Raw genomic sequence first — 115343 nt, 5'->3', positions numbered from 1 at the left:
CAGGTCGGGGTCGTACATGGGGATCAGCAAGTCTGCCTCCGCGGCGATGCGCTTGTAGCTGCGCAGGCATTCGCGCAGATCCTGGCAATAGCCGATCGGCTTCATCGCCTCGATGTTGGCGAACTTGAAGAACGCGTCCGAGAAGATGGCGGTGCCGCGCGCCGTCTCGATGGCAATGGCGATCGAACCGGGATGGTGCACACCGACATGGAAGGTGCGGATGCCGGGCAGCGGCGTCGCTTCGTCATCGAGCAGGGTCAGCCGCTCAAAGCCTTCGGTGACCAGATTGGCGAGTTCGGCATCGGGAATGGCGATGTTGCGCGGCGCGCGCGGCAAGCTGTCGTCGAGACCCATCTGATGGGCCCAGCCGCGCCTGGAGATGAAGATGCGGGCGTTGCGGAACATCGAGATGTTGCCGGTATTGTAGGGGCCGATCGGCGTCAGGAACACGGCCTCGACGCTGTCCGGGGCGATGCCGCGCGCCGCCAGGATCACGGGAAGGCGCATGTCTTCCGTACGGATGAAATCGAGCCGCGGATCCTCGTCGCGCCAGGCCTTGGCGATGGCGCTGACGTCCTCGGGAAAGCCGGTATTGATCAAAATCGTGCGCTCGCCCTGGCGCAGGATGCAGAGCGTGTAGCAGAACGGCTCGTAGCGGCCATTGCCTTCGAGCCGAAAGATCGAAGGGGTGGGCACCTCGTCCATGCGGCCGACCGTGACGACCTCGATCTGGTAGTGCGGCGTGGTCATGATTGGCTGCCCCGGGGCTCGGCCGACAGGCTGCCGGCGAGATCGCCGCCATCGACGAGAATGGCGCTGCCGGTGATGTAGCTGGCGGCATCGCTGCACAGGAACAGCGTGGCGCCGACGAGATCCTCGCCGCGGCCCAGCCGGTTGATCGGCAGATGCGGATTGTCGCGCGCCGCCTCGACGAGGCGCTGGATGCCCGGCTGGTCGGCGACGATCCGGGTGTCGATCGTGCCGGGTTCCACGCTGTTGACGCGGATGCCATGGCGCGAAAATTCCAGCGCCAGCCCCTTGGTCAGGCTGCCGACGGCGGCCTTGCTTGCGCAATAATGTACCTTGTTTTCGCCCGAGACATGCACGCTGATCGAGGCGACATTGACGATGGCACCCGCGGCCTGGCGCTGCACCTGATGGCGGCCGAAGGCTTGGGCGAACAGGAAATAGCCGCGCACATTGGTGTCGAAGGTGCGGTCCCAGTCTTCCTCGGTGAGATCGAGGATCGGGGCGAACGGCGCCACGCCGGCATTGTTGACGAGGATGTCGACGCCGCCGAAGCGCTCGCAGACAGCGGCGACAAAGTCGCGGACTTCAGCGGAATTGCAGGAATCCACCCGGCCGAAATGGCCATCGGGGAACTCCGACTCCAGTTCGCGCAGACCGTCCGCGTCGATATCGGTGCCGGCGACCGTCGCGCCCGCGGCCGCGAAGCCGCGCAGGATGGCGCGGCCGATCCCGGTCGACGAGGCAACGCCGGTCACCAGCACGACGCGGCCCGTAAAGTCGAAGCGGACCCTGCCCAGGCTCTGTGCGTCGGGGGTCATGCTTCGGCGAACGCCAGGCGGCGATCGAGATTGGCCTCGACCATGTCCCAGTTGACCTCGATGCCGAAGCCCGGCGCCGTTCCGGGCGACAGGCGACCGTCCTTGAGCACCATGTCGGAGGTGAACAGCGGCTCGTCGCCGACGAGGTCCCCGGTCAGGTCGTACCACTCGATGGCCGGGCTGGCCTGGCAGGCGAGGATGAAGTGCGCCGCCCAGGGCGTATAGCCGTAATGCGGGATGATCTTGACCCCGGCGGCGATGGCGAGGCCCGCGATCTTCTGCATCTCGGTGATGCCGCCCGCCCAGGTCACGTCGGCCTGCCACACATCGATCAGCCGGTCGCGCATGAACGGCTCGGCACCACGCACCAGCGTCTCGTGCTCGCCACAGGCGATCAGCGTGTCCGAGGTCCATTTCGAACGGAGCTGCCGGTAGCCCTCGATGTCGCCGGCGAGCAGCGGCTCCTCGATCCAGCGCAGCCGATAGGGCTCCAGCGCCCGCGCCAGCTCGAGTGTGTAGGGCACGTCGAGGCCCATCCAGCAATCGAGCATGATGTCCCGGTCCGGCCCGAGCTTTTCACGTAGCGCCGCGACGTCGGCGACATTGCTCCTCAACCCGTCGCGGCCGCTGGCCGGGCCGTATTTCAGCGGAATCTTCAGGCCGGTGAAACCGCCGCGGATCACCTTGTCGGCGTCATAACCGGTCATGTAACAGGGCAGGCTTTCCTGCACCGGGCCACCCAGAAGGTTGCAGACGGAGCTCTGGGCGAGCTTGCCCTTGATGTCCCACAGCGCCACGTCGAGGGCGCTGATGGCGTGCATCAGGAAGCCGTCTCGACCCTGATGATAGGTGGAGCGCACCAGAATGTCGTTGAGACGCTCGACTCGCGTCGGATCCTGGCCGATCAGCAGCCGGGCCAGGTGCAGCTTGATGGTGACGGCGCAGACCAGGCTGCCCATCGAGGTGTAGCCGATGCCTTCGACACCGGCATCGGTCTCGATCCGGACCAGCATGGCGCCGAAATTGTCGCGCCAGAGCGGGCGGCTCGGCCGATACTCCGGATAGATCGACATCGGGCAAGCCACGGGAAAATCGTTGCTGGCGTCGCCGGCGATGGCAAGCGGGTAGACGTGGACGGCGGTGATCTTGACGGGCGTGCTCATGCTTTTCCCCTGGCAGGTTCGGGCGCGGCCCCCGCCGCGCCCGGTGCTACGGATCGAAAGGCGATCGACTATTGCGGATAGTGCGTGTCGATATTGGCCTTGCTGATCACCTCATGGGCGACGCTCACGATGCTCGGTACCGGCTTGCCGGCCAGGATATCGAGCGCCAGCGGGATGACGTCGTCGCCATACTTGTTGCCGAAGAAGGAGACAGTGCCGACCAGCGGCGTGTCGCCGGCGCGGACCGCGTCGAGCGCCGCCTTCTCGGCGTTCTTGCCGATGACGATGCCGTCAACGGCGGAATCGCCGCGGCCGGCCTGCTTCATCGCCTGGGCGATGCCATAGGCGCGGTCATCATTGATCGAGGTGGCGATGATGTACTTGGCATCCGGATGGGCGGTCAGCCAATCGGTGGTCGCGGCGATGGCGCCGGCGACCGGGCCCAGCTCACCCGTGCGCATGTCGACGTCATGGTAGTTCGACGCAGGCAGCTGCGGCACAGCCGCCTTGATGGCGTCGACGAAGCCGGTGTTGCGGCAGTTCGGCGCGCCACCGACGGCGGGGTCGACACCAGCCACAACCTGCAGCTGGTCAAGCGGCCAGTTCTTGTCCTTGGCCCATTGCAGCGCGAACTGGGCGGCCAGCGCGCCGGTCTTGCAGTTGTCGGCGCCGTAGAAGACCGAGCCCGGATGCGCCACGTCCATAGCGATGACCGGAATCTTGGCCTCATTGTACTTGGTCATGATCGCCGGGGCGATTTCCGAGAACACGTTGAACGAGACGACGAGATCGGCGCTGCGCTGCACGCAGATATCGGCGTTCTCGATCGGTTTGGTGGTGCTCGGATACTGGTTGTTGAGCAGCAGCAGCTCGACACCGGCGGCCTCGGCGGCCCGACGCATGCTCGGGTTCACCAGCACCACGTCCCAGTCGAACTCTTCGCTTTCCGCCGTGAAGCAGATCAGCTTGCGGTCGGCCGCCTTGGCGGCATTGGCAGCGCTCCAGCTGGCCGGGTCAGCGGTGACGCTGGAATCGACCCGGTATGCGCCGGCGGCGGCATCATAGGTGACCCAGTGGCGCGCCTGGCTCGGATTGCCGGGATCCTGCGTCAGCGTTGGGTTCGCCGCTGCGTCCTGGGCGATCGCCGCGCCGATGGGCGCGACGCCGAGAAGGGAAACGGCCAGCACGGCCGTCAGTCCTGCTGCTTTGTACATGTCATCCTCTCTGGTTGATGTGTCGATTGTTGTTTTTTGGCGCCGGCACCATCGACGGGGTGCCGGCGTTTCTTGTCCGGGATTTCCGGTTTCTTCAGAGCCTTCGCTTGAGGCGGTCGAGCGTCACCGCGCCGACCAGCACCAGGCCCTCGGCCACCATCTGGAAGACCGAGCTGATCCCCATCAGCGTCATGCCGTTCTTGAGCACGCCGACCAGCAGCACGGCGACGAGCGTCCCCTCGATCAACCCCACGCCACCGGCGAGGCTGACGCCGCCGAGAATGACGGCGGAAATGACGCTGAGCTCGCTGCCGGCGCCATAGGGAATGCCGGCGCCCTGGATCGCCGCCAGCACGACGCCGGCCAGCGCCGCGCCGATGCCACTCAGCATGTAGAGCTGGATGGTGATGACATTGACGTTGATGCCGGCCCGGCGGCATGCCGAGGCCTTGCCGCCGACGGCGTAGACATATTTGCCGAACAGCGTGAAACGCAGCACGAACCACAACACCAGCATCGCCAGCAGCATCCACAGCAGCGGCGCCGGAATGGCCAGCGGCCCGAGGTGGAAATAGCTCTGCCCAATCGCCAGGAACGTCGGATCGACGATGACCTTGGAGGCCGAGGCCGAAAAGCCGAGCGTCAGGCCCCGCACGACGAACTGCATGGCGATCGTCATGATCAGCGGATTGATGCCGAGCTTGGCAATGAACATGCCGTTGACCCAGCCGACCAGCGCCCCGACAGCGACTGCAGCGAGGATGGCGCCGCCGACGCCGAGACCGGTCTGGGTGAGCACCATGGCGGCGACCACGCCGGCGGCGTTCATCACCGCGCCGATCGACAGGTCGAGCCCGCCGGCGATCATCAGCAAGGTCGTGAAGGCCGAGGCAATGCCGATGATCGAGATGGCACGGCCGATATTCATGCCGTTGCGTACGTCGAAGAAATAGGGCGAGGCGGCGCTGAACACCGCGACGACGATCATCAGCGCGACCAGCAGGAAGACGACGACGCCTTCCTGACTGCGCGCGAAGCTGAACAGGTTGAAGCCGCCGGCATTGCGGTCAGGCTGGGTGACGGATTGGGTCATTGCAGATCCTGACTTACTGGCGGCCGCGGATGATGAGCGAGACGATCTCGTCGGGAGTCGTCTCCTTGGTGCGCTTGATGGCGATCAGCTCGCCGCGCTTGAAGATCGCGATGCGGTCAGTGATCTCGAAGACGTCGCGCATCTCGTGGCTGATGACCAAGATCGACTTGCCCTGGCTGCGGAAGCGCAGGATCAGGTCGAGCAGGGCCCGGGTTTCGCGCACGCCGAGCGCGGCGCTCGGCTCGTCGAGGATGATCAGCTTCGCCCCGGCCTTGGCGACGCGCGCCAGCGCCGTTGCCTGGCGCTGGCCGCCCGACAGATTGACCACCAGCTCATGCGTCGACGGAATGCCGATGCCGAGATCGTCAAGCAGGACGCGTGACTCGATATGCATCTTGCTGCGCCGCAACAGACGCAGCACCGGATTTCGGGTCAGCTCATGCCCCAGGAAGATATTGTCCATCACCGACAGGTTCTCGCACAGGGCAAGATCCTGGTAGATGGTCTCGATCTGGGCCTGCTTGGCGTCGCGTGGATGGGCAAACCGCACCGGCTTGCCTTCGATCAGCAATTCACCCGAGGTCGGCTGATGGTCGCCGGCCAGCATCTTGATGAAGGTCGACTTGCCGGCGCCATTGTCCCCGACGATGCCGATCACCTCCCCCGGATAGATCGACAAATTGACATCGCGCACGGCGTGCAGGCCGCCATAGCGCTTGCCGATGTGGCGGGCCTCCAGAAACGGCGTGCCCTGCGTGGTTTCAGCGTGTTGCAATTGCTCCCCTCCCCCCCAGCTTCCGTCTCTAGCGCAGCGTCTTGAGGACGGATTCGGCGACATCGAGCGTGCGCTCGACATCGGCCATGGTATGGGCCGCGCTGATGTGATTGCGCTTGAGCGCCATGGGCAGCATGAAGATGCCCTGGTCGACCATGGCCGAGCGGAACGCCACGTCCTTGGCGTTGTCGTTGCGCAGCAGGTCCTCGTAGCGGTCGATCGGACCGTCCATGAAATAGGGTGTGAACACCGAGCCGTAGCCGCCGACGGTCATCTGGATGCCGAGCCGATCGGCGATGGCCTGCATGCCGTTGCGGGCATGGTCGCCGAGTGCGAACAGGTGCTTGTGCACCGACCCGTCTTCCATGGCGGCGATGGTTGCCAGCGCCGCGGCCGAGCCGACCGGGTGACCGTTATAGGTGCCGCCGACGAAGACCTTGCCGCCCGGCGCGGTGGAGAACTGCATCATCAGGTCGCGACGACCGGCGATCACGGCGCACGGGTAGCCATTGGCGATCGCCTTGGCCATGGTGGTGATGTCGGGCGTGACGCCGAGCTTGGCCTGGTAGCCGCCCAGGCCATGGCGGAAGCCGGTGATGACTTCGTCGAAAACCAGGATGATGCCATGCGCGTCGCAGAGCTGGCGCAGTCCCTCGACGAAGGCCTGGGTCGGCAGCACGCAGCCGATATTGTGCGGGATGGCCTCGAGGAAGATCGCGGCAATCTCGCCGGGATTGGCCGCAATCGCCTGCTCGACGGAATCGAGGTCGTTGAAGCGGCAGATCAGCGTGTTCTCGACAGCATCGGCCAGTTGGCCGGCGCAGCCCGGGTCCTTCTGGCCGATCTTGTCGGCGGGGGTGATGATGTTCATCAGCAGGTAGTCGTGCCAGCCGTGGAACGTGCCCTGGAACTTGATCAGTTTGGTGCGGCCCGTGACGCCGCGCGCCAGGCGGACCGCCATATAGGTGGCTTCCGAACCGGTCGAGAAGGTCAGCGCCATCTCGGCCGAGGGCACATGCTCGACCACTTTCTCGGCCAGCCGGATCTCGCGCTCGGTGACACCGACGCCGACCATGTCGAGGCCCTCGATCGCCTCGGCGACGGCAGCGGTGACGCCCGGATGCTTGTGGCCAAGGACGATCGGCCCGAAGGCTGCGTGGTAGTCGAGGAACGTATTGCCGTCGACGTCGCGCATATAGGCGCCTTCGGCCCATTCCCACGCCATCGGGCGGGCCAGGCGCCGGGTGGCGGAATTGACCCCGCCCGGGATCACCCGGGTAGCGCGCTCATAGGTCTCGGCAGATTTCTGGAAGTTCATGGAAGTATACTGTTCCCGTAGTTTCAGTTCAGGCCGAGCAGCGTCAGGCTGTCCCGGTGGATGATCTGCTCGATCCGGTCGAGCGGAACCCGCGGCAGGCTGGTTCCCTCGAGGATGGCGTTGATGTTGCGCAGGCCGGCAATGGTCTCGGCGGGCGTGGCGATGGGGAAATCCGACCCGAACAGGACCTTGTCGAGGATGTTCCACTCGGTCGCCTTGATCATCGCCTCGTAGAAAGTATAGGGGCGGTAGAACAGGCCGGAGATGTCGGTGAAGACATTGGGGTGCTTGCGCGCCACCACGACGCTGTCGACCGTCCAGGGATGGCCCATATGCGCCATGATGATCTTGAGATCCGGGTAGCGCATGGCGATCTCGTCGACGACGAGCGGATGGGCCGAGACCATCGGCGCCATGCGCACCGCCGAGGTGCCGATATGGAACAGCACCGGCAGGCCGTGCTTCTCGGCATACTGGTAAATCGCCAGCGCCCGGCTCTCGAGCGGATCGAAGATCTGGTAATTGGCGCCAAGCTTGACGCCGCGCAGGCCGAGGTCGACGCGGCTGCGCTCCATCTCGTCCATGGCCTTGCGGTCATGCGGATGCACGGCCATGAAGCCGATCAGCCGGTCGGGAAAGGCCCGCACGAAGGCGGCCGTTGAATTATTGACGCCGTCAGCCACATCGCCGACATCGCCAACGCCATTGGTGCCGCCGACGCGCTCGCCGGGTTCCCAGGCGATGCCGAAGACGATGGATTTATCCACCGGCTCCAGGGCCGCCATGTAGTCATTCCAGCTGTAGTTTGCCGGCACGGCCCTATCGGGCCGCCAGGTCGTATTCATCACCAGCTTGTCGGCGGGAACCCGCTCGCGGAACTGTGGCGTATGGGTATGGACGTCGATGATCATGGGGCTGGCTTCCTAGCGAGATATCCAAGCGCGGTCGAAATGCGGTTGGCGTGGGCGAGAACGATTGCGATGAGATCGCGGATGGCCGCGTCGTCGAGGCGGTAGGTCGGCCCCGAATTGCTGATGGCGGCGATGACCTTGCCGGTGTGGTCCCGGATTGGCGCGGCGACGCAGGAAAGGCCTTCCTCGATCTCCTCGCGATCCACCGCATAGCCCTGCGCCACGATCTCGCGCAGATGGGCGCGCAGCGCCTCGGGCTCGGTGATGGTGCGTTCGGTGTGCTTTTCGAAGCCGATCCGGGCGATCAGCGCCTCGCGCACAGCCTCGTCCTGGAAGGCGAGCAGCGTCTTGCCAACGCCACTGCAATGCAGCGGATCGCGGAAGCCGACAAACGACGACATGCGCACCGAGCGCTTGCTGTCGATCTTGTCGATGCAGAGCGCCGACTGCTCGTTCAGAACCGAGAGGTGGACCGTCTCGCCGGTCGCATCCGTCAATTGCTCGATGAAGGGCCGGGCGACCCGCTGGACATCGAGATTGCCCAGTGCGCGCATCCCGACCAGCAGCGCCAGCGTGCCGAAGCTGAAGGTCTGGCGATCATTGTCACGTTCCAGGAAGCCGCGCCCGACCAAGGTCGCCAGAACCCGAAACACGGTGCTCTTGGGCAAGCCGGTGGCTGCCGTGATGTCGTCGGCGGTCAACGCTGCCTCGCGCTCCGCCAGGCACTGGATCACATCGATCGCCCGATCGACGGCCCGGATCGAATACCGATCGCTGTCTGCTGTTGAATTCATCTGATAAACTCACGTTTCATTTAATAATCTTAGCGTTGCTGGGAGGACTGTCAAGCTGACGTCGAGGCGTTGCGTCGACGACAAGTTGCTAGCGAGCCGGATACGTTGGGAGTTCAACTGAACGCGGGCGGCGCAACTCCCCGAGCGCGTCAACCGGGCGGCGACCTTGGTCGGCCGACCTCCCGACGAGCCCGTCCGCGCCGGGACGATGCCGGCGTTCGTCTCGGTCCGGCCCTAGGGGAAATGGCTGAGGATCAGGGGGAGCCTCAAAGGTTGCGCGCACTCGGCAGGGTGCGAAGTCCGGAACCTCGCCGATACACATGCAAAACGAGAACCATGAACTCCGACAAACCGATCCTGACCCAGGTCCAGATCATCCAGTCGCTCGCTGAAGCCCTGTCGTAGTTCGAGACCGAAGGAACAGCGACCCGTCGCGGATCTGGAGACGACGGCTCCGACATCCGTCGCCGACCTCGAAATCGTCCAATACGAGGGCGGCGCAATCCGGATCCATCGCATGGCGATGCCGCGGCTGAGGCTGTGAAAGCGCTGCTGAGACCGATCGCGACCGAGATCTGCGTCGATCTGTTCAACTCGGAGGGGCTCAAGAACACACAGCGGCTCGTTGCGGACGTCATTCGCGCCTCAATGCGCCACACGGCCTTTGGCAACTCGCTTTCTCAGCCAGAGTGCGGTCAATCGGCTTTGCGCGCTCTTCGTAAAGTCGGTTACGGCGCGGGGCGCTACGTGGACGGTAACCGGCCCTCCCTGAGCAGCGCCAGGCGGATCCAGGCAATGGACGATCGTATTCCCGCGCGACGGAAAGTGGCGCGAAATGGGACCGGGTGGGCTCGTCAACTGGCTGATCAGCATCGCCCTAGAAGGGCGCCGTGCGCCTATGGACGCTTGGGCGCGGTTCTGCGGGCAGCAAAGGTAGCTCATTGAAGACACGGACCGGCAAGGCTTCAACCACCTACTCACACGAAAAGTCTCGTCACTTGCACAGCCGCGAAGAAGACAAGACGACAGCGCCAGTCTCGCATCCTAACCAGAAGTATTGGAAGACTTCCGTCGGATAGCGATGTCAGCGAGGCGCTAGCTAGGCATGCATGGCCGCATCCAGCAGCGCTCCAATTCCGCATCGTGCCGGCGAACTCCGGCACCTATCACGAGGAAATCCGCTCTCCGGTGCCAGCCCGCGCCAAGGGCCGGCACCAGAGAACGATGCACGTTAGCAACGGCATCGATCGACGCGGTCAAAAGCGCGCTGTTGGCGAGGCCCGACAGGGCACCCGCTCGCTCTCGGCGACGGCCGAAAAGTCAGCAACTCACACAGACTGCACGCGCGGAACATACTTCGCACGCTTGAGAAACCGTCCCTCGCCCGGCGTACCGACATAATCGCGATCCTCGACGATGACCTTGCCGCGCAGCACCACCGTCTTCGGCATGCCCTTGACGCTCTTTCCTTCATAGGTCGAGTAGTCCATGGCGTTGTGCATGGCCGACTGGGTGATCGTCATCGACGCTTCCGGATCCCAGATGACGATATCGGCGTCAGAGCCGACCGCGATCGTTCCCTTCTGCGGGAACATGCCGAACACCTGCGCCGGCCGGGTCGCGACGAGATCGACGAACTGGGTCAACGAAATCCGGCCCTGATTGACGCCCTGATAGACCATCATCAGCCGCTCCTCGACGCCGGGCGCGCCGTTCGGGATCAGGCGGAAGTCGTGCAATCCTTCATCCTTGTGGCCCTTGTAGAGCCACGAGCAATGATCGGACGACACCGTCTCGAACACGCGATTGGCGAGAGCGTTCCAGAGGATTTCCTGATCCTTGACCTCGCGCGGCGGCGGCGTGAACACGAATTTCGCGCCTTCGAAGCCCGGCCGGTCGAGATCGTCCTTGGTCAGATAGAGATATTGCGTGCAGGTCTCCGCCAGCGCGTCGACGCCGCGCGCCTTGGCGCGCATCAGTTCTTCGAGCGATTCCTCGCACGTCATGTGCACGATGTAGATCGAGGTGCCGACGATCTCGGCCATGGCAATCGCGCGCGCGGTCGCCTCGGCCTCGACGCGTGGCGGACGGCTCAGGGCATGATATTTGGGCGACGTCTTGCCTTCGGCGATGAACTTGTCGCGCAGATAGTCGGCCGCGTCGCCATTCTCGGCATGCACCATCACCAACGCACCGGAATGCTTGGCCTGCTCCAGCGTCTTCAGCAGCGTCACGTCGTCGATCATGTTCATGCCGCGATAGGCCATGAACACCTTGAAGGAGGGGATGCCGCGCTCGGGCAGCGTCAGCAGCTCCTTGAACACTCCGTCATTCATGTCGAGAACGATGACATGATAGCCATAGTCGACCGCCGCCTTACCCTCGGCGCGGGCATCCCATTTGGCAATCGCCTCGGCCAGCGTGCCCCCGCGATCCTGGGCGCAAAAATCCACGATGGTCGTTGTGCCGCCGCAGGCGGCCGCGATGGTGCCAGATCCGAAATCATCGGCCGACTTCGTTTCCATATTGTTGGAATCGATGTGGGTATGAACGTCGACGCCACCCGGCATGACATAGCAGCCGGCGGCATCGATGATGCGCGCGGCTTCGCCGAATTCCCCGCCGATCTGGACGATCTTGCCGTCCTTGACGCCGAGATCGGCTCGCGAGATGCCACCAGCGGTGACGATCGTTCCATTTTTGACGATGAGGTCCATCGACAGTCTCCAGATTGGTTCCATGGGGCGGCGGCCGCCGGCGCGCGGAGGCAAATGCAGGGATCGTTCCACGCCAAAGCGCCGACAGCCGGCGGATCGACACGGGGTTCGAGCGGATCGCAGAATTCGGGGAGATGTTGCGAGACCGCATCCCCTCCTCCACCATTCCGACCTTGGGCGGACAAAGGTAATTCCGGTCCTTGGCGTTCCAATGCCACGGCCCGGCCACTTGACAGGCTTGGATCACTTTTCTACTAAAAGAACAACGTTCTCCCAGAGAGACTGATCGATCTTGCATCGACGGTCAAGATTATTTGCCGTTCGATCGAGAGCGCTGGCATGAGCCAGCTGCCGGGGACGAGCGTGTGCCGGTGAAGGAAACCGCTGTGCCGAAGACACCCAAGCCCGCCGCGCCCGACAGGGCCAAGCCGGACGAGATCAAGCCGGACAACGCCCAGACGGCGAATGCCAGGGCAGTTGCCTCTCCCTCGCCCTACACGACCTCGCTGCAGCAGGACGGCTCGCGCTGGCTGCTGACCGCCCAGGACGACGCGCCGCCGCGACGGCCGGCGCCCGGCCTAGTGCCGGCAGTGGAAAACGCCATCGCTATCATCAACTACATCAACCACACGCCGCCGCACCTCGCCTCGCTGACCGAACTGGCGACGACCCTCGGCATCACCAAGAGCCACTGCCATTCGATCCTGAAGACCCTGGTGCATTTCGGCTGGCTGCGCCTCGACAGCCGCGCCAAGCTCTACGAGCTGAACTCCGGCCTGTTCGCCAGCGCGTCGTCGCTGCTGGGCGCTCCCGTCCTGGATCGGATTCGACATGAACTGGGCAGCCTCGTGCAGCGCATCGGCTTTCCGGCCGTGCTGGCTCAGCCCCAGGCCGACGATTCGTTCGTCGTCGTCGACAAATTCAACAGCTTTCAGGCGATGGAGGTGTCCTATCCGATTGGCCACCACCTGCCGCGCGACGCGCCGGCCAACATGCGCGCTTACCTTGCCTGGAAGTCGCCGGCCGAGATCGACCAGTGGCTGGAGAGCTGGCAGCCGCGCCGCTATACCAGCACCACTCTGATGACCGCCGACCTGCTGAAGGCCGAGATCGCGGCGACGCGCAAGCGCGGCTACGCCCGCAGTGTCGGCGAACTGACCGAGGGCCTGATGGCTCTCGGCATGCCGATCTTCGACCGCTATGGCGAAGTCGCCTACGTGTTCACCTGCTCGGGCCTGCTGTCGACCGTGGCGCCGATCGAAGAGGCGCTCGCCCGCGAAATGATCAACACGTCGATCGCGATTAACCGCGCCGTGCTGGGCCGCATGCCGGCCGACTTCCCCAGCCTGTAGCTGCGGATATTGCCAGGGCACGCAATCCCGGCGAAGCCCCTTCGCCGGGATCGCGCCGCCTTGGCCCCGCCATTTCCTGAGCATGGCTGCATCAATTTTTCGCAAAACGCCGCCGGCCGTTTTCGCCTGATTGACAAGCGAGAAAGGCTCGATTTAACTGCATGTACTGTATGCGATACAAAATTCTACATAAAGAACATCGCATAGGGAAATCCACTGACCAGTAGGGCGTCGGCCGCATCGGCCGGCATACGGAGGTTCAACACATGATGGAAGCTACCCGTCGTAGGCTGCTGAAGGGCGCTGGCGCCCTCGCCGTGGCCGGAGTGATGGCAGCCGCGGTCGGCCTTGGCGCCACGGGCGCGGCATTCGCCGAAGGCAAGACCCTGAAGATCGGACAACTCGGCGTGATGAGCGGCGCCGAGGCTTCCTGGGGCTTGGTCAACAAATACGCCGCGCAGGCGACCGCCGACATGTGGAACGCCAAGGGCGGCGTCGACATCGGCGGCGAGAAGTACAAGATCGAGATCGTCTCGGTCGACGACCGCAACGATCCCAAGTTGACCGTTTCCGGCGCCGAGCGCCTGATGGGCCAGGAAGGCATCCGCTATGTCATCGGCTCCAACACCGATGTCACCGCGACCAGCATCCGGCCGATCGCCGAGAAGTACAATGCGATGTACTTCCCCTATGCCTCCAGCCGCAGCCTCTATACCAAGCCGGCCGAGAACGCCGTGATGGGCATGGTCGCGAGCTACCAGGTCGCCCCGGCGATCCTCAAGCTGCTCAAGGCCGAGCGTGGCGTGCAGAAGGTCGCCTTCGTCGCCCGCAACGACAGCGACGGCCTCTCCAACCGCGACGACGCGGTCAAGGCTGCCAAGGATCTCGGCCTCGACGTCGTCAGCGCCGACGCCACCTACGAGGCGAACGCCACCGACTTCTTCCCGGTGATGTCGAACGTCGTCGCCACCGCGCCGGACCTGATCTTCCTGCCGGCCTCCGCCCCGTCCAACACGCCGCTGCTGATGCGCGCCGCCCGCGAGCTCGGCTATGCCGGCCTGTTCGCCAGCGATTCCGGCCAGGACATCAAGGTGATCAACGAGATGGCCGGCGACGCCGGCAACGGCCTCGTCTCGATCGGCGGCGCCTCGGCCGACGCGATCCGCAGCGAGTACATGGATGAGTTCATAAAGGCCTACACAAAGGTCGCCGGCGAGTGGAACGACGAAGCCGGCACCAAGGTCTATGCGCTGGAGGTGATCCTCGCGACGCTGCAGGCAACCGGCCCCGCCGCCATCGATGACACCAATGTCTTCAAGGCGGCGATCCCCGGCTTCTCGATGAAGAACCCCTTCCTCAAGGAAGACAGCAAGCTGACCTTCACCGGCGAGGCGGATTACGGCCAGAAGCGCCAGATCGGCGTGCCGCTGGTTCTGACCGAGACCAAGGACGGCCAGTTCACGACGCTTGCCATCGGCCAGGTCGACTGATCCGTCCCTGAGACATCTTCCCAACGCGCTCGATCGAGGAAACGCCATGGAACAAATCCTGGTCAACGGGGCCATTCTTTCGGCGAACTATGCGCTGATCGCGCTGGGTATCACGCTGATCTTCGGCATCATGAACGTCCTGAACTTTGCCCATGGGCAGATGTTCATGATCGGCGGCCTGATCGTCTACACCGTCTGCGTCGTCTTCAAGCTGCCCTATGCGGTCGGCCTACTGGCGGCGGCGGTGGTGGTCGGGCTGATCGGCATGCTGCTGGAGCGCACCCTGTTCCAGCGCGTGATGCGGATCTCCAGCCGCGAAGAAAACACCATGCTCCTCGCGGTCGGCACCGCTTTGCTGCTGGAAAACATCGCGCTCTTCATCTTCGGCGAGAAGCAGCGCGGCATTCCACCGATGGTCTCCGGCGTCTACCGTCTTGGCAGCGCCTTCCTGCCCGCCAACCGGCTGCTCGTCTTCGCCATCTCGCTGGCGCTGATCGCCGCTGTGCTGCTCTTCGTCAACTTTACCCGCCAAGGCCGGGCGATGCGGGCTCTGGCGCAGGACCGCACGGCGACAATGCTGATGGGCGCCGACGTCAACCGCATCAGCATGCTGGGCTTCGGCCTCGGCGCGGCGCTGGCCGGCATCGCCGGCGGCCTTCTGATCTCGGTCTCGGGCGTCAATGCTGGCATCGGCACGGCCATCTCGACCAAGGCATTCATCATGATCATGATCGGCGGCGCCGGCGTGATCGGCGGCGCCCTGCTCGGCGCCGTGGCGCTGGGGTTCGCCGAGGCGATCGGCTACGCGCTGTTCCCCGGCTCCGTCACCTATCTGCTGATCTTCACGGCGCTGATCCTGTTCCTGCTGATCCGGCCGCAGGGAATCATGGGCAAGCCATGGGGCTGACAAGGCTGCCGAACGGGGCGGCGAAACCCCGCCCCTTCTTCTTCCGCCTCCTCCCTCTTTCGATCGAGCTCTAAGGACGCACCATGGCGACCTCCACTGAAGCGGCGGGCACGATCGGGGCCACGTCCCCGGGCAGCCGGAAGGCACTGATCGCGATCCTGCCGCTCGCGATCCTGCTCTATGCCGTCGTCCCCCTCATCCTGCGCGGCCAGCCCTATTGGCTGAACGTGATGACGAACGCCGCTATCCTTTCCTTCGGCAGCCTCGGCGTCTGGGTCACCTTCGCCATCGGCCGGGTCAACATCGCCCAGGGCGCCTTCGCGCTGCTCGGCGGCTACACGACGGCGATCCTGTCGACGGTGTTTGGCCTGTCCTTCTGGCTCTGCCTGCCGCTGTCCGGTGTCGTCGCGGCGCTCGTCGGCACGCTGATTGGCTGGCCGCTGCTCCGGCTCCGCGGCATCTACTTCGCCATGGTGACGCTGAGCCTGACCGAAGCGATGCGGCTGCTCTTCCTCAATACGGTGACGCTGCATGACGGCGGCGGCGTGCTCAACATCCCGCGCCCCGCCGGCATCGACACGCCGCTCGATTTCTACCTGTTCGCCGCGACCCTGCTTCTCGTCGGCTACCTCGCGGTCTGGCGCCTCGCCGGCAGCCGGATCGGCTGGGTGTTCCGGTCGATGCGGCAGAACGAGGAACTTGCCATGTCGATCGGCATCAACGTTGCGCGCTACCGGGTCTTCGCCTTCGCCTTCTGCTCGGCGATGGGCGGCATGGCCGGCGCCTGTTTCGCCAGCCTGCAGCAGAACATCTATCCGGCGACCTATACGGTGACGGATTCGATCAACTTCATGCTCTACTGTTTCCTCGGTGGCCTCGACTTCGTGCTCGGGCCGATCGTGGGCACCTTCGGCCTTATCATCGCCTTCGAGCTGCTACGCTCGATCCAGGAATACCAGGCGCTGCTCTATGGCGCGCTGATGATCCTTGTGATGCTGTTCCTGCCGAACGGGCTGCTCAGCCTGCCGTCGATCCTCGGGCGCTTCTGGAGGTCGAGCCGATGAGCTTCCTCAAGGTGGAAGGCCTGACCAAGCGCTTCGGCGGACTGGTGGCGGTCAATGGCGTCTCCTTCGACGTCGAACAGGGCGAGATCCTCTCGGTGATCGGCCCGAATGGCGCCGGCAAGTCGACGCTGTTCAAGCTGATCGGCTCGTTCATGACGCCGAGCGCCGGACGGGTGCTGCTCGACGGCACACCGATCAGCGGCCTCAGTCCGCACCAGGTCGCCCGCATGGGCGTGGTGCGGACCTTCCAGGAAACCACGGTGTTCAAGGAGATGACGGCACTGCAGAACGTCATCGTCGCCCATCAGCTCGGCCATGCCGCCGGACCGGTCGGCGCCTTCTTCGCCAGCCCCGCCGCCCGCGCCGACGACCGTCGCTCGCGCGAGAATGCCGAGGAGATCCTCGCCTATCTCGGCCTCGGTCATGTCCGGCACGAACTGGCGCGCAACCTGCCGCATGGCTATCTGCGCACGCTCGGCATTGCCATTGCGATGGCGGCCAGCCCACGCATCCTGCTGCTCGACGAGCCCTTCGCCGGCATGAACCCGGAAGAAACCGACCGCGCCGTCGACATGGTCGAGGGCATCCGCCGCCGCGGCATCACCGTCCTCCTCGTCGAGCACGACATGCGCGCCGTGATGCAGATCAGCGACCGGATCGTCGTCATCAGCTTCGGCTCGAAGATTGCAGAGGGAACCCCGGCGGAGATCCGGGACAACCCAACCGTCATCGAGGCCTATCTCGGCCAGGACGACGAGACGATCGGACACTGACATGGCGGGAAGCAGCATGCGATATTTCGAGGCCCGCGGCCTGACCGTCAACTATGACCGCGTCCGCGCCATCGCCGATGTCGGCCTCGCCTTCGACGAGGGTAAGGTTGCCTCTCTGATCGGCGCCAATGGCGCGGGAAAGAGCACGACGCTGCGGGCGATCACCGGCCTCGTCCCGCTCGCCGCCGGCGAGATCTGGTTCGACGGCGCCCGCATCGACCGTCTCCCGGCGCCGCGCCGGGTCGAGATCGGCGTCGCCATGGTGCCGGAGGGCCGGCGCGTCTTCCCGCAGATGAGCGTGCGCGACAATCTGCTGATGGGCGCCTATGCGCGCAAGGATCGGGGCGCCATCGCCAGCGACCTCGAACGGATCCTGACCCGCTTCCCCCGCCTGAAGGAACGCCTGCGCCAAGGCGCCGGCACGCTGTCGGGCGGCGAGCAGGAGATGCTCGTCATCGGCCGCGCCCTGATGTCGAAGCCGAAACTGCTGCTGCTCGACGAACCCTCGCTCGGCCTAGCGCCGCTGGTCGTACGGGACATCGCGAGACTGATCATCGAGGTCAATCGCGACGAGGGCATGAGCATCGTGCTCGTCGAACAGAACTCGCGGATGGCGCTGCGCGTCAGCCAATACGGCTACGTGCTGGAAACCGGCCGCATCGCGCTCGAAGGGCCTTCGGACGCTCTGCTGAACGACCCCAAGGTCAAGGAACTCTATCTCGGCGGCTAAGCCGCCCTCCATCGAACCATCGAGGATTTTGGAATGAGCAGGAAGATGATTCTCGCCGTTGGCCAGCAGGGGCCGATCCAGCGCGCCGACACGCGCGAGCAGGTCGTCGCACGGCTGATCGAGATGCTGAAGGAAGCGAAAGCGCGCAACGCCGACTTCATCGTCTTCCCCGAGCTCGCCCTGACCACCTTCTTCCCGCGCTGGTACTTCACCGACGAGGCGGAACTCGACTTCTTCTACGAGACGGAGATGCCGGGGCCGGCGACGCGTCCGCTGTTCGAGAAGGCGGCCGAGCTCGGCATCGGCTTTACCATCTCCTTCGCCGAGCTGGTGATGGAAGGGACGACCAAGCGGCGTTTCAACACCTCGCTGGCGATCGACAAGTCCGGCAAGGTCGCGGGCAAGTACCGCAAGATCCATCTTCCCGGCCACAAGGAATACGAGGCCTACCGGCCGTTTCAGCACCTGGAGAAACGCTACTTCGAGAGCGGCGACCTCGGCTTCCAGGTCCATGATGTCGACGGCGCCAAGCTCGGCATGTTCATCTGCAACGACCGCCGCTGGCCGGAGACCTGGCGCGTCATGGGCCTGAAGGGCGCCGAGATCATCTGCGGCGGCTACAACACCCCTCTGCACAACCCGCCCGTGCCGCAGCACGACCAGCTGAGCTCGTTCCACCATCTGCTGTCGATGCAGGCCGGCGCCTACCAGAACGGCGCCTGGGCGGCAGCTGCCGGCAAGGTCGGCATCGAGGAGGGCTGCATGCTGCTCGGCCATTCCTGCATCGTGGCGCCGACCGGCGAACTGGTCGCCATGACCAACACGCTGGAAGACGAGGTGATCACCGCTGCCGTCGACCTCGATCGCTGCCGCGAGATCCGCGAGAACATCTTCAACTTCGCGCTGCACCGCGAGCCGAAGAACTACGCGATCATCACGGAAGAACAGGCCCGATAATGCGCATTGTCGTGCTCGGCGCCGGGGTGATCGGCGTGACCACGGCCTGGTATCTGGCCGAGGCCGGCCACCAGGTCACGGTCATCGAGAAGAACACCTCGGCCGGGCACGGCACCAGCTACGCCAATGCGGCGCAGATCTCTCCGGCGCTGTCTTCGCCCTGGGCCTTTCCCGGCCTGATCGGCAAGGCAGCATCATGGATCTTCGCCAACCACGCGCCCCTGGTCGTGAGCCGCATGCCGGACTTCGCAATGAGTCAGTTTCTCTGGCGGATGTGGCGAGCCTCCAGCCTCGATCAATACATCGCCGCGAAGCGCAACATGGTGCGGCTCGCCGAATATTCGCGCGATTACACCGATGCGTTGAGAGAGGAAATCGCCATTGAGTATTGGGGCCGACAGAAGGGTCTGGTCGTTACGTTCCGTGACACGGCGCAAGCCGAGGGCTACAAGCGCGACCTCGCCGTGCTCGACGAACTGGGCGTGCCGCATCGAAGCCTCAAGCGCGACGAGCTTTTGACGCTGGAACCCAATATCGACCCCGCGAGCAGCGGCATCATCGGTGGCGTGCTGCTCGAAACCGACCAGAGCGGCGACTGCTTCCAGTTCACGCAGGCTCTGGCAAAAGCCTGCGCGGCGCGCGGCGTCTCCTTCCTCTATGGCCGCGCGGCCGAAAGGCTCGTGATCGAGCGCGACAAGGTGGTCGGCGTCGTCGCCGAGGCTGAGACGATCGAGGCGGATGCCGTCATCGTCGCGCTCGGCATCTGGTCGAAACGCCTGCTCGAACCGCACGGCATCAACGTGCCGATCTATCCGGTGAAGGGCTATTCGCTGACCGTCAGGGCGGATTCCGACGCTATCGGGCCGATCAGCACCATCACCGATGAATCGATGAAGGTCGGCCTCACCAACCTGAAAAGCCGCATCCGCGTCGGCGGCACGGCGGAGCTCGCCGGTTATGATTTCTCTAGGCCGGAAAAGCGCTATGCCGGCCTGATCGCCTCGCTCAAGGGGCTGTTTCCGAGAGTCCCCGATGCCGCCATCGCGTCGGCAGAACGCTGGTCCGGTCTTCGCCCGGTCACGCCGGACGGGCCGCCGCGCATCGGTCGATGCCGTTATCCCAATCTCTACCTGAACAGCGGCCACGGCACGCTGGGCTGGACCATGGCCTGCGGCTCCGGGAAGGCGCTCGCAGACCAGATCTCCGGCAAGCGCTCCGATGTCGATCTCACCCCCTTTGCGCCCCATTGACCCAACTCCGAGGCACCGCGATGAAGATCAAGGTCATCAACCCCAACACCACCTGGTCCATGACCGACAAGATCGGCGAGGCGGCGCAGGCTGTGGCGGCGCCCGGCACCGAGATCATCGCGGTGTCGCCCGCCATGGGCCCCGTCTCGATCGAGGGTTTCTATGACGAAGCCTTCGCCGCTGTCGGCGTCATCGACGAAGTACTGAAGGGCGAGGCCGAGGGTATCGACGGCTATGTCATCGCCTGCTTCGGCGATCCGGGCCTCGCCGCCGCGCGCGAAATCGCCCGTGGCCCGGTAATCGGTATCGCGGAAGCCGCGATGCACGCCGCCAGCCTGATCGGCAACGGCTTCACCATCGTCTCCATGCTGGAGCGGACGCGGGCAACGATGGAACATCTCGTCCACGCCTACGGCATGACCCACAAGTGTCGCAACATCCGCATGACCGACCTGCCGGTGCTGGAACTGGAAGAGGAAGGCTCCAACGCCCGCGCCATCATCGTCGAGGAATGCCGGCGGGCGCTGGCCGAGGACCACTCCGACAGCGTGCTGCTCGGCTGCGGCGGCATGTCGGACCTGATGGCGCATATCACCCGCGAGATCGGCGCCCCGGCGATTGATGGCGTGTCCTGCGGCGTGAAGCTGGTGGAATCGCTGGTTTCGCTTGGACTGGGCACGTCGAAGCGGCAGAGCTACGCCTATCCGGTCGAGAAGGTCTACACCGGCAGCTTCAGCCAGTATTCCCGCCCGGCCATGAAGGTCTGAATCGATGCGAGCGATCATTCTCGACCGTCCCAGCGAGGATATTAACGCGCTCCGGATCGGCGAGGTGCCGAAGCCGGAGGCGGGACCGGGCGAGGTTCTGGTCGCCGTTGCCTATTGCGGCTGCAACTTCGCCGACACGATGATGCGGAAGGGAATCTATCCCCATCCCAAGGGGTATCCGCTGGTCGCGGGTTCGGAGCTGTCAGGCGTCGTCTCGGCGGTTGGTCCCGGCGTCGACGCCTTCGCTGTAGGAGACCGAGTGGCCGGCTTTGTCGAGAATGCCGCCAGCTTCGCCGATTATTGCGTGGCGCCGGTCGAGCGACTGGTTATCGTGCCCGCCACCATCGACCTGAAAGTCGCCGCCGCCTTCTTCGTGCAGTCCCTTACCGCCTGGCACCTGCTGCACAACGTCTCGAAGATCCAGCCCGGCGAAACAGTGCTGGTCCACGCGATCGGCGGGGGCGTCGGCCTCTACCTCACCCAGCTGGCCACCATGGCCGGCGCGACGGCACTTGGGACCGTCGGCACGGCCGGCAAGGAACAGCGCGCGCTCGACTATGGCGCCTCCTTCATCGTCAATCGCGGCGAGAAGGATTTCGTCGAGGCGATCCTCGCCTTCACCGGCGGCAGGCCGGTCGACAAGCTGTACGATTCGACCGGCGGCAGCATCCTCGATCGCAGCTTCGCGCTGATGCGCCGACTTGGTCATGTCGTCAGCTATGGCGAGGCGGAGGCGAAACCGTACGACAATCTCTGGGCGCAGCTGGTGCTGCGGTCACTGACCTTCACCCGTTTCCATCTCGGCCATGCCGACTTCGCCTCCGAGATCTGGCGACGCGGCGTTGAAACCGTGTTCGGTGGCGTCGCCAACGGCACGATCCAGGTTCCGATCGAGCAGGTGTTCGCCTTCGAGGACGCCGCCGCGATGTACCAACGGCTCGAATCCCGACAGGTCGCCGGAAAGCTGGTGCTCGAGGTGGACACGGCACTTTGACCGCCTCCGATCGCAGGCAGCAAATCAGGACTCCCAGAGGAAGCACCATGCAAATCGACCGCAAGACGAAGGGCATTCCAGGCCTGAGCGAAGCCTTCGACAGTGCCCGGATCGCCGATAGGCGCTGGAACGTCCTGCGCCAGGACATGCCGCTGCCACTGGCTCTACTGCGCGAAACGACGCTTGATGGCAACGCCGCCTGGATGCGCGCCTTCTGCCAGGATTCCGGCGTCGCGCTGGCCCCGCACGGCAAGACGACCATGTGCCCGCAATTGTTTCGGCGCCAGATCGCCGACGGCGCCTGGGCGATCACGCTCTCGACCGCCCATCAGGTTCAGGTGGCACGGGAACACGGCGTCGGCCGCATCCTCGTCGCCAACCAGCTCGTCGACCCGGCTTTCATCGACTATGTTGCCGATCAGCTCGCGACGGATGCCGGATTCGACTTCCTTTGCCTGGTCGATTCCGTCGAAGGCGTCGAGATCCTCAACGCTCGGGCAAAGCAGCGTCTCGGCTCACGTCGGCTCGGCGTGCTGGTCGAAATCGGCGCGGCCGGCGGCCGCACCGGCGTCCGCTCGACCAAGGAAGCTCTCGCTGTCGCCCGCGCCGTGAAAGCGTCCAGCGTGCTCGAACTTCGCGGCATCGAGGGGTTTGAAGGATCGGTGCCGGGTGCCACCTCGACGCGGGTCGGGCCGGTCGAACGATTCCTCGACGCGATCCGCGAAAGCGTGCTCGCCGCCGACGCCGAAGGCATGTTCACCAGTGACGAAATCGTGCTGTCGGCCGGCGGTTCGTCCTACTTCGACATCGTCATCGACCGTCTCGCGGGCCTCAGACTGTCCAAGCCGGTTCGCCTGGTGCTACGCAGCGGCTGCTACATCGCGCATGACGACATCCTCTACACCGATCATTTCGCGCATATTCGCGAGCGATCGAAGAACGCGAGCCATACGCATGGCAGGCTGGCGCCGGCGATCGAGGTTTTCGCCTACGTGCAGTCGATCCCCGAGCCGGGCCTCGCCTTGTTGACCGCAGGCAAGCGCGACCTCTCCTATGACGCGCACCTGCCGGTGCCGCGCCGGCATTTCCGCCCCGGCCGCGACAGAGCACCGACGAGACTCGATTCTGGCTACACCATTGAGGCGCTGAACGACCAGCACGCCTATATTCGCTTCCCGGCGAATGCGGATCTTTGCGTCGGCGACATGATCGGCCTCGGCATCTCCCACCCCTGCACCACCTTCGACAAATGGGACGTGCTCTACGGGATTGATGACGACTACAACGTGGTCACCGCCTACAAGACCTACTTCTGATCGCCCGCATGGGAACACGTCGCGCGGCCGTTGCCGCACGGCCCAAGCTCCGGCCCGCCCGGTCCGACCGATCGGTGCTTCCTATCCCTGCGGAGTAGGCACGCCACCCTTTCCGCGCAGCATGATCTTCCAGCCGGAGGCAGCCAAGGCCAGTACGGCTTAGCAAATAGGGCAAGGGGAGCAGCAATTCGCTCGGCAGGCCAAAGCCATGGCCCATGGCCGCCTTCGATATCAAACTGGAAACGACCGGCAACCACGAAATATCATCACGCCAATATGCATCTCGATGCCTGGCTACGGCACGGCCCGATTTTTCTATTTGAAATACTTAGAACATCACAGCATATCTACATAGATTCCCTGAAGACTTCCATTCCAGCCAGCTATCCAACGAGGGAGACCCGCAGTCTTCGACTGCTCAAGACTGGATGCCCGACACCCGGCATTGACAAGTCCCTAGGCTAAATCAATAGCCTAAGTTGGATCGTCAACGAAACGACGCGATACAACACGCTCGGATCGAGGACCATCGGAAATTGATCCCACGAGCGGGAGAGAAAGACAGAATGTCGAGCCGCTCTCGTCGCTGGCGATCAGCGTGAGCTCGCCGCCATGCTGTCGCGCGATCTCCCTTGAGATGTAAAGCCCCAATCCGGAGCCATTGGCCCGCTGTCCCCCTGCGCGATAATATTTTAGGAAGATGAAGGCATGGAACTCGGGCAAAACGCCGGAGCCCTGGTCGGTCACCTTCACGAACACCACGCCTTCGTCGACTGAAAGCCGGACCGTGATCGGGCTCGGCGGATCCGAGTATTTCAGGGCATTCTGGACCAGGTTCTGAAGCGCGATTTCCAGGAGATAACGGTCGCCGCTCACGCGCGCCTCATTTCCTGGAATAAACGTAACCCGACCGACGGCATCGTCATCCAGTGCCGCTTGCGCGATCCGGAGGATCTCGTTGAGATCGAACGTTTCGACGATCGCGCGCGGCGCCTCGGTAGCGTCGAGCCGATCGCCAGCCAGGACATTCTCGATCAGCAGGGTCATGCGCTTGACCGTTTGGCGAATCCTGGAGGCGCGCGTCCGGACGTCCTCGGCGCCTTCGGGTGCCGAAATCGACAGGTTGTCGGCGGCGGCGGCGATCACGGCCAGCGGGCCGCGAAACTCGTGCGAGACGACCGCCAGGAAGTCCCGTTGCTGGGAAAGGGCATCATTGACCGAGTCAAGCGATTGCCGGAGCTTGGTCTCCAGGATGTGGCGGCGATCCACCTCGTCCTTGAGCGTCGCGTTGGCATCCGACAGTTCCGTCGTCCTCTCGCGCACCTTGATCGTCAGGTCGCGCTCGGCCGCCTTGGAGATTGCGAGCACGCGATCCTGTTCCGCTCGCAAGCGACGCTCGCTAAGCTGGGCGGCGATACGGCCGCACAAGAGGATGAGGGCGAGGCCGAAACCTGCCACCAGCCCCGTCGTTACGAGATGCTGCGTGCGCATCGGCGCCAGTTCTTCCAGCGCCGCCAGCGTCAGCAGCTGGTACGGCGTATTGGTCAGAGACTGGCTCCGCAGGAGATAGGGCCTGCCCTCGATGAGCCACTGGTCGGCCGACGCTGTGTTGGCCATCGCACGTATCTCCAGGGGATTACCCGGCACTTCCTCGCCGTCCGGCGGCAGGACTGTGCCCGGAGGCAGGAGAGCCGCCACGTTGCGGAGCATGAAGGGTTCGGACGAGGTGGTGATCACGCGTCCCTGACGGTTCACGACCAGGGCTACGTGTCGTCCCGTCAGGTAGTGAGCCACGTCCGGCGCGTCGAACTTCACCGTGACCGATCCCTGCGGAACGCCGTTGGCATCATCGATTCGGCTGGCCACGAAATAGGACGGGGTTTTGTTGATGCGGGCGATTCCGAACGAGGAGCCGGTGCCGTGGCGAAGGGCATCGTCAAGGTAGGGCCGGCCCGAATAAATCATGCCGACGATGCTTTCCGGCTCGGCCCAGTTGCTGGCCGTCACGGTATCACCCGACATGTTGTTCATGTAGATGCGTGCATAGCGAAGATCGGCCGCCAACGCATTCATAAAGTCGCCAACCTGCCGTACCAGCGGATCGCGCGTGAATTGCGCCGCGCGCTGCTGACGCGTCAGTTCGGCGGCGCCCGGCGGATCGGTGAGGTAGCGGGTTGCGAGTTCGATAACCTGGGCCCGGTTCGCCACCATGTTGGCCATGCTGACCATCTCATTGAACAACCGGTCCATGACGCGCGTGGTTGTGATGGCCTCATATTCAGCGCTGGCTGCCAGGCTATTAAGCTGCGCCGTCATCGTGCGCTGCGACATCCACCAGCCCGTGCCGGCCACCAGCGCCAGCCAGGTCACGGCAGCGATCAGCGTTACCCGGCGCACGACGAGCAGCTGCCGCTTGCGCTGCAACAGCGCGCCGCTTCCTCCGTCGCCCCCCGGAAGACCAATATCCAAAACAGCTTGATCCGGCCCCATACCCGCCACCGACGTGCTCACGTTTTTGCTGTCTCCAGAATTAGCCGAATGCAACCTCGGCGTCTTCAGCGCCATACATTCAAGAGCAAGCTAAACAAATCGTCGGCCGAATCCGAAGGGGCCAAAAACATTCGGTAGCCCATGCGCCGATTAGCATGATCTTCCTCAACGAGGAAAATCCAGTTCTTCACTCATGCAAATTAGGGTGATTCCGGAACTGAATTGCCTCAAGGCCGCCAAGTGAAATCAAGTGTCAGGAAGCGCCAGTTACCGAAATTGTGGTGAATCGCGTTAACAATTACGCAGGGCATTCGTAACGCTTTCGATTATTTCGATCCCAAGTCAAAACTGGCCGGTGCGTATCGCGGGACAGACAAGAAGAAGAATCGCGAGCCGACGGGGTCGGTGCAGTCCGGCTACACCACGCGAACTCTGAGTTCCATTCAGCCCCGGGGGCCACAACCGAATGAGACAACATCAGAGCAGACTGTATATAGGCTGCTCGGTTCTCCCCCTTACCGCCGTTTTCGGTAGTTCGTACGCCGGGGCCGCCGACGTGGCGGAATCGTATGGCGGTGGCCATGTCGAGCAATCCGGTCCGCGGCGCAGTGGGGTGGGCGCCACGGCGATGGGGCAGACGCCCAGCAATGATCAACTCTACAGGATGATACTTGACCTTCAGAAGGGCCAACGTCGCCTGGAAGCCGAACTGCAGGTGGCCCATGCCGAACTGGCTGCGGTCAGGTCCGCATCCAACGCCATTCAGGGACAAATCTCCGCGCAGGCGGCCGGAGGGCGAATGATGGTGGACTATGGCGGCGAGTCGCCGCCAAGCCGGTCGGCGGTCGCTGCGCCGAATTTCCGCATCGGTGGTGGCGGCGGCAATGGTCGCCATGCGGGCTACGGCTACACGGAGGGATCGCTGGCTATTCCGCTCGGCGAGCGCGGCGGCGTCCAGATCGACGCGCTGGGCGGCATTTCGCAAGAGAACGGCTTCGCCGGCTCCGCCGTGCACCTGTTCACGCGCGACCCCGAGAAGGGCGCGATCGGCGCCTATGCCAGCTACCTCTACGGCAACGGCTCCTATAAGGACGGCGGCGACTACGAGCAGGGCGTCTCGCAAGCCAAGGTCGGCGTCGAGGGCCAGCTCTATCTGGACCGCGTTACCCTCGAAGGCCTCGCCGGTGTCAACTGGGATTCTCTGGACGACAGTGCCGGTCTGTTCGCCGAGGGCCGCGCCAACTGGTACGCCACCGACAACTTCAAGGTGAATGCGGGCCTGCGCTACGCCGATGCGTTTGGCGGCGACAGGACCGAAGTCGTTGGCGGGGCGGAATACCTGACCCAGTTCACGACCGGTACCGCCGCTTCGATCTTCGGCGATGTCGCGTTCGATGTCGGCGGCAGCGACCGCGGTGGCAGCGACGTGACCGCCATGGGCAGTCTTCTCTTCCACTTCGGCACCGGCAATAAGTCGCTAATCCGGCGCGATCGCGAAGATTACATGCCGACCTATCTCGGTCGCGATGCCGGCGATCTGCCGCGTTCCGTCAATGTCGTCGCGCGGCCGGGGGCCCCAGGAGCCCCGGAGCTCCTGGGCCCCCCCGAGCGGAGGGACCGACCGGCCCGCCCGGAACGAGCGGAACGGACGGCCTGCCAGGATCGGACGGCGCGCCGGGAGCGCCGGGGCCGACAGGGCCGGAGGGTCCGGACGGACCGCCCGGACCGCCAGGCGCCTGAGCGACAGCATTGTACTCGGGAAATCCATCGCGGCAGCTTGCCCTGATGGTCGTTTCCAAGACGTATGATGGACGGGAAATTTCGGTGCCCCAACTGGTGGATTACGGCGTGTCGCACAAGGCTTGCTCGTCTCGTGCGCCATGCGCCAATCTTCGTCGAAGCTGAGATGGCCGGGCCAAGCATGGCAATGGACACTTCATGCGCCAACTGTCGAGAGCAGAAAATGGCCCCGCCCCGCCTAGAATGCATGATCCAGTCGCCCAATCCGCCGACCCTCGTCCCGGCTCCGAGCCAGCGCGACTGGATGGATGCCACAAACGAGCATTTCGCCTATCGCTGCACCCCGCTATCGACGTACCGGTAGGAGACCCTGCGGAATCTTGACGATCGATGCATGGCATCGAGACCGTTGACGGGGAACCACGTCCGCGAACGTCCTGAATGGTCCGTCGATCACCTGGCGCGGTGTCGCGGTACGCGCCTCGAATTATTGGAATTGTTGCGTTGGAGATCCGTTAATGCCCGGAGAAGCACTCAAGCAGGGCCGCGTCGCCCTCTCTCCCCTTGTCTACCTCGTCGACGATGATGAGGATTTCCGGGAGGAAATGCTGCTCGGCCTGACCAGACTGGGCTTGAACGTGCACGGATTTCGCGACGCGGCTGCCCTCTACCGGGCCTTTGCGGCCAAGCCGTCTGATATCGTCATTCTCGACATTGGCCTGGAGGGCGAGGATGGCCTGTCTATCGCTAGCCATCTGCGGGCCTCGCAGTCCGTGGGGATCGTGATGGCGACGGCAAGGGGCTCCGTCGAGGACCGGGTCAATGCGCTTGAAAAGGGCGCGGATGCCTATCTCGTGAAGCCGATCGACATTCGCGAGCTTGCCGCCACGCTGGTTTCGCTCAACGAGCGCGTGAAGCGCCAGATCGTGCCCTCGCCGCCACCCACGCCGCAATGGGCGCTGGTGGAAAGCGGATGGGTACTGACAGATGGGCTTGGCCATCGTCTCCGTCTCACCGCGTCGGAGAAGCGATTCCTCGCGCGCCTGTTCGATGAGCGCGGCAAGACCGTCGAGCGCCGCGCCCTCGTCGAGGCGCTCGGCGCGGACATCTACGACTTCAACTATGCCCAGTTGGACACCCTTGCAAGTCGCCTGCGCCGGCGGGCCGAGAAGTGCGACATGCAGCTGCCTTTGCATGCAATCCGCGGTCAGGGATTCGCCTTTCCCGAGTAAGATCGCCCGCCCTATCCAGATTTCGCAAATTATATTTGCCAGACGATGATTTAGGCCGGCAAAACACAAGTTTTTGGCAGGTGTCAGGGAGTGAGAGTATCTGACATCTACTGAAATTGTGAAGTTTCATCCTGACAACTAATTATGGAGCGGGGAAGAATTCGCATTGGCGGATTCGAATGAGACATGCAGCGAGGCGTGTTGCGGAATCCGCGATGGCAACCTTGCATGCAGGCGGGGTCGCAATGAGCCTAGATCTGTTCGAAGGACTTGCCGGGCCGAGACACTTTCGTTCTCCGCAACTCGGCCAACCCATTTTCACAGTGGGGACTTCAGCCAGTGCCCCCTTCGTTCTTCACGATACCCATGAGGTATCCGAGATCGAAGGTGTCTTCGTCCTTTCCCTGGCTTCTATCCGGAGACTGCCCTCCCCGACCTTGCGCGATCAGCACGCTCGATCGAGCCGTGCAGGCCGATGCGTTGCGCGCCGGAAGCCTTCTGCCGGGATGCCGATCCGCTCCCCGCACGCCGGATATCAACGTCCGTTTTCAGGCCGGTCGAACGGATAGCCGCAAGTTCCCGCGCCTCTCCCGCCCCTGACCTTTCTTCATCACCAAAACGTTCAGGACAGCAGCATGCCCAACACTCCCGCAATCCCTGCCAGCGAACAGTCGCAGGGGCGCTCAAGTCAGGATGCCGGCTGGCGTTCGCTACTCATTCGGGGTGGTCGCATGCTCAAGTTCAAGGGCATCGTCGGCAGCGTTGCGCCGCAACTTGCCTCGGCCGGACTGGTCGCGCTGGGCGTCGTCGCATTCTCCGGCTCCGCGGCCCTCGCCGGCTCGTGCAGCACGACCGACAACATCAATTTTACCTGTGAGGATCCGGCGGGCGCGCCCGGCACCGACACGCCGATTTCGATCGATAATCCCGGCACGACCACGGTGACGACCGATCAGGGCTTCGGCATCGATGCCAACGGCACCGCCATTACCATCACGGGCAGCGGCACCGGCGACATCTCCTTCACGGATACCAACGCATCCGCGATCACCGGCACAGGACACGGCATCTACATGTACGGCGCCAACGCCGGTGCGATTGGCGTCGCCACCAACGGTGTCATCACCGCCGGCAGCACGGGTATCCTGGCTACGATGGGCGGGAACTCCGCCGGTCTGACCATTGATGTCAACGACATCAACGCGGATGGCTACGGCATCAGTTTCAGCGGCAACGCCGGCACGGGTGATGTGTCGATTACTGCCCATGACATCGCGTCGGGCAGCAACGGCATCCATTTCGACAACGGTCCGCAGACGCACGACTTCACCGTCGACGTCAATAAGATCACGTCCACGAACGCCAACGGCATCTACGGCTTCTCGAGCGGCACCGGCGACACCAACATCACGGTGCACGACTCCATCACGGCCGGCACGAACGGCATCTGGATCGATATCGATCCGAGCCTTGCCGCAGGCGCGACGACCATCGATGTCGGCAACATCTACGCCGGCAACGAAGGCATCAATCTCGAGGCGAATGCGAACACGACCGATCTCACGATCAAGGTGAACGACGTTACGTCAGGTGCCAGCGGCATCCGCTTCAACACCTGGGGTTCCGGCGACGTCTCTGTTACTGCCAACGATATCGACTCAGGCTTTATCGGCATCTGGCTCGACACGGACTGGACCACGAAGGATCTCACCATCGACGTGAACAGCATCACCGCCGGTGACGACGGCATCAATGCGTTCCACAGCGGTGACGGCACGGTCAATATCACGGTGCGCGACTCCATCGTCTCCGGTGACGATGGCATTGAGTTTTATGCCGATAACGCCGCTGTCGGGAAGGTCAATATCACTGTCAATGACGTGAAGGGCCGCGACAACGGCGTATATGTTGGCACGTCCTCTGCTGCCCTGGCGGACCAGACTCTGAATGACCTCAATGTCACGACCACCGGCCATATTGAGGCTGGCGATGGTTGGGGCATCTGGACCCAGACCAATGACAACGTGCTGACCAACATCACCGTCAAGAATGGCTCTGTCATCGAGTCGGCGAGCGGTCACGCTATTGGCAACTACATCGGCGACAGCCATGTCATCATCGAGAATGCCATCGAGATCGTTGATGACCCCAATACGGTCGAGGTCGAGAAGAACAGCGTCAACGGCCGCGTGCTCCTGGGATTGGGCGGGGATCGCCTGGATCTCCATGGCGGCTTCTCCGGCATCACCGAGGTGAATGGCGGCTATGGCGGCACCAACAGCGACGACATTCTGAACCTGTACGATGCGAACAGCACCTATAACGCCAACAACATTGTCGGATGGGATGTCTTCAACGTCAGCAACAGCTACCTGACGCTGGACGGCCCGCTGGGCAACCTGTACGTCGGCACGGCAGGCGTGGCGGGTACCGGCATTTTCCTTACCAATGGATCGACGCTGGAAAGCAACCAGCACGGCCTGAACATCTGGGGCAACCTCACGCTGGATGCCGGCACCACCTTCCTCAGCGACGTCAATGACGACGCAGGCAATCCCGGCCGCGGCGATACGTACATCACGGGCTTCCTCACCAATGGCGGCACGATCTCGATCGCCGATGGCGCTGCCGACGACGATCTCAAGGTCAACGGCCTCTACACGGGTAACAATGGCACCCTGGTTGTCGACACGGTGTTGGGCGGCGACACTTCCGCCACCGACACGATGACCTTCCTGGGCGGCACGGCCGTCGGCAACACGTCCGTCGTCGTGAACAATATCGGCGGCACCGGCGCCCAGACGGTCGAAGGCATCAAGATCATCAACGTCAGTGGTGCTTCCGACGGCGCGTTCTCGCTGGTCGGCGACTATGAGATCGCCGGTCAACAGGCGGTGCTTGGCGGCGCCTATGGCTACACGCTGTGGAAGAACGGCATCTCGACCCCGGATGACGGCGACTGGTACTTGCGTTCGCAGCTTGCTCCGACCGGCTCGAACCCTGGCGGCCTGCTCTACCAGCCCGGCGCGCCGGTCTTCGAGGCCTATGCCGGCGTCCTGCTCGGCCTCAACAGCCTGTCGACCCTGCAGCAGCGCGTCGGCAACCGCTCGTGGAGCGGCGGCGCGGTGGACACGGACTCCAAGCTGGCCGGCGAGCCCCTGTCGAGCATCGAAGGTCGCGGCATCTGGGGCCGCATCGAGGCAGCCCATACCTCGATCGACCCTGCCGTCTCGACCACGGGCTCCAACTACGACTTCGACACGCTGAAGTTCCAGGCCGGCGTCGACTTCTCGGTTCTCGAAAACGAATCCGGCAAGCTGATCGGCGCCGTGACCGGTCACTATGGTCATGCCTCGGCGGACATCTCGTCCTCGTTCGGCAATGGCTCGATCAGCACGGATGGCGCGGGCTTCGGCGGCACGCTGACCTGGTACGGCAATAGCGGCTTCTATGTCGACGGCCAGGCACAGGTAAGCTGGTATGACAGCGATCTCGGCTCGGACGTTCTGGGCAACCTCGCCTCCGGCAATGACGGCACCGGTTATGCCCTGTCGCTGGAGACCGGCAAGCGGATTGGCCTCGACAACGGCCTGTCGCTTACGCCGCAGGCCCAGTTGGTCTACTCCTCCGTCGACTTCGACTCCTTCACGCAGACCTATGAGGGTCGGGACATCGCCGCGGTCTCCCTGCTCAACAATGACAGCCTGCGTGGGCGTCTCGGCATGTCGCTCGATCAGAACGAGTCCTGGCGTGGCGAAAACGGCCTAGTTTCGCGCAGCCACATCTACGGTATCGCCAACCTCTACTACGAGTTCCTCGACGGGACCTCGGTCGATGTCTCCGGTGCGACGCTTGCCAGCCGCGACGACCGCTTCTGGGGCGGCGTCGGCCTCGGCGGCTCCTATGACTGGAATGACGACAAGTACTCGATCTATGGCGAGGGCTCGATCAACACCAGTCTCCAGAACGTCGCCGACAGCTACGACCTGAAGGGCACAGCCGGCTTCCGCGTCAAGTGGTAGCCGCGCGGCAAGGCCAGGACTGAATGCAACGAGACGCCGGCCGGCAAGGCCGGCGTCTTTTTTTGGCGGGATACGAGCAGAGAAGGACATGGCGATGCATGTGGTTTTGGTGATTGGCGGTGGGATCGTGCTGCTCTGCTTGTTCCTGCTATTCGGCAAGCTCTGGGGCGGGGCGGCGCCCGATTTCGCGCTCGCTGTGAAGCTATTCATCCCAATCTGGGCGCTGATCGCGATAATCAATCTCTGGGTCGGCGTCACCCGCGCTGGCTATTCGATGAGGGAAGAACTGCCGATTCTGGTCCTGGTGTTTGCGACCCCGGCAATTCTCGCCGGGGTAGCTTTCTGGCGGCTGGCACGGTGAGAGGACGAACTTGAGCGGACAGACCAACCAGCACTCCTTGTTGCGCCGGCGCGACGGCCACCATGCCCGCGTCACCTACGAAGAACTCTTCTTCGATCTCGTCTACGTCTTCGCCGTCACGCAGCTCAGCCACGAACTGCTGCATGACCTGACGCCGACAGGCATCCTGCAGACGCTGATCCTGTGGTTCGCGGTCTGGCTCGGCTGGCAATATACCTGCTGGGTCACCAACTGGTTCAACCCCGAGACGCCGCCCATCCGCGGCCTGCTCTTCGCCAGCATGGCGCTGGCCCTGGTGATGGCCTCGGCACTCAGCGACGCCTTCGGGGATCGGGCCCTCGTCTTCGCCGGCGCTTACGTCGCCATGCAGGTCGGGCGAACGGCGTTCATCCTGCTTTCGCTCGGGAGCGATCATCCGCTCGCCGCCAACTACCGGCGGATGCTGGGCTGGCTCGTCATTTCGGCCTGCTTCTGGATCGCCGGCGGCCTGTCTGAATCCTGGATGCGCGTCGGCTTCTGGATCGTCGCGGTGCTTTGCGAATATGTCTCGCCGATGTTCGGCTTCGCCCTTCCGGGCCTCGGCCGCTCCTCGACCCGCGACTGGACCATCGAAGGCGGCCATCTGGCCGAGCGTTGCCAGCTGTTCGTCATCGTCGCACTGGGCGAAACCCTGCTCGCCACCGGCGCCATGCTGGCCGGCACGGAAACGTGGGACGTTTCGGTTATTTCGGCCATGCTCGCGACCTTCGTGGGCACGCTCGCCATGTGGTGGCTGTATTTCGGGACGTCGAGCAAGGACGCCACCGATGCGATCACCCATTCCGACGATCCCGGCCGGATCGGCGCTTCCTTCCACTATGTGCACGCCATCCTGATCGCCGGCATCATCGCGACCGCCGTCGGCAACGACCTCGTCATGGCGCACCCGCATGAGGGCGTGAAGCTTGCCTACGGCCTCATCCTGTCGCTCGGTCCGATCCTCTATCTGGCCGGCAGCGCGATCTACAAGAAGGTGGTCTACGGCACGGTTCCGGTCTCGCACATCGTCGGCGCCCTGGTGCTCGCGGCCCTGATCCCGGTCCTGCTCAACACCAACCTGCTGATCGCGGGGTGGCTGACCAGCGCCGTCATGCTCGGCACCGGCCTGTGGGAAAGCCGAATCCGACGCGTCTGCGCTGACATCCACACCGTCTCAGATTGACAATGGCGAGGACGCCAATGAGCAGTTATCGGTCAACACCGTCACGACATTGCCCCATGTCCGCGTCGATCGCTTCTCGGTGTCGCGGGTCAACGCGGATGAGGAGCAGGACGTCTGGGTCGAGGAGTGCTCGACACTCCCGCTCCGAAACAACGCCGTCACCCTCAGGCAGCAGCAAGTTGGTCTATCCGATTGGCGGGAGCAGCGACCCGTCACGGATCTGGAGACGACGGAGCTCGAAATCGTCCAATACGAAGGCGGCCCGATCCGGATCCATCGCATGGCGATGCCGCGTCTGAGGCTGTGAAAGCGCCGCCGAGACCGATCGCGACAGAGATCTGCGTCGATCTGCTCAACTCGAAGGGCTCAAGAACACGCAGCGGCTCGTAGCCGACGTCATTCGCGCCTCAATGCGCGACGCGGCCTTGGCCGCTCGTTTTCTCAGCCAGAGCGACTCGGTCGTGGCGCTCGCGCGAGGGTTCAACCGCGGGCAAGCAAAAGAAGCCACGCGGCCAGCCAGGCCCGCGGCTAAAAAACAATCTCAACAAATCAAGTGGCGGAGAGGGGGTCCGCCATATCTCTATCTTAGCTAGTCTCAATCCATCTCGTCTTCGACCGGCTTCCATAGCCAGCGTTGACGATTTTGACAGGTTTTGCATCTTCGAAACTTGATCCGTATCATCCAATGCCGCAGCATGTGATGGGCTCGATGATGGTCTGATGGGGCGGCGAATGCTGACAGACGTGAAAGCACGGAAGCTGGAGCCAAAGAGTAAGCCGATTTCCGATGGCGCGGTGGCTGGGCTCTACCTATTCCCGTCCACCAAGGTCGGAACAGGTAAGTGGATCCTGCGGTACGTTTCTCCGCAAACAGGAAAGCGCCGCGATATGGGGATGGGCCGCTATCCAGACGTCCCGATCCGAGAAGCCAGGACGGCGGCCCTGGAGGTGCGGCGCATGCTCGACGGAGGTTTGGATCCTTTGGAAGTGCGTCGGGAGAATGCGATCAAAGCGACGGCGGCTCCCCTGGTTCCAACTTTTGAGGCTGCAGCGCGACAGGTTCACGAAGCCATCGCGCCCGGCTTCAAGAACGAAAAGCACGCCGCCCAGTGGATCACCACGCTTGAACGCTATGTGATTCCACGCCTCGGCAGCGTCGTCGTCACGGATCTCCGGGCGGCCGATTTCGCTGAGGTCTTGCGGGACATCTGGTTGAGCAAGCCGGAGACGGCATCACGCGTTCGGCAGCGTTGCGACAAGGTCATGAGCTGGTGTACGGCGCGTGGCTTCATTGTGGCCAGCCCGGTCCCGGTGGTCGATATGCTGCTCCCAAAGCAGCCCGGCAAACGCGAACGCACCAACCACCATCCTGCGCTTCCCTGGCGCGAGATCCCAACATTCGTCTCAACGGTTCTGCATGCTGGCAGGCCGACACAGAGCAAGTTGATGCTCGAATTCCTGATCCTGACAGCCGCCAGATCGGGTGAGCTCCGAGGCATGCGATGGGAAGAAATCGATTGGGAAAAGCGGATCTGGACGATCCCTGCGTCGCGGATGAAGGCAAAGGTTTCTCATCGCGTGCCGCTTGGCCAACGGGCGCTCGAGATCCTTACATCCATGAAGGGCTCACACGAACCAGCGCCTGATCAGTTGGTATTCGACTCCCGGACCGGTGGGCCGCTGAGCGACATGGCTCTGACCAAACTGCTTCGAACCCACCAGATAGCAAGCGATACGCCCGGCCGCATAGCGACAGCCCATGGCTTCCGCTCATCGTTCCGTGATTGGGCCTCCGAAAACGGCTATACCCGCGACGTGGCCGAACGGGCGCTCGCCCATACCGTCAGAGACTCTACTGAGGCGGCCTATCACCGCACTGATCTGCTGGAGCAGAGGCGGCAGATGATGGAGGCCTGGGGGTTGCTACTTCGCTCAACAGGCGTAATCGCCAAGGGTGAATATTGCGGTACCTGAGCTAGGCTTGCATTCTACCGGCGGATCCGGGTCGGTCGGGTGAGGGCGTCGACGTCCAGGACCTTTTCGATGAGATCGTTCATTAGGTCGGGACGCCGGAGAAGGAGGCGCTCTGGAAGACCGCGGGGCCGGTGCGGGACTTCTTCCGGGAGGCCTGCCCGAAGACCAGCATCTCCATCATCAAACCGCACGCGATTCGCAGCACGCTCATGCAACTGGGGCTCGAGATGTGCGCCACTTGGGAGCAAAAGCGGACGAACATCTTTGCGATGGCCTCACGATCAGAAGATAGTTCGTATCCTTCCGGGCGCGCCATCCGTTTTTCACCGTCAGCAAATCCGCCGAACACCTTGAAGAGTAAGGCCAGATTTGGCGTTCTAAGTCCTTCAGCCCGCGTGTAGCGAAGACGCTCCGAATAGGCCAGTTTCAGGACCAGTTTCTTCGCCTCGAAGCCTCCATTAACCCATATATTCCAATGGTTTGCGAGGAACGAGATGGAAGTTCTAAGTGTGTCATCAAGGGCTGCATTGTTCGGCGCTCCGGCAGCCACTTTTTTCCTTCAGTACCGACCTGTCGAGTTCGAGCTGGCGCACCTTTTCTTCGAGGGCAGCGACGACGCTGGGCGTACTGACTTCGAGGATGCGATCAACAGTCTGGCCGATCTTCTACTCGACCTACTTCACCTCATCGCCCATCGCTTTTGGGACGAGTACTTTCAACGTTTCATCGTCGGGCATTTCATCGCGGATCGGTCCTATTGGGACGGTAGCCGAGACTAGTTCCCGAGCCTTGGCCATAAGGGGGCTGTTCCTGCATTGTTCTGCAGGAACGAATCTGACAGAATGTCAGAAATCGACCCAGGGGGCGCACATGTCAGAATTCTCCGAACTACGGCAGCAAGCCGGGCTTTCGGTCGCGGAAGCGGCCCAGCATCTCGGCTATACGGAGCGCCAATGCTACCGCTTTGAAGCCGGTGAAGGCGAGCCGCGAAAGGCCGCCATGGCCGTTCTTCGCCTGCTCGTTCCGGCAAAGCCCGTAGAGAAGAAGCCGTCATTCACCTTCATCGACCTGTTCGCCGGCATCGGCGGATTCCGACGTGCTTTTGAGCCGCTCGGCGGCAAGTGCGTCTTTACGTCCGAGTGGGATCGCTGGTCGCAGGCTACATACAAAGCTAACTACGACTGCACCGATCATGATGTTGCAGGTGACATCACTAAGATTGAAGCTAAAGACATTCCTGAGCACGACGTCCTGCTTGCAGGTTTCCCCTGCCAGCCCTTCTCGCTCGCTGGCGTGTCCAAGAAGAACTCACTGGGCCGCGCGCATGGTTTTCAGTGCGAGATGCAGGGCACCCTGTTCTTCGATATCGCCCGCATCATTCAGCATCACCGCCCGAAGGCGTTCCTCCTTGAGAATGTGAAAAACCTCAGAAGCCACGATAAGGGCAACACCTTCGACGTCATCATGAAGACGTTGATGGAGGACCTTGGCTACAACGTTCAAACGCGCATCGTGGACGCCCGGCACTGGGTGCCGCAGCACCGCGAACGCATTTTCATCGTCGGCTTTCGAGAGGACAGCGGCTTCAATTTCGACGACCTCGAAATCCCCGATGCAGGCCCGACGCTGGACTCCATCCTGCATACTGAGGACGGCTCCGAAGCTCACGACGAGCGGTCACTTCTTCCAAATGGGAAGGTTGATCCGCGGTATACGCTCTCATCGCACCTCTGGACCTATTTGCAAAACTACGCCGAAAAACACCGTGCTGCAGGCAACGGCTTCGGTTTTGGGCTTGTCGGCAGCGAGGACATCGCCCGTACTCTTTCAGCGCGCTATCACAAGGATGGATCGGAAATCCTGATCCGCCAGAAGCGCAAGAATCCTCGGCGCCTGACGCCTCGCGAATGCGCTCGGTTGATGGGTTTCGAGAAACGCGGCGGCGAACCGTTCAAGATCGTCGTTTCAGACACTCAAGCCTATCGCCAATTTGGCAATGCCGTTGTGGCTCCTGTTGTCGAGGCAGTTGCAAAGCTGATGCTGCCGCACATCCTCGCCAAGTCCAAAGCCTCGAAGAAAACCAGAAAACAGGAAGACAAAGAGGAACTGCTCTCCGTTGCCTGACGTCGTCGGCCCGATCACGCGCAGCCGGATGATGGCCGGCATCAGGTCAAAGAACACTGATCCTGAGATGCAGCTCCGTAGAGCCCTTCACGCGAGGGGCCTCCGCTTTCGGCTGCACTCTTCAAATGTCCCCGGCAAGCCAGACATGGTGTTTCCGAAGTTTCGCGCTGCTGTTTTTGTTCATGGCTGTTTCTGGCATGGGCATGACTGTCCTCTCTTCAAAATGCCGGGTACCCGTCAGGAGTTTTGGTCGGCAAAGATCGAGCGTAACCGTGCGCGCGACCGGGTTGTGCAGCAGCAGCTAAAGGATGCGGGCTGGCGCTCGATGACTGTCTGGGAATGCGCCATACGCGGCCCGGCCCGCCTTGGGATCGACGCCACTGTGGACCGTGTTGCGTGCTGGCTTCCTCAGCACGACTCAACCACTGCCGAGGTCCGCGCTCCAAGGAAAGAGGCTGCATGAGCAAGCGCGGATCCCTGTCGGAATACTTCGTCGGCGCTGGTGCGAAGGTGCTCAAGGACACCGAAGTGAACCCGCAGGTTTCAAACGGGCACGAACTACAGGGTGTAGATACGTTCCGCGCATTCCTTGGAGCGCCCGCTCAGAAGCAGACGATCCCCATTACATATGTCTGGCTTTCTGACGACGCCGACCCGGTGACCCTGCAGCTTAACGGTACCTGGTATAATAGCCGGCTGCGAACGCCGCAGCGTGTTCCAGAGTATCGCCTCTACTATCCCAAAAAATCCGAGGACGTAGTTCTCCGCGCGAAGGCAGGAGACACGCTTTTCCTCTGCCAGCCTAAGAATGGCCCACTGCTGGCACTCTTTTGTCAACACAACAGCACGATCGAAAGGCAGCTTCTATGGCTATTCGGTCTGGCCCTGACTGCTGACAATGAGATCTCACAGGTTGATCTGCGAGAGCAGAACGATCGCACCATCGACTATGTAACGTCATACGTCCTTGAGCTAATCGGTGTTGAAGTTGTCGAAACCGAAGACGACTTTCTCGACCGACTGATCAAGAAATTTGGGGAAGCCTTCCCCCCAACACAGCCCTTCTCCGCCTTCGCGCGTGAGTTGCTCAAGGACGTTGATGGCCGCGATGATCCAGACGGCACTTTGATCGCCTGGATGGATTTTGAGCAGCGCCTATTCATGACGTTGGAGAAGCATATCGTCGGCAAGCGTCTTGCTCAGGGGTTCATGACCAGCGGTGTCCCGGATGTGGATGGGTTTGTTCAGTATTCCCTGCAGGTGCAGAACCGACGCAAGTCCCGTGCGGGACACGCGTTTGCAGGACATGTAGACGCACTGCTCAAGCTGCATGACATTCGCTATGTCCGTGAAGCGACCACTGAAAAGCGCAACGGTCCGGATTTTCTTTTCCCGGATGAAGCCAGCTATCACGATCAGCAGTTCGATGTGGCGCGTCTGACCATGCTGGGCGCAAAGACGTCATGCAAGGATCGCTGGCGCCAAGTTCTGGCCGAAGCCAACCGCATTGAGAGCAAGCATCTGATCACACTCGAGCCCGGAATCTCTCTCGCTCAGACCACCGAGATGAAGAGCAATAATCTGCAGCTGGTCCTGCCCGCGGCGCTGCATTCGACTTTCCTTCCGCAGCAGCAGGCGGACCTCATGAGCGTTTCCAGATTCCTTGAGCTCGTTCGTTCGCGTCAGGCAGCCTGAAGAACACGGCCTCGCACAAAGGCCTGCCATCGCTCGCGGACGGCCGCCGCTGAAGGCCTACCGGTAATGCGAAGAAACTGGCCCTGAAGCGCCTCATATTCACTGCCCCGAAGCTCATCTGCGATGTGAGCCTGCATCTGCTCGTCGATGCCGATCAGGTCCAGATCATAGAGCGTATGGAGGTCAGCACGCAGCAGCAGACCATTCTCGAAGTGATTGTTCTCTTCACCAAGGTAAGGCCAGATATGCGCAGCCTCGACGATCGCCATCACCATGCATCCCGTTATTGCACACGCACTGCCATAGCGCCTGCGTAGATCACGACGAAACTTCGCCTGACCACGCCGCGCACGGATCGCAGCGGTGATCTTCTCACGGCGCTCAGACATCTGGGGCACATAAACATGGCCAGCGTCCGGAGCGTCGCCTGATCCTGCTTCGCCTTCCTCTACAAAACGTCGCTGGAAAAACTGCTCCAGCAGCAACCGTGCCTCAGGCGCTGCCTGGATGATCCTGTCAGCGATCCTCGCCGCATCTATCTCTTCGATCGACATCTGCGGGTTTGGCCTCAGGGCCGAACTTCTCAGATCGATACCCGAGATGCCTGCCGGCACGCTTATGTAGGTTGTGCCGTAGTGCGCTTCAAATACTGTCACCATCACACGCTCAGCTACTGGCACGTCGAACTCGTGACCTTCATGGCACCTATAGGCAGGTGACATCGAGCGGCGCTCCCTGATCTTCGAAATTCCGCAGGTCGGGCACTTGTTGAGAATTTTCTCCCCTTCCCGCTGATCGACCCGTTCGATCAGGGCGACCCCCCGTAAACCTTCGCCGTCCCTAATAAATGCCGAGTCCCCGGCACGGACGTTTCGATGGTTGGCAACCCCGCTATCAAAGCGGTACGTTGAGTTGGGGCATCGTCATAGCCAGCATTTCCGCCGTGTTGCCGGGGTCCTTCGACCGAAAGAAGGGTCCATGACCGGCTGGTAATATCTGGCATGCAATCCCCCCTAGAATGTCATTTCGTTGCCAACAACCAAATTCTCCAATAACAAGTATTATATCAACATTTTCAATATTGTTATTGGATTTCTGCAGCCGCGTTGCTTGGCTGCCATGGGGGACTGGAAGTGCAGTCGACGTTTGCAGGGGACATTGAGGTCACGGTTCTGAGATCTGGCCGCGAGGTCGCTCGCGTCACACGCCCCCTCCGCCAGACCGCGGAGGGACCTGTCGTCAAATTCAAGCGTCAGCTCTGGCTCGTCACTGGATCAACGATCGACCTCGACACAGCACCCATCAATGATGACGCCAAAGAGCAGCCAGAGGAAATAGTGGTACCGCTGGAAGAGACTTACGCTTCGCAAGACGATGTGATCAGCGCTGATGTCGATCGTCGCGTCATCGTCGATGCGGGGCCTGGAACAGGTAAGACCTACGTCGCCTGCAACCGCGTCGCTCATCTGATCCGCGAGGGCGTCTCACCCGGCCGCATCTGGATCATCAGCTTTACCCGTACCGCAGTCCATGAAATCCGCAACCGCCTTGCGGGATCACTAGATGATCCGTCGGAGGCGGCTGGTGTCAGGATTGCCACTCTGGACTCCCACGCTTGGGCGATTCAGTCAGGCTTCTCAAAAGACGCAGCCCTCACCGGCAGCCATGACGACAACATCGCAGCCACACTCGCCCAGATAAAGGGTGATGAAGATGTTCAGGAATACTTGGGGCGTGTCAGCCATCTGATCGTGGACGAAGCGCAGGATATCGTCGGTATCCGGGCCCAACTCGTCCTCGCTCTTATCAACGGCGTTCGGGAGGAATGCGGTATCACGATCTTCGCCGACCGTGCTCAGGCCATCTATGGCTTCACCGAAAATGAGACGAAGAAATCTGGCGACATCTCCCTGCTCGAACAGCTCGAAGGGATGGGATTTAAGGGAGAAGACCTGATCGACGTGCATCGCACCAGTGAGCCGGGCCTGCTGCGCATTTTTACGGAAGTTCGTCGCGCTGTCCTTGACGAGTCTACGCCCACCACTGCACGCGGTGCGGCCGTCCGCGAGCAGATAAGACAGTTCGCGGGCATCGACGCTGGTCCGGCGAAAGACTTCAAGCTCGCAGAGGTAAAGCCGGGTGCACTGGTTCTTATGCGCCAGCGCGCAGACGTTCTGGTCACATCGAGCTACGGTCAGGATACGCAGCACCGGCTGCGTATGTCAGGCCTCCCCTCCCGCATCATGCCCTGGATCGGCGAGCTTCTCTGGGATCACACAGACCGCCGTCTTACGCGGGATGAATTCGATGAACGATGGTCGAGCAATGTTCGAACGATGTCAGCTAACGCAGCCGACGGTGCGTGGGCGCTGCTCGTCGAAGCGGCGGGTGATTCAGACAAAGTCATAGATATCCAGCGACTGCGCAACATTCTTGGACGCTCAAACCCTCCCTCGCTATTCACCTCACCGGACTACGGTGACGGGGGGCCAATCATTGGTACCATCCATGCAAGCAAGGGCCGGGAAGCTGACGACGTCCATCTGTTTCTGCCGCCGGAAGACTACGACGGCAGTGAAGACGAGAACGAAGAAATCCGTGTGATGTTTGTCGGAGCGACCCGCGCCCGCAATCGCCTTGCGGTTGGCAGCACGGGTCCCAGACGTTCCAGTGATCATAATGGGCGTGTATGGAAGCGCCTGCCGAAAGGTCGAATTCAGGTCGAAGTCGGCCGCATGTACGATCTGGACGCCGCTGGTCTGGTTGGAAACATGGCCTTTGCAACCGCCGCGTCGGCGCAGAATGCCCAGCACCGCATAAGGAGCTCGCCAGTCGCCACAGGGCTTTTCGCGTCGGCGCAGAAGGACCTGCACTGGCGAATGGAACTCGTTGACGCTGCTAAGCAGCGCCTCTGCGTCTTAAGTGAACGGCTGAAATCCGATCTGCGCGATATCGCCGGCCGTTGCGACGAGAAGCGGCCGCCGATGTTTCTTCAATATGTGCGGTCCATGGGCCTGAGAACCATCGGACTGCGCGTTGACGACCCCTCACTTCCGTACCTGCATGAGCCCTGGTCCAGCAGCGGTTTTGTCATCGCACCGATGCTGACAGGCTTCTGTATGTCGAAGTTTTAGAGGACGAGATGACCGAAACATCGCTGCCACCACGTGAACTTGTTCTCTCCCGTCTCGCGACCGACCTCATCGGCCCGCGTGCGCCGAACGAAACTGTCGTCGCACGACCCTCGGACATCTACCTGACCGGTATACTGTGGCCGCGTAACACTGCCATTGCACCAGAGGAAGACGAGCATCTGTCAGTTGCTCAGGGTGGTGAGGAAAACGGGGAAGAAGCAGCCGACCAAGCGCAGGCCCAGACTGCAACCATGCGCAGGCCTTCGACCGCTGGTCTGTCCTTTGCGGCGTCCTCAGAAGGTAGCGCCGGCATCAGCGTCATCGTCAGATTCGCGACCTATGAGCCTGTTCATGAGGAGAAGAAGAAGAGCTGGGTTCGCGGACAGCACTCGCCCGAGCCTTTTGTACTTAAGCTGAAAAACGGCTCGTATGACACGCACTTCGGCGAAGGCACGCTGAACGGCCTGCGCATCAACACGCGTTGCGTTCCCTTCGCACGGGGCACGCTCGCAACCGTCACTCTGGTGAACGATACGATTCCGGCCGAGCGCAGCCGCGAAGCAATCGAAGTCTGCACCCTGTTTCAGGTGGAGCTGGAAGTACTGCCGGCGGATGGCACGCGCCTGATCTCCAGACCCAGCCGACGCTCGCCTGTAGACAAGGAAGACTGGTCGTCGGCGCTGCTCTATCGTGATGCCCGCGAGTTTGCCGCTGGTCACACATGTTCAGCTGACTGGACGATTGACCCTGACGATGCGGAGGCCGCGACGTCCGTACGCGCTGCGTGGATTCCAGAAACGATTGTCCCGGCCGTTAGCCCGGATGGCCATTCCCTCTTCGCGGAGCTGAAATCTGCCGATGGAGGTCCTCTGTCAGCAGCGTGGCTGGCAGCTGCTTCTACGCCTGACCTCGCGAATGGGCTGGGACGGCTCTGCAAAGCCTACGCATCCTGGATCGAGCTACAGGAAAAAAGCGCCGGTCCTCTGGACGCGCTTTACGATGGTGCGCCAGGCAGACACATCAAGGATGCGAAGGACGTTCTTGCGCGCATGGCTGGCGGCGTCGAATTTCTTGAATCGTCACCGGCAGCAGCGGATTCTTTTCGCCTCGCCAACCGAGTGATGACGCTCCAGCGTGAATGGGCAGGCAATGGCGCCCTTAACTGGCGCCCCTTCCAGCTCGGCTTCCTCCTCCTCACCCTCGAGAGCACCGCCAAGGGCGATCACGATCATCGTGGGATCATGGACCTGCTGTGGTTCCCGACGGGTGGTGGCAAGACAGAAGCCTATCTGGGCCTCATCGCCTTCGTCGCATTCTACCGCCGTCTGTCGTCGGCAAAGCCCGACGATGGCGCCGGTGTCGCGACCATCATGCGTTACACGCTGCGCCTTCTCACGACGCAACAGTTCGCGCGTGCCTCGGCGATGATTGCAGCCTGCGAGGCTGTACGACGTGGCGTCATTTCAGGTGCCGACGGAAGCAAACTGGGCGAGACGCCCTTCTCGATCGGACTCTGGGTCGGTAAGGACGCAACGCCAAACACAAGGCAGGCAGCATTCGACAGCCGCGCCGACAGCTCCAAGGCATCGCCCATGCAGTTGGCGAGCTGCCCGTGCTGTCAGCAGAAGCTGAAAACATGGCGCCAGAAACGCCCGGCCGACCGTGTGGAAATCTACTGCGAGACCGAAGGCTGCCTTTTGGCAGGTGACCTGCCACTCCCGGTGTGGACGGTTGATGATGATGTCTACACAGAGCGTCCGACACTTCTAATCGGCACGGTCGACAAGTTCGCGCAGATTGTCCGCAAACCTGAGACAGCCCTTATCATGGGCGTGGGTGCGAAGATGCAGCCCCAGCTCATTGTGCAGGACGAGCTGCACCTGATCTCAGGGCCGCTTGGTACACTGTCGGGCCTCTACGAGGCTGCGCTCGACACCATTCTGTCTGCCAACGGCACCCGTCCGAAGATCATCGGCTCGACCGCGACGATCCGCCGGGCACCCGAACAGGTCCTCGCCCTTTTCGACCGCAATACCTGCCAGTTTCCGCCGCCGGGCCTCTCCGCTGATGACTCAGGGTTCACGGTCGTCGACAGGAAGCTGCAAGGCCGACGCTATGCGGGTGTAACGACAGCTGGACGATCTGCGAAGTTCACGCTTCAGGCGGTATCCGCTTCGCTCCTGCAGACTGCGTTCGCTGGCCTGCCTGAGGCACAGCGCGATTACTACTGGACGCTCGTTACGTACTTCAACTCACTCCGTGAGCTCGGCGGCGCTCTCGTCCTTATGCAGGATGACGTTCACGACACCATCCGCCTGATCTCGGCTGCGCGTGGCGAAGACCGTCGCCCACTGGGCGAGGTCACAGAGCTCACGTCCCGCCGCTCGCAGCGAGAGCTCAGAAACATGCTGAGCGATCTCGAACGGAAAGCCGGCGATCCAGCAGCGATCGACGTGGTGCTGGCCACGAACATGGTCAGCGTCGGCGTCGACATCTCCCGGCTCGGGCTCATGGTCGTGAATGGTCAGCCCAAGACGATGGCCGAATACATTCAGTCAACCAGCCGCGTCGGCCGTGGCAACGTGCCGGGTCTGGTCGTGCCTATCCTTAACAACGGAAAGCCGCGTGACCGCTCCCACTTCGAGACTTTCAGAACGTGGCATTCGACGCTTTACCGTGAAGTTGAGGCAACCAGCGTCACTCCCTTCGCATCACGTGCACGCGACCGCGCCCTTCACGCTGTCCTGGTCGCTGTCATACGCCACCTCGCGCCGGGTATGCTTCCTGCCCCAATATTCGATGATGCATCGCTCGACCGCGCACGCGACCTGATCGACAAAATTGCCGCCCGCGCCCGCCGGGTGGACGAGTTCGAGACCGATGTCGAAGACGAACTGAAAGAGCGGCTCGCACGCTGGATAAGGCGCGCCCCTCAAGAATACTGGAACCGCTTCTCAAAGGCATCCCTGCTGCAGGGTGCTGAAGAAGCAGCTACCAAGCGGGCTGCAGGCCGCGCTGTCGGCTCCGCTTGGCCCACGCCAAACTCAATGCGCGGCGTTGAACCTGCCACCAACTACCGGCTTGCCGAACGACTCTGGAGAAGACCCGATGGCGAAAAATGAACTCGGAGAAATCCGCCGTAGCGCTGCTGCCGCAACTTTCGGGCCTGGCGCCGTCGTCGACTTTCGCGCAGGCGAAGCCACCATCTCTGCTGTCGCCGCAGGACTTGAAGAATGGGACTCAAATTTCCGGCCCGCAGGCATGCTCAACGATCAGAGCATCCGGGAAGAGCGTCTGCAGAAGAAGCTCAAGAAAAAGGGCTTCCGCATTCCACCTGTCCGCGATCCAGCAAAAGACGCAGATGCGAACAAGGCTCTTGTTGCCGTGCGCTTCCCCGCGTGGCTGCAGTGTCCTCAGTGCAACCGTGTGGGAAGACAGGACATGTGGCATGACGAACCCGGCAAAGCCGGGCGTTCATGTCCGCAGTGCACGCAGAAGCAGCCAGGCAAACGCCCCGTCTATGTCATTCCGGTGCGTTTCGTCATGGCCTGCGAGGCTGGCCATCTCGATGAGTTTCCATGGCACTTCTGGGTTGGCCATCGCGAAGGCTGCACCAACAAAGAGTTTTTGAAGCTGGAATCCGTGGAAGCCGGCCTCGCCGGCCTCTTTCTCAGCTGCCCGAAATGCAGCGCCAGCCGCTCGATGGACCGGATTTTCTCAAAAGAGACATGGGACCGCTTTTCAAACTGCCGCGGTCACCGGCCATGGCTCACGGATGCAGACGAAACCTGTACCTGTAAGCCGCGCGCATTGCAGCGCGGTGCCTCCAACCTGTATTTCCCGGTCGTTGAGTCCGCACTCAGCATTCCGCCATGGTCGGACCGCCTGCAGGAAGCGCTCGGCATGTACTGGGATGCCATCATTAACGTGCCGGATCCCACGCAGCGTGTTCAGTTCATCGACGTCATGGCGGGCGGCCCTCTTGCAGGCGTCATGAAAGAGCTCGACATGACACCGAAACAGGTGGCCGATGAAGTGCAGAAACGCGTCTCCGCCGAGACAGTGATCAACACCGACAATCTGCGTATCGAGGAGTATCGCCAGTTCACCGGCGGCACCTACGTGCAGGGCCTCGACCGCGAATTTGAAATACGTCCACAGAAGATACCGGATGCGCTGAAGCCGTGGTTCTCACGTCTCGTAAAGGTCACGCGCCTGCGCGAAGTGCGCGCCATGACCGGATTTACACGCATTCAACCGCCTGGCGATGGCCAGACGAACGTGGCGCAGCTGTCTGCCACGCCTCTCGAGTGGCTGCCCGCCATCGAGGTTCGTGGTGAGGGCGTCTTCCTAGAGTTTGATCAGGCTGCGCTCGCTAAATGGGAAAAGCTGAGCGGACCATCAGGCCGTGCAGCAAGGATCAATGACCGGTGGGAGGCAGAGTGGAAAGAGCGTCACGGCGCCAAGTCGGCACCACCGCGTGAGATCACGCCGCGTTTTCTGCTGGTGCACACCTTCGCGCATGCGCTCATGCGGCAGCTCACCCTCGACTGCGGCTACTCTTCCACGGCGCTGAGGGAAAGAGTTTATGTCGAGAGCGATCCATCAGTCCCGATGGCGGGCGTGCTGATCTACACGGCAACGACGGATGACGACGGAACGCTTGGTGGTCTGCAGCGCCAGGGTGACCCGAAACTCATCAGCCGGACAGTTCAGGCCGCCATCCATGCGCAGGCATGGTGCTCATCCGATCCGCTCTGCATCGAAGACATGATGGCGCCCGATGACGGGCTCTCCCTCGCAGCCTGCCACTCATGTGTTCTCTCACCCGAGACGTCCTGCGAAGAATTCAATCGCTTCCTTGACCGCGCGATGCTGGTGGGCACACCGGATGATCACGAGACAGGCTTCTTCCACTCTCTTACGGAAGGAGCATCATGAGCGGTGCACAGATGTGGCCTGCCATTCTTCCACGGCAGGTGCGGGATAATCCGCTGCGTGAAGCGGAAGTAAAGGTCTACGACCTGCTCGCAGAGCAGCTCGGGCCCGAATGGACTGTGTTTTATAGCCGTCCGTGGCTGGGGCTTACCCCTGCCGGTGTTGAAAAAGATGGCGAGGCTGACTTTGTCGTAGTGCATGCCGTCCGCGGGTATCTCACAATCGAGGTCAAGGGGGGCGCGATCGCATTCGACCCAGCAGCCGACCAGTGGACCAGTACGGACCGCTACGGCATCAAGCACAATATCAAGAACCCGGTAAGACAGGCGGTCTCTGCACAGCACGAACTGCTTAAGGCCGTGAAAAATTCACCCTCGTGGCCAAACCGCTTCATCCGCGCGCGACATGGTGTCGTGTTCACGGACTCCCTTCCGCCTGCGGAAGCCCTTGGACCGGATATGCCGCGCGAGATGTTCTGCTGCCGGCCGGAGCTAAAGACTATTTCTGACTGGGTTAGGCACCGACTGTCGACGGGTGACGAGCAGCCCATGGGAGAAGCCGGTGTTCAGGCGTTCAGAGATGTTCTCGCGAGGCCTTTCGAGCTCAGTGTTCCGATGGGGCACTACTTGGACGATGATGACCAAGCAATCGCAGAGCTCACGCCGCAGCAATATCATATCCTCACAGCCGTTCAGGACGCACCGCGCATGGCAGCGGGCGGTGGCGCAGGAACCGGCAAAACCATTCTTGCGATCGAAGATGCTGCTCGAAAAGCTGCTGCGGGTCATCGTACGGCACTTGTGTGCCTTAGTCCGCCGCTTGCACAACATCTGACACAGCGCCTGCTGAATACTGGCGTCTATGTCTGGGATCTTGATCGCCTGTGCCGCTCACTTGCGAGCGAAGCCGGCATATTGATCCCCACCGGTCCCCTTGACCCCGACCAGATCGCGACGCTGATCTGCAGATCGGCCGAGAAACGGCCGGACCTGCGCTACGATGCAATCGTGGTCGACGAAGGTCAGGACATCAGGTCCACCTGCTGGGTCGCCTTTGAGGACCTGTTAAACAGCCGGGAGAAGTCCTGCCTGCATGTGTTTTTCGACACAAACCAGAGTGTCTATGGTGATGTTTCAGGCGAGCTGGCTTCCTTCCAGATCGCACCGATACGCCTCACCCGCAATCTGCGGAATACACGCACCATCCACGACGCGGCCTCGAAATTCTACGAGGGCACGGAGCTGCTTGCGGACGGCCCTGCCGGCACGACAGTCGAGTGGATCGAAACAACGGCGCGCAACGTCGATCTGAAGGTGCTGGAGGTCGTGCGCAGGCTAACGGGTGACGATGAGGTGAATCCAGAGAACATTGTCGTTCTCTGTGCGTCCGATGTGATGATCGACACCCTAGCGAAAAAGCTCGCTGCGTTCGACGACATCAGCATCGAAAAAGTGCGCGACTTCAAGGGGCTGGAGAAGCCTGTGGTTATCTTGGCTGCAACGCGCGACCTATCAGACATCAACGAACTGGCTTACGTCGCCCTGTCGAGACCGCGTGTTCACCTCGTCGTCGCCGGTGAACCGGAGATGCTCAGCTGGCTCCGTCAGGCAGAGGCATGAGCGGGAATCCCGTATCGGCAGGTAAACGCAGTCTTCTCAAGTTCTGCTCGCCCAGTGCCTACGCCCTGCAGAACTTAAGCTAGAGTGTCATCTACTGCCAACACTACACAGGCTTTAACGATCCCTTCGAATTTCGCGCAACGCTGGTTGAGGGCGTTCCAGACTGGCTTGCCCCACTTAAGTGGTCCCGGCTTCAATCTATTGCATGGTCGGCGTTGCGGCCATGTGTGACGACGGCACGATAGCGGCCGGCGCCGGCGGCTTGTAGCCGAGCGAGGAGTGCGGGCGCCTAGTGTTGTAGTACCGGCGCCAGCTCTCGATGACGGCCTTCGCTTCCGCGAGACTGTAGAAGATCTCGCCGTTCAGGAGCTAGTCCCGGAGTTTGGAGTTGAAGCTCTCGCAATAGCCATTCTCCCACCGCGAATCTGGCTCGATGAAGGCTGTCCTCGCTGCGACGGCTGCGATCCAGTCCCGCACCGCCCTGGCGACGAACTCCGGGCCGTTGTCTAAACGCACGTGCCCCGGCACCCCACGCAGGATGAAGAGGTCCGACAAGCTCCGGTCGAAGTCGCACGCAGGATCCATCGTTCAGCCAGAGGCGCCCCTTCTTCGGCCGCTTCTGAGACACCTTGAGCCTTCTCGCCGCCAGATGCGCTCGACGCGTTTGACGTTCACCACCCATCCCGCAGACCACAGCATCGCCGCGATCCGCCGATAGCCGTAGCGCCCATATTGGGTGGCGAGCTCGACGATATCGGCCGTCAAAGCCACCTCGTCAGCTCGGCCCACCGGCCGCTTCCGCTGTGTCGAACGGTGCTGCCCCAATACCCGGCACGCCAGCCGCTCCGACACGCGCAGTTGCGTCATGACGTGCTCGATACAGCGAAGACGCCGGGCGGGGCTCAGAAGTTTCCCCGGGCAGCCTCCGCGAGGATCAGCTTCTCAAGCGTCAGGTCCGAGACGGCCTTGCGTAGCCGCTCGTTCTCCTTCTCGAGGTCCTTCAGTCGCTTCACCTGGTCACTCTTCAGGCCGCCGAACTCCTTCCGCCAGCGATAATACGTGAACGCCGTCACTCTAATCGTTCGGATCGCCTCGGCCACAGGGCGACCCTGCGACAACAACACGTCGACCTGCCCAAGCTTCGCGACGATCTCTTCGTGCTTGTGCTTCTTCTGCGCCATAGCGGCTTCCTCCAAAGGCTCAAAAGCCTACCTCGCGGAGAACCACTTTTCAGGGGACAGGTCATTCTCCCCGGAAGTGCGCCAACGAGCCATGCGGCTGGTGCCGGATCACGAGCATGAACATCACTCGCGCTGGTCGATATTCATGTCGATCTCGTCCAAGCTCGGCTGCACGGGCAGACCTGAACGAGTGGGTGAGGAGGGCCTAGGTCGATGCGGCAAGCGGGCCGGCGTGCCGACGGACATGGCAGCGAAGCTGAAGGCGCTGGAGCGGGAGAACCGGGAGCTTCGTCAGGCCAACCAGATCCTGCGCAAGGCTTCCGCTTATTTTGCCCATGCGGAGCTCGACCGACCATTCAAACGATGATCGCGTTTCGCGACGATCACCGCGAGGCGCATGTGTCGAGCCGATCTGCAATGTGCTGCTGATCGCCCCGTCGACCTACCGCGACCATGTCGTCAAGCGCGTCGATCCAGAGAAGCTTTCGGCGCGGGCGAAGCGGGACTTGACGCTGAAGCCCGAGATCGAGCGTGTCTTCGCCGGAGATGTATGGGCACGCGAGGTCTGACCGTCTCGCGCTGCACGGACGAGCGGCTGATGACCGACCTCGTCCTTCACGGCGTCGTCCGCGGCAAGCCGGTCTGCACCACACCGCAGGACAAGGCTGCACCATGTCGGCGCGACCATGGGAACCGGGGCATCCATGCCCCGACGCCGAACCGGCCGCGACGGTGAATTCCTTCCGAAGCGACACGGATAATGACAGGCTAAAGCCCCAATGCAGTCGCAGCGCGCTCCACGGCCTCTCGATCAAGGCCCTTGAGCACCGACCGAGCAACCCGCGCCGCGGACCGCTTCCACATGCCGAGCGACCGTGCCATGAGCGCCAGGACAATAGCTGTCGCTTCGCGCCCGGGCCCGCTCAGCGCCAACACTTCAGGAACCTTTGCCGCCTCCCGCACGCGATCGGCAATGCCGGCCGGCAATCGGCTCAACTCGCCCCGGCGCAAGGTGTCAGGATCGAGAGCCCAATCGATTCGGGCCGCCATGGCAGCGGGGGACCTCGCCGCCGGAGCGACACGACGAAGCAAGGAGACGGATTCCGAGTCTGCCGGGCGATTGGACGCAAGCCTCGCGAATAGCGTCGGGTGCCGCATTTGAGCTTGGACAGGAGCCAAATGGCTGGGCGCTTCAAAGGCCAGATAGCTGGGCGCCTCGCGGAGTGCGTCTACGACCATCAGCGGGATCTTGCGCTGAGCGGGCAATCCCTCCTGAACCGCACCAGCTTCGTCGACCAGGACCAGGCTGGTCAGATGGCAGACAATGCCGTGACCGGTCGCGACCGTCGCCGCTTGCTCTTCAGAAAGTCTGGGCAATGCGATCGCTGCGGCCATGGCGCCGACGGCCTGATCGAATCCGGACGGTTCAACCGCAACCTTCTCGCCAGACCATTCAGCGCTTACCAGCGCGCCGCCAACAAAGGTTGAGACCGTCTCGAACGGCCAGGTGCCCGTTGCGAACGTCGTTGCCGGCCGCCTGACCGAGGCGATGGCCGCTTGCACCGCCGCAGCAGGATCGTTTGCTCCGGTCACGAGGAATATCTCCCCGCCAGTGAGCGCAGCGAGCCGCCCGACATTGGCCTCAAGCGCATCGTCACCGACCAGGACCACCGTGAACCGCCGTCCGCTGTTGGCGAGAGCCTGAACGTCGAGGGCATGGCTCAGCCCGTCGGTGACGAGAATGATTTCCCCGGCCTCGGAACCGCCGACAACACGGGCGAGCGCCCCGCCGATATCGGTTCCCCCCTGTGGTTCTCCGAGCTTCCCGACAGCCATGCCCAACGGAATGTCGGGCCCGGATACACGCTCACAGGCGTTGTCGAACTGCCAAAGCTCAACCTGATCGCGAGGCTTCAGCGCCTGCGCCGCGCCGGCGAGGCCAGCTTTGACCGCCTCATGTTTCGTCGCCGCGCCGCCTCGGCCTCGCAGGGAGGCACCGCTCGCCATCGAGCCGGATCGGTCGACCAGAACAGCGGCGGTGATTTCAACGGCATCGACGGCATGGGGCACCACTGACATCGCGACGGCTCGCCCATCAGCCGCGCGGCCATTGCTGAAGCCCCAGATGTCGCCGGAGAGATGGATATCGACCGGCGCGTCGAGCCGCAGCCTGGTCGTGCCTTTGGCCAAGCCTCGCACCTCTGCATGCGCGCCGCCAGCATCGACTTCGATCTCCGCTTCATGGACGACATGGGGCGACGTCACGAGGTCGTCAGCGTCGCTGAACGGCGAGCGGCCATAGACGTCGCCCAGAGTGACCGGGATACGCAGGAGCGCCTTGCCCGCTCCTTGCGACGCGAGGGGCAGAATCCAACTATGGCTGACCGTGATCTCTTCACCCGGAGGGATATGGGTGATCGATAGCATATGGACGCCTCGTACCAACTCCTCGTGCAGGATCGCGGCTTTCCCCTCATCGACCGCGTGCTCATAGGTCTCTCGCGCCTGCTGGCGCAGCTGGGCCTGGGCGATCAGCACGCGCTCGCCGACCTGAGCCGACAGCCGACAAAGCGTTGCATGGACCGGCACGGGGAAGGTGATGCTCGCCTCGATGGAGGTCTCCTCACCATTTTGGAAGCGCTGCTCGCGGGTGACAAGCGCCAGTCCGCCACGGATGAGAATCCGCATCCGCTCACCGACAAGAGGGATCCTGGAGCCTTCCGGAGCATCCCCCCCAAAATATCGCGTGGCAAGCTGGCCGGACTCGAGAGAGCTAGGCATCGGTGTCATCCTCCGGGGCGATCAGGTTAAGAGTTCGTTTGAGCGCTTCAGCGATCTGTTCCGGCTTCAGCGGCCGCTCGAGCTTCTTCGGGTCGAGGATCAGGGTGATCCCGGGCGCGATCAGCACGGGTATGCCGATATCGGCGGCGCCCGCGACAATCTCCTTCACCCTTGCGGCGGACAGGCCGAGACCACGCAACGACAGGTAACGTCGGATTCCGTTGAGGTGATCCGCGCCATAGTCAGCATTGGCGCGACCGCCGCGCGGCGGCGGGATGACACCCTCGGCAACAAGGAAACGGACGAAACGCGCGGTCACGCGCTCGTCGTCCGCCTCGGTCAGGAGTTCCGTCATGTTCACTGAAGGCGCCTTTTGACAGCCATGATGTCAAAAGCTAGGTGCGAGCTAGCGGCCCGTCGAGTCTTTTGACAAATTCTTCGTCAAAAGCCTTGCCCCCGCAGCCGACGCTGTTTCACGGAACAACACCTCGGTACGAACCTAAGTGGCGAGGTGTTTAATCCTGGCTTCTGGTGGATCGCGTCGCTTGGCGCGGATCAAGCCGTCCCTGGAAATGCGGTGCTTTCGGCAACCACGAGGATCGCTTCGGTTGATCCGACAATCTGACGCCAACACGCGGCGATCCACCGAGACCGACCGCGGAGAGAACCATGAACCCGGCGTGTGCGCAAAGCCCGATCAACCAGCTTGACCAATGCGATGAGAGAACTTTCAGGGGGCAGACCAAAAGCGACACCGATGCTCTCGTAAGTTGTTGTCGCCCTCCATCTCTCGCGGCTAGTCTCGCAAACGTGGTGAGGGCGGGTGGGAACAGCCTACGCAGATGTTTCCCTTAGGGATTTTGAGGCGTGCATGGATATTCGCAGCCAAGACTCCGATCTAAAGCAGCTAGCAGAGTTCGTTCACGACGAATGCCAGAAGCGCCTTAAGGCCTACGAGGCACAACCCCGGGACGCGGCCGAGCATTTCGAGACCGAGAACGAGGTCCTGTCGGGTGGATACGCCTATCGTCAGTTGTTCGAACTGGTGCAGAACGCTGCCGACGCGATCCTTGAGGCCGCGGAGCCCGAAGGCCGGATCCATGTCCGCCTTTCCCCCAATCGGTTGGAGGCAGCTAACACCGGCGCCGCCTTGGATGAACCGGGAATCGTAGCGCTCCTTAATGCGCGCAGCTCCCCCAAGCGCGGCAATCAAATTGGGCGATTTGGGATCGGGTTCAAGTCGCTGCTTAAACTGGGCGGTCGCGTTGACCTGACATCCAGATCAGTAGGACTGCGCTTCGACCCCGAAGCGTGCCGTGATCGCATTCGTGGACATCTTGGTCTTGCCAAGAACGCACCCGCCCCTGGCATGCGACTTGCTGAGGTACTGGACCCTGCTGCCGAAAGCAGTCCACTCTTCAGTACAAGCAGGTGGAGCTGGGCGACCACGGTCGTCTCGGCGGAGATATCGGATGACGCCGCATTCGATCGACTGAGCCAGGAAATTGCCGATTTTCCGGCAGAGTTCCTGTTGTTCTTGCCCTCGGCTATCTCCCTCGAGCTTGAAGTTGAAGGGGCTGCACCCCGTCTCTTGACCAAGCGGTTTGAAGACGGATTTGCCGTTGTGGGTGACGGAACCAACGAGGCCCGATGGAAGGTCTTCGAGGCTTCGGCAAAGGTCGAAAGCCAGGCCGCGCGCTCCGACGCAACTCACATCCAGGCGAGGGAGCAGGTGCCACTGTCTTGGGCCGTGCCGGTCGGTGGTCGTGAACAGGCTGGTCGCTTCTGGGCGTTCTTCCCGACCGAAACGCAGAGCCGCACTTCGGGCATTCTCAATGCTCCTTGGAAGCTCAACAGTGACAGGACCAACCTGATCAGGGGACCATGGAACGAAGCGATAATGCTGGCAGCGGCTGATCTGATTAGCGGCTCTCTCACTGCGCTGTCGACAGCCGAGGACTGCGGGGCCGCAGTAAGTGCGTTCCCGCGTCAACCGGAACGACAGGACGAAATCGCCGTACCCCTTGTTCGGTCTCTTTGGGACAAAATCGTTTCGTCTGAGGTGTTGCCTGACGTGAACGGTATCCCGCGCAAACCAAGCAAGCTTGTTCGGCATTTTGTTGAGAACACGGAAATCTGCAGATCGTGGGCCGACCTAGCAGGCGCGGATGCGAGAGAACGCTATCTGCATCCGGACTGCTACTCCTCCGAGGCAAGGGGCTCGCGTTTGAAGGCGCTCATCGAGGAAGCGCGGCGCCGGGACATGCAGGTCCTCGCGAAGCCGCCCGCCGATGAATGGCTAAACTGCATCGCGAATACCGATCTCGCTCTGGCGAGAAATGCCTTGGCGTTCGTTGGTCGCCTCCTGCAGGAAAACTACAAACACGGGTTGTTCAGCGTTCCTGAGGCACGCCTGATCCCAACTGCGGACGGGCACTTGGCCACCCCTTCCGAGGCAGTGATCGTATCCGGGTCGGCTCCGCCCGCAGGCTTCCTAGCAGTCGCTGAAGAAATTGCTTCGGACAAGCAGAGCCGAGACATCCTGATAAATCAGTTGCACGTCACCGAACTGGCGGCAGCGGCGTGGTCCGACATCCTGGAAACATCCCTAACGACAGCGGAGGAATCCGATCGGGCGGAAGACTGGGAGAACTTCTGGCACAACATCGCCTCTGCACAGCAGGAGGCGAGGCAAGACTACATCGATGACCTTGATGTGGAGCGGCTCAAATTTCGCGCGGTTTCGGGAAAGTGGACAAGCAGGAACCTACTGGTTGTATGGGTGAACCCCGCGGGTTTTCCCGATGACCATGTCATGGATCCGCAGTTCCGGCAGGAGATCGAAGCCTCGGCTCCAAATGAATGGCTGACGGAATTCCCTAGTGCCGAGGAGTCCGTGGATCGAGGCGATCCGAATCTCACGGACTACTTCCGGTTGTTGAGCCCTGCCTTCGACGAAGTCTGCAGGAAGCACTCTGGCAGCACGCCGCGATACTTGCCCAAGACTTCCAGCTATTCGATCCGAATGCCACCCGGCTGGCGGCTTCTCCCCGTGCTGCCTTCGGCAAGTTCTGCACATTTGAGCCAGATGCTCTTGAGTGCAATCCCGCAAGCTGCCGAAGGTGCGTTCAAGGTAACAATCGTCCACCCGACACGTCCGGACTCATACCCAAAGGTGACAGCACCGCATCCGGCTTATTTCTGGCTGACGGAGCATGGACGGATACGTGTCGGCAACCTCGTAGTGCCGTTGAAGTGCATCCCCCCCGAACTTGCTGAAATCTTGGATGGAGTTGAAGCCCCCGGTTTCAAAGCTGTAGACGGTTTTCTCCGAGCGAGAGACGCTGAGACGGACTTAGGATCACGCTTTGCGTGGAGCAGGGCCAAACTCACGCGAGAAGCCGCCGCGCGTTTCTGGGAAGAGGTATTCAAATCACTCGCGGAGCGAAAAAGCGGCTTCAAGGCACTTCGGCCAGTTTGGGAGATGGCGCATGCTGAAGGAGCCATTCCCGCAAACTTGCCCAGCGCCGACGGCGCGCTCCCATTGTCGGACATCTATGTGACGTCCGATCCGAGCGTAGGGCACGATCTCGATGATGGCAGGATTGTTTTGTTGTCCGAGGATGTTGCTTCGGCGTGGGTAGCAGCCGGCGCAATCGAGCTTGGCACTGGGCCCTCGATGTCATTCGCGAAGCGTCTGTCAGCGCCGTCCTACCTTCTCGACCTTTTCCCGGAGTTGGCGGCAGTACCGGAAGGCGCTGATGTCCTCAGAACAGTACTGGCCGTCTGGGTCAGCGGCCTTGAAGAAAGCGTCGGACCCTTCAGTCGAGCAGTGACGGTCGGGATGGACGCAGACGGCGCATTTCTCATTGATAGTGAGCAGTTCGGCATTCGTGGCCGAAAGGAGAGCATCGAACTGCTACTTCGTTGTCTTGCGCGCCACGGGATCATTCAGGACGGGGCAGATCTGGAAGAAATCCTTTCCCGGATCATGGATCGGCGGTCAGACGAGGCACGCAAGGCAGTTCGAGAAGAGAAATCGCTTGAGCTCAGGTTGCTGAAGGCGATCGGTGGTGATCTCGAGAACCTCCTCGGGACCCTCACTCCTGCTACCCGTCAAGCAGTTGGGAACGATGTCGATCCGGAGAGCCTTGCCAGACTGGCACTGGCGGTTCACGGACCGACGCTCCTCAGCAGGCTCAGGAACGCACTCGAGCTTCAAGGACTTGCGCCTCCCAATCGATGGGGTGGAGAGCAATCGCGCCTGTTTGTGCAACAGCTTGGCTTCCCGATCGAGTTTGCTTCTTCGGTCGGCGGCCGCAGAGATGCAGAAATCTCTGTAAGCGGGCCGATCCACCTGCCACCGCTTCACGATTACCAGGAAGATATCCTGACGAGCATAGGCTCGCTTCTCGACACAGGCACTGGCCGCCGCCGGGCTGTGGTCAGCCTGCCTACAGGCGGCGGCAAAACGCGTGTCGCTGCTGAGGCTGTCGTGCGGCTCGTCTTGAAGGGAGATGGACGCCGTACCGCACTCTGGATAGCCCAGACCGATGAACTGTGCGAGCAGGCGGTCCAGTGCTTTCGCCAGCTCTGGGTCAATGTGGGAGAGCCCGGCGAAGATCTTCGTATCGTGCGGCTGTGGGGGGGGCAGCGAAACCCGTCACCGCCGGAGGGTGACGAGCCAACCGTAGTGATCGCAAGCATCCAAACCTTGAGCAGCAGAAGCGGTCGTCCGGAACTCGCGTGGGTCGCTCAAACGGGGATCATCGTCATCGATGAGTGCCATCACGCGATAACCTCGAGCTACACCGACCTGTTGCGATGGCTCGATGTTCAGGTCGGCAGCGAGCGTGCGCGGGAGCGTGAAGCGCCCGTTCTCGGCCTCAGCGCAACGCCATGGCGCGGGTACAATGAGGACGAGTCCGAGCGGCTTGCGGCGCGCTTTGACCGTCGCTGGTTCCCCGCCGACCAAGCCGGCCTTCACGACAAGCTCTCCGAGATGGGCGTGCTCGCGGACCGAAGCTATCGCCCCCTTCGCTACGACAGGCCGATCACCCTGACAGAACGCGAACAACAGCACGTCGACACGTTTGGGGAGCTGCCTGACAGCGTCGTGGATCGAATGGGCGAAGACACCGACCGGAACGATCTGATCATTGGAGCCATCGCAAACAGCAGGGCAGAGTCCATCCTCCTCTTCGCCAACTCCGTCGCCCACGCGCAGTACCTTGCAGCGAGGCTGCATCTTGCGGGTTGTCCTGCCGCCGCGGTCAGCGGACAGACGGACCGACTTGCGAGGCAGCATTTCACAAGACGGTTCCGTGCCGGCGATCTACGGGTAATCTGCAATCACAGTGTGCTGACGACTGGCTTTGATGCTCCCAAGGCCGACATGGTCCTAATCTCAAGACCTGTCTTCAGCCCCGTACTCTACATGCAGATGGTTGGCCGGGGCCTCAGAGGACCGACGAACGGCGGCACCGCTCACTGTGAGATCATGACCGTTGAAGACAACATTATAAACTTTAAAGATCGTCTCGCCTATTACTTCTGCAGGCGGTTTTTTGATACTTGAGGCAGCGCGCGACTGCCCTGCAGGAAGGAATGCCAATGTTCGCCGGAGCAAGACGCTTGCCCACCATGCACGTTTCTGTCCGTGTTCCATGGCACGACAGTCGTTGGGCAGGGAAACCTTGCGCCAATCCGCGGGGGAACACGTTCTGCCTGATCCTGCCGAGAGTGGCGGAAAGCAAGGACGGCGAGCCGCCGTTTCCAGCATCCGGCGTTGGACGTCATTGGCATTGCCCGTGATTTCAAGGCGTTCGGAGAGGCGTCCTGCTCGCTCCCCGGAGCGCCGAAGCAAAAGCAGGAACACAGCCAGAGCGACGGCTCCGTAGCGCAGCGCCGCTCGAATCCATGGGCTGGTGGCGATCCCGGTGAACAGCCCGCCGATCATCGCCGCCCTCGCCGCAAGTCGTCGAGCGGAGCGTAGATCGTCCGCGATCCCTCCGAGAGCAACGACGATGAACTCCCAGCGCAGGGTATCGAGGTACGGGACCAATGGCAGGACCGCGCCTTGCGTCGCCGCCAGCACGTACTGGGCCACCTCCACCGCGGCCGCGCCGAAACTCGGCATCGGCGTCAGCACGGTCGCCCGAATCGTCAGGGAAGCCCCTTGGCATGAGGAGGCGTAGCTCGCTCTTCGTTGCCCCCGAACTGCGGGTGTGTCGAGCCACAGTTACGCGCCACCTCGGAGCAGCCCGCTCATGACAGGAGAACGCGGCCATCATCCTAGATGAGCTACAGAGGCCCTGATTGGGTCGCCGGCAGGCGAGGTAATTTGGTCCCCGCCATGGCATGCAAGTTCCACGGACCCGGTGCCTCAAAGCAACCACCAGCGCCTGCGAGTGCGGGCGCTGGTGGTTAGTCGTCTTCTTGGGCCCGAAGCCTATAGAAGAATTCGCGACGAGGCCGCTTAGGAAGCAGTACCGAGGAACGGCATCTGCGTGCGCAGGATGACATCGATCGCGTCTTTCACGGCGTCGGAAGCGGCCAGAATGGCCTCCACCAGCGCCTCGTCCTTCTGACGCTTGCCACTCCGCGAGCGCAGTGCCACCAGCAATTCATGCTGGCGATCGGTGTCGACGTGGCCATAGCTTTCGTCGGTCGTCCGCATGTGCTTGTGGCCGAGGTTCTGGCTCCAGGCCTTCTTCTCCTCATCCGTCCGACACACGGTGCGCGCCATGCGGGTCAGTGTGTTCCGGATGGAGTGCGGATTGAAGTAGGGAAGCCCGGCTTCGCGACAGGCCTTCTTGAAGATCTCGTTGATCGGCCGTGACGAGACCCAGGGCAGCTCCGTATCCTGTTCCTCGGAATGGCTCCCGAACGCCGAGTGCTTCCTAGGAAAGAGCGGATCCTCGTCCGTCGCGCCGGCCGCTTTGCGAACCTCCAGCCACTCGAGAAGGATGGTCTCGTACGGCTCGCCGACCGAGAACCACGTCGTCACCTGGTTCTTGCCGAACTTGGTCTGGACCTCGTCGGAATCCTGATCGATCTGGCGTGCGTCGGGACGAACATGCTTGATCTTGAGAGAGATGAGCGCACCAACCCGAATCCCGGTCAGGAAGACAATCGAGATCACGGCGGCATCGCGGAGTCCTTCCAGAGTGTCGCGCGGCGTTGCCTCAATCATCCTGGCGACATCCTGAGGGGTGGCGATAGGACGGCGCGGCCGAGTGCGAGCGTTAAGCTCGGTGCGCTTCGGTGGCGTGAAGTAGTCGATCGCGCTCCGGTCAAACTTCGGGAACCCCGTTTCGGCCAACCAGTGAAAGAAGTCCTTCAGCGCACCCAGGGTGTGGACGATGGTGGACGCGGAAAGCACCCTTCCCGTCACCTCGGACGACTTTTCAAGAAGGTGTTTCCGAAAGGAGATGATCTGATCCGTGGTGATCGTTCCGAAGTCGCGACCACGCTGGAACTGATCGAAACTGACGATGGCCCGCAGATGGCTGTCGATCGTTTTCGGGGAATAGCCTTTGGCGTGCTCCATGTAGCGACGGTAGTGAAAGCGCAGGATGTCGTTTTCAACAGTCATGCCAGTGAACCAATTTAGGGGTTGTTCATCACAAGTTGAGCAGGGACGAGAGATGAGCCCTAATCGTCGATGTCGCTGCTGAGATTGACGCCCGCCTTGGTCAGGCGGTCATAGCCGGCGTGCGTCATGTGGGTCACATTGCGCCTACGACAGTCAGGGCATTCCCAATCGAGAAGACCAGCGACCGGGCTCGTCCAGTGAAACGAAACGCGACGCCCTACGAGCGAATGACGCTGTTTGCAGCGGACGCAGAAGAGCTCGCCCGGCCGGCAGGAGAACTTCCGGCGCTCGCGTCCCCTGCTGTGGAACGTATTGAGGTCCTCGCCACGAAACAGACGCTTCTTGCCGTTTCGGATATGAGGCAGCCCCTGCTTGATCCAGTTGCGGACCGTATTCGGGTGGACCTGATAGAGATCAACGACCTCGGCGAACTCGTACACCCAATTCTGCCGGGCCTTCTTGGGCGAGTGATTGATACGCGAAGGCTTGCGTTCCGGTCGGCTCAGCATCGCGAAGACTCGCGACGGGCGGCCTCGAAGGCGAGGATCTCATGCAGATCCCAACGTGTCGTCCCGGGCGATAGGCTAATCGGCTTTGGAAAATCGGGCATAGTGGCCGCCCAGCGCCAAATCGTCGGCACGCTCACGGAAAGCCGCGATGCGAGTTGCCGAACGGAGACGTAAGTCACAGCCTTTGGATGGGGTTGCGTTGCGGCCGACGCCGAAACAGCTAGTACATCCTGAGAGGCTGATGGCTTTGATTTCGGACTAATTGCTTTCGGTGTGGGCGGACCAACAGACGTTGGCGAGCGCCCTCTCACAGAAACGGGATTAATCGTCGTTTCCGGGGAATGATCTTGGCCATCCCCAAAGGGGAGACTAAATTGTGGTGACGTGGACATACGCAGGGATCCATCCAACCAATGGTGGGAAGAAATCACCCGCCGCACGTCCTGCGCAGCTAAGATGCACTCTGATCAAGCAAGATCAGGCAAACCCTATGTGCCTCACGCAATTACATTTGGCAATAGGGCACACGATCAACGATCCACGCCGGCTGACTGATGGGCTTGATGATGGGCCGGTACGCCAGTTGATGCGAAAAGATTAAATAAATCAGATAGATGAAAGAGTTAAATGGCGGAGAGGGGGAGATTCGAACTCCCGATACCCTTGCGAGTATGCCGCATTTCGAGTGCGGTGCAATCGACCACTCTGCCACCTCTCCGCGGTGGCGCTGTCAGCGCGATTGGCCTGATACATGGGTCGGCAGGCGATGACAAGTCCCTTCGCTGCCTTTCCCACGGCTTGTGGACATCCAGCCGTGCAAGGCGGGCATCCGCCCACGCGCACAGCCCGTCATGACGCAGCAATGCCGAACCGGCCGGCCGACGGCCGACATCGGAGGTTCCCGAAGAAGCGGCCCGCAGAAGAAAGTGCTCAGCTCGCCCGCTCGCCGGGCGACAGAATCCATGGCCGACGACCTCGCCTCACGCCCGCGCTGCGCTTGATTTTCGGCGTTTCGGACGCCCTGTTTCGCTTGACAGGTGGGGCTCCATCCCTATAAGTGCGCCCGGAATGGCGGCGTGGCTTCTGGCTGCGCCATTTCCATTTCATGAACCCTGACTGAAGAAGCGGGCCCTTCGAGGTCACGCTGAACAACTGGATAGAACAATGTTCGCAGTCATCAAGACGGGTGGCAAGCAGTACTCGGTTGCCGCCAATGACGAACTGGAAGTCGAGCTGCTCGAAGGAGCGCCCGGCGATATGGTTACCTTCGGCGAGATCCTCCTCGTCGGCGGCGAAGCCGGCGTCACCATCGGTGCCCCCTTCGTCGAAGGCGCTTCGGTTTCGGCCGAGATCATCGATCAGATGCGCACGCGCAAGATCCTGGTCTTCAAGAAGCGTCGCCGTCAGAATTCCAAGCGCAGCCGCGGCCATCGCCAGCACCTGACCATCGTCCGGATCACCGAGATCCTGACCAATGGCGCCAAGGCATCCGGCAAGAAGCCGGCCAAGGCCAAGGCCAAGGTTGCGGCACCCGCGACCGACGCAGCACCGGCTGCCCTCGTCAGCGGCGGGCTCGACAGCTCCAACCTCTCGCTGATCTCGGGCATCGGCCCGACCATCGAGAAGAAGCTGCGCGCCGCCGGCATCACCTCCTGGGAGCAGATTGCCGCCTGGACCGATGCCGACATCGCCAAGTATGATGAAGAACTCGCCCTGCGTGGCCGGGTTGTTCGTGAAGAGTGGGTCCAGCAGGCCTCCGAGCTTCTCGCCGGCAAGCCGCCGCGCGCCAAGGTCGACCAGGCAGAGCTGAAGTCCGGCGAAGATCGCTGAGCCGCGCTTCCTAGCGCGCCCCTAACAACGGATCGGGAGTTCGATCATGGCACACAAAAAGGCAGGCGGTTCTTCGCGCAACGGTCGCGATTCCGCGGGTCGCCGTCTCGGCGTCAAGAAGTTCGGCGGCGAAGCCGTCATTTCCGGCAACATCATCCTGCGCCAGCGCGGGACGCAGTGGCATCCGGGCACCGGCGTTGGCCTCGGCAAGGATCACACGATCTTCGCCACCACGGACGGACACGTATCCTTCCGTAAGAAAGCCAATGGCCGTACCTACGTCTCCGTCGCCCCGGCGGCGCTGGAGGCTGCAGAATAACCGGCTTTTCCAAGGAACGCCGGTGTCGCATCAGACCCGGCCGACCGAACGGCAAAGTGATCCGCAAGTGATCAGGGGGAGATGGGACACCATCTCCCCCTTTTCTTTGGCCCGATGGGAGGCACCAATGCGGGACCACGATGCGGACGAGGCAAGCGAAGACGAAGAACGGAGCGTCCTGACGGCGCGGCTGATCCTCAGGCGGCCCAGGACGGAGGACGCGGCAATCCTCGCCGCCACGATCGACAATCCGCGCGTCGCGAGCCATCTCGTGACCGTGCCCCATCCCTATCGGCGCGCCGACGCCGAGGCCTGGATCGCCGAGGATCGTGCCGGCGACGGCATGGCCGCGCATGTCGCCGTTCTGGCGCGATCCGGCGGCGTCGTCGGCGCCGGCCTGCATCGGCCGAGCGCCACCCGGCCCGGCGGCCACGCGCTCTCCTTCTTCGTGGCGGAACGGTTCTGGGGCGAAGGCTTCGGCACCGAGATCGCCCATGCGACGATCGACCATGCCTTCGACGCCGGCCGGGTCGAGCGGCTCTGGTGCTCGGTTCGCGTCACCAACACGGCGGCGCGCCGGGTGGTCGCCAAATGCGGCTTCCAGTTCCGCGATACCGGCATGGTGCGATCGCTGGCGGCGCGCGGCGCGGTGCCGGTCGAGCATTTCGTGCTCGAGCGACGGGTCTGGCAGAGCCTGAAATCCTGGGGCGCCACGGCGGCGACGGATTTCAGCGCGACAAGGGGCGCGGATTCAGCGCCTGCCGCCTCGAAGACAAGGACGAGCGACGATGACGATACGAGCCATGCTGCCTGAGAAGACGATCCCCACGGCGAGCGTGCTGCTGCGCCCGCTCCGGCCCGACGACGGCCCCGCCATCGCCGCGAGCCTCGGCGATTACGAGGTCACGCGCTGGCTGGCGCGCGTTCCCTACCCCTACAGCCTCGACGAGGCCGAGCGCTTCCTCGCCTGGGAACGGGCCCAGCGTCCGGTCAGCGCCGAGCAGGTCTACGCCATCGATCGCGACGGCATGATCGGGCTGATTTCGCTGCGCGCCGCCGGCACGCGGCCGATCCTCGGCTACTGGCTGGCGCAGGCCCATTGGGGCAAGCGCTACATGAGCGAGGCGGTGGCCGCCCTCGTCGACGACACCTTCGCCAATCCGGTCATCACCGAGATCCAGTCCGGCGTGTTCGAGGGCAACGAGCGTTCGCTCGCCATCCAGAAGCGGCTCGGATTCGAGATCATTGGCCGCTCGATCCAGCATAACCTTGCGCTTGGCCGCGATCTTGCGCATATCGACACAGCCCTGACGCGCGCGCGTCACTACGAGTTTAAAAAATGAAATTTCTCGACGAAGCCAAGGTCTATATCCGCTCCGGCGACGGCGGCGCCGGCTGCGTCTCGTTCCGTCGGGAAAAATTCATCGAGTTCGGCGGGCCGGACGGCGGCGATGGCGGCCGGGGCGGCGACGTCTGGGCCGAATGCGTCGACGGGTTGAACACGCTGATCGACTATCGCTACCAGCAGCATTTCAAGGCCAAGGTCGGCGTGCACGGCATGGGCCGCAACCTCGCCGGCGGCAAGGGCGACGACGTCACCCTGAAGCTGCCGGTCGGCACCCAGATCTATGACGAGGACGGCGAGACGCTGATCGCCGACATGACGCATGTCGGCCAGCGCGTCCAGCTGGCCCGCGGCGGCAATGGCGGCTTCGGCAACGCGCATTTCAAGACCTCGACCAACCAGGCGCCGCGCCGGGCCAATCCCGGCCTCGAGGGCCTGGAGCGCTGGATCTGGCTCCGCCTGAAGCTGATCGCCGATGCCGGCCTCGTCGGCCTGCCCAATGCCGGCAAGTCGACCTTCCTCGCCGCCGTCACCGCCGCCAAGCCGAAGATCGCCGACTATCCCTTCACCACGCTGCATCCGAACCTCGGCGTCGTGCGCAGCGACGGCCGCGAATTCGTGCTGGCCGACATTCCCGGCCTGATCGAGGGCGCGCATGAGGGCGTCGGCCTCGGCGTCCGCTTCCTCGGCCATGTCGAGCGCTGCCGGGTGCTGCTGCACTTGGTCGACGGCACCCAGGAAGATCCGGTCGAGGCGTACCGCGTCGTGCGCGGCGAGCTCGAGGCCTATGGCGACGTGCTGGCCGAGAAGCGCGAAGTGGTGGCGCTGTCCAAGGCGGACGCCATCCCCGAGGACGAGCTCGAGCGGATCAAGCGCGAACTGGCGAAGGCCTCCGGGCAGACGCCTCTCGTGCTTTCGGCCGCGACCCGGATCGGCATGGAAGGCGCGCTCCGCACGATCGGGCGCATCATCGACGAGGGCAAGCTGGAAGACCCGAACCTGCATCCGAGCGCCAAGGACGAGCCCTGGCGACCGTGACGCTCAATCGCCTTACCGCATTGAGCCTTGCAACGGGGGACCGCCCCCATCGGATCGAAGAGCACAGACAAAATGAGCATGATCGCGGAACAGACCGCCGACATCGCGGCTAAGCTCAAGCCGGAGAATTTCCGCCGTATCGTCGTCAAGGTCGGCTCGGCCCTCTTGGTCGACCGCGCGACGGGCCGGCTGCGCGAGGACTGGCTCGCCGCCTTCGTCGACGACGTCGCGGCGCTGGCCTCCGGTGGGCGCGAGGTGCTGCTCGTCTCGTCCGGCGCCATCGCGCTCGGGCGCGGCGTGCTCGGTCTGCCCAAGGGCGCGCTGAAGCTGGAGGAGAGCCAGGCGGCGGCCGCCGTCGGCCAGATCGCGCTCGCCCGCGCCTATTCCGAGATGCTCGGCCGGCACGATCTGAAGGCGGGACAGATCCTGCTGACGCTGGGCGACACCGAGGAGCGGCGGCGCTACCTGAACGCCCGCTCGACCATCGGCACGCTGCTGAAACTCGGCGCTATCCCCGTCATCAACGAGAACGACACGGTCGCCACCAGCGAGATCCGCTATGGCGACAATGATCGCCTCGCCGCCCGCGTCGCCTCGATGATGGGCGCCGACCTCCTGGTGCTGCTCTCCGACATCGACGGGCTCTACACCGCGCCGCCGCATGCCGATCCCAACGCCACCTTCATCCCCATCGTCGAGCGCATTACCGCCGAGATCGAGGCGATGGCCGGCGGCGCCGGCTCGGAGTTTTCGCGCGGTGGCATGAAGACGAAGGTCGAGGCGGCGAAGATCGCGACGGTGGCCGGCGCCGCCATGCTGATCGCACTCGGCAAGCCGCAGAACCCGCTGAAGCGGATCGCCGAGGGCGCCAAGGCGACCTGGTTCCTGCCCGAGGTAAACCCCGTCACCGCGCGCAAGAAATGGATCTCCGGCCATCTGGAGACGCGCGGCGTGCTGGTCATCGACGAGGGCGCGGTCAAGGCGCTCCGGACCGGCAAGAGCCTGCTGCCGGCTGGCGTGCGCCGGGTCGAAGGCCGGTTCCAGCGCGGCGACGCGATCATCGTGCAGGGGCCGAACGGCGAGGAGATCGCGCGCGGTCTCGTCGCCTATGACGCCGCCGATGCCGAGCGGATCGCCGGCCGCAACACCAAGGAAATCGAAACCATTCTCGGCTTTGCCGGCCGGGCGGCCATGGTCCATCGCGACGACATGGCGCTGCGTGGCGAATAGGAACCCATCATGACGACGTCCCTCCTCAGCGAGAACACCGAGACGGTCGAGACCGTGATGCTGGAAATCGGCCGCCGCGCCCGTGCCGCGGCCCGACGCCTGGCGCTGGCTCCGGCCGAAACCAAGAACGCGGCGCTGGCCGCGATGGCCGCCGCCATCCGCGCCCGCACCGACGCCATCCTCGCGGCCAACGCCAAGGATGTCGCGGCGATGCAGCAGGAAGGCGCGCTCGCCTCCTTCCTCGACCGCCTGACGCTGACGCCGGCCCGCATCGAGGGCATCGCCACCGCGATCGAGGAGATCGCCGCCCTGCCCGATCCCGTCGGCACCGTGATCGCCGCCTGGGATCGCCCGAACGGCCTGCATCTCGAGCGTGTGCGCACGCCGCTCGGCGTCATCGGCGTCATCTATGAGAGCCGTCCCAACGTGACGGCGGATGCCGGCGCGCTCTGCCTCAAGGCTGGCAATGTCGTGATCCTGCGCGGCGGCTCGGACTCGTTCCATTCGTCCTCCGCCATCCATGCGGCGCTTGCCGAGGGGCTGGTCGCCGCCGGCCTGCCTGCCGACGCCATCCAGATGGTGCCGACCCGCGATCGCGCCGCCGTCGGCTTCATGCTGTCCGGCCTCGACGGCGCCATCGACGTGATTGTGCCGCGCGGCGGCAAGAGCCTGGTCGCCCGCGTCCAGGAAGAAGCGCGCGTGCCGGTCTTCGCCCATCTCGAGGCGATCGTGCATCTCTATGTCCACGCCGGAGCCGACCTCGCCATGGCGAAGACGTTGCTGGTCAACGGCAAGATGCGCCGGACCGGCGTCTGTGGCGCCACCGAGACGATGCTGATCGACCGTGCGATTCTCGACACCCATCTGGTGCCGGTCCTGGACGCGCTCGTCTCGGCGGGCTGCGCCATCCGCGGCGACCGCGAGGTCTGCGAGCGCTTCCCGGCCGCCACGCTTGCGACCGAGCAGGACTGGTCGACCGAATATCTCGACGCGATCCTCTCGGTGAAGGTCGTCGCCGGCCTCGATGAGGCGATCGACCATATCGAGACCTACAGCTCGCACCATACCGACGGCATCATCACCGATGACGCAGCCGCCGCAGCGCGCTTCCTGGCCGAAGTCGATTCCGCCATCGTCGTCCACAACGCTTCCACGCAATTCGCCGATGGCGGCGAGTTCGGCTTCGGCGGCGAGATCGGCATCGCCACCGGCCGCATGCATGCGCGCGGCCCGGTCGGTGTCGAGCAGCTGACCTCGTTCAAGTACCGCGTCAACGGCGCCGGGCAGACGCGGCCGTGAACTTGCCGGGGGCCGACCAGAACGAGGTGGTGGTCGATCCGGCGCTCCGTTCGGCCCTGAAGCTTCCTTTCGCGGCCCCTGGCCAGCGCATCGGCCTGTTCGGCGGATCCTTCGATCCGCCGCACCGGGGTCACCTGACCGTCAGCCTGATGGCGCTGCACCGGCTGAAGCTCGACGCCATCTGGTGGCTGGTGACACCGGGCAATCCGCTCAAGCGCCACGCGCCCGACGACCTCGGTCGCCGGGTCGCCGCCGCGCGCGCCATGGCCCGCCATCCGCGGATCCACGTCACGGCGATCGAGGCGACGCTCAATACGCGTTTCACCGCGGATACGCTGGCGATCCTCTCCGAACGCCTGCCGAATGTCGATCTGGTCTGGATCATGGGTGCCGACAATTTGCGCCAGTTCCACCGCTGGCGGCATTGGCGCCAGATCGCGGCCTTGATGCCGATCGCCGTCTATGACCGGCCGGGCAGCACCTTTACCGGCCCGGCCTCGCCGGCGGCGGTCGCTCTCCGTCGCGACCGGCTGCGGGAACGCGACGCGGCTCAGCTTCCGACAGCGCCGACACCAGCCTGGACCTTCCTGCATGGGCCCCGGATCGCGCTTTCTTCGACGGAACTGCGCGCCAAGCGCACGAAGAGCGCCGTAGCGTCTTGAAAGCGCCACAGGGTCGTGCCTATGTACTTTTTTGCGACGATTTGCGTCGCGCGGAGCGCTGATGCTCCTGGCCAACCAAAAGGCCAAGCACGCCCCATGGCGAAAGGACTGACCACTGACGACGGCAATGCAGCCTGAGGGCGCCATTCAACGCGCGCCTCACCGAGTGGCCGTGCGCCGGCAGATTGCGGCGGACGAAGCTCTCAAAGCGATCCTCACCACCCTCGAAGATTCGAAGGCTGAGGATATTGTCTCCATCGATATCGCCGGCAAATCCGCCTTGGCCGACTATATGGTCGTCGCCACGGGCCGGTCGCAGCGACATGTCAGCTCGATTGCTGAACATATCAGCCGCGACCTCACCGAAGCCGGCGGACGCGTCGCGCGCGTCGAAGGCGTGCCCCATTGCGATTGGGTGCTGCTGGATGCGGGCGACGTGATCGTGCACATCTTCCGTCCCGAGGTTCGTTCCTTCTATAACCTCGAGAAGATGTGGTCGGCAGAAGAGCCGCAATCGGCGGCATCTCCGACCTCGGCTCCGGCACGCGAATAGTCCGGATCCGGCAGGTCGCAGGATGCGCATCATGATCGCCGCCGTGGGTCGGCTCAAAGCCGGCCCCGATCGCGCGCTCGTCGATCGCTATGTCGACAGGGCCTCGCAGGCCGGGCGTAGTCTCGGCCTGACACTCTCCGTCCGCGAATTCGTGGAAAGCCGCGCCGCGCGCGCCGACGAACGGATGGCGCAGGAAGCCACGACCCTGCTCGCCGCCCTGCCCGATGGCGCCATTCTGGTCGCCCTCGACGAACGCGGCGAGACGCCCGGCAGCACCGCTTTCGCGCGCCGCCTCGGGGACTGGCGCGATCAGGGCGCCCGCGACCTGGTCTTCGCCATCGGCGGTCCGGACGGCCATGGCGACGCGATCCGAAAGCGCGCCGATCTGAAGCTCGCTTTCGGCGCCATGACCTGGCCGCACCAGATCGTGCGGATGCTGCTGGCGGAGCAGGTCTATCGGGCCATGACGATTCTCTCCGGCCACCCCTATCATCGCGAATGAGCTGTCGCGCTTCGGCCGCAATCCGAGGCTACGATGGGTCAATCACGGTTGACGGTCCGTTAGGATTTCGCAGCCATAGCTCTCCGCTGTTCAGTCAGCCATAGCCGTCGAGCGCCTGCTCTTGCTTCGAAACTGGGTCCCTGCGTTGCCTCGACAGGTGGTTCCCGCGATGGCGCGAGCCGCCGTCGTGACGGTCATCGCGGCATCGGCGGGCTTCCCCGTCTGGGCGCAGGAAGCGCCCGCGCCGCAGGCCGCGGCCGGTGCGGACCTCAGCGAGACCGAACAGCAGCGTGCGGCCCGTCGCGCTGAACTCGATGCCATTACCCGCGATATCGCGGTGACGTCGGAGCGCCAGGCGGCGCTGCGGGCCGAACTGGACCGGCTCGACCAGGATCGCACCGCGCTCAACAAGTCGCTGATCGAAACCGGCGAACGGGCACGCGGCCTCGAGCGCCAGATCGATCAGGCCGAGCAGCGGATGGGCGGTCTGCTCGACGAGGAGAAGACCGTTCACGCCTCTTTGATCGCGCGGCGGGGGGTGCTGGCCAATGTGCTCGGCGCCCTGCAGCGCATGGGCCGCAAGCCGCCGCCGGCCATCGTCGTCCGGCCGGAAGACGCGCTCGCCTCGGTGCGCAGCGCCATGCTGCTCGGCTCGGTTGTTCCGGAGCTGCGCGAGGAGGCGGAGGCGCTGGCGGCCGACCTGCAGCACTTGGTCGCCCTGAAGACCGAACAGGCGCGCGAGCGCGACCGCATGCGGGCCGATGCCAGCGCGCTCGCCGAGGAGCGGACCCGGATCGAATTCCTGGTCGACGACAAGCGCAAGGCCCGCGCCCGCTCCGAGCAGCAACTGGCGGAAGAGCAGGCGAAATCGGAAGAACTGGCCAAGCACGCGACCAGCCTGCAGGGCCTGATCGCCGACCTCGAAGGCCAGCTGACCGCGGCGGCGGAGGCGGCCGAGGCCGCCCGGAAAGCCGAAGCGGCCAACCAGGCGGCGATCGCGGATGGCAGCGCCTCCCGCCAGGCCGAAAGCCTCGGCGAGGCCGATCGCATTGCACCGGCCGTGGCCTTCGCCTCGACCAAGGGATTGCTGCCCCGACCGGCCAACGGCGCGCAGCTGAAGGCCTTCGGGGACCCCGACGGGCTCGGCGGCACGACGCAGGGCCTGTCGATCGCGACCCGGGCCACGGCCCGGGTTTCCTCGCCGTCGGACGGCTGGGTGGTCTATGCCGGACCGTTCAGATCCTACGGACAACTCTTGATCATCAATGCCGGCGGCGGGTATCATATCCTGCTGGCAGGAATGGAACGGATCGACGTCGAACTGGGCCAATTCGTCCTCGCAGGGGAACCTGTGGCGCAGATGGGGTCGCGGCTTCTGGCAAGCAGCAGCACCGTCAGCGTTGGTGCGACACAGCCCGTGCTCTACGTCGAATTTCGCAAAGACGGTAACTCGATCGACCCGGCCCCATGGTGGGCCCGATCCAACGACGAAAAGGTTGGCGGATGATACGCAACGCTTCGCTGCTCCTGGCCGGCACCATCATCGGCGCGACGGCAGCCGTGACGTTTACCCAGGTACCGAGCCTCATTCCGGGCGTCGCGCATGCCGCGGTCTCGGATACCTATCGGCAGCTCAATCTGTTCGGCGACGTGTTCGAACGGATCCGGTCCGACTATGTCGAGAAGCCGGATGACAGCGCCCTCATCGAGGCCGCGGTCAATGGCATGCTGACCTCGCTCGATCCCCATTCGAGCTACATGAACCCCAAAGACTTCAAGGACATGCAGGTCCAGACCCGCGGCGAGTTCGGCGGGCTCGGCATCGAAGTGACCATGGAGGACGGGCTCGTCAAGGTCGTGTCGCCGATCGACGACACCCCGGCGGCCAAGGCTGGCATTCTGGCGGGCGACCTGATCGTCGCGCTCGACGGCGAGCAGATCCAGAACATGAATCTGAACCAGGCCGTCGACAAGATGCGCGGCGCCGTCAACACGCCGATCACGGTGACGATCCAGCGCAAGGGCACCGAGAAGCCCTTTGACGTGAAGATCGTCCGCGACGTCATCCGCGTGCAGTCGGTCCGTTCGCGCGCCGAGGGCGATATCGGCTACCTGCGCATCTCCAGCTTCAACGAGCAGACCTATGACGGGCTGAAGTCGGCGATCGACAAGCTGAAGCAGGATATCGGCAAGGACAAGATCAAGGGCTACATCCTCGATCTGCGCAACAATCCGGGCGGCCTGCTCGACCAGGCGGAGCTCGTCGGCGACGCCTTCCTCGACAAGGGCGAGGTCGTCTCGACGCGCGGCCGCCATGCCGACCAGAACATGCGCTACGACGCCCGCCCGGGCGACCTGACCGACGGCAAGCCGGTCATCGTGCTGATCAATGGCGGCTCGGCCTCGGCTTCTGAGATCGTCGCCGGCGCGCTGCAGGATCACAAGCGCGCCACCATCCTCGGCACGCGGTCGTTCGGCAAGGGCTCGGTGCAGACGATCGTGCCGCTCGGCTCGAACGGCGCCATCCGACTGACGACGGCGCGCTACTACACACCGTCCGGCAAGTCGATCCAGGCCAAGGGCATCGATCCCGATATCCAGGTCGTGCAGGATCTGCCGCCGGAACTGAAGGACAAGATCACCGACACCAAGGGCGAGGCCTCGCTCAAGGGCCACCTCACCAATGAGGGTGGCGGTGACGAGGGCACCGGCTCGCAGGCCTATGTGCCGCCGGAGGCGAAGGACGACAAGCAGCTGCAGGAGGCGATCGGCCTTCTCGACGGCCGCCAGGCCAACAGCGCCTTCCCGCCGAACCCGCAGGCGGCGGTCCCCAACTGAAGCCAGAAACGGCGCCCCTCGGGGCGCCGTTTTTCGTTCCGCCCGCGCGGGTCCGCGCAGTCGACCCGGCACGGCTTCCTGACGGCTCCGGCCGGCCCTGAGGCGGCCGCTGGCGGCTCTGCTGTTCCCGGGCGGCGATTGTCCCCCCGCTGCGGAGCGGATGCCGGTCGTGCTATCGTCGCGCCCGATCCACACCGCCCTCCGGCGTCGCCCCCGGCGCCCGGCTTTCCAAAATTCCCAGGTGCCTGAGACCATGACTGCCAAGAAGCCCGTCGACCCAACCCTGCTCCCCTACCGGCCCTGCGTCGGCACGGTCGTTTTCAACCGGGACGGCCTCGTCTTCGTCGGCGAGCGCTCGCCCAACGCCGAACTGACGCCGGGCGATCCCGTCTGGCAATTGCCGCAGGGCGGCATCGACAAGGGCGAGGAGCCGCTGCCCGCGGCGCGGCGCGAGCTCTACGAGGAGACCAACATCCGGTCCGCCTCGCTGCTGCACGAGGCCGAGGGCTGGTTCGACTATGATCTGCCGCCGGAGCTGGTCGGTATCGCCCTCAAAGGCAAATATCGCGGCCAGCGGCAGAAGTGGTTCGCCTTCCGCTTCGACGGCGACGAGAGCGAGATCGATGTGCTGCAGCCCGGTGGCGGCCAGTTCGAGGCGGAGTTCATTTCCTGGCGCTGGGAGCGGCTGGCGACGCTGCCGTCGCTGATCGTGCCGTTCAAACGAAAGGTCTACGAGCAGGTCGTCGACGCCTTCCGCCATCTCGCGGCGCCCTGAGGTCGCGCCCGAGTCTGAATGATAAGTAAGGCTTGCATTCAGTTTCGGTTCAGAGGCGGCGCGCTAGAACGGGGTCACCAACCAGAGAGGTCCCCCATGAAGCGCATCCTCCTCGCAACGGTCGCCCTGTCGATGCTGGCGACGCCGGCCGCCTACGCCCAGTCCTATCGCGATCGCGACCCAGGCCGCGATCATCGTGGCCATGGCTACGAGCAGTCGCATCGCAAGGATCATCGTGACTACCGCGCGAAGCAGAAGAAGCGTCATCACTGGTCGAAGGGCCAGCGGGTGCCGAAGGAATATCGCCGCAACGTGGACTATCACCGTCACAACCTGAAGGCGCCGCCGCGTGGCTACCAGTGGGTCGAGAATGACGGACAGTATCTGATGATCGGCATCGCCACCGGCCTGATCGCCGCGATCGCCACTGCGGGCCGCTGAGCCCCGGTGGCGGGGTAACGCGCCGCTAACAGCCGGATAACAAAAAACCCGCCATCAGCCGATGGCGGGTTTTTTTTGTTTTGGGGCTCGTCCGGCGTCGACCGGGCGGCGATATTAGCTCGCGAGAGCGGCGCGGACGTCCTGGAGCTGTGCCAGCTTGGTCTGCGCGACGATGCGGGTCGCATCGTCCCGCGCGTCGGCGACATCTTCCTCGGCGTTGCGGATCTCGGTGGCAATCACCTCGGCGCTGAGGCTTTCGACCGGGACCGCCTGCTCGGCGAGGATGGTCAGGCCGCCCCCGTTCACGTCGGCGAAGCCGCCGCGAACGAAGAACTTCTGCACGCCACCACCGACCAGGGTCACGACAACGCAACCGGGCTTGACGGTTGCCATGAAGGGAGCGTGGTCCTTGAGGACCGTGAACTCGCCCTCAGCACCCGGCACCACGACCGACAGGACCGACTCCGACAGCAGGAGCCGCTCGGGCGATACGAGTTCGAACGGGAACGGATCTGCCATTTTGGCCTCTTTCTCTCGTCAGACGATCAAGCCGAGGCCGCGAGCTTCTTGGCCTTCTCGACGGCGTCTTCGATCGTGCCGACCATGTAGAAGGCGGCTTCCGGAAGGTGATCATAGGCGCCTTCGCAGAGGCCCTTGAAGCCCTTGATCGTGTCTTCGATCTTGACCTGGACGCCCGGCGAACCCGTGAAGGCCTCGGCGACGTCGAACGGCTGCGACAGGAAGCGCTCGATCTTGCGGGCGCGGGCGACGGTGAGCTTGTCCTCTTCCGAGAGCTCGTCCATGCCCAGGATCGCAATGATGTCCTGGAGAGCCTTGTAGCGCTGCAGGATCTGCTGCACCTGGCGGGCCACCGCGTAGTGCTCCTCGCCGACGATTGCCGGCGTCAGCATGCGCGAGGTCGAATCGAGCGGATCCACGGCCGGGTAGATGCCCTTTTCCGAGATCGCGCGCGACAGAACGGTCGTGGCGTCAAGGTGGGCGAACGAGGCGGCCGGTGCCGGGTCGGTCAGATCGTCGGCGGGCACGTAGATGGCCTGCACGGACGTGATCGAGCCCTTATGCGTCGTGGTGATGCGCTCCTGCAGCTGGCCCATGTCGGTCGCCAGCGTGGGCTGGTAGCCCACGGCCGAAGGAATACGGCCGAGAAGCGCCGACACTTCCGAACCCGCCTGCGTGAAGCGGAAGATGTTGTCGACGAAGAACAGCACGTCCTGGCCCTGGTCGCGGAAATGCTCGGCGACGGTCAGGCCGGTCAGGGCGACGCGGGCGCGGGCACCCGGCGGCTCGTTCATCTGGCCGAACACGAGGGCGCACTTCGACTTCACGGCCGGATCCGGATTGTGCGGATCGGCGTTCACCTTGGAGTCGATGAACTCGTGATAGAGGTCGTTACCCTCGCGGGTGCGCTCGCCGACACCGGCGAACACGGAGTAACCGCCATGCACCTTCGCGACGTTGTTGATCAGTTCCTGGATCAGAACGGTCTTGCCGACGCCGGCGCCGCCGAACAGGCCGACCTTGCCGCCCTTGGAATAGGGAGCGAGCAGGTCGACGACCTTGATGCCCGTGACCAGGATGTCGGCCGAGGTCGACTGCTCGGAATAGCTCGGAGCCGGAGCGTGGATCGGACGCAGGCCTTCGGCCTCGACCGGACCGGCCTCGTCGATCGGCTCGCCGATGACGTTCATGATGCGGCCGAGCGTGCCCACGCCGACCGGAACCTGGATCGGACCGCCGAGGTCCTTGACCTTCTGGCCGCGGACGAGGCCTTCCGACACGTCCATGGCGATGCAACGCACGGTGGACTCGCCGAGATGCTGGGCGACCTCCAGAACGAGGCGGTTGCCATTGTTGTCGGTCTCGAGCGCGTTCAGGATCGCCGGCAGATGGCCTTCGAACTGCACGTCGACGACGGCGCCGATGACCTGGGTGACCCGGCCGGAGCCGGCCTGCTGATTGGTGTTCGCCATGGTGTTCAACCTTCCAAAAATCCGGTCAGAGCGCCTCGGCGCCCGAAATGATCTCGATCAGTTCCTTGGTGATCATCGCCTGGCGCGTCCGGTTGTAGCGGAGCGTGTACTTCTTGATCATCTCGCCTGCATTGCGCGTGGCGCTGTCCATCGCCGACATCTTGGCACCCATTTCGGAGGCCACGTTCTCGAGGAGAGCACCCAGAATCTGCACCGAAACATTGCGCGGCAGCAGATCCTCGAGGATCGCTGCTTCGTCCGGCTCATATTCGTAGTTCGCGGAGACCGCGTCGGCTTCGGTCACGGGGACCTGGGCCGGGATCACCTGCTGCGCCGTCGGGATCTGTGAGATCACCGAGCGGAACTTGGCAAAGAACAGCGTCGCGACGTCGAACTGGCCGTCGGCATAGAGCTGCAGCAGCTTGCGGCCGATCGCGTCGGCATCGGCGAAGCCGATCTGCTTGACGCCGCGCAGCTCGATCAGCTCGATGATCTCCGCCTGGAACTGGCGGCGAAGAACGTCATAGCCCTTCTTGCCAACGCAGAGGATCTTGACCGTCTTGCCTTCGCGCTGCAGCCGCAGGGCATGCTCGCGGGCGAGGCGGGAGATCGACGAGTTGAACGCGCCGCACAGGCCGCGTTCGGCCGTGCAGACGACCAGGAGGTGCGTCTGATCCGAACCCGTGCCGGCCAGCAGCTTCGGGCCGTCGTCGGTGTTGACGCCGGCCGCCACATTGGCGAGCACGGCATTCATGCGCTCCGCATACGGGCGCGCGGCTTCCGCAGCAGCCTGGGCACGACGCAGCTTCGCCGCGGCGACCATCTGCATCGCCTTGGTGATCTTCTGCGTCGCCTTCACCGAGGCGATGCGATTTCTAAGTTCCTTGAGGCTCGGCATGAGCGTCCCTGTCGAGCGGCATGAAAACCGGGCCGCCGACGGCGACCCGGTCCAAACCTAGGTTCAGGCGAAATTCTTGGCGAAACCGTCCAGTGCGGACTTCAGCTTCGTGCGGAATTCGTCGTTCAGCTCGCGCTTGTCACGGATGCCGTCGAGAAGCGCCTTGTGCTCGGTACGGAGCAGGGCCAGCAGACCGGCTTCGAAAGCGCCGACCTTGTTGACCGGAATGGCGTCGAGATAGCCATTCACGCCCGCGAAGATGACCGCGACCTGCTCTTCGACCTTCAGCGGCGAGAACTGCTGCTGCTTCAGGAGCTCGGTCAGACGGGCGCCGCGGTTGAGCAGCTTCTGCGTCGTGGCGTCGAGATCCGAACCGAACTGGGCGAAGGCCGCCATTTCGCGGTACTGCGACAGCTCGCCCTTGATCGGGCCGGCAACCTGCTTCATCGCCTTGATCTGGGCGGCCGAGCCGACGCGCGACACCGACAGGCCGACGTTCACGGCCGGACGGATGCCCTGGTAGAACAGGTCGGTCTCGAGGAAGATCTGGCCGTCGGTGATCGAGATCACGTTGGTCGGGATGTAGGCCGAAACGTCGTTGGCCTGCGTCTCGATGATCGGCAGAGCCGTCAGCGAGCCATTGCCATTGTCGTCGTTCAGCTTGGCAGCGCGCTCGAGCAGGCGGGAATGCAGGTAGAAGACGTCGCCCGGATAGGCTTCGCGGCCCGGCGGACGGCGCAGCAGCAGCGACATCTGGCGGTAGGCGACGGCCTGCTTCGACAGATCGTCGTAGCAGATCAGCGCATGCATGCCGTTGTCACGGAAATACTCGCCCATGGCGCAGCCGGCGAACGGTGCCAGGTACTGCATCGGGGCCGGATCGGACGCGGTGGCCGCGATGATGATCGAATATTCGAGCGCGCCGCGCTCCTCGAGCACCTTCACGAACTGCGCAACCGTCGAACGCTTCTGGCCGATGGCGACATAGACGCAATAGAGCTTCTTGCTCTCGTCGCCGCCTTCGTTGATCGACTTCTGGTTCAGGATCGAGTCGAGCGCGATGGCGGTCTTGCCGGTCTGGCGGTCACCGATGATCAGCTCGCGCTGGCCACGGCCGACCGGGATCATGGCGTCGATCGCCTTGAGACCCGTCTGCATCGGCTCATGCACCGACTTGCGCGGGATGATGCCCGGAGCCTTGACGTCGACGCGGCGACGCTCGGTGAACTCGATCGGGCCCTTGCCGTCGATCGGATTGCCGAGCGCGTCGACGACGCGGCCGAGCAGACCCTTGCCGACCGGCACGTCCACGATGGCGTTGGTGCGCTTGACCGTGTCGCCTTCGGCGATGTCACGGTCGGAGCCGAAGATCACGACGCCGACATTGTCGGTTTCGAGGTTCAGGGCCATGCCGCGGGTTCCACCGGGGAACTCGACCATCTCGCCGGCCTGGACGTTGTCCAGACCGTAGATGCGGGCAATACCGTCACCGACCGACAGAACCTGTCCGACTTCGGAAACCTGAGCCTCGGAGCCGAAATTCTTGATCTGCTCCTTGAGGATTGCGGAGATTTCAGCGGCGCGGATGTCCATCAGCCGACCTCTTTCATAGCGATCTTGAGTGAATTGAGTTTGGAACGAACCGACGTATCGATCATGCGGCTACCGACCTTGACGACCAGTCCGCCGATCAATGCCGGATCGACATGCGAAGAAAGCGTGACGTCCTTGCCGATCTGGGCCTTGAGCGCATCCCGGAGGGCTGCGGTCTGGGCATCGGACAGGGGCTCGGCACTCGTCACCTCGGCGGTGACTTCGCCGCGATGCTTGGCAAGCAGCTGGCGGTAGCCGGCGATCATGCCCGGAACGGCGAACAGGCGACGGTTGCTGGCGGCAACCTTGACGAAATTGCCGACAATGCCACCGATCCCGGCCTTGGCCAGGATCGCCGAGACAGCGCGAAGCTGCTCGTCGGCGGCGAAGACCGGGCTCTGGACGAGGCGAACGAGATCGTCGCTCTCGCTCAGGAGGGCCGAGAAACGGGCGAGATCGGCATCGACGGCGTCGAGCGCGCCGCTCTCGAGGGCCAGATCAAACAGTGCCGTCGCGTAACGCCCGGCGACCCCTGATACGAGAGTTTTGTCTTCTGCCACCTGATCCTCGCTCTGTGACGCGCCCCCACTTCCGGGTTGATCCGGGAGCTGCACGCAACGCCTTGAACGTATTGAAGATTTTTCCTGCGGGTGGAAGCCGTCAAAAACGACATTCCCCGAAGCCGCGCGTTCGTTAGCACAGCATCCGGCGACTCGCAACACGGCCGGCCGCTTGAATCGTCCAGAAAGGCCGCCGGACGTGCACGTCACCCATCAAAGAAAGCTCTGCGGGTCGATATCGACCTGCACGCGGAGGCTGCCGCGGGCCGCCGGCGCATCGGCCAGCCAGGCGCGCAGGAAGCCCTGCAGGTCGACGGCGCGGGGCGCCTGGACGAGCAGGCGGAAGCGGTGCCGGCCGCGCAGCACGGCGAGCGGCGCCTCGGAGGGGCCGAGCACCATCACCGGCCCGCTCTCCGGCGCGCTCCGGCGCAGCGCCATGGCATAGCCATAGGACGTCGCCCGGTCGGCGGCCGAGACGATGATGCCGGCGAGCCGGCCGAAGGGCGGCAACACGGCGACGCGGCGCGCCTCGATCTCGCGGGCGTAGAACGCCTCGCGGTCGCCCGAGGCAATGGCGGCAATGACGGGATGCTCCGGCGCGTAGGTCTGCAGCAGCGCCCGGCTGTCGCCGCCGGCGCGACCGGCGCGGCCGGTCACCTGCGCCAGCAGCTGGAAGGTGCGCTCGGCCGCGCGCGGGTCGCCATGGGCGAGGCCGAGATCGGCATCGACGACGCCGACCAGCGCCAACAGCGGGAAATTGTGGCCCTTGGCGACCAGCTGCGTGCCGATGATGATGTCGGCGGCACCGTCCCGGATGGCGTCGAGTTCCTGGCGCATCCGCTTGACGCCGCCGAGCAGGTCGCTCGACAGCACGATTTTTCGCGCATCGGGGAAGCGCGTGGCCACCTCCTCCGCCACGCGCTCGACGCCGGGTCCGCAGGCGACGAGGCTGTCCTCGGCGTCGCAGACCGGGCACTGATCGGGGCGGCGCTCGGTATGGCCGCAGTGGTGACAGACGAGCTGGCCGCGAAACCGATGGTCGACCAGCCAGGTCGAGCAGTTGGGGCATTGGAAGCGGTGGCCGCAGCTCCGGCAGAGCGTCAGCGGCGCGTAACCGCGCCGGTTGAGGAAGAGCAGCGCCTGGCCCTTGGCGGCGATGGTCTCCTCGATCGCCGTGACCAGCGACGGCGCCAGGAACTGGCCGCGCTCCGGCGCGTCGATGCGCAGGTCGACCGGCTTGATCTCCGGCAGCTTCGCCGCCGCGTAGCGGGCCGAGAGCACGATGCGCCGGTAGCGGCCCTGATCGGCATTGACGCGGCTCTCGATCGACGGCGTCGCCGAGGCGAGCACTACCGGGAAGCCGCCGAGATGGCCGCGCACGACCGCCATGTCGCGGGCGTTGTAGATGACGCCCTCCTCCTGCTTGTAGGCGGTGTCATGCTCTTCGTCGACGACGACGAGGCCGAGCTTCGCGAACGGCAGGAACAGGGCCGAGCGAGCGCCGACGACGGCCTGCACCGCGCCCGTGGCGACACCACGCCACACCCGCTCGCGCATGCGCGGCTGCATCTCGGAGTGCCATTCGGCCGGGCGGTGACCGAATCGACGGGCGAATCGATCAAGGAAGTCGACGGTCAGCGCGATCTCGGGCAGCAGCACCAGCGCCTGCCGGCCGGCGCGCAGCGTCTCCGCCAGCGCCTCGAAATAGACCTCCGTCTTGCCCGAGCCGGTGACGCCGTCGATCAGAGTCACCGAGAAGGCGCCCTCGTCGACGCTGGCGCGCAGGACCGTCGCCGCGTCGGCCTGGCCGGGATCGAAGGTCGGCCGGGCGAAATCCGGCTCGGGCGGCAGGGTCAGCGCCGGCGGCGGCAGCATCAGTGCCTCCAGCACGCCCTGCTCGACGAGGCCGTTGACGACGCTGGAGGAGACGGCGGCGAAGCCCGCCACGGCGCTTTTCGGCATCGGCTCGCCGCCGGCCAGCGCATCCAGCACACGCTGGCGGGCCGCCGTGATGCGATCCGGCTGCCGGCCGGAATGGCGAAGCGCCGGCACGGATCGCTCGGGTTCCAGCGCCTCCGGTGCGCGCAGCACCATCCGCAGCACCATGCCGCGCTGGGTGAGCGTGTAGTTCGCCACCCAGTCGACGAATCGGCGAAGTGTCTCGTCGAGCGGCGGCGAATCATAGCGATGCAGGACGGCCCGCAGCCGGTTGTGGCCGACGGAGGGATCGACAGGATCGTCCCAGACGGCGCCGATCATCTCGCGCGGGCCGAGCGGCACGCGCACGATGTCGCCCGGCGCCAGATCGAGGCCAGCCGGCACTTTGTAGGTATAGGGTCCATCCACCGCCAGCGGCAGCAGGACGGACACGGTGCGGCCCAATTCCAATCCGAAACCCAATCGACGGAGCGATGAACGAAGCGGTCGACGATGCCGCCTTCATGGCCCCCATAATAGCGTTCTCTGCACGAGGCGAGCCATCATGATCCTGGAACATGCCCTTCTCAACGTGAAGCCCGGCCAATCGGCGGCTTTCGAAACCGCCATGGCCGAGGCGGCGCCCCTGATCGCCGCCAGTCCCGGCTTCCTCGGCATGGAGGTTCGGCCGTCGATCGAGCAGCCCGGCACCTACCTGCTGCTGGTGCGCTGGGAGGCGCTCACCGACCACGACCCGGGCTTCCGCGCCTCCGACCGCTACCTGCGCTGGAAGGCGCTGCTGCACGACTTCTACGAGCCCTTCCCGACGGTGACGCATTTCACCGAGCCGCTGCCGCTGTAGCGACCGCCCGAGCGAAGACCATCCGGCAGCCGGTTTCGCCGCGCGGGCGGTTTGCCGGCGACGGTGAAGAGGCGCGCGGGGCACATCGGTCCGCCGGCGGCGAGCGGCTGCCGGCGAAAGGATCCTTGAATTCGGTGCTCGCACCGCCCGCCAGGACGATCCGAGGCCCCGCGCGGCGAGGGTTTTCACACGACCGCAGTGACTCCGGGTGCTAACGCTTTTCTTTCTCCACCCGCCCGGCGGCGCTGGGATCGCTCCCGCCCCGCCCCGGACCCCAGCGCTTGCGGGGACCAGTGCCTGCGACCGCGCCGCCGGAACGGTGAAAGTTCGTTACGCCCCACCGCCACAGCCCTCGCATCCCCGCCCGCGTCTCGGAACGACCGGTTCGCCCTCTTCATGGGCGGGAACGGCTCATCATCCCATGCGCCGGACGAGCGAGCACAGATCGCGGATCTATCCCCGCCGGAGCCCTTCCTTAACGGTTTCCTAACCGTGCCGGCGGCTTCATCCAGCCATGTCCGCGCCGCCCCTTGTCATCGCCGCCCGCGACACGCTCGACCAGATCGAGGCGTGGGGCGAACATCTGCGCGGCGAGAAACGGCTGTCGCCGAAGACGCTGGAAGCCTATTCGCGCGATCTCGAACAGTTCCTGTCCTTCCTGACCGGCCATATCGGCAATCCGCCTGCTGTCGCCGACATCGCCGCCCTGCGCACCGCCGACCTCAGAGGCTTCATGGCGACGCGCCGTGGCGCCGGCGCGGGCGCCAGGACGCTGGCGCGCGGGCTGGCCGGCATCCGCTCCTTCATCGGCTTCCTGGAGCGCGAGGGCCTCGCCAACGGCGCCGCCTTCCGCGCCATGCGCGCCCCGCGTCAACCAAAGACCCTGCCCCGGCCGCTCGCCGCACCGGCGGCGCTGCGTGTGGTCGAGATGGATGAGCAGCTCGACGAGGAGCCCTGGGTGGCGGCGCGCAACGCCGCCGTGCTGGCGCTCTGCTACGGCTCGGGCCTGCGCATCTCCGAAGCGCTCGGCATCCGCCGCGCCGAGGCGCCGCTCGATGCGAGCGCCACTCTGCGCGTCGTCGGCAAGGGCGGCAAGACAAGGCTCGTGCCCGTACTGCCCGTCGTGGCGGAGGCGGTCTCAGAATATCTCCGCCTGGCGCCGTCGCAATCGAAGCCGGAGGGGCCGCTCTTCCTCGGCGTGCGCGGTGGCCCGCTCAAGGCGCGGATCATCCAGCTCGCCATGGCGCGGCTGCGCGGCGCGCTCGGTCTCGCCGACAGCGCCACGCCGCACGCGCTGCGACACTCCTTCGCAACGCATCTGCTCGCCAATGGCGGCGATCTCCGCGCCATCCAGGAACTGCTCGGCCATGCCAGCCTGTCGACGACGCAGGTCTATACCGCCGTCGACACCGAGCGCCTGCTCGCCGTGTTCGAGAGCGCGCATCCGCGCTCCGACGGCAACCGCGCCGACTGATCAGAGCGCGACCAGCTCGAACACCGCCTGATCGATCGCGAAGGAGCCGTCCGCCGCGATCTCGAAATGCCGGCGCACCGGCTCGGACATCGCCGCCTGCAGCGCCCGGATCGCCGCGACCTGCACCTCCGGCGTCCGCATGCGGCCGACCCAGGCGGAAAAATCGAGCGGCAGGCGGCGGCGCGTCACGCCGGTGACGGCGAAGCCGGCCTCGGTCGCGATCGCCACCCATTCGGCGCTCGAATAGTCCCGCACATGCGAGGGATCGCGCAGCATCTCGAAGGTCTGCAGGAAGGTATCGCAGACCGGGCTCTCCGGCGCGATGATGTCGGAGATCACGGCCGTACCGCCGGCGCGCAACACACGCCGCGCCTCGCGAACGCCCTTGCGCACATCCTGCCAGTGATGCGCCGAATAGCGCGACAGCACGACGTCGAACGACCCGTCCGCGAAGGGCAAGGCCTCGGCGGCGCCCTGCCGCGTCGTCAGATTGGCGATGCCGCGCTTCATCGCCTCGGCCGCCACGGCTGCCAACATCTCCGCCGACAGGTCGTAGGCGACGACGGAGGCGACCACCGGCGCGACACCATAGCTGACATGGCCGCCGCCGCAGCCGAGATCCAGCGCCTTCGCGCCCGGCGTCCGGCCGGCAATCGCGACCATCTGGCCGAGATCGTCGCCGGCGGCGTGCACGGCGCTGGCGACATAGGCGGAGGCCTGCGCGCCGAACTGCTGCACGACCAGCGCCTCGTGGCTGGCGTTGCGGGTCGCCGGGGGTGGCGTGGAAGCGGAGGGTGACTGGGTCATGATGCCTATCCGTGCGGTCGTCCGGTGGGTGGTGATGATCAACCGTCGACGTCGTGCATGCCAGCCCCGATAACCCCGTACCAGATCCAAGTTTATCCTGGTATAAATGCTACCATGATCCCGGAAACCGAGACCGTCCGCCGCCAGGAGCTGGGCGAATTCGTCCGCGCCCATCGCGAGCGCCTGCAACCATCCATGTTCGGGCTGGATCCGGGCGCGCGCCGGCGCACGCCCGGCCTGCGCCGTGAGGAGCTGGCGCAGCTCTCCGGCGTCGGCGCTACCTGGCTGAGCTGGATCGAACAGGGCCGCGACATCGCCGTCTCTGCCAACGCACTGGCGCGACTGGCGCGGGTGATGCGGCTGACGCCGGCCGAGCGGGCTTACCTGTTCGATCTTGGCGGCCGGCGCGATCCGCAGGCGGCCGGGGATGCCAGCGCCGACGTCCTGCCGGCCGGCCTCCCCGCAACGCTCGATGCGCTGCCGACGCCCGCATATGTCCTCGACCGCGCCTGGACGGCGCTCGCCTGGAACGCCGCCGCGGCGCATCTCTTCAGCGGCTGGCTCGACGGGGCCTCGGCCCCGGGAAGCGTTTCATGTGAAAACAATCTGCTGCGCTACATCTTCCGCGTGCCGCTGGCGCGGACGGTCATCCATGACTGGGCGACGCGCGCGAGGCGGGTCGCGGCGGAGTTCCGCGCCGACTACAGCCGCCATCTGGAATCGCCCGAAATGCGGGCGCTCGTCGACGAGCTTTCCCGCGCCAGCCCGTTCTTTGCCGAGGCGTGGGAAGCCCACGCCGTCGTTGACCGTGAAGGCGGGCTGCGCACCTTCGACCATCCGGTGGACGGCTTCCTGCGCTACGAACAGACAACCTTCCTGCTGGCGCGCCATCCGGACATCAAGCTGGTCCTGCTGACGCCGGCCAGCGACGATCGGGATCAGGCCGCGACGACCCCGTAGCGGGCGGCGGCCTCGATGGTCAGGCCAGTGCCGACGGAGCCGAACGTGTCGCCGTCGACGACGCGCGCATCCGGCACCGTGCCGAGGATCGCCGCGTGGACATGGGCGAGCCGGGTCGAGCCACCGGTCAGGAACACGGCGTCGATGGCGTCGCGCCCGACCCCCGCATCGCGCAGGCAATCGTCGATACGCGCGGCGATACGGTCGGCGAGGCCGCGGGTCTTGTCGACCAGGACGCCCCGATCGACCGTCATGGCGAGGCCGCTCTCGATCCAGTTCAGGAGGACCTCGACCTGCGTCTCGTCCGAAAGCGCGATCTTGGCCGCCTCGATGTCGATGGCGAGGCGATGGCCGCCCTGCTCCTCGACGACATGGATCAGCCGCTCGATCAGTTCGGGATGCAGCGCCTCGCGCCGCACCTCGTGCAGCTGCCGCATGATGCCGCTCTCATAGAGCCGGTTGATCGACGACCAGGTGGCGAGGTCGTGATAGTAGCCGGACGGGACCGGCAGGCCGGCCCGCTTCATGCCGGAGCCGAAGCCGAGCAGCGGCATCGCGGTGCCGATCGAGAGATAGTGGTCGAAATCCGTGCCGCCGATACGGATGCCGTCATTGGCCAGGATATCATCGAGCCGATCCGCCTTGTGGCGGCGCTCCGGGCCGAGACGGACGACGGAAAAATCCGAGGTGCCACCGCCGATATCGGCGATCAACGCGATTTCCTCGTCGCCGACCTGGCGCTCATAATCGAGCGCCGCCGCGATCGGCTCGTACTGGAAGGAAATGTGGCGGAAGCCGACCTCGTTGGCGATCGCCTGCAGCGCTTCCTCGGCCTTGCGGTCGCCGTCGGGGTCGCTGTCGACGAAATGCACGGGACGGCCATGCACGACGGCGTCGAGCGGCCTGTCGGCGACCGTCTCGGCGCGCTGCTTGATGATGCCGACATATTGCGAGATCACATCGCGGAACGAGACGCGGCCTCGGCCGATGGCGGTCGATTCGTTGATCAGCGAACTGCCGAGCACCGACTTCAGGCTGCGCATGAGGCGGCCGTTGGTGCCCTCGACATAGGCGCGGATGGCGGCGCGGCCGACGGCGGGTTCCGCTCCGTTTGGCGTGTAGAAGATCGCGCTCGGAATCGTCACGCTCGCGCCTTCGAGGGCGATCAGCGCCGGGCCTTCGGCGGCAGACACGCCGAGCGTCGTGTTGGACGTGCCGAAGTCGAGGCCGCAGGCTGTCATGATCGAGAACTCCGTGAAGGGCCGGTCTGGTTAAGGGGTCGGCGCGTCGCGATCAAGGCCGTGGCCCAACAAAAACGCCGCAGTGCAGCATGGATCTTTCAAGATGAAACCAATGTTGATTTGGTCTCGTCCCCCTCCTGTCCGATTGACGCAGCGTCCGAGGGGGCTCCGATTCGCGGCGCCGGGCATACGGGGAGTGACGATGCGCAACCTTACCATCGACGAGGGGCTGAACGCCGCCGGAACCGGGGCGTTCCAGCGCCGCCTGTTCCTGATCTTCGGCCTCGTCTGGACGGCCGACGCCATGCAGGTGCTGTCGATCGGCTTCACGGCGCCGGCGATCGCCAGGACCTTCGGGCTGAGCCTGCCCGCCGCGCTCCAGACCGGCACGATCTTCTTCGTCGGCATGCTGATCGGCGCCGCCGCCTTCGGGCGCCTTGCCGACCGCATCGGCCGCCGCAACCTGCTGATCATCACCGTGCTGATGGATGCGCTGTTCGGTCTCGCCTCGGCCTTCGCCTCCGATTTCACCATGCTCTTGGTGTTCCGCTTCCTGACCGGCCTCGCCGTCGGCGGCACGCTGCCGGTCGACTACGCGATGATGGCCGAGTTCCTGCCCGCGAACCGGCGCGGCCGCTGGCTGGTCGGTCTCGAGGGCTTCTGGGCCGTCGGTACCGTGATCGTCGCGCTCGCCGCCTGGTATGCCGCCGCCAACGAGATGGCGGACGCCTGGCGCTTCATCTTCATCATCACGGCGCTGCCGGCTCTGATCGGCCTGGCGCTGCGCTTCTGGGTGCCGGAATCGCCCTTCTACCTGCTGCGCACCGGCAAGGCGCTCGAAGCCAAGAAGGTGCTCGACCAGATCGCCACCACCAACGGCAAGCCGATCCTGGCCGGCAGGCTGACCGACACCAACGAACCGCGCCTGCCGCTCTCGGCCCTGTTCACCGGACCCTATGCCCGCCGCTCCTGGCTGATCCTCGCCGCCTGGCTGCTGGTGTCGATCTCCTATTACGGCATCTTCGTCTGGCTGCCGGGCAAGCTGGTCTCCGGCGGCGAAGGCTATGGCTATCTGCGCGGCTACGGCTTCCTGGTGCTGCTGGCGCTGGCGCAGATCCCGGGCTACGCGCTCGCCGCCTGGGGCGTCGAGAGCTGGGGTCGCAAGCCGACGCTGATCGCCTTCCTGCTGCTCTCGGCGGCCGGCTGCTTCCTCTATGCCGTGCTGGCGGACCCGTTCTGGATCGGCGCGGCGATGATGCTGATGAGCTTCGCGCTGCTCGGCACCTGGGGCGCGCTCTACGCCTTCACGCCGGAACTCTACCCGACGCCGCTGCGCGCCAGCGGCATGGGTCTCGCCGGCGCGATGGCGCGCCTCGGCGGCCTGCTGGCACCGACGCTGGTGGGCGCGGTCGTCGCCTATTCCTTCAACGTCGCGCTCGGCCTGTTCGCCGTGATCTTGCTGCTCGGCGCCGTCGCCACGGCGGCGATCGACGTCGAGACCAAGCAGAAGCCGCTGACCTGAACCTCAAAACAAGAAAGCCGGCGCCCTTTGTGCAAGGGCGCCGGCTTTCCGTTGTCTGCGCCGCCGAAAAACACCGGCGACGGCCGACCCTCACATGTGGATCGGCTTGAACCAGGCGGCGAGCGCCGCTTCCTTGATCGATTCCGACATGGTCGGATGCGCGTGCGTCGAACGGGCGAGATCCTCGGCGGAACCCGCGAACTCCATCAGCACGACCGCCTCGTGGATCATCTCGCCGGCGCCCTTGCCGACGATATGCGCGCCAAGCAGGCGATCGGTCGTGGCATCCGACAGGATCTTGACGAAGCCGTCCGTCGCCAGCATCGCCCGGGCGCGGCCATTGGCCGAGAACGGGAACTTGCCGACCTTGTAGGCGATGCCAGCCGCCTTCAGCTCTTCCTCGGTCTTGCCGACGGTCGCGACTTCCGGACCCGTGTAGACGACGCCCGGAATGGCGTCGTAGTTCACATGGCCCGCCTGGCCGGCGAGGATCTCGGCGACCGCAACGCCCTCGTCCTCGGCCTTGTGCGCCAGCATCGGTCCGGCGATGACGTCGCCGATGGCGTAGATGCCGGGAACGTTGGTCTGGTAATGGCCGTCGACCTTGACGCGCTTGCGCTCGTCGAGCTCGACGCCGACCGTCTCGAGGCCGAGACCCCCAGTGAACGGACGACGGCCGATCGCCACCAGCACGACGTCAGCCTCGATCGTCTCGGCGGCGCCGCCCTTGGCCGGCTCGATGGTCGCCTTCAGCGTCTTGCCGCTGGTGTCGACGCCGGTGACCTTGGTACCGAGCTTGAAGGCGAAGCCCTGCTTCTCCAGCATGCGCTGGAACTGCTTGGCGACTTCGCCGTCCATGCCGGGCAGGATGCGGTCGAGGAACTCGACGACAACAACCTCGGCGCCGAGGCGGCGCCAGACCGAGCCGAGCTCGAGGCCGATGACGCCGGCACCGACGACGATCATCTTGGCCGGAACCTTCGGAAGCTCCAGCGCGCCGGTCGAGGTAACGATGCGCTTCTCGTCGATCTCGACGCCCGGCAGCGGAGCCGAATCCGAACCAGTGGCAATGACGATCGCCTTGGTCTCCAGCGTCTCGGAGCTGCCGTCTTCCTTGGTGACGACGACCTTGCCGGGCGCGGCGATCGAACCGGTGCCGATATGGCCGTCGATCTTGTTCTTCTTGAACAGATAGGCGACGCCGTCGACGTTGGACTTCACCGTCGCGTCCTTGTGGGCGAGCATGCCCGGCAGGTCGAGCTTCGGCTTGGCGACCTTGATGCCGAGCGCGTCGAGATGGCCGACTTCCTCGAACATCTCGGAGGCATGCAGCAGCGCCTTGGACGGGATGCAGCCGATGTTCAGGCAGGTGCCGCCATAGGTCGCCCGCTTCTCGACGACAGCGACCTTGAGGCCCAGCTGGGCTGCCTTGATGGCGCAGACATAGCCACCCGGACCGGAACCGATGACGATGAGATCGTAGGACATGGGGTCTCCCGGACGATTTTGGCGTTAGCCAGCGGCGCGATGTACCGCGCAAATACGAAAATGGCCGGATGCGTTCGGCGGCGCGATGCGCCTATCCGATGCTCCGGCCGGCTGAATGGAGAAGCGCGCCCGGAAGGGGCGCGCCAAGTTCGCGGGCATCCGCCCCTGCCACCAGAAGACGACCCGGAACGCGGGGGCGTGCCGGGATCGACTGGAATTGAGGGACGAAAGCCATGTCGGTTCCGTCCTGGCGATCAGAGATCGAGGACGAGACGCTGCGGATCCTCGAGGTTCTCCTTGACGCGCACCAGGAAGGTCACGGCTTCCTTGCCGTCGACGATGCGGTGATCATAGGAGAGCGCCAGATACATCATCGGGCGGATCTCGATCTTGCCGCCGACGACCATCGGCCGCTCCTGGATCTTGTGCATGCCGAGGATGCCCGACTGCGGCGCGTTCAGGATCGGCGTCGACATCAGCGAACCGTAGATGCCGCCATTGGTGATCGTGAAGGTGCCGCCCTGCATCTCGTCGATCTTGAGCTGGCCATCACGGGCCCGCTTGCCGAGACCGGCGATCGTCTTCTCGATGCCGGCGAGCGACAGCTGGTCGGCGTCGCGCAGCACCGGCACGACGAGGCCCTTATCGGTGCCGACGGCGATGCCGATGTTGTAGTAGTTCTTGTAGATCAGGTCGGTGCCGTCGATCTCGGCGTTCACAGCCGGGATTTCCTTCAGCGCCTGGATCACGGCCTTGGTGAAGAAGCTCATGAAGCCGAGCTTCACGCCGTGCTTCTTCTCGAACAGATCCTTGTACTGGCTGCGCAGAGCCATCACGGCGCCCATGTCGACCTCGTTGAAGGTCGTCAGCATGGCGGCGGTGTTCTGCGCATCCTTCAGGCGGCGCGCGATGGTCTGGCGCAGCTTGGTCATACGGACGCGCTCTTCGCGCGACGCGTCGTCGGCCGAAACAGGAGCGCGGACCTGGACCGGGGCAGCCGGCGCGGGCGCGGCAGCAACGCCGGCAATGGCGCCGAGCAGGTCGCCCTTGGTGACGCGGCCGTCCTTGCCGGAACCGGCGACACCGGAAACGTCAACGCCGCTCTCGGCGGCGAGCTTGGCGACAGCCGGGCCGTTCGCGTCGGCGGCAGCCGACTTGGCCGGAGCCGCAGCGGCGGCGGCAGCAGGAGCAGCAGCCTTGGGAGCCTCGGCCTTGGCAGGCGCGGCGGCGGCAGCGCCGCTGGCCGAGATCGTGCCGAGCAGCGCGCCGACGCCGACCGTGTCGCCATCCTTGGCGGCGACGGCCTCGATCACGCCGGCGACCGGCGAGGGAACCTCGATCGTGACCTTGTCGGTCTCGAGCTCGACAACCGGCTCATCGACCGCGACGGTCTCGCCGACTTTCTTGAACCACCGTCCAATAGTGGCCTCAGTCACGGACTCGCCGAGGGTCGGGACACGGATTTCGGTTGCCATGGCTTGGTCTCTTACCGTTCGAACTTGGGTGGACGTTCTGGATGAAACGATGGGGATCGGCACCCTGCGGCGCCGATCCCGAAATTCAACTTAAGCGAGCGCGTCTTCGAGGAAGGCGTTGAGCTGGGCCAGATGCTTGGACATCAGGCCTGTCGCCGTCGCCGCCGAAGCCGGGCGTCCCGTGTAGCGGGCGCGGGTCGACTTGCCGCCGACCTGGCCGAGCACCCATTCCAGATAGGGCTCGACATGCGCCCAGGAACCCTGGTTCTTCGGCTCTTCCTGGCACCAGACGATCTCGGCGTTCTTGAAGCGCGACAGCTCCTGAACCAGCGCCTTGAGCGGGAACGGATAGAGCTGCTCGACGCGCAGCAGGTAGACGTCATTGATGCCGCGCTTCTCGCGCTCCTCGTACAGGTCGTAATAGACCTTGCCCGAGGAGATGACGACGCGGCGCATCCGATCGTCCTGCACCAGCTGGATCGGCTCGTCCTTCAGGAACTCCGCATCGTCCCACAGAAGACGGTGGAACGAGGAGTCCGCCCCGAGCTGCGCCAGCGTCGACACGGCGCGCTTGTGGCGCAGCAGCGACTTCGGCGTCATCAGGATCAGCGGCTTGCGGATGTCGCGCTTCAGCTGCCGGCGCAGGATGTGGAAGTAGTTCGCCGGCGTCGTGACGTTGGCGACCTGCATGTTGTCTTCCGCGCACATCTGCAGGAAGCGCTCGAGACGGGCGGAGGAATGCTCCGGACCCTGGCCCTCATAGCCGTGCGGCAGCAGGCAGACGAGGCCCGACATGCGCAGCCACTTGCGCTCGCCCGACGAGATGAACTGGTCGAACACCACTTGGGCGCCGTTGGCGAAGTCGCCGAACTGGGCTTCCCAGAGGGTCAACGCGTTCGGCTCCGACAGCGAATAGCCGTACTCGAAACCGAGCACCGCCTCTTCCGAGAGCATCGAGTTGATGACCTCGTAGCGCGCCTGGCCCTCGCGGAGATTGTTGAGCGGGATGAAGCGCTCCTCGTTCTCCTGGTCGTACAGCACCGAATGGCGCTGCGAGAAGGTGCCGCGCTCGACGTCCTGACCGGACAGGCGGATGGGATGGCCTTCATCGGCGAGCGTCGCGAAGGCGAGCGCCTCGGCGGTGGCCCAGTCGATGCCGACGCCGCTCTCGATCGCCTTCTTGCGATTGTCGAGGAAGCGCTGGACGGTGCGGTGGACGTGGAAGTCGGCCGGCACGTCGGTAAGCTTGGCGCCGAGCGCCTTCAGCTTGTCGATCTCGACACCGGTCTTGCCGCGACGCGGCTCGTCGTCGGCGGCGGCGGCCTTGAGGCCCGCCCAGGCGCCGTCGAGCCAGTCGGCCTTGTTCGGCTTGTAGGACTGACCGGCCTCGAACTCGACCTCGAGGCGCGAACGCCACGACGCCTTCGCGGCCTCGACTTCCTCGGTCGTCACCAGGCCCTCGGCGATCAGCTTCGACGAGTAGATCTCGACGATCGCCGGATGGCTGCGGATGTTCTTGTACATCAGCGGCTGGGTGAAGCCCGGCTCGTCGCCTTCGTTATGACCGAAGCGACGGTAGCAGAACATGTCGATGACGACGGGCTTGTGGAACTTCTGGCGGAACTCGATCGCGATCTTCGCGGCGAAGACGACCGCTTCCGGATCATCACCGTTCACGTGGAAGATCGGCGCCTCGATCATCTTGGCAACGTCGGACGGATAGGGCGACGAGCGCGAGAAGCGCGGGTTCGTCGTGAAGCCGATCTGATTGTTGACGATGAAGTGGATCGAACCGCCCGTGCGGTGACCCTTCAGGCCCGACAGGCCGAAGCACTCCGCCACGACGCCCTGGCCGGCGAAGGCCGCGTCGCCATGGATCAGCAGCGGCAGCGTGCCGGTGCGGATGTAGTCCTTGTGCAGGTCCTGCTTGGCGCGCGCCTTGCCGAGCACGACGGGATCGACGATCTCGAGATGCGACGGGTTGGCGGTCAGCGACAGGTGGACTTCGTTGCCGTCGAAGGAACGGTCCGAGGAAGCACCCAGATGGTACTTCACATCGCCCGAGCCCTCGACGTCGTCGGGGGCGTAGGAGCCGCCCTTGAACTCGTGGAACAGCGCGCGGTGCGGCTTGGCCATCACCTGCGTCAGGACGTTGAGGCGGCCGCGATGGGCCATGCCGACGACGATCTCGTGCACGCCGAGCGTGCCGCCGCGCTTGATGATCTGCTCGAGCGCCGGAATCAGGCCCTCGGCGCCATCCAGGCCGAAGCGCTTGGTGCCGGTGAACTTGACGTCCAGGAACTTCTCGAAGCCCTCGGCCTCGATCAGCTTGTTGAGGATCGCCTTCTTGCCTTCCGGCGTGAAGGTGATCGCCTTGTCCGGCCCCTCGATGCGCTCCTGGATCCAGGCCTTCTCGGCCGGATCGGAAATGTGCATGAACTCGACGCCGAGCGTCGAGCAATAGGTGCGCTTCAGGATCTCCAGCATCTCGGGGATGGTGGCGAATTCGAGCCCGAGCACGTTGTCGATGAAGATCTTGCGGCTGTAGTCGGCCTCGGTGAAGCCGTAGGAGGAGGGATGCAGCTCCTCGTGGTCGCCGACGGTGGCGATGTGCAAGGGATCGAGATCGGCATGCAGATGGCCGCGCATGCGATAGGCGCGGATCATCATGATCGCGCGGACCGAATCGCGGGCGGCCTGCTGGATCGCCGCTTCCGAAAGCGCCGCGCCGGCCGCCTGGCCGTTCGCCGCCGGCGGCGCCACCTGGGCGGCCTTGGCCTTCAGCTTGTCGGTGACCGACTTCTCGATCTGACCCCAGTTGCCGTCCATGGCCGAAACGAGTTCGCCATTGGCATGGAGAGGCCAGTCGGCGCGCTTCCAGGGCGCACCCCGCGCCTCCGCCACGACGGCCTTCGGATCATCCTTCAGCGCTGAAAAGAACGTCCGCCACTCGGCGTCCACCGAAGCGGGATCGTTCTGGTAGCGGGCATACAGATCCTCGATATAGCTGGCATTGCCGCCATAAAGAAAGGATGAGGTCGCAAAGGCCGCGTTGGCTTGCTCGCGTGACATGATGCTGGTTGAGGAGCGCCACGCCCCTCTCTCCCTTATCGCGCGGCCACGCGCCGCGCTCTTGCTGAATAGACCGACATTCCGGCAGTCGGAATGTCGGTCTTGCCTCTTAGCCCTTCAAGACCTCAACCAAGGTCTTTCCAAGGCGCGCCGGCGACGGCGACACCCGGATACCCGCGGCTTCCATCGCCGCGATCTTGTCTTCCGCGCCGCCCTTGCCGCCGGAGATGATCGCACCGGCATGGCCCATGCGACGTCCCGGAGGCGCCGTGCGACCGGCGATGAAACCGACCATCGGCTTCTTGCGGCCGCGCTTGGCCTCGTCGGCCAGGAACTGCGCCGCGTCTTCCTCGGCCGAACCGCCGATTTCACCGATCATGACGATCGACGTGGTCTCATCATCGGCCAGGAACATTTCCAAAATGTCGATGAACTCGGTGCCCTTGACCGGATCGCCGCCGATGCCGACGGCCGTGGTCTGGCCGAGGCCTTCCTGGGTCGTCTGGAACACGGCTTCGTAGGTCAGCGTGCCGGAGCGCGAGACGATGCCGACCGAGCCCTTCTTGAAGATGTTGGCCGGCATGATGCCGATCTTCGAGGCGTCGGCGGTGACGATGCCGGGGCAGTTCGGGCCGATCAGGCGCGACTTCGAACCGGAGAGCGAACGCTTGACGCGCACCATGTCGAGAACCGGAATGCCCTCGGTGATGCAGACGATCAGCGGGATCTCGGCGTCGATCGCCTCGCAGATCGCGTCGGCGGCGCCAGGCGGCGGCACGTAGATGACCGAGGCGTCGGCGCCGGTGGCGTCGCGCGCTTCGGCGACGGTGTCGAACACCGGCAGGCCGAGATGGGTCTGGCCGCCCTTGCCGGGCGACGTGCCGCCGACGACCTTGGTGCCGTAGGCGAGCGCCTGCTCGGAGTGGAACGTGCCGTTCTTGCCGGTGAAGCCCTGGGTGATGAGCTTGGTGTTCTTGTCGATCAGGATGGACATCAGACGGCTTCCTTCACGGCCTTGACGATCTTCTGGGCAGCATCGTCGAGATCGTCGGCGGGGATCACGTTCAGGCCGCTCTCGCGGATGATCTGCTTGCCGAGTTCGACATTGGTGCCCTCGAGGCGCACGACGAGCGGAACCTTGAGGCCGACCGTCTTCACCGCGGCGATGACGCCGCGCGCGATGACGTCGCACTTCATGATGCCGCCGAAGATGTTGACGAGGATGCCCTTCACCTTCGGATCGGAGGTGATGATCTTGAAGGCTGCCGTCACCTTCTCTTCCGAAGCGCCGCCGCCGACATCCAGGAAGTTCGCCGGGCTTTCGCCGTAGAGCTGGATGATGTCGAGCGTCGCCATGGCGAGGCCGGCGCCGTTGACCATGCAGCCGATCGAGCCGTCGAGCGCGATGTAGGCGAGGTCATACTTGGACGCCTCGATCTCCTTGGCGTCTTCCTCGGTCTCGTCGCGCAGCGCCAGCATGGCGGGCTGGCGGTACAGCGAGTTCGAGTCGAACGACACCTTGGCGTCGAGGACCTTCAGATTGCCGTCGGTGGTGACGATCAGAGGATTGACCTCGAGCATCTCCATGTCCTTGGCGACGAAGGCCGTATAGAGCTTCGTCACGACGTCGGTCGCCTGCTTGGCGAGCGGGCCCGAGAGGCCGAGCGCCTTGGCGACGGTGAGGCCGTGATGCGGCATGATGCCGGTCGCGGGATCGACGGAGAAGGACTTGATCTTCTCGGGCGTCGAATGGGCGACTTCCTCAATGTCCATGCCGCCTTCGGTCGAGACGACGAAGGAGATGCGCGAGGTCTCGCGGTCGACGAGGATCGAGAGGTAGAACTCCTTCTCGATGTCCGAGCCGTCCTCGATGTAGAGGCGGTTGACCTGCTTGCCCTCGGGACCGGTCTGGATGGTCACCAGCGTGTTGCCGAGCATCTGGCCGGCGAAGGCCTTGACCTCGTCGATCGACTTGGCGAGGCGGACCCCGCCCTTTTCGCCGGCAGCCGCTTCCTTGAACTTGCCCTTGCCGCGACCGCCGGCATGGATCTGCGACTTGACGACCCAGAGCGGACCGCCCAGTTCCTTCGCAGCCGCTTCGGCCTCTTCCGGGGTGAAGATGGCAATGCCGCGCGATACGGGGGCGCCGAATTCCTTCAGCACCGCCTTCGCCTGATATTCATGAATATTCATAGATGACGTTCCGCCTTTAGGGGCTGTCTCTGTGCTTCGTTCGAAAGATCAGGCGCCGAGCGCCGGAGCGATCTTGACGCAGGCTTCGACCAGGCTCTCGACCGAGGCGACCGACTTGTCGAGCATCGCCTGCTCGGCCTTGTTCAGTTCGATCTCGATGATGCGCTCGACACCGTTCTCGCCGATGACGATCGGCACGCCGATGTAGCGACCCTTGATACCGTACTGGCCGTCGAGCAGGGCTGCGGCCGGCAGGACGCGCTTCTTGTCCTTGAGGTAGCTCTCGGCCATCACGATCGCGGAGGCAGCCGGGGCGTAGAAGGCGGAGCCGGTCTTCAGGAGGTTGACCACCTCGGCGCCACCGTCGCGGGTGCGCTGGACGATTTCCTCGAGGCGCGAAGCCTCGATCCAGCCGAGCTTGACCAGGTCGGTCAGCGGGATGCCGGCAACCGTCGAGTAGCGCGTCAGCGGCACCATGGTGTCGCCATGGCCGCCGAGCACGAAGGCGGTGACGTCCTCGACCGAGACCTTGAACTCTTCGGCGAGGAAATAGCGGAAGCGGGCGCTGTCGAGCACGCCGGCCATGCCGACGACCTTGTTCGCCGGCAGGCCGGAGAACTTCTGCAGCGCCCAGACCATGGCGTCGAGCGGGTTGGTGATGCAGATGACGAAGGCGTTCGGGGCATACTTCTTGATGCCGGCGCCGACCTGCTCCATCACCTGGAGATTGATGCCGAGCAGATCATCGCGGCTCATGCCGGGCTTGCGCGGCACGCCGGCCGTGACGATGACGACGTCGGCATCCTGGATCGCGGCGTAGGACGATGCGCCCGAGAGCTTCGCGTCGAAGCCTTCCACGGGAGCCGCCTCGGCGATGTCGAGCGCCTTGCCCTGGGGAACGCCGTCGGCGATGTCGAAGAGGACGATGTCGCCCAGTTCCTTGATGCCAGCGAGAAGGGCGAGCGTGCCGCCGATCTGACCGGAACCGATCAAAGCAATCTTGGCTCGAGCCATGTGCGAGGTCTCCCGATGGAGGTTTACCTAAACGTAATGCGACAGTATGACTCTGTCGGAACGCGGGTGGTCTAACCCCAATGCTCGACCGGTGCAAGTCAGTCCCGCGCCTTCCGTGGCGGCAATCCGCCAATTCGCGCAGCAGCTTACGTTAACGTCATGTCTCGACGATGAAGCCGCGATGCGGCTGGGCGAGATATTCCTCGGACCGCATCTCGGTCAGGCGCGACGCCGTGCGGGCGAATTCGAACGCCTCGACGCCGTCCTCCGCCGTGTAGAGCCGGCCCGGCTCGGCCGCGGCCGAAACGATGATTTTGACATGGCCGTCATAGAGCGCGTCAATCAACGTAATGAAACGCTTGGCTTCATTGCGACGCGCATCGCCCATCACCGGGATGTGATCGATAAGAACCGTGTGAAAGGCATGCGCGATGGCGAGATAGTCGCTGGCGCCGAGCGGCCTGGCGCAGAGGTCGGTAAAGTTGAAACGGGCGACGCCGTCCACCGCCTGCGGTACGACAACGTCGCGACCGAGCACCGACAGGGTCGACGCCTCGCCAGATGACGTTGACGTCAGGTGAAGCCATGCCGCATCGAGGGCCGCATCTGATTCGGGTCCGAGCGGCGTCAGATAGACCGGCGCGCGGGACGTCTTTTCGTGCCGATAATCGGTTCTCGCTGCCAGCCGCACCACCTCGACCCGCTCTTTCAGCAGCGTGATGAAGGGCAGGAACAGGTTCCGGTTGAGGCCGCCGGCATAGAGATCGTCCGGCGCGACGTTGGAGGTCGCCACCAGCACCACGTCGCGCGAGAACAGCTGCGTGAACAGCCGCCCGAGGATCATGGCGTCGGCGATGTTGGTCACGGTGAATTCGTCGAAGCAGAGAAGCTGCGTCTCTTCCGCGATCTCGTCGGCGACCGGCGCGATCGGATCCTCGCCGGAAACCTTGCCGGCCTTGATCGCCTCTCGCATCCTGAAGATGCGGGCATGCACGTCGGCCATGAAATCGTTGAAATGGGCCCTGCGCTTGCGCTGCGGCGCGGCGCGCTCGAAGAACAGGTCCATCAGCATGGTCTTGCCGCGGCCGACATCGCCATGGATGTAGAGGCCGCGAACCGCTGGCGTCGCCGCCTCGCGCTTGCCGAACAACCAGCCAAGCGCACTCGACTTGCGGGCGAGACGCCGTTCGGCAAGGCGCGCATTGAGGGCGTCGAGCTTGCCGACCAGAACCTGCTGGGCCGGGTCCTCCTCGACCTCGCCGCGCGCGACAAGGTCCCGATAGGCGTCTGCGACGCGCGAAACGACCGGCAGGCCCTGGCTCACCCGATTACCCCCGCCGCCGCGAACATCGCAGCCGGCTCACTCAGCGATAGAAGGAAACAGCCTGGCCGCCATTGATCTGGCCGTTGAAGTGGGTCTTGCCCGACGCGGACAGGCTGGCGACGGACACGCCATTGGCGCCGGCCAGCACCACCTGCGAGCCCGACAGGCTCCAGGCCGAAATCGACTTCAGCGTCGGGGACTGGCAGCCGCGCGTCGAGGCGCGATAGCCGCCCGTCCAGCTGGTCAGCGTCATGAACAGCTGGCAGCTCTCGCCGCCGGACTGCAGCGTCCAGCCGCCGAGCAGATCGGTGCGGCCGATCTCGGCGCCCGAGGCGGTGGAAACCGGCGGCGGCGCCGGCGCGGCGGTGCCCGGAAGCGGCTCGGTGCCGGGGAGCGTGCCGGCCGCTGTCTGCGGCGGCATCTGCGCGTTCGGATCCATCGGCGGCGGCGGCAGGGCCGTCGAGGTCACAGGCGCGGTCGCGACCGGCGGCAGCGTGTCGCTTTCGACCGACTTGGCGGAACGCTCCATCGGACCGAGGCCAATCGCCCCGAACGAGCCGCAACCGCTCAAGGCGGCCGCCAAGGTGGCGACCAGGCCGATCGGCGCGAGACGTCGGGACATGAGCTTCTCCATCATCGAAATCCTCGGTGCCGAACCAGGTTAGGGGCACAATCGAGCCGCTTTGAGGCAAACGGAAGAACGCCCAAATCTTCGCCCAGCACACCGGCCGCCGCCTCAAGCGGGCCCACCGGTCGATCGGAACGGGAAAGATGAAGGGAAATCACTCGAAAATCCGCAGCCTATCTTGCTTTGCGCAATACGGCATATCGCCGGCAACGACAAGGCCGCCAGGGACGCACCCGCCGAAGAAAGCACCATGCTACTCGGCAGATCTATGCCGGGCGGTGGCAGCAGGCTTCTATATTGTGCCCATCAGGATCGAGGACGAAGGCGCCATAATAGTCGGGATGATAATGGGCCCGAAGGCCGGGCGGGCCGTTGTCGACACCGCCTGCCGCCAGGGCGGCCTTGTAGAAGGCATCCACCGCCGCGCGGTTCTCCGCCACGAGAGCGAGATGGACATGGGGTTTGGTCTGCGCGCCGGGGCTGAGCCACAGTTCCGGCTTCGCACTGCCATAGCCGACGACATCGCCACGGCCGGTCACCGAGGCGGGGATCCGCATAAGCTCGCGGATGCCGAGCGGCGCCAGCGCCCCGTCATAGAAGGCCGTCGCCCGGTCGAGATCGCTCACCACAAGCCCGACATGATCGAAAATGCCCATCGCCCGCCCCTTTCAAGCGCGGGGCGCGCGCCCTGCCACGCGCCCTGGCGTGGCAGGGTAACGGCGATTCCGCCCGATGTCAGGGCGTCATCGGCTCGATTTCGAGGGAGAGACCCAGCTCGGCCGCCTTCTGGCGAATTTCATGTTCCGGCCGGTGCATCGCCGTCGCGATGATATCCGCCGGAACCCGTTCCACGGCCAGTTCCCGCAGCCTGTCGATGGCTTCGATCGTCCAGGTCGGCTCCATATCCTGCTTGATGGTCATGATCGTCTCCTTCCGAAAAAGCGATCGGTCCGGGGAAACGAAAACGGCGCGGAAGGGTTCCGCGCCGTCATGCCGAAATTCCGGGCAGCGAGGATCAGACGCGGCGCTCGACCATCATCTTCTTGATCTCGGCGATCGCCTTGGCCGGGTTCAGGCCCTTCGGGCAGGTCTGGGCGCAATTCATGATCGTGTGGCAACGATACAGGCGGAAGGGATCTTCCAGATTGTCGAGCCGCTCGCCGGTCGCCTCGTCGCGGCTGTCGATCAGCCAGCGATAGGCCTGCAGCAGCACGGCCGGGCCGAGATAGCGGTCGCCGTTCCACCAGTAACTCGGGCACGAGGTCGAGCAGCAGGCGCAGAGGATGCACTCATAGAGGCCGTCGAGCTTCTCGCGGTCGGCATGGCTCTGCAGCCATTCCTTCTGCGGCTCCGGCGTCGCCGTCTTCAGCCAGGGCTCGATCGAGCGGTGCTGGGCATAGAAATTGGTCAGGTCGGGGATCAGGTCCTTGACCACTTCCATGTGCGGCAGCGGATAGATCGCGACCGGGCCCTTCACCTCGTCGATGCCCTTCGTGCAGGCCAGCGTGTTCGAGCCGTCGATGTTCATCGCGCAGGAACCGCAAATGCCCTCGCGGCAGGAGCGGCGGAAGGTCAGCGTGGGGTCGATCTCGTTCTTGATCTTGATCAGCGCGTCGAGAACCATCGGCCCGCAGTCGTCGAGGTCGAGGTAATAGGTGTCGACATGCGGATTCTTGCCGTCGTCGGGATTCCAGCGATAGACGCGGAACTCCCGGACGTTGTTGGCGCCAGCCGGCCGGTCCCAGACCTTGCCTTCTGTGAGCTTCGAGTTCTTCGGGAGGGTCAGCTGGACCATAGTGAGCGTCCTCGGGCGTAAAATTCGTTCAGCGACGGTCCTTGCGGACCATGAGTTTCAAACCGGACCATGTGGCGTCGACCGCCGCGACCTTGATGTCGACGAGATCGAGACGGAGCGCCGCGTCGCGGACGACATCCTCGGTCACGTCGGTTTCGACCTTCGAGGCCTTCTTCGGCCACGACACCCAGATCATGCCGTCGCGCCGGATCACGTCCTGCAGCCGCGCCAGATCACAGTCGACCTCGGCCCGGCTCGTCGTGAAGGCATGCACCGCGTCCAGGCTGCGATCCGGGCCAAGCGGTTCGGCCCAGTGCGCCGTGCGGACGACGCGCCCGAACGGCACGCTGTCGAGCAACCCCTCCAGCCCCGCCGGCAGCGACACGAAGGCCACCGCCATCCCGGGCTTGAAGCCCAGCTTTTCCGGGAGCGAACGCCCGGAATAGCCGGCTGCGGGAGAGATCGCGGAGGCCATCATCCGCCCTTAGTAAACGCGAGCCTTCGGCTCGATGTACTGGATGTCGTTCGACATGGTGTAGGTGTGCACCGGCCGGTCGTCGAGCTTCACCGTCTTGTTGTCGGCGTCGATATAGGCGAGCGAATGCTTCATCCAGTTGACGTCGTCGCGCTCGGAATAGTCCTCGCGGGCGTGCGCGCCGCGCGATTCCTTGCGGGCCTGCGCCGAATCCATGGTGACGACGGCCTGGACGATCAGGTTCTCGAATTCGAGCGTCTCGACCAGGTCAGAATTCCAGATCAGCGAGCGATCGGTGACCTTGATGTCGTCCGAGCCCTTCCAGACCTGGTGGATCAGCTCATGGCCCTCGTCGAGCACCTCGCCGGTGCGGAAGACGGCGCAGTTCGACTGCATCACCTTCTGCATGTTCAGGCGCATCTCGGCCGTCGAGGTCGAGCCGCTAGCGTAGCGCAGGCGATCGAGACGGGCGACCGAGTTCTCGCCGGCGCCCTTCGCCAGTTCCTTCTGGGCCTGGTTCGGCTGCACGGTCTCGACGCAGCGCAGCGCCGCGGCGCGGCCGAACACGACGAGATCGGTCAGCGAGTTGGAACCGAGGCGGTTGGCGCCGTGCACGGAGACGCAGGCGGCCTCGCCGACGGCCATCAGGCCCGGAACGATCTGGTCCGGATCACCGCCAACCTTGTTCAGCACCTCGCCGTGATAGTTCGTCGGGATGCCGCCCATGTTGTAGTGGACGGTCGGCAGGACCGGGATCGGCTCCTTGGTCAGGTCGACGCCGGCGAAGATCTTGGCGCTCTCGGAAATGCCGGGCAGTCGCTCATGCAGGAGCGCCGGATCGAGATGGTCGAGGTGAAGGTGGATGTGGTCCTTCGCCTTGCCGACGCCGCGGCCTTCGCGGATCTCCATGGTCATGGCGCGCGAGACGACGTCGCGCGAGGCCAGGTCCTTGGCGGAGGGGGCATAGCGCTCCATGAAGCGCTCGCCCTCGGAATTGGTGAGGTAACCGCCCTCGCCGCGCGCGCCCTCGGTGATCAGGCAGCCGGCGCCGTAGATGCCGGTCGGGTGGAACTGCACGAATTCCATGTCCTGCAGCGGCAGGCCAGCGCGCAGCACCATGCCGCCGCCGTCGCCGGTGCAGGTATGGGCCGAGGTGGCGGAGAAATAGGCGCGGCCATAGCCGCCGGTGGCCAGGATCGTCTTGGCGGCGCGGAAGCGGTGCAGCGTGCCGTCCTCGAGGCAGAGCGCGACGACGCCCCGGCACTCGCCTTCTTCCATGATCAGGTCGATGGCGAAATATTCGATGAAGAACTCGGCCGAATGGCGCAGCGACTGGCCATAGAGCGTGTGCAGGATGGCGTGGCCGGTGCGGTCGGCGGCGGCGCAGGTGCGCTGCGCGATGCCCTTGCCGAAATTCGTCGTCATGCCGCCGAACGGCCGCTGGTAGATCTTGCCTTCCTCGGTGCGCGAGAACGGCACGCCGAAATGCTCGAGCTCGTAGACGGCGGCCGGCGCATTGCGGACGAGATATTCGATCGCGTCCTGGTCGCCCAGCCAGTCCGACCCCTTGACGGTGTCGTACATGTGGAAGCGCCAGTCGTCCTCGCCCATGTTGCCGAGCGCGGCGGAAATTCCGCCCTGGGCGGCAACCGTATGGGAACGGGTCGGAAACACCTTGGTGATGCAGGCGGTCTTCAGGCCGGCCTCGCTGGCGCCGAGCGTGGCACGCAGACCGGCGCCGCCGGCGCCGACGACGACGACGTCGAAGGTGTGGTCGACAAAGTTGTAGGCGCGGCCGTTGATGGACGCGCTCGCGTTGGCTTCAGCCATGGCTTCAGCCTCCGAAGCTGATCTTGAGGAAGGCGAGGATGGTCGCCACACCGATGGCGACCGCGAAGAACATGTTGGCGACCAGCGCGACGATCTTCAGACCGCCATGCAGGTAATCCTCGATGATGATCTGCATGCCGAGCTTCATGTGCCAGACGCCGGTGCCGATCATCAGGACCATCAGCAGCGCGACGAACGGGTTCGCCAGCGTCGCGACGACTTCCGGATAGGGCTTGCCGGCCAGCACGATCACCAGGAAGACAAACAGGATGGCCAGGACGGCGAGAGCGGCGCCGGTGAGGCGCTGATGCCAGAAATGGCCCGTGCCCTCCTTGGCCGAGCCGAGCCCGCGAACGCGGCCGAGCGGTGTACGCATGTGATTACCCCTCAGCGAACGGCGAGCGCCACGACCCAGATCAGGATCGTCAGCACGGCGGAGCCGATGATGTTGGCCCAGGCGAGATTGTCGCGCGCCGGCTTCGAGAAGCCCGCGCCGAAATCCCAGACGAAGTGGCGGATGCCGCCGAGCAGGTGCTGCATCAGCGCCCATGTGTAGCCGAACAGCACCAGCAGGCCGATCCACGAGCCGAACACCCAGGACACCCAGGAGAAGGGACCCGGGCCGGCGGCGGCGGCGATCGCCCACCAGGCCAGAAGCAGCGTGCCGAAATAGAGCGCGCCGCCCGTGACACGCTGCAGGATCGACACCGTCATGGTGATCGGCCAGCGATAGACCTGAAGGTGCGGAGAAAGCGGACGGCCCGTCTTCGCCTCGGCATTCGACATCGTGTTCATCCTCAATCGCTTACGTAAACGTAAGCATTTAGGGTCGTGAGTTTGGACCGGTTCTAACCCCATTGTGCGGCGCGGTCAAAACGGTCTTTTGCATGACGCAGGGTGATGCGGAGACCTTTTCGCGACTCGCGACGATGGCATGCAATCATGCCCCGCTTTGACGCCCTCATGAAAGCCTTCGAATGCGCCGCGCGCGCCCGGAGGCGCCACCGTCCCTGGAGACCCACATGTCCCGTCAGCTGATTTCGACCGGATCCCCCTTCGAACGACAGGCCGGCTACTCGCGCGCCGTCGTCCAGGGGCCCTGGTGCTTCGTCGCCGGCACCACCGGCTACGACTATGCCAGCATGACCATGCCGGAAGCGGTCGGCGCGCAGACGGAAAACGCGATGGCGACGATCACCGCCGCGCTGGAAGAAGCGGGCTTCGCGCTCGGGGACGTTGTTCGCGTGCATTATCATGTCACCGACGCCGCCTTCGCCGACGCGGTGTTCGCCGTCGTCGGCCCCCAGTTCCGGGACATCCGCCCGGCCGCGACGATGACCGTCTGCGGCCTGATCCGGCCCGAAATGAAGGTCGAGATCGAGGTGACGGCGCTCAAAGCCTGATTCCCGGCCCTGACGTCGCGGGTTCGGCTTGCATCGCTGCACCTGCGCGGCTATCGCTGCCCGCGCATTCACCCGCCCGCAGACCCGCTCGACAAGAGAACCCGCGACATGACCAGCTACAAGCTTCTCCTCCTCCCCGGTGATGGCATCGGCACGGAAATCATGGCCGAAGTGAAGACGGTCATCGACTGGTTCACCAAGCGCGGCGTCGCCGCCTTCGAGTATGAGCAGGATCTGGCGGGCGGCGCGGCCTATGACGCGCACGGCAAGGCGATCTCCGAAGCGACGATGAAGCTGGCGCAGGAATCCGACGCCGTCATTTTCGGCGCCGTTGGCGGCCCGAAGTGGGACAGCGTCCCCTATGACGTCCGTCCCGAGGCGGCACTGCTGCGCCTGCGCAAGGATCTGGAGCTCTTCGCCAATCTGCGCCCGGCCATCTGCTACCCGGCGCTGGCCGATGCCTCCTCGCTGAAGCGCGAGCTGGTCGAGGGCCTCGACATCCTGATCGTGCGCGAGCTGACCGGCGGCGTCTATTTCGGCTCGCCGAAGGAAATCGTCACGCTGGAGAACGGCGAGAAGCGCGCCGTCGACACCCAGCTCTACACGACCTCCGAGATCGAGCGCATCGCCCGCGTCGCCTTCGACCTCGCCAAGACCCGTTCGAGCCGCGTCGCCTCGGCCGAGAAGCGCAACGTCATGAAGTCGGGCGTGCTCTGGAACCAGGTCGTCACCAAGGTCGGCAAGGAAGAATATTCCGATGTCGCGCTCGAGCATGTGCTCGCCGACAATTGCGCCATGCAGCTCGTCCGCCGCCCGAAGCAGTATGACGTCATCGTCTGCGACAACCTGTTCGGCGACATCCTGTCCGACGTCGCGGCGATGCTGACCGGCTCGCTCGGCATGCTGCCGTCCGCGGCGCTTGGCGCCCCCGACGCAACGACGGGCCGCCGCAAGGCGATGTACGAGCCCGTGCACGGCTCGGCCCCGGACATCGCCGGCCAGGGCATTTCCAACCCGATCGCGATGATCGCCTCCTTCGCGATGGCGCTGCGCTATTCCTTCGGCCTCGTTCGGGAAGCCGACCTGCTCGACAGCGCCATCTCGGGCGTGCTCAGCAAGGGCCTGCGCACCGGCGACATCTATACCGAGGGCACGAAGAAGGTCGGCACCAAGGAGATGGGCGCCGCGATCGTCGCCGAACTCGACCTGCTGTCGGCCTGAGAAGAACGCAAGCCGCGGCCGAATCTTTTTGCCGGATCCCGACTGGTCAAGCTTCGGTGATCTCTGTATAAGGCCGCATTCGAATAGATCTGCTGTGCCCTTGCCGGGCGGCGCGCCGCCGGTCGACGGCATATGACGAAGGAAGAATGAAATGGCTGTTCCGAAGCGAAAGACGTCGCCGTCGAAGCGTAACATGCGCCGTTCGCACGACGCCCTGACGCAGCCGGCCTACACCGAGGACAAGAATTCGGGCGAGCTCCGCCGCCCGCATCACATTGACCTCAAGACCGGCATGTATCGCGGCCGTCAGATCCTGACGCCGAAGAGCGAAGGCTAATCCGGCCGGGCGCCCGCGCCCGACGGATCATCGCGAGACGCGAAGTTCAAGGGTCGGCCCAAAGCCGGCCCTTTTCTTTTGCGACAAGTCCAGCCGTTCCGCATAACCCGAAAGATGGAGGGTCCTCCCCATGGCGTTCCATCGGGCCTTTCTCTAGGGTCCGTTACGGCATCGGGAAAGCGACGAAGCCGGCGCTGCGCAAAGGAAATGCCGATTGTGACGAATATGGTGAGCGGCCCAGATCAGACCGAGCGCCAGGACGATACGGCCGCCATTCTGTCCACGATCGGCGAAGTCGCCTATCGCTGGATGCTGGAAGGCGACCGGCTCGAATGGGGCGGCGACGCCTTGGCACTGCTCGGCCTCGACTCGACCGATTCGATCGCGACGGGCCAGGCCTTCGCGCAGTTGCTGGATGACGCCAGCCCGCTTTCGCGCGACGAAAGCCTGCTGGTCGGCACCGACAATGGCGACGGTGTCGCCTACCAGATCGAATACGCCCTCCGGCCGGCCGGCCCGCGCGGCCCGACCCTCTGGATCGAGGACACAGGCCGCTGGTACGCCGATGGCGGCGAGGCGGCCCGGCGCGCCGAAGGCGTGCTGCGCGTCATCAACGAGCGCCATGCCCGCGAGCAGCGCCTCGCCTTCCTGTCGCGCTATGACGACGTCACCGGCCTCTACAACCGCTCCGCCCTGCTCGACATTCTCGACCAAACCATCACCGATGCCCGGGAGCAGCGCAGCAGCGCCGCCTTCCTGCTCGTCGCCATCGACGATTTCCGCCTGATCAACGATGCCTATGGTTACCGCGCCGGCGACCGCGTGCTCGCCGCCGTGGCGCGACGAATCCGCGGCCGGCTGCGCGACGGCGACATCATGGGCCGCTTTTCCGGCCACAAGCTCGGCCTCGTGCTGATGGCCTGCGACGAGAACGAGATGGCCTTCGCGGCCGAACGCTTCCTGGCCGCCATCCGCGACGACGTCGTGGCGACGGCCGACGGCACTGTATCGATCACCATCTCGATCGGCGGCGTCGCCGTGCCGCGCGACGCCGGCAACCGCGAAGAGGCGATGGAGCGGGTCCAGGAAAGCCTCGGCAGGGCGCGCAATGCCGGCCGTGGCCGCTTCGTCGGATACACCCCCTCGCCCGAGCGCGAAGCCGAGCGGCAATCCAATATCGCACTGTCCCAGCAGTTGATCGGCGCCCTGTCCGAGCAGCGGCTGCGGCTCGCCTTCCAGCCGGTCGTCGACATCCGCACCCGCGAGACGGTCTTCCACGAAGCGTTGCTGCGCCTGGCGCAACCGGACGGCAGCATCGCCTCGGCCGGGCAGATCGTGCCGCTCGCAGAGCGCCTCGGCCTCTCGCGCCTGTTCGACCTCGCCGTGCTCGACCGCGTCCTCGATACGCTCGCCCGCCACCCCGAGGCGCGCCTCTCGCTCAACGTGGCGCCGGAGACGGCGGCGGGCGCCGACTGGCTGGCCAAATTCGCCCGCATCGTCGGCCAGCGCCCCGATATCGGCAGCCGGATCATCGTCGAGATCACCGAGACCAGCGCCATCCGCAATCTCGACGAGACGGCCTATTTCGTTTCCACCGTGCATGATCTCGGCGCCCGCCTCGCCATCGACGATTTCGGCGCCGGCTTCACCTCGTTCCGCAATTTGCGGGCGCTCCGGATCGACATGGTCAAGATCGATGGCAGTTTCATCGCGACGCTGCCCGCCAGTCCGGACGACCAGGTCTTCGTGCGCCGGCTGGTCGAACTGGCGCAGGATCTTGGCATCGAGACGGTGGCGGAATGGGTGCAGGACGAGGAAACCGTCGCCCTGCTGGCCGGCTGGGGTGTTGATCGCATCCAGGGCCATCTGAGCGGGGCGGCCAGCCTGACCCCGCCCTGGGCGTAGCGACAGCCGCGGCTCGGATCGTGGCGCCTAGCGCGCGAACCGGTCCATCGCTTCCGCCATCGCGATGTCGCGCTCGGTCAGCCCGTCGGCGTCATGCGTCGCCAGCGTCACCGTGACCGTGCGGTAGATATTGGCCCATTCGGGATGGTGGTTCATCCGTTCGGCCAGGAGCGCCACCCGCGTCATGAAGGCGAACGCCTCCTGGAAATCGCCAAAGGTGAAGACCTTGGTGATGGCCTCGCGGCCCTCGGTCAGCGTCCAGCCATCAAGCCCGGCCAGCGCCGTCGCCCGCTCCGCCTCTCCCAGTCGTGCGATCATCCGCGTGCCTCCGAATATTCGGCGAGCGGATAGGTCTGCTCGACCACATAGGGGCCGCCGCCGGTCGACGCCTTCGACGAGAACAGGACGAATCGGGCGACATGCAGGCCGGCCGCGACGAGCCCGCCGCGCAACGCCAGATAGTCCGCGACGTCGCGATGCGGCGTGTTGCGCAGGCGCGCCAGCGTGACATGCGGCGTGTATTTGCGTCCCTCGGGCGGCAAGCCGATCCGCTGGATGATGCGCTCCTGCTCCGCCTGCAGCTCGGACAGCGCCCGCGAGGCCGCGATCCGCGCGACGATCGAATGCGGCTTGGCGCTGCCGAACGAATCGAGCCCGGAGAACTGCAGATCGAACTCGCGCCGGCGGACCCTGGCCATCGCATCGGCGATCTCATCGGCGGTTCGATCGTCGATGTCGCCGATGAAACGCAGGGTGACGTGGTAGTTCTCCGCATCGATCCATCGCGCGCCGGCGAGGCCGCCGCGCAGGAGCGAGAGCCGTTGGGCGAGGTCCTCCGGGATCTCGAGACCGGTGAACAGGCGCGGCATGGTCGCCCTCCTTTGTCGGGTGGCGGGAGTGCCAAGGGTCGCGGTTTGCCGGCCGGCTGTAAAGCCTTTTCCGACCCGCTCAGGGGCAGGGATTTCCCCGCCACTGGTGAACGGCGTCGATCTTCGCCTCGAGTTCGGACGTGATGATGACATCCGCCGCCGCGATATCGACCTTGAGCTGTTCGAGCGTGGTGGCGCCGATGATGTTGGACGTGACGAAGCAGCGGCTGGTGGCGAAGGCGATGGCCAGTGCGGCCGGATCGAGGTTCGCCTCGCGGGCAATCGCCAGATAGGCGTCGATCGCCTCATGGGCGCCCGGCGTCTCGTAGCGGTCGCCGCGATTGAACAGCGTCGTGCGGGCGCCGGCCGGACGGGCGCCGTTCTGGTACTTGCCGGTCAGGTAGCCCTGGGCGAGCGGCGAATAGACGAGCAGGCCGACCTGCTCGCGCATCGACACTTCGGCCAGATTGACCTCATAGGTGCGGTTCAGGAGGTTGTAGGCGTTCTGGACCGAGACGACGCGCGGCCCCTTGCCGGCCTCGGCGGCGGCGACGAAACGCATCGTGCCCCAGGCGGTCTCGTTCGACAGGCCGACATGGCGGACCTTGCCTTCCTTGACCAGTTCGTCGAGGGCGGCCAGCGTCTCCTCGATCGGCACCTCGTCAGGCGCCGGCTCGGGATGGCGGTAGACGGTCGGGTTGGAACCCCACTGCGGCACGTGGCGGTCGGGCGAATGCAGCTGGTAGAGATCGAGATAGTCCGTCTGCAGACGCTTCAGGCTGTTCTCGATGGCGGCGCGAATGTGGGCGCGCGACAGCGTCGGCGTCACGCCGCCGTCGCGGAACCAGGTGAAGCCGTTGCGGCCGCACACCTTGGAAGCGAGGATGACCTTGTCGCGATTGCCCTTCGCCTTCATCCAGTTGCCGATGATGCGCTCGGTCGCACCCTGCGTCTCCGCCTTCGGCGGGATCGAATAGAGCTCGGCCGTATCGAGGAAATTGACGCCCTGCTCGAAGGCGTAGTCCATCTGGGCATGACCTTCGGCCTCGGTGTTCTGCTGGCCCCAGGTCATCGTGCCCAGGCAGATGGCGGACACGCGAAGATCGGTTCGTCCGAGCGAACGGTATTCCATGGCGAAAAGCTCCGGGAAATTGGCGCGGCGGGGCCGGAAAGCAACGGCGGGCGGGGTGATGCGGACGACCGGTCAGCGCTTGGCTTGCGCGACCAGATCCTCCACGGCGGGAAGGATTTTCTCGACGATCACCGCGATGCCGGCCGCGTTGGGATGCATCCCGTCGGCCAGCAGCAGGTCCTGCTCGGCTGCGACGCCGTCGAGGAAGAACGGATATAGCATCGCGCCATGCTTGGCGGCCAGATCCGGATAGAGACCGTCGAAGCGTTTTGCATAATCGGGGCCGAGATTGGGCGCGGCGCGCATGCCGGCGAGCAGCACCGGCAGCTTGCGCTCGCCAAGCCGTGTCAGGATGGCGTCGAGGGCCTGGCGTGGCTGGTCAGGATCGAAGCCGCGCAGCATGTCGTTGGCGCCGAGCTCGACGATGACCGCCTCAGCGTCCGGATCGACCGACCAGTCGAGCCGGGCGAGGCCGCCGGCCGCCGTATCACCGGAGACGCCGGCATTGACCACCGTCACATCCAGCCCCTTCGCCGCAAGCGCCTTCTGGAGCTGGTCGGTGAAACCCTCGCCGGGTCCGAGCCCGTAGCCCGCGGAGAGGCTGTCGCCGAGCACGACGAGGCGAAGCGGCGCGGCGGAGGCCGATCCGGCCGTCGCCAGAAAAAGGGACAGGCCCAACGAGATAGCCAGCGCGAGGGTCTTTATCATTGAATGTTTGCCACCATATTGAGCCGAACGCGCCGCGATCGGCAGGACGCCGGCGTTCGACGGCTTCCTCCGATCGACGAGCCTGCCCGTCGCACGATATAGGGTTCGCGCGTGGCTGATACACTCCCGAATGGTTCCGACGCCGTCATCAAGCTTTCAGCCGTCGAACTGGCACTCGGATCGGGAGCGGCGCGGGTCCATATCCTCAAACACGTCTCGCTCGCCGTCGAAGCCGGCGAGAGCGTCGCCCTGGTCGGGCCGTCCGGTTCGGGAAAATCAACCCTGCTGATGACGATGGCCGGGCTGGAGCGGGTCGACAAGGGCCGTGTGCTCGTCGCCGGCACCGATCTCGCCGCCCTCAACGAGGACGGGCTGGCCCGATTCCGCGGCCAGAATGTCGGCATCATCTTCCAATCCTTCCATCTGATTCCCAACATGACGGCGCTCGAGAACGTCGCCGTTCCGCTGGAGCTCGCCGGCCGGCGCGACGCCTTTGACCGCGCGGCGGAGGAGCTTGCCCTCGTCGGCCTCGGCCACCGGATGGAACACTATCCCTCCGCGCTTTCCGGCGGCGAACAGCAGCGCGTCGCCATCGCCCGCGCTCTGGTCGCCCGCCCCGCCATCCTGTTCGCCGACGAACCGACCGGCAATCTCGACGAGACGACCGGCCGCGAGATCGCCGACCTCCTGTTCGCGACCTGCGCCGAGCGTGGCACCACGCTGGTGCTCGTCACGCATGACAATGCGCTCGCCGCGCGCTGCGACCGGCTGATTCGCATCCATTCCGGCGTCGTCGACGCCAACGATGCGGGCCTCGCTGCCCGGAGCGCGGCCGAATGACGAGCGAGGCAACCCTGGCCGCCGCCGCGCCGGCAAGCGCCGCTTCCCTCGCCCTACCGCTGCCGTTGCGTTTCGCCCTGCGCGAACTTCGCGGCGGGCTGCGCGGCTTCGTCGTCTTCCTCGCCTGCATCGCGCTCGGCGTCGCGGCCATCGCCGCCGTCGGCTCGGTCTCCCGCGCCATGACGGACGGACTCGCCCGCCAGGGCCAGGCCATTCTCGGCGGCGACATCGCCTTCACCCTGGTGCAGCGCCAGGCCTCGCCCGAGGAGCGCAAATTCCTCGAAGCCCATGGCGCCGTCTCCGAGATCGCCGCCATGCGCGGCATGGCGCGGCTGCCGGACGGCTCCGACCAGGCGCTGGTCGAGATCAAGGCGGTCGACGCCGCCTACCCGCTCTATGGCACGCTCAAGGCCGCCGAGGGCCTCGACGCGACCGCGACGCTCAATGCCGGCCGCGCCCTGGCGGATCCCGAACTCTTCACCCGGCTCGGCCTCAAGCCGGGCGACGAGATCACCGTCGGGGCGGCGCGGCTGACGCTCGCCGGCGCCATCGCCGACGAACCCGACAAGCTGGCGACCGGTCTCGGTTTCGGGCCGCGCCTGCTGCTGTCGCGGGCGGCCCTCGACCAGACCGGCCTTGTCCAGCCCGGCAGTCTCGTGCAGTGGAGCTACCGGCTGCGTCTGCCGGACGGCACACCGGACAGTGCCGTCACCGGCCTGACCGAGACGGCGAACACCACCCTGCCGAAAGCCGGCTGGCAGATCCGCAGCCGCGACGACGCCTCGCCGGGCCTCAAGCGCAACATCAGCCAGTTCGCCCAATATCTGACGCTGGTCGGCCTCGCCGCGCTGATCGTCGGCGGCGTCGGCGTCGCCAACGCGGTCGGCGCCTTCATGGAGGTGAAGCGGCCCGTCATCGCGACGCTGCGCTCGCTCGGTGCCCCCGGCCGCCTGATCACCCAGATCTATCTGATCCAGATCCTGCTGATCGCGCTGATCGGCGTCGCCATCGGTCTTGCCATCGGCGCGCTCGTTCCCGTCGTCGCGCTGCAATTCCTCGCCGACGTGCTGCCGGTCGGCGCCGAAACGGGCTTCTACCCGGGCGCGCTCGCCTATGCGGCGCTCTACGGGCTGATGACGGCGCTCACCTTCGCGCTCGTGCCGCTCGGGCGCGCCGGCGACATCGCGCCGACGGCGCTGTTCCGCGACGGCGCCGCTTTCGGCACGTCGCGGCCGCGGCTCGCCTTCCTGGCGCTGGCGATCTTCTCGGCCGCCGTGCTCGCCGGCCTCGCCGTGCTGCTCGCCTATGATCGCCGCATCGCGCTCTATTTCGTCGTCGCCGTCGCCGGCGCCTTCCTGCTGCTGCGGATCGTCGCCTTCCTCGTCACGGCACTCGCCCGCCGGGCCCCGCGCGCCAATTCGACCGAATGGCGGCTTGCCATCGGCAACATCCACCGCCCCGGCGCGCTGACCGGCTCGGTCGTGCTGTCGCTCGGCCTCGGACTGACGGTGCTGGTGACGATCGCGCTCATCGACGGCAATCTGCATCGCCAGCTGACGCAATCCCTGCCCGACCGGGCGCCCAGCTTCTTCTTCCTCGATGTTCAGAATTCCGAAGCGCCCGCCTTCGTCGATTTCCTCAAGAAGGAAGTACCCTCCGGCACCGTCGAGAGCGTGCCGATGCTGCGCGGCCGCATCATTGCGGTGAACCGGACCCCGGCCGATCAGGTGACGCCGGCGCCCGATGTCGCCTGGGCGCTGAAGGGCGACCGCGGTGTCACCTTCTCGGCCGAGCCGCCGAAGAATTCCCGCCTCGTCGCGGGCGACTGGTGGGCGGCCAACTATAGCGGCCCGCCGCTCGTCTCGATGGAAGCGGGCGTCGCTCGCGGTCTCGGCCTCAAGCCCGGCGACACCGTGACCGTCAATGTGCTCGGCCGCGAGATCACGGCGACGATCGCCAATCTTCGCGAGGTCGCCTGGGAAAGCCTCGCCATCAACTTCGTCATGGTGTTCTCGCCGTCGACTTTCGCCGGCGCTCCCTATTCGGTGCTGGCGACGCTGTCCTATCCCGGCGGCGCCGACCCGGCGCGCGAGGCGGCGCTGATGCGCGACGCCGGCACGCAGTTTCCGGCCGTGACGGCGATCCGCGTGCGCGAGGCGCTCGACCGCATCTCGTCGATCCTCGACCAGCTGATGCTGGCGATCCGGGTCGCCTCGTCGATCGCGCTCGCGGCGTCGGTTCTGGTGCTGGCCGGAGCGCTCGCCGCCGGTCACCGCCAGCGGCTCTACGACGCGGTGATCCTGAAGACGCTCGGCGCGACGCGGCGCCAGCTGCTCTACGCCTTCGGGCTGGAATACGGCCTGCTCGGTCTGGCGACGGCCATTTTCGCCGTGATTGCCGGTTCACTGGCCGCCTGGGGCGTCGTCGCCAGTGTCATGAGCCAGCCCTTCGCGGTGTTCCCGGTCACGGCGATCGTCGCCGCCCTGCTGGCCGTCACGCTGACCATCGGCCTCGGACTCGCCGGAACCTGGCGCCTGCTCGGCCAAAAGGCGGCACCCGTGCTCAGAAACCTGTAGGCGCGGAAACCGGCTTCGTTTACGATTGCGGGAATTATGCCACGCTGGATCTTTCTGGAACTCTTGCGTGGTGCGGTCGGGATGACCATATCGCAATGGCACCCGAGGGTTTGTCACCTGGCGGAACCGAAAGGGTTTCTGACGCCGGATGATGGAAACGGGGGTTTCGCGGCAAAAGCGTCCGCGGATTTTTTGGTTCGGAGAGGACTTCGATGGCAGATTTCGACAATCGCGTCTCACCGTTTGGCGCAGCGCGTGCCGAAACCGGTGTTATCGACCAGGGCCTGCGCACGCATATGCTGCAGGTCTACAACTACATGGCGATCGGCCTGATGATCACGGGCGCCGCGGCGCTCGGCATCTTCAAGCTTGCCGTGACGAGCGATCCGTCGCAGGCGGTCGGCCAGATGGCCAACGGTCTGATGCTGACGAGCCTCGGCGCCACGATCTATACCGGCCCGCTGATGTGGGTGCTGATGCTGGCTCCGGTCGGGCTGGTGTTCTGGCTGTCGTTCGGCATCCACAAGATGTCGACCTCGACCGCGCAGCTCGTGTTCTGGGGCTATGCCGCGCTGATGGGCATCTCGCTGTCGTCGATCTTCGCCGTCTACACGGCGCAGTCGATCACGCAGGTGTTCTTCATCACCGCC

At 64.4% G+C, this 115343-nt stretch carries 97 protein-coding genes, 1 tRNA gene, 1 pseudogene and 1 other annotated feature (2 of these 100 only partly in view); of the genes and pseudogenes, 53 read left to right on the top strand and 46 right to left on the bottom strand.

What is annotated here, in order from left to right:
* From G342_RS0110740 to hydA, 10 genes are all read right to left on the bottom strand, one after another.
* Positions 1-750: the 5' portion of an MBL fold metallo-hydrolase gene (locus tag G342_RS0110740; RefSeq protein ID WP_018183142.1), read on the bottom strand. 33 nt of this gene lie to the left of the window's left edge; 750 of the gene's 783 nt are visible here — the first part of the coding sequence; it begins with the start codon at positions 748-750; the stop codon falls past the left edge of the window.
* The gene (locus G342_RS0110735) at positions 747-1568 is read right to left on the bottom strand and encodes an SDR family NAD(P)-dependent oxidoreductase (RefSeq protein WP_018183141.1); all 822 of its coding nucleotides are present in this window, start codon (positions 1566-1568) and stop codon (positions 747-749) included. The genes G342_RS0110740 and G342_RS0110735 overlap by 4 nt, the downstream gene beginning before the upstream one ends.
* Positions 1565-2731: an enolase C-terminal domain-like protein gene (locus G342_RS23865; protein WP_018183140.1), complete on the bottom strand. Its 1167-nt coding sequence runs from the start codon at positions 2729-2731 to the stop codon at positions 1565-1567. Before G342_RS23865 ends, G342_RS0110735 begins: the two co-directional genes overlap by 4 nt.
* Before the next feature lie 68 nt (positions 2732-2799).
* Entirely contained in the window at positions 2800-3945 is a 1146-nt protein-coding gene (locus tag G342_RS0110725) for a sugar ABC transporter substrate-binding protein (RefSeq protein WP_018183139.1), read from the bottom strand.
* 94 nt (positions 3946-4039) lie between these two features.
* Positions 4040-5038, bottom strand: a complete 999-nt coding sequence (locus tag G342_RS23860; protein ID WP_018183138.1) for an ABC transporter permease — start codon at positions 5036-5038, stop codon at positions 4040-4042.
* A 13-nt stretch (positions 5039-5051) separates the two neighbouring features.
* Entirely contained in the window at positions 5052-5813 is a 762-nt protein-coding gene (locus tag G342_RS0110715; RefSeq protein WP_018183137.1) for an ATP-binding cassette domain-containing protein, read from the bottom strand.
* A 28-nt stretch (positions 5814-5841) separates the two neighbouring features.
* Positions 5842-7131 (bottom strand): aspartate aminotransferase family protein, encoded by a 1290-nt coding sequence (locus G342_RS0110710; RefSeq protein WP_018183136.1) that lies wholly within the window; start codon positions 7129-7131, stop codon positions 5842-5844.
* Between the two features lie 23 nt (positions 7132-7154).
* Positions 7155-8042 carry an amidohydrolase family protein gene (locus G342_RS0110705; protein ID WP_018183135.1) on the bottom strand — a complete coding sequence of 296 codons (888 nt, stop codon included), beginning with the start codon at positions 8040-8042 and terminating at the stop codon, positions 7155-7157.
* Positions 8039-8836: an IclR family transcriptional regulator gene (locus G342_RS0110700; protein WP_018183134.1), complete on the bottom strand. Its 798-nt coding sequence runs from the start codon at positions 8834-8836 to the stop codon at positions 8039-8041. The genes G342_RS0110705 and G342_RS0110700 overlap by 4 nt, the downstream gene beginning before the upstream one ends.
* Before the next feature lie 1328 nt (positions 8837-10164).
* Positions 10165-11553, bottom strand: a complete 1389-nt coding sequence (gene hydA / locus G342_RS0110695) for a dihydropyrimidinase (protein WP_018183133.1) — start codon at positions 11551-11553, stop codon at positions 10165-10167.
* A 386-nt stretch (positions 11554-11939) separates the two neighbouring features.
* Between hydA and G342_RS0110690 the strand changes: the two genes are divergently transcribed.
* From G342_RS0110690 to G342_RS0110635, 11 genes are all read left to right on the top strand, one after another.
* The gene (locus tag G342_RS0110690) at positions 11940-12905 is read left to right on the top strand and encodes an IclR family transcriptional regulator (RefSeq protein WP_018183132.1); all 966 of its coding nucleotides are present in this window, start codon (positions 11940-11942) and stop codon (positions 12903-12905) included.
* 266 nt (positions 12906-13171) lie between these two features.
* Positions 13172-14395 carry an ABC transporter substrate-binding protein gene (locus tag G342_RS0110685; protein ID WP_018183131.1) on the top strand — a complete coding sequence of 408 codons (1224 nt, stop codon included), beginning with the start codon at positions 13172-13174 and terminating at the stop codon, positions 14393-14395.
* A 46-nt stretch (positions 14396-14441) separates the two neighbouring features.
* Positions 14442-15302, top strand: coding sequence for a branched-chain amino acid ABC transporter permease (locus G342_RS0110680; RefSeq protein WP_018183130.1), 861 nt, complete (start codon positions 14442-14444; stop codon positions 15300-15302).
* 83 nt (positions 15303-15385) lie between these two features.
* A complete protein-coding gene (locus tag G342_RS0110670) occupies positions 15386-16366 on the top strand; it encodes a branched-chain amino acid ABC transporter permease (protein WP_018183129.1) in 981 nt (326 codons plus the stop codon).
* Positions 16363-17139 (top strand): ABC transporter ATP-binding protein, encoded by a 777-nt coding sequence (locus G342_RS0110665; RefSeq protein WP_018183128.1) that lies wholly within the window; start codon positions 16363-16365, stop codon positions 17137-17139. Before G342_RS0110670 ends, G342_RS0110665 begins: the two co-directional genes overlap by 4 nt.
* Before the next feature lie 16 nt (positions 17140-17155).
* A complete protein-coding gene (locus tag G342_RS0110660; protein ID WP_018183127.1) occupies positions 17156-17869 on the top strand; it encodes an ABC transporter ATP-binding protein in 714 nt (237 codons plus the stop codon).
* Between the two features lie 33 nt (positions 17870-17902).
* Positions 17903-18826, top strand: a complete 924-nt coding sequence (locus G342_RS0110655) for an N-carbamoyl-D-amino-acid hydrolase (protein WP_018183126.1) — start codon at positions 17903-17905, stop codon at positions 18824-18826.
* The gene (locus tag G342_RS0110650; RefSeq protein ID WP_083931198.1) at positions 18736-20076 is read left to right on the top strand and encodes a D-amino acid dehydrogenase; all 1341 of its coding nucleotides are present in this window, start codon (positions 18736-18738) and stop codon (positions 20074-20076) included. Before G342_RS0110655 ends, G342_RS0110650 begins: the two co-directional genes overlap by 91 nt.
* A 20-nt stretch (positions 20077-20096) precedes the next feature.
* Positions 20097-20843, top strand: a complete 747-nt coding sequence (locus tag G342_RS0110645) for an aspartate/glutamate racemase family protein (RefSeq protein ID WP_018183124.1) — start codon at positions 20097-20099, stop codon at positions 20841-20843.
* Positions 20844-20847: 4 nt separating this feature from the next.
* A complete protein-coding gene (locus G342_RS0110640; protein WP_018183123.1) occupies positions 20848-21837 on the top strand; it encodes a quinone oxidoreductase family protein in 990 nt (329 codons plus the stop codon).
* 47 nt (positions 21838-21884) lie between these two features.
* Entirely contained in the window at positions 21885-23153 is a 1269-nt protein-coding gene (locus tag G342_RS0110635; RefSeq protein ID WP_018183122.1) for an amino acid deaminase, read from the top strand.
* Between the two features lie 474 nt (positions 23154-23627).
* Here G342_RS0110635 and G342_RS0110630 read toward each other — a convergent pair whose 3' ends face one another.
* Positions 23628-25664, bottom strand: a complete 2037-nt coding sequence (locus G342_RS0110630; RefSeq protein WP_245557257.1) for a sensor histidine kinase — start codon at positions 25662-25664, stop codon at positions 23628-23630.
* A gap of 535 nt (positions 25665-26199) precedes the next feature.
* Between G342_RS0110630 and G342_RS26560 the strand changes: the two genes are divergently transcribed.
* The 7 genes from G342_RS26560 to G342_RS0110595 all read left to right on the top strand — a co-directional run bounded on the left by G342_RS26560 (position 26200) and on the right by G342_RS0110595 (position 36173).
* A complete protein-coding gene (locus G342_RS26560) occupies positions 26200-27429 on the top strand; it encodes a hypothetical protein (RefSeq protein ID WP_156830887.1) in 1230 nt (409 codons plus the stop codon).
* An 18-nt stretch (positions 27430-27447) separates the two neighbouring features.
* Positions 27448-27747 (top strand): DUF6065 family protein, encoded by a 300-nt coding sequence (locus tag G342_RS26595; protein ID WP_342665161.1) that lies wholly within the window; start codon positions 27448-27450, stop codon positions 27745-27747.
* A gap of 154 nt (positions 27748-27901) precedes the next feature.
* Complete coding sequence (locus tag G342_RS0110620; RefSeq protein WP_018183119.1) at positions 27902-28615, top strand: response regulator transcription factor; 714 nt, start codon at positions 27902-27904, stop codon at positions 28613-28615.
* A gap of 731 nt (positions 28616-29346) precedes the next feature.
* Entirely contained in the window at positions 29347-32637 is a 3291-nt protein-coding gene (locus tag G342_RS25255; RefSeq protein WP_018183118.1) for an autotransporter outer membrane beta-barrel domain-containing protein, read from the top strand.
* A gap of 88 nt (positions 32638-32725) precedes the next feature.
* Positions 32726-32998, top strand: a complete 273-nt coding sequence (locus G342_RS0110610; protein ID WP_018183117.1) for a hypothetical protein — start codon at positions 32726-32728, stop codon at positions 32996-32998.
* 10 nt (positions 32999-33008) lie between these two features.
* A complete protein-coding gene (locus tag G342_RS0110605; protein WP_026304315.1) occupies positions 33009-34199 on the top strand; it encodes a low temperature requirement protein A in 1191 nt (396 codons plus the stop codon).
* Positions 34200-34931: 732 nt separating this feature from the next.
* Positions 34932-36173, top strand: a complete 1242-nt coding sequence (locus tag G342_RS0110595; RefSeq protein ID WP_156830886.1) for a tyrosine-type recombinase/integrase — start codon at positions 34932-34934, stop codon at positions 36171-36173.
* 82 nt (positions 36174-36255) lie between these two features.
* On the opposite strand, the gene G342_RS25995 is transcribed toward G342_RS0110595, so the two are convergent.
* Entirely contained in the window at positions 36256-36723 is a 468-nt protein-coding gene (locus tag G342_RS25995) for a hypothetical protein (RefSeq protein ID WP_156830885.1), read from the bottom strand.
* Between the two features lie 320 nt (positions 36724-37043).
* Between G342_RS25995 and dcm the strand changes: the two genes are divergently transcribed.
* From dcm to G342_RS0110565, 3 genes are read left to right on the top strand one after another with little or no spacing between them, the layout of a single operon-like run.
* A complete protein-coding gene (dcm, locus tag G342_RS23850) occupies positions 37044-38297 on the top strand; it encodes a DNA (cytosine-5-)-methyltransferase (RefSeq protein WP_018183111.1) in 1254 nt (417 codons plus the stop codon).
* Positions 38290-38760 (top strand): very short patch repair endonuclease, encoded by a 471-nt coding sequence (locus tag G342_RS0110570; RefSeq protein ID WP_018183110.1) that lies wholly within the window; start codon positions 38290-38292, stop codon positions 38758-38760. The genes dcm and G342_RS0110570 overlap by 8 nt, the downstream gene beginning before the upstream one ends.
* Entirely contained in the window at positions 38757-39992 is a 1236-nt protein-coding gene (locus G342_RS0110565) for a type II restriction endonuclease (RefSeq protein ID WP_018183109.1), read from the top strand. Before G342_RS0110570 ends, G342_RS0110565 begins: the two co-directional genes overlap by 4 nt.
* On the opposite strand, the gene G342_RS25250 is transcribed toward G342_RS0110565, so the two are convergent.
* Entirely contained in the window at positions 39980-40714 is a 735-nt protein-coding gene (locus tag G342_RS25250; protein ID WP_083931196.1) for an HNH endonuclease, read from the bottom strand. The two genes, G342_RS0110565 and G342_RS25250, sit on opposite strands and share 13 nt — an antisense overlap.
* Positions 40715-41125: 411 nt before the next feature.
* Between G342_RS25250 and G342_RS0110555 the strand changes: the two genes are divergently transcribed.
* Genes G342_RS0110555 through G342_RS0110540 form a run of 4 tightly spaced genes read left to right on the top strand, consistent with a single transcriptional unit; the run spans position 41126 to position 49683 of the window.
* The gene (locus tag G342_RS0110555) at positions 41126-43126 is read left to right on the top strand and encodes a UvrD-helicase domain-containing protein (protein WP_018183107.1); all 2001 of its coding nucleotides are present in this window, start codon (positions 41126-41128) and stop codon (positions 43124-43126) included.
* Between the two features lie 8 nt (positions 43127-43134).
* Positions 43135-46248: a helicase-related protein gene (locus G342_RS0110550; RefSeq protein ID WP_040878691.1), complete on the top strand. Its 3114-nt coding sequence runs from the start codon at positions 43135-43137 to the stop codon at positions 46246-46248.
* Positions 46235-48067, top strand: a complete 1833-nt coding sequence (drmB, locus tag G342_RS0110545; protein ID WP_026304314.1) for a DUF1998 domain-containing protein — start codon at positions 46235-46237, stop codon at positions 48065-48067. Before G342_RS0110550 ends, drmB begins: the two co-directional genes overlap by 14 nt.
* On the top strand, positions 48064-49683 hold the full coding sequence (locus tag G342_RS0110540) for a nuclease-related domain-containing DEAD/DEAH box helicase (RefSeq protein ID WP_018183104.1): 1620 nt from the start codon (positions 48064-48066) through the stop codon (positions 49681-49683). The genes drmB and G342_RS0110540 overlap by 4 nt, the downstream gene beginning before the upstream one ends.
* Before the next feature lie 198 nt (positions 49684-49881).
* Here the strand turns inward: G342_RS0110540 and G342_RS23840 are convergent.
* Positions 49882-50864: pseudogene (locus G342_RS23840) on the bottom strand (integrase core domain-containing protein).
* Positions 50865-50955: 91 nt separating this feature from the next.
* Between G342_RS23840 and G342_RS26645 the strand changes: the two are divergent.
* Positions 50956-51231 (top strand): IS3 family transposase, encoded by a 276-nt coding sequence (locus tag G342_RS26645; RefSeq protein WP_018183101.1) that lies wholly within the window; start codon positions 50956-50958, stop codon positions 51229-51231.
* Positions 51186-51301 (top strand) — a sequence feature (AL1L pseudoknot). Its footprint overlaps the gene before it by 46 nt.
* Positions 51284-51433 carry a hypothetical protein gene (locus G342_RS26640; protein ID WP_018183100.1) on the top strand — a complete coding sequence of 50 codons (150 nt, stop codon included), beginning with the start codon at positions 51284-51286 and terminating at the stop codon, positions 51431-51433. Its footprint overlaps the feature before it by 18 nt.
* Positions 51434-51632: 199 nt before the next feature.
* On the opposite strand, the gene G342_RS0110515 is transcribed toward G342_RS26640, so the two are convergent.
* Positions 51633-53552 carry a VIT domain-containing protein gene (locus tag G342_RS0110515; protein ID WP_198010775.1) on the bottom strand — a complete coding sequence of 640 codons (1920 nt, stop codon included), beginning with the start codon at positions 53550-53552 and terminating at the stop codon, positions 51633-51635.
* An 85-nt stretch (positions 53553-53637) separates the two neighbouring features.
* Positions 53638-54000: a MerR family transcriptional regulator gene (locus tag G342_RS0110510; RefSeq protein WP_018183098.1), complete on the bottom strand. Its 363-nt coding sequence runs from the start codon at positions 53998-54000 to the stop codon at positions 53638-53640.
* A 516-nt stretch (positions 54001-54516) separates the two neighbouring features.
* On the opposite strand from G342_RS0110510, the gene G342_RS0110505 reads away from it, so the two are divergent.
* Entirely contained in the window at positions 54517-59223 is a 4707-nt protein-coding gene (locus G342_RS0110505; RefSeq protein WP_018183097.1) for a DEAD/DEAH box helicase, read from the top strand.
* A 900-nt stretch (positions 59224-60123) separates the two neighbouring features.
* Here G342_RS0110505 and G342_RS23830 read toward each other — a convergent pair.
* The 3 genes from G342_RS23830 to G342_RS0110485 all read right to left on the bottom strand — a co-directional run bounded on the left by G342_RS23830 (position 60124) and on the right by G342_RS0110485 (position 62469).
* Complete coding sequence (locus G342_RS23830) at positions 60124-61242, bottom strand: tyrosine-type recombinase/integrase (RefSeq protein WP_018183095.1); 1119 nt, start codon at positions 61240-61242, stop codon at positions 60124-60126.
* A 59-nt stretch (positions 61243-61301) separates the two neighbouring features.
* Positions 61302-61751, bottom strand: coding sequence for a helix-turn-helix domain-containing protein (locus G342_RS25245; protein WP_018183094.1), 450 nt, complete (start codon positions 61749-61751; stop codon positions 61302-61304).
* 628 nt (positions 61752-62379) lie between these two features.
* Positions 62380-62469 (bottom strand) — tRNA-Ser (locus tag G342_RS0110485).
* A 446-nt stretch (positions 62470-62915) separates the two neighbouring features.
* Between G342_RS0110485 and G342_RS0110480 the strand changes: the two genes are divergently transcribed.
* The 14 genes from G342_RS0110480 to G342_RS0110415 all read left to right on the top strand — a co-directional run bounded on the left by G342_RS0110480 (position 62916) and on the right by G342_RS0110415 (position 74583).
* The gene (locus tag G342_RS0110480; RefSeq protein ID WP_018183093.1) at positions 62916-63581 is read left to right on the top strand and encodes a 50S ribosomal protein L21; all 666 of its coding nucleotides are present in this window, start codon (positions 62916-62918) and stop codon (positions 63579-63581) included.
* A gap of 46 nt (positions 63582-63627) precedes the next feature.
* The gene (rpmA, locus tag G342_RS0110475; RefSeq protein ID WP_018183092.1) at positions 63628-63900 is read left to right on the top strand and encodes a 50S ribosomal protein L27; all 273 of its coding nucleotides are present in this window, start codon (positions 63628-63630) and stop codon (positions 63898-63900) included.
* A 127-nt stretch (positions 63901-64027) separates the two neighbouring features.
* A complete protein-coding gene (locus tag G342_RS23820; protein ID WP_018183091.1) occupies positions 64028-64714 on the top strand; it encodes a GNAT family N-acetyltransferase in 687 nt (228 codons plus the stop codon).
* Positions 64704-65243: a GNAT family N-acetyltransferase gene (locus tag G342_RS23815; protein ID WP_018183090.1), complete on the top strand. Its 540-nt coding sequence runs from the start codon at positions 64704-64706 to the stop codon at positions 65241-65243. The genes G342_RS23820 and G342_RS23815 overlap by 11 nt, the downstream gene beginning before the upstream one ends.
* On the top strand, positions 65240-66283 hold the full coding sequence (gene obgE, locus G342_RS0110460; RefSeq protein WP_018183089.1) for a GTPase ObgE: 1044 nt from the start codon (positions 65240-65242) through the stop codon (positions 66281-66283). The genes G342_RS23815 and obgE overlap by 4 nt, the downstream gene beginning before the upstream one ends.
* Before the next feature lie 72 nt (positions 66284-66355).
* A complete protein-coding gene (gene proB / locus G342_RS0110455) occupies positions 66356-67513 on the top strand; it encodes a glutamate 5-kinase (protein ID WP_018183088.1) in 1158 nt (385 codons plus the stop codon).
* Between the two features lie 9 nt (positions 67514-67522).
* Positions 67523-68812, top strand: coding sequence for a glutamate-5-semialdehyde dehydrogenase (locus tag G342_RS0110450; protein ID WP_018183087.1), 1290 nt, complete (start codon positions 67523-67525; stop codon positions 68810-68812).
* On the top strand, positions 68809-69474 hold the full coding sequence (locus G342_RS0110445; RefSeq protein ID WP_018183086.1) for a nicotinate-nucleotide adenylyltransferase: 666 nt from the start codon (positions 68809-68811) through the stop codon (positions 69472-69474). The genes G342_RS0110450 and G342_RS0110445 overlap by 4 nt, the downstream gene beginning before the upstream one ends.
* 172 nt (positions 69475-69646) lie before the next feature.
* Positions 69647-70027: a ribosome silencing factor gene (rsfS, locus tag G342_RS0110440; protein WP_018183085.1), complete on the top strand. Its 381-nt coding sequence runs from the start codon at positions 69647-69649 to the stop codon at positions 70025-70027.
* Between the two features lie 22 nt (positions 70028-70049).
* Positions 70050-70529 carry a 23S rRNA (pseudouridine(1915)-N(3))-methyltransferase RlmH gene (rlmH, locus tag G342_RS0110435; RefSeq protein WP_018183084.1) on the top strand — a complete coding sequence of 160 codons (480 nt, stop codon included), beginning with the start codon at positions 70050-70052 and terminating at the stop codon, positions 70527-70529.
* A 187-nt stretch (positions 70530-70716) separates the two neighbouring features.
* Positions 70717-72036: a murein hydrolase activator EnvC family protein gene (locus G342_RS0110430; RefSeq protein WP_245557255.1), complete on the top strand. Its 1320-nt coding sequence runs from the start codon at positions 70717-70719 to the stop codon at positions 72034-72036.
* On the top strand, positions 72033-73367 hold the full coding sequence (locus G342_RS0110425) for a S41 family peptidase (RefSeq protein WP_018183082.1): 1335 nt from the start codon (positions 72033-72035) through the stop codon (positions 73365-73367). Before G342_RS0110430 ends, G342_RS0110425 begins: the two co-directional genes overlap by 4 nt.
* A gap of 253 nt (positions 73368-73620) precedes the next feature.
* A complete protein-coding gene (locus tag G342_RS0110420; RefSeq protein WP_018183081.1) occupies positions 73621-74142 on the top strand; it encodes an RNA pyrophosphohydrolase in 522 nt (173 codons plus the stop codon).
* A 96-nt stretch (positions 74143-74238) separates the two neighbouring features.
* Positions 74239-74583 (top strand): RcnB family protein, encoded by a 345-nt coding sequence (locus G342_RS0110415; RefSeq protein WP_018183080.1) that lies wholly within the window; start codon positions 74239-74241, stop codon positions 74581-74583.
* A 114-nt stretch (positions 74584-74697) separates the two neighbouring features.
* Here G342_RS0110415 and G342_RS0110410 read toward each other — a convergent pair whose 3' ends face one another.
* The 6 genes from G342_RS0110410 to G342_RS0110385 form a co-directional block, all read right to left on the bottom strand.
* Positions 74698-75102 carry a F0F1 ATP synthase subunit epsilon gene (locus G342_RS0110410; protein WP_018183079.1) on the bottom strand — a complete coding sequence of 135 codons (405 nt, stop codon included), beginning with the start codon at positions 75100-75102 and terminating at the stop codon, positions 74698-74700.
* Between the two features lie 26 nt (positions 75103-75128).
* A complete protein-coding gene (gene atpD, locus G342_RS0110405; protein ID WP_018183078.1) occupies positions 75129-76574 on the bottom strand; it encodes a F0F1 ATP synthase subunit beta in 1446 nt (481 codons plus the stop codon).
* A 25-nt stretch (positions 76575-76599) separates the two neighbouring features.
* Positions 76600-77472 (bottom strand): F0F1 ATP synthase subunit gamma, encoded by an 873-nt coding sequence (locus tag G342_RS0110400; RefSeq protein ID WP_018183077.1) that lies wholly within the window; start codon positions 77470-77472, stop codon positions 76600-76602.
* A gap of 63 nt (positions 77473-77535) precedes the next feature.
* Positions 77536-79065, bottom strand: a complete 1530-nt coding sequence (gene atpA / locus G342_RS0110395) for a F0F1 ATP synthase subunit alpha (protein WP_018183076.1) — start codon at positions 79063-79065, stop codon at positions 77536-77538.
* Positions 79065-79625 (bottom strand): F0F1 ATP synthase subunit delta, encoded by a 561-nt coding sequence (locus tag G342_RS0110390; RefSeq protein WP_018183075.1) that lies wholly within the window; start codon positions 79623-79625, stop codon positions 79065-79067. The genes atpA and G342_RS0110390 overlap by 1 nt, the downstream gene beginning before the upstream one ends.
* Before the next feature lie 213 nt (positions 79626-79838).
* Positions 79839-81995 (bottom strand): primosomal protein N', encoded by a 2157-nt coding sequence (locus G342_RS0110385; protein ID WP_245557254.1) that lies wholly within the window; start codon positions 81993-81995, stop codon positions 79839-79841.
* A gap of 112 nt (positions 81996-82107) precedes the next feature.
* On the opposite strand from G342_RS0110385, the gene G342_RS0110380 reads away from it, so the two are divergent.
* Both G342_RS0110380 and G342_RS0110375 read left to right on the top strand, forming a co-directional pair.
* Entirely contained in the window at positions 82108-82404 is a 297-nt protein-coding gene (locus G342_RS0110380; protein WP_018183073.1) for an antibiotic biosynthesis monooxygenase family protein, read from the top strand.
* Between the two features lie 514 nt (positions 82405-82918).
* Positions 82919-83878, top strand: a complete 960-nt coding sequence (locus G342_RS0110375; protein ID WP_018183072.1) for a tyrosine recombinase XerC — start codon at positions 82919-82921, stop codon at positions 83876-83878.
* Here G342_RS0110375 and G342_RS0110370 read toward each other — a convergent pair whose 3' ends face one another.
* Entirely contained in the window at positions 83879-84685 is an 807-nt protein-coding gene (locus G342_RS0110370; protein ID WP_018183071.1) for a class I SAM-dependent methyltransferase, read from the bottom strand.
* A 114-nt stretch (positions 84686-84799) separates the two neighbouring features.
* On the opposite strand from G342_RS0110370, the gene G342_RS0110365 reads away from it, so the two are divergent.
* On the top strand, positions 84800-85645 hold the full coding sequence (locus tag G342_RS0110365; RefSeq protein ID WP_018183070.1) for a helix-turn-helix transcriptional regulator: 846 nt from the start codon (positions 84800-84802) through the stop codon (positions 85643-85645).
* Here G342_RS0110365 and G342_RS0110360 read toward each other — a convergent pair.
* Positions 85624-86886 (bottom strand): Hsp70 family protein, encoded by a 1263-nt coding sequence (locus tag G342_RS0110360; RefSeq protein ID WP_018183069.1) that lies wholly within the window; start codon positions 86884-86886, stop codon positions 85624-85626. The genes G342_RS0110365 and G342_RS0110360 overlap by 22 nt on opposite strands.
* A gap of 202 nt (positions 86887-87088) precedes the next feature.
* Between G342_RS0110360 and G342_RS0110355 the strand changes: the two genes are divergently transcribed.
* Positions 87089-88408, top strand: a complete 1320-nt coding sequence (locus G342_RS0110355) for an MFS transporter (protein ID WP_018183068.1) — start codon at positions 87089-87091, stop codon at positions 88406-88408.
* 90 nt (positions 88409-88498) lie between these two features.
* On the opposite strand, the gene lpdA is transcribed toward G342_RS0110355, so the two are convergent.
* The 15 genes from lpdA to sdhC all read right to left on the bottom strand — a co-directional run bounded on the left by lpdA (position 88499) and on the right by sdhC (position 104488).
* Positions 88499-89896, bottom strand: coding sequence for a dihydrolipoyl dehydrogenase (gene lpdA, locus G342_RS0110350; protein ID WP_018183067.1), 1398 nt, complete (start codon positions 89894-89896; stop codon positions 88499-88501).
* A 254-nt stretch (positions 89897-90150) separates the two neighbouring features.
* A complete protein-coding gene (gene odhB, locus G342_RS0110345) occupies positions 90151-91371 on the bottom strand; it encodes a 2-oxoglutarate dehydrogenase complex dihydrolipoyllysine-residue succinyltransferase (RefSeq protein ID WP_018183066.1) in 1221 nt (406 codons plus the stop codon).
* Positions 91372-91461: 90 nt separating this feature from the next.
* Positions 91462-94443: a 2-oxoglutarate dehydrogenase E1 component gene (locus G342_RS0110340; RefSeq protein ID WP_018183065.1), complete on the bottom strand. Its 2982-nt coding sequence runs from the start codon at positions 94441-94443 to the stop codon at positions 91462-91464.
* Between the two features lie 109 nt (positions 94444-94552).
* Positions 94553-95437, bottom strand: a complete 885-nt coding sequence (sucD, locus tag G342_RS0110335) for a succinate--CoA ligase subunit alpha (RefSeq protein WP_018183064.1) — start codon at positions 95435-95437, stop codon at positions 94553-94555.
* Positions 95437-96636 (bottom strand): ADP-forming succinate--CoA ligase subunit beta, encoded by a 1200-nt coding sequence (gene sucC / locus G342_RS0110330; protein ID WP_018183063.1) that lies wholly within the window; start codon positions 96634-96636, stop codon positions 95437-95439. The genes sucD and sucC overlap by 1 nt, the downstream gene beginning before the upstream one ends.
* A gap of 48 nt (positions 96637-96684) precedes the next feature.
* A complete protein-coding gene (mdh, locus tag G342_RS0110325) occupies positions 96685-97650 on the bottom strand; it encodes a malate dehydrogenase (RefSeq protein WP_026304309.1) in 966 nt (321 codons plus the stop codon).
* Between the two features lie 157 nt (positions 97651-97807).
* A complete protein-coding gene (gene zapE, locus G342_RS0110320) occupies positions 97808-98974 on the bottom strand; it encodes a cell division protein ZapE (RefSeq protein ID WP_018183061.1) in 1167 nt (388 codons plus the stop codon).
* Between the two features lie 40 nt (positions 98975-99014).
* On the bottom strand, positions 99015-99596 hold the full coding sequence (locus tag G342_RS0110315) for an AprI/Inh family metalloprotease inhibitor (protein ID WP_040878722.1): 582 nt from the start codon (positions 99594-99596) through the stop codon (positions 99015-99017).
* A gap of 272 nt (positions 99597-99868) precedes the next feature.
* Positions 99869-100252 (bottom strand): VOC family protein, encoded by a 384-nt coding sequence (locus G342_RS0110310; protein ID WP_026304307.1) that lies wholly within the window; start codon positions 100250-100252, stop codon positions 99869-99871.
* A gap of 85 nt (positions 100253-100337) precedes the next feature.
* Entirely contained in the window at positions 100338-100523 is a 186-nt protein-coding gene (locus G342_RS0110305) for a hypothetical protein (protein ID WP_018183058.1), read from the bottom strand.
* Between the two features lie 94 nt (positions 100524-100617).
* A complete protein-coding gene (locus G342_RS0110300; RefSeq protein ID WP_018183057.1) occupies positions 100618-101397 on the bottom strand; it encodes a succinate dehydrogenase iron-sulfur subunit in 780 nt (259 codons plus the stop codon).
* 28 nt (positions 101398-101425) lie between these two features.
* Entirely contained in the window at positions 101426-101875 is a 450-nt protein-coding gene (locus G342_RS0110295; protein WP_018183056.1) for a DUF3052 family protein, read from the bottom strand.
* A gap of 6 nt (positions 101876-101881) precedes the next feature.
* Entirely contained in the window at positions 101882-103702 is a 1821-nt protein-coding gene (gene sdhA / locus G342_RS0110290) for a succinate dehydrogenase flavoprotein subunit (RefSeq protein WP_018183055.1), read from the bottom strand.
* A 4-nt stretch (positions 103703-103706) separates the two neighbouring features.
* Positions 103707-104078: a succinate dehydrogenase, hydrophobic membrane anchor protein gene (gene sdhD / locus G342_RS0110285; protein WP_018183054.1), complete on the bottom strand. Its 372-nt coding sequence runs from the start codon at positions 104076-104078 to the stop codon at positions 103707-103709.
* A gap of 11 nt (positions 104079-104089) precedes the next feature.
* Complete coding sequence (gene sdhC, locus G342_RS0110280) at positions 104090-104488, bottom strand: succinate dehydrogenase, cytochrome b556 subunit (protein ID WP_026304305.1); 399 nt, start codon at positions 104486-104488, stop codon at positions 104090-104092.
* Positions 104489-104724: 236 nt separating this feature from the next.
* Between sdhC and G342_RS0110275 the strand changes: the two genes are divergently transcribed.
* The 4 genes from G342_RS0110275 (at position 104725) to G342_RS23810 (ending at position 108568) form a co-directional block, all read left to right on the top strand.
* Positions 104725-105105 carry a RidA family protein gene (locus tag G342_RS0110275; protein ID WP_018183052.1) on the top strand — a complete coding sequence of 127 codons (381 nt, stop codon included), beginning with the start codon at positions 104725-104727 and terminating at the stop codon, positions 105103-105105.
* A 108-nt stretch (positions 105106-105213) separates the two neighbouring features.
* Positions 105214-106326 carry a 3-isopropylmalate dehydrogenase gene (gene leuB / locus G342_RS0110270; RefSeq protein ID WP_018183051.1) on the top strand — a complete coding sequence of 371 codons (1113 nt, stop codon included), beginning with the start codon at positions 105214-105216 and terminating at the stop codon, positions 106324-106326.
* 151 nt (positions 106327-106477) lie between these two features.
* Positions 106478-106663: a 50S ribosomal protein L32 gene (gene rpmF / locus G342_RS0110265; RefSeq protein ID WP_018183050.1), complete on the top strand. Its 186-nt coding sequence runs from the start codon at positions 106478-106480 to the stop codon at positions 106661-106663.
* Positions 106664-106888: 225 nt separating this feature from the next.
* Entirely contained in the window at positions 106889-108568 is a 1680-nt protein-coding gene (locus tag G342_RS23810; protein ID WP_040878720.1) for a putative bifunctional diguanylate cyclase/phosphodiesterase, read from the top strand.
* Positions 108569-108595: 27 nt separating this feature from the next.
* Here G342_RS23810 and G342_RS0110255 read toward each other — a convergent pair whose 3' ends face one another.
* From G342_RS0110255 to G342_RS0110240, 4 genes are all read right to left on the bottom strand, one after another.
* The gene (locus tag G342_RS0110255; protein ID WP_018183048.1) at positions 108596-108886 is read right to left on the bottom strand and encodes a 4a-hydroxytetrahydrobiopterin dehydratase; all 291 of its coding nucleotides are present in this window, start codon (positions 108884-108886) and stop codon (positions 108596-108598) included.
* Positions 108883-109437 carry an RNA 2',3'-cyclic phosphodiesterase gene (thpR, locus tag G342_RS0110250; protein ID WP_018183047.1) on the bottom strand — a complete coding sequence of 185 codons (555 nt, stop codon included), beginning with the start codon at positions 109435-109437 and terminating at the stop codon, positions 108883-108885. The genes G342_RS0110255 and thpR overlap by 4 nt, the downstream gene beginning before the upstream one ends.
* 79 nt (positions 109438-109516) lie before the next feature.
* Entirely contained in the window at positions 109517-110569 is a 1053-nt protein-coding gene (locus G342_RS0110245) for an aldo/keto reductase (RefSeq protein WP_018183046.1), read from the bottom strand.
* Positions 110570-110641: 72 nt separating this feature from the next.
* Complete coding sequence (locus G342_RS0110240) at positions 110642-111277, bottom strand: arylesterase (protein ID WP_026304304.1); 636 nt, start codon at positions 111275-111277, stop codon at positions 110642-110644.
* 111 nt (positions 111278-111388) lie between these two features.
* On the opposite strand from G342_RS0110240, the gene G342_RS0110235 reads away from it, so the two are divergent.
* From G342_RS0110235 to G342_RS0110225, 3 genes are all read left to right on the top strand, one after another.
* Positions 111389-112117 carry an ABC transporter ATP-binding protein gene (locus tag G342_RS0110235; protein WP_018183044.1) on the top strand — a complete coding sequence of 243 codons (729 nt, stop codon included), beginning with the start codon at positions 111389-111391 and terminating at the stop codon, positions 112115-112117.
* A complete protein-coding gene (locus tag G342_RS0110230) occupies positions 112114-114693 on the top strand; it encodes an ABC transporter permease (RefSeq protein ID WP_018183043.1) in 2580 nt (859 codons plus the stop codon). The genes G342_RS0110235 and G342_RS0110230 overlap by 4 nt, the downstream gene beginning before the upstream one ends.
* Positions 114694-114905: 212 nt before the next feature.
* Positions 114906-115343 carry the 5' portion of a Bax inhibitor-1/YccA family protein gene (locus G342_RS0110225; protein WP_018183042.1) on the top strand. The gene runs 339 nt beyond the window's last position, so only the first 438 of its 777 coding nucleotides appear in the window; it begins with the start codon at positions 114906-114908; its stop codon lies beyond the right edge, outside the window.

It is taken from the genome of Kaistia granuli DSM 23481, assembly GCF_000380505.1.
Lineage (GTDB): Bacteria > Pseudomonadota > Alphaproteobacteria > Rhizobiales > Kaistiaceae > Kaistia > Kaistia granuli.
Note: the sequence above shows the minus strand (reverse complement) of the source record. Positions and strands in the feature narration are given on the sequence as shown.

Excerpts from the sequence above, each read along its gene's own strand:
- G342_RS0110735 (WP_018183141.1), bottom strand. The coding sequence starts at position 1,568 with ATGACCCCCGACGCACAGAGCCTGGGCAGGGTCCGCTTCGACTTTACG.
- G342_RS23865 (WP_018183140.1), bottom strand. The coding sequence starts at position 2,731 with ATGAGCACGCCCGTCAAGATCACCGCCGTCCACGTCTACCCGCTTGCC.
- G342_RS0110725 (WP_018183139.1), bottom strand. The coding sequence starts at position 3,945 with ATGTACAAAGCAGCAGGACTGACGGCCGTGCTGGCCGTTTCCCTTCTC.
- G342_RS23860 (WP_018183138.1), bottom strand. The coding sequence starts at position 5,038 with ATGACCCAATCCGTCACCCAGCCTGACCGCAATGCCGGCGGCTTCAAC.
- G342_RS0110710 (WP_018183136.1), bottom strand. The coding sequence starts at position 7,131 with ATGAACTTCCAGAAATCTGCCGAGACCTATGAGCGCGCTACCCGGGTG.
- G342_RS0110705 (WP_018183135.1), bottom strand. The coding sequence starts at position 8,042 with ATGATCATCGACGTCCATACCCATACGCCACAGTTCCGCGAGCGGGTT.
- G342_RS0110700 (WP_018183134.1), bottom strand. The coding sequence starts at position 8,836 with ATGAATTCAACAGCAGACAGCGATCGGTATTCGATCCGGGCCGTCGAT.
- hydA (WP_018183133.1), bottom strand. The coding sequence starts at position 11,553 with ATGGACCTCATCGTCAAAAATGGAACGATCGTCACCGCTGGTGGCATC.
- G342_RS0110685 (WP_018183131.1), top strand. The coding sequence starts at position 13,172 with ATGATGGAAGCTACCCGTCGTAGGCTGCTGAAGGGCGCTGGCGCCCTC.
- G342_RS0110680 (WP_018183130.1), top strand. The coding sequence starts at position 14,442 with ATGGAACAAATCCTGGTCAACGGGGCCATTCTTTCGGCGAACTATGCG.
- G342_RS0110670 (WP_018183129.1), top strand. The coding sequence starts at position 15,386 with ATGGCGACCTCCACTGAAGCGGCGGGCACGATCGGGGCCACGTCCCCG.
- G342_RS0110665 (WP_018183128.1), top strand. The coding sequence starts at position 16,363 with ATGAGCTTCCTCAAGGTGGAAGGCCTGACCAAGCGCTTCGGCGGACTG.
- G342_RS0110660 (WP_018183127.1), top strand. The coding sequence starts at position 17,156 with ATGCGATATTTCGAGGCCCGCGGCCTGACCGTCAACTATGACCGCGTC.
- G342_RS0110655 (WP_018183126.1), top strand. The coding sequence starts at position 17,903 with ATGAGCAGGAAGATGATTCTCGCCGTTGGCCAGCAGGGGCCGATCCAG.
- G342_RS0110645 (WP_018183124.1), top strand. The coding sequence starts at position 20,097 with ATGAAGATCAAGGTCATCAACCCCAACACCACCTGGTCCATGACCGAC.
- G342_RS0110640 (WP_018183123.1), top strand. The coding sequence starts at position 20,848 with ATGCGAGCGATCATTCTCGACCGTCCCAGCGAGGATATTAACGCGCTC.
- G342_RS0110635 (WP_018183122.1), top strand. The coding sequence starts at position 21,885 with ATGCAAATCGACCGCAAGACGAAGGGCATTCCAGGCCTGAGCGAAGCC.
- G342_RS26595 (WP_342665161.1), top strand. The coding sequence starts at position 27,448 with ATGATGGACGGGAAATTTCGGTGCCCCAACTGGTGGATTACGGCGTGT.
- G342_RS0110620 (WP_018183119.1), top strand. The coding sequence starts at position 27,902 with ATGCCCGGAGAAGCACTCAAGCAGGGCCGCGTCGCCCTCTCTCCCCTT.
- G342_RS25255 (WP_018183118.1), top strand. The coding sequence starts at position 29,347 with ATGCTCAAGTTCAAGGGCATCGTCGGCAGCGTTGCGCCGCAACTTGCC.
- G342_RS0110610 (WP_018183117.1), top strand. The coding sequence starts at position 32,726 with ATGGCGATGCATGTGGTTTTGGTGATTGGCGGTGGGATCGTGCTGCTC.
- G342_RS0110595 (WP_156830886.1), top strand. The coding sequence starts at position 34,932 with ATGCTGACAGACGTGAAAGCACGGAAGCTGGAGCCAAAGAGTAAGCCG.
- dcm (WP_018183111.1), top strand. The coding sequence starts at position 37,044 with ATGTCAGAATTCTCCGAACTACGGCAGCAAGCCGGGCTTTCGGTCGCG.
- G342_RS0110565 (WP_018183109.1), top strand. The coding sequence starts at position 38,757 with ATGAGCAAGCGCGGATCCCTGTCGGAATACTTCGTCGGCGCTGGTGCG.
- G342_RS25250 (WP_083931196.1), bottom strand. The coding sequence starts at position 40,714 with ATGTCACCTGCCTATAGGTGCCATGAAGGTCACGAGTTCGACGTGCCA.
- G342_RS0110550 (WP_040878691.1), top strand. The coding sequence starts at position 43,135 with ATGACCGAAACATCGCTGCCACCACGTGAACTTGTTCTCTCCCGTCTC.
- drmB (WP_026304314.1), top strand. The coding sequence starts at position 46,235 with ATGGCGAAAAATGAACTCGGAGAAATCCGCCGTAGCGCTGCTGCCGCA.
- G342_RS0110540 (WP_018183104.1), top strand. The coding sequence starts at position 48,064 with ATGAGCGGTGCACAGATGTGGCCTGCCATTCTTCCACGGCAGGTGCGG.
- G342_RS26645 (WP_018183101.1), top strand. The coding sequence starts at position 50,956 with ATGCGGCTGGTGCCGGATCACGAGCATGAACATCACTCGCGCTGGTCG.
- G342_RS0110515 (WP_198010775.1), bottom strand. The coding sequence starts at position 53,552 with ATGCGGATTCTCATCCGTGGCGGACTGGCGCTTGTCACCCGCGAGCAG.
- G342_RS0110510 (WP_018183098.1), bottom strand. The coding sequence starts at position 54,000 with ATGACGGAACTCCTGACCGAGGCGGACGACGAGCGCGTGACCGCGCGT.
- G342_RS0110505 (WP_018183097.1), top strand. The coding sequence starts at position 54,517 with ATGGATATTCGCAGCCAAGACTCCGATCTAAAGCAGCTAGCAGAGTTC.
- G342_RS23830 (WP_018183095.1), bottom strand. The coding sequence starts at position 61,242 with ATGACTGTTGAAAACGACATCCTGCGCTTTCACTACCGTCGCTACATG.
- G342_RS25245 (WP_018183094.1), bottom strand. The coding sequence starts at position 61,751 with ATGCTGAGCCGACCGGAACGCAAGCCTTCGCGTATCAATCACTCGCCC.
- G342_RS0110480 (WP_018183093.1), top strand. The coding sequence starts at position 62,916 with ATGTTCGCAGTCATCAAGACGGGTGGCAAGCAGTACTCGGTTGCCGCC.
- rpmA (WP_018183092.1), top strand. The coding sequence starts at position 63,628 with ATGGCACACAAAAAGGCAGGCGGTTCTTCGCGCAACGGTCGCGATTCC.
- G342_RS23820 (WP_018183091.1), top strand. The coding sequence starts at position 64,028 with ATGCGGGACCACGATGCGGACGAGGCAAGCGAAGACGAAGAACGGAGC.
- G342_RS23815 (WP_018183090.1), top strand. The coding sequence starts at position 64,704 with ATGCTGCCTGAGAAGACGATCCCCACGGCGAGCGTGCTGCTGCGCCCG.
- obgE (WP_018183089.1), top strand. The coding sequence starts at position 65,240 with ATGAAATTTCTCGACGAAGCCAAGGTCTATATCCGCTCCGGCGACGGC.
- proB (WP_018183088.1), top strand. The coding sequence starts at position 66,356 with ATGAGCATGATCGCGGAACAGACCGCCGACATCGCGGCTAAGCTCAAG.
- G342_RS0110450 (WP_018183087.1), top strand. The coding sequence starts at position 67,523 with ATGACGACGTCCCTCCTCAGCGAGAACACCGAGACGGTCGAGACCGTG.
- rlmH (WP_018183084.1), top strand. The coding sequence starts at position 70,050 with ATGCGCATCATGATCGCCGCCGTGGGTCGGCTCAAAGCCGGCCCCGAT.
- G342_RS0110425 (WP_018183082.1), top strand. The coding sequence starts at position 72,033 with ATGATACGCAACGCTTCGCTGCTCCTGGCCGGCACCATCATCGGCGCG.
- G342_RS0110420 (WP_018183081.1), top strand. The coding sequence starts at position 73,621 with ATGACTGCCAAGAAGCCCGTCGACCCAACCCTGCTCCCCTACCGGCCC.
- G342_RS0110415 (WP_018183080.1), top strand. The coding sequence starts at position 74,239 with ATGAAGCGCATCCTCCTCGCAACGGTCGCCCTGTCGATGCTGGCGACG.
- G342_RS0110410 (WP_018183079.1), bottom strand. The coding sequence starts at position 75,102 with ATGGCAGATCCGTTCCCGTTCGAACTCGTATCGCCCGAGCGGCTCCTG.
- atpD (WP_018183078.1), bottom strand. The coding sequence starts at position 76,574 with ATGGCGAACACCAATCAGCAGGCCGGCTCCGGCCGGGTCACCCAGGTC.
- G342_RS0110400 (WP_018183077.1), bottom strand. The coding sequence starts at position 77,472 with ATGCCGAGCCTCAAGGAACTTAGAAATCGCATCGCCTCGGTGAAGGCG.
- atpA (WP_018183076.1), bottom strand. The coding sequence starts at position 79,065 with ATGGACATCCGCGCCGCTGAAATCTCCGCAATCCTCAAGGAGCAGATC.
- G342_RS0110380 (WP_018183073.1), top strand. The coding sequence starts at position 82,108 with ATGATCCTGGAACATGCCCTTCTCAACGTGAAGCCCGGCCAATCGGCG.
- G342_RS0110375 (WP_018183072.1), top strand. The coding sequence starts at position 82,919 with ATGTCCGCGCCGCCCCTTGTCATCGCCGCCCGCGACACGCTCGACCAG.
- G342_RS0110370 (WP_018183071.1), bottom strand. The coding sequence starts at position 84,685 with ATGACCCAGTCACCCTCCGCTTCCACGCCACCCCCGGCGACCCGCAAC.
- G342_RS0110365 (WP_018183070.1), top strand. The coding sequence starts at position 84,800 with ATGATCCCGGAAACCGAGACCGTCCGCCGCCAGGAGCTGGGCGAATTC.
- G342_RS0110360 (WP_018183069.1), bottom strand. The coding sequence starts at position 86,886 with ATGACAGCCTGCGGCCTCGACTTCGGCACGTCCAACACGACGCTCGGC.
- G342_RS0110355 (WP_018183068.1), top strand. The coding sequence starts at position 87,089 with ATGCGCAACCTTACCATCGACGAGGGGCTGAACGCCGCCGGAACCGGG.
- lpdA (WP_018183067.1), bottom strand. The coding sequence starts at position 89,896 with ATGTCCTACGATCTCATCGTCATCGGTTCCGGTCCGGGTGGCTATGTC.
- odhB (WP_018183066.1), bottom strand. The coding sequence starts at position 91,371 with ATGGCAACCGAAATCCGTGTCCCGACCCTCGGCGAGTCCGTGACTGAG.
- G342_RS0110340 (WP_018183065.1), bottom strand. The coding sequence starts at position 94,443 with ATGTCACGCGAGCAAGCCAACGCGGCCTTTGCGACCTCATCCTTTCTT.
- sucD (WP_018183064.1), bottom strand. The coding sequence starts at position 95,437 with ATGTCCATCCTGATCGACAAGAACACCAAGCTCATCACCCAGGGCTTC.
- sucC (WP_018183063.1), bottom strand. The coding sequence starts at position 96,636 with ATGAATATTCATGAATATCAGGCGAAGGCGGTGCTGAAGGAATTCGGC.
- mdh (WP_026304309.1), bottom strand. The coding sequence starts at position 97,650 with ATGGCTCGAGCCAAGATTGCTTTGATCGGTTCCGGTCAGATCGGCGGC.
- G342_RS0110315 (WP_040878722.1), bottom strand. The coding sequence starts at position 99,596 with ATGTCCCGACGTCTCGCGCCGATCGGCCTGGTCGCCACCTTGGCGGCC.
- G342_RS0110305 (WP_018183058.1), bottom strand. The coding sequence starts at position 100,523 with ATGACCATCAAGCAGGATATGGAGCCGACCTGGACGATCGAAGCCATC.
- G342_RS0110300 (WP_018183057.1), bottom strand. The coding sequence starts at position 101,397 with ATGGTCCAGCTGACCCTCCCGAAGAACTCGAAGCTCACAGAAGGCAAG.
- G342_RS0110295 (WP_018183056.1), bottom strand. The coding sequence starts at position 101,875 with ATGATGGCCTCCGCGATCTCTCCCGCAGCCGGCTATTCCGGGCGTTCG.
- sdhA (WP_018183055.1), bottom strand. The coding sequence starts at position 103,702 with ATGGCTGAAGCCAACGCGAGCGCGTCCATCAACGGCCGCGCCTACAAC.
- sdhD (WP_018183054.1), bottom strand. The coding sequence starts at position 104,078 with ATGCGTACACCGCTCGGCCGCGTTCGCGGGCTCGGCTCGGCCAAGGAG.
- sdhC (WP_026304305.1), bottom strand. The coding sequence starts at position 104,488 with ATGTCGAATGCCGAGGCGAAGACGGGCCGTCCGCTTTCTCCGCACCTT.
- G342_RS0110275 (WP_018183052.1), top strand. The coding sequence starts at position 104,725 with ATGTCCCGTCAGCTGATTTCGACCGGATCCCCCTTCGAACGACAGGCC.
- leuB (WP_018183051.1), top strand. The coding sequence starts at position 105,214 with ATGACCAGCTACAAGCTTCTCCTCCTCCCCGGTGATGGCATCGGCACG.
- rpmF (WP_018183050.1), top strand. The coding sequence starts at position 106,478 with ATGGCTGTTCCGAAGCGAAAGACGTCGCCGTCGAAGCGTAACATGCGC.
- G342_RS23810 (WP_040878720.1), top strand. The coding sequence starts at position 106,889 with ATGGTGAGCGGCCCAGATCAGACCGAGCGCCAGGACGATACGGCCGCC.
- G342_RS0110255 (WP_018183048.1), bottom strand. The coding sequence starts at position 108,886 with ATGATCGCACGACTGGGAGAGGCGGAGCGGGCGACGGCGCTGGCCGGG.
- thpR (WP_018183047.1), bottom strand. The coding sequence starts at position 109,437 with ATGCCGCGCCTGTTCACCGGTCTCGAGATCCCGGAGGACCTCGCCCAA.
- G342_RS0110245 (WP_018183046.1), bottom strand. The coding sequence starts at position 110,569 with ATGGAATACCGTTCGCTCGGACGAACCGATCTTCGCGTGTCCGCCATC.
- G342_RS0110240 (WP_026304304.1), bottom strand. The coding sequence starts at position 111,277 with ATGATAAAGACCCTCGCGCTGGCTATCTCGTTGGGCCTGTCCCTTTTT.
- G342_RS0110230 (WP_018183043.1), top strand. The coding sequence starts at position 112,114 with ATGACGAGCGAGGCAACCCTGGCCGCCGCCGCGCCGGCAAGCGCCGCT.